Source organism: Streptomyces sp. NPDC005151 (assembly GCF_053599875.1).
This window is the reverse complement of sequence record NZ_JBSFYR010000018.1, coordinates 1-106,836: the sequence shown is the minus strand read 5'-3', so window position 1 is coordinate 106,836 and position 106,836 is coordinate 1. Positions and strand designations below refer to the sequence as shown.

General features: G+C 69.8%; 85 protein-coding genes and 12 pseudogenes. 48 read left to right on the top strand and 49 right to left on the bottom strand.

The annotated features are described in order from the left end of the window. The 3 genes and pseudogenes from ACWD6R_RS13320 to ACWD6R_RS13310 form a co-directional block, all read right to left on the bottom strand. Nucleotides 1-384, bottom strand: a pseudogene (locus tag ACWD6R_RS13320) (ISAzo13 family transposase); the annotation flags it as partial. Nucleotides 385-556: 172 nt separating this feature from the next. Then, nucleotides 557-1,135, bottom strand: a complete 579-nt coding sequence (locus tag ACWD6R_RS13315) for a GNAT family N-acetyltransferase (protein WP_451818781.1) — start codon at nucleotides 1,133-1,135, stop codon at nucleotides 557-559. A gap of 137 nt (nucleotides 1,136-1,272) precedes the next feature. After that, nucleotides 1,273-1,746 carry a hypothetical protein gene (locus tag ACWD6R_RS13310; RefSeq protein ID WP_451818780.1) on the bottom strand — a complete coding sequence of 158 codons (474 nt, stop codon included), beginning with the start codon at nucleotides 1,744-1,746 and terminating at the stop codon, nucleotides 1,273-1,275. Between ACWD6R_RS13310 and ACWD6R_RS13305 the strand changes: the two genes are divergently transcribed. Continuing rightward, the gene (locus tag ACWD6R_RS13305) at nucleotides 1,718-2,596 is read left to right on the top strand and encodes a tyrosine-type recombinase/integrase (RefSeq protein ID WP_451818779.1); all 879 of its coding nucleotides are present in this window, start codon (nucleotides 1,718-1,720) and stop codon (nucleotides 2,594-2,596) included. The two genes, ACWD6R_RS13310 and ACWD6R_RS13305, sit on opposite strands and share 29 nt — an antisense overlap. A gap of 48 nt (nucleotides 2,597-2,644) precedes the next feature. Here ACWD6R_RS13305 and ACWD6R_RS13300 read toward each other — a convergent pair whose 3' ends face one another. After that, complete coding sequence (locus ACWD6R_RS13300) at nucleotides 2,645-3,742, bottom strand: MerR family transcriptional regulator (protein WP_451818786.1); 1,098 nt, start codon at nucleotides 3,740-3,742, stop codon at nucleotides 2,645-2,647. A gap of 126 nt (nucleotides 3,743-3,868) precedes the next feature. On the opposite strand from ACWD6R_RS13300, the gene ACWD6R_RS13295 reads away from it, so the two are divergent. Beyond that, complete coding sequence (locus ACWD6R_RS13295) at nucleotides 3,869-4,141, top strand: hypothetical protein (protein ID WP_451818778.1); 273 nt, start codon at nucleotides 3,869-3,871, stop codon at nucleotides 4,139-4,141. A 52-nt stretch (nucleotides 4,142-4,193) separates the two neighbouring features. Here ACWD6R_RS13295 and ACWD6R_RS13290 read toward each other — a convergent pair. The 3 genes and pseudogenes from ACWD6R_RS13290 to ACWD6R_RS13280 form a co-directional block, all read right to left on the bottom strand. Next, a pseudogene (locus ACWD6R_RS13290) lies at nucleotides 4,194-4,361 on the bottom strand (GNAT family N-acetyltransferase); the annotation flags it as partial. Nucleotides 4,362-4,492: 131 nt separating this feature from the next. Beyond that, a complete protein-coding gene (locus ACWD6R_RS13285; RefSeq protein WP_366690440.1) occupies nucleotides 4,493-5,152 on the bottom strand; it encodes a response regulator transcription factor in 660 nt (219 codons plus the stop codon). Continuing rightward, nucleotides 5,140-6,369 carry a sensor histidine kinase gene (locus tag ACWD6R_RS13280; RefSeq protein WP_451818777.1) on the bottom strand — a complete coding sequence of 410 codons (1,230 nt, stop codon included), beginning with the start codon at nucleotides 6,367-6,369 and terminating at the stop codon, nucleotides 5,140-5,142. Before ACWD6R_RS13280 ends, ACWD6R_RS13285 begins: the two co-directional genes overlap by 13 nt. 174 nt (nucleotides 6,370-6,543) lie before the next feature. Between ACWD6R_RS13280 and ACWD6R_RS13275 the strand changes: the two genes are divergently transcribed. Together ACWD6R_RS13275 and ACWD6R_RS13270 are read left to right on the top strand one after the other, a co-directional pair. Further along, nucleotides 6,544-7,254, top strand: a complete 711-nt coding sequence (locus ACWD6R_RS13275) for an ABC transporter ATP-binding protein (protein WP_451818776.1) — start codon at nucleotides 6,544-6,546, stop codon at nucleotides 7,252-7,254. Beyond that, nucleotides 7,251-9,839 carry an FtsX-like permease family protein gene (locus ACWD6R_RS13270; protein WP_451818775.1) on the top strand — a complete coding sequence of 863 codons (2,589 nt, stop codon included), beginning with the start codon at nucleotides 7,251-7,253 and terminating at the stop codon, nucleotides 9,837-9,839. The genes ACWD6R_RS13275 and ACWD6R_RS13270 overlap by 4 nt, the downstream gene beginning before the upstream one ends. A gap of 60 nt (nucleotides 9,840-9,899) precedes the next feature. Here ACWD6R_RS13270 and ACWD6R_RS13265 read toward each other — a convergent pair whose 3' ends face one another. The 8 genes from ACWD6R_RS13265 to ACWD6R_RS13230 form a co-directional block, all read right to left on the bottom strand. Next, a complete protein-coding gene (locus ACWD6R_RS13265) occupies nucleotides 9,900-10,808 on the bottom strand; it encodes a LysR family transcriptional regulator (protein ID WP_451818774.1) in 909 nt (302 codons plus the stop codon). Between the two features lie 61 nt (nucleotides 10,809-10,869). Then, nucleotides 10,870-12,063 carry a glycine C-acetyltransferase gene (locus ACWD6R_RS13260; RefSeq protein ID WP_451818773.1) on the bottom strand — a complete coding sequence of 398 codons (1,194 nt, stop codon included), beginning with the start codon at nucleotides 12,061-12,063 and terminating at the stop codon, nucleotides 10,870-10,872. 41 nt (nucleotides 12,064-12,104) lie between these two features. Beyond that, the gene (gene tdh, locus ACWD6R_RS13255; RefSeq protein WP_451818772.1) at nucleotides 12,105-13,133 is read right to left on the bottom strand and encodes an L-threonine 3-dehydrogenase; all 1,029 of its coding nucleotides are present in this window, start codon (nucleotides 13,131-13,133) and stop codon (nucleotides 12,105-12,107) included. A 334-nt stretch (nucleotides 13,134-13,467) separates the two neighbouring features. Then, entirely contained in the window at nucleotides 13,468-14,340 is an 873-nt protein-coding gene (locus tag ACWD6R_RS13250; protein ID WP_451818771.1) for an alpha/beta fold hydrolase, read from the bottom strand. Between the two features lie 111 nt (nucleotides 14,341-14,451). After that, nucleotides 14,452-15,249 carry a helix-turn-helix domain-containing protein gene (locus ACWD6R_RS13245; protein WP_451818770.1) on the bottom strand — a complete coding sequence of 266 codons (798 nt, stop codon included), beginning with the start codon at nucleotides 15,247-15,249 and terminating at the stop codon, nucleotides 14,452-14,454. A 100-nt stretch (nucleotides 15,250-15,349) separates the two neighbouring features. Next, entirely contained in the window at nucleotides 15,350-16,180 is an 831-nt protein-coding gene (locus ACWD6R_RS13240) for an alpha/beta fold hydrolase (protein WP_451818769.1), read from the bottom strand. A gap of 402 nt (nucleotides 16,181-16,582) precedes the next feature. Then, nucleotides 16,583-17,152, bottom strand: coding sequence for a YrhB domain-containing protein (locus ACWD6R_RS13235; RefSeq protein WP_451818768.1), 570 nt, complete (start codon nucleotides 17,150-17,152; stop codon nucleotides 16,583-16,585). A gap of 288 nt (nucleotides 17,153-17,440) precedes the next feature. Further along, on the bottom strand, nucleotides 17,441-17,905 hold the full coding sequence (locus tag ACWD6R_RS13230; RefSeq protein ID WP_451818767.1) for an ATP-binding protein: 465 nt from the start codon (nucleotides 17,903-17,905) through the stop codon (nucleotides 17,441-17,443). Between the two features lie 155 nt (nucleotides 17,906-18,060). Between ACWD6R_RS13230 and ACWD6R_RS13225 the strand changes: the two genes are divergently transcribed. From ACWD6R_RS13225 to ACWD6R_RS13210, 4 genes are all read left to right on the top strand, one after another. Beyond that, nucleotides 18,061-18,915, top strand: a complete 855-nt coding sequence (locus ACWD6R_RS13225; RefSeq protein WP_451818766.1) for a helix-turn-helix domain-containing protein — start codon at nucleotides 18,061-18,063, stop codon at nucleotides 18,913-18,915. After that, on the top strand, nucleotides 18,912-19,097 hold the full coding sequence (locus tag ACWD6R_RS13220; RefSeq protein ID WP_451818765.1) for a DUF397 domain-containing protein: 186 nt from the start codon (nucleotides 18,912-18,914) through the stop codon (nucleotides 19,095-19,097). Before ACWD6R_RS13225 ends, ACWD6R_RS13220 begins: the two co-directional genes overlap by 4 nt. A 265-nt stretch (nucleotides 19,098-19,362) precedes the next feature. After that, nucleotides 19,363-21,780: a GTPase-associated protein 1-related protein gene (locus tag ACWD6R_RS13215; protein WP_451818785.1), complete on the top strand. Its 2,418-nt coding sequence runs from the start codon at nucleotides 19,363-19,365 to the stop codon at nucleotides 21,778-21,780. 338 nt (nucleotides 21,781-22,118) lie between these two features. Next, the gene (locus ACWD6R_RS13210) at nucleotides 22,119-22,580 is read left to right on the top strand and encodes a hypothetical protein (RefSeq protein WP_451818764.1); all 462 of its coding nucleotides are present in this window, start codon (nucleotides 22,119-22,121) and stop codon (nucleotides 22,578-22,580) included. A gap of 259 nt (nucleotides 22,581-22,839) precedes the next feature. On the opposite strand, the gene ACWD6R_RS13205 is transcribed toward ACWD6R_RS13210, so the two are convergent. Next, on the bottom strand, nucleotides 22,840-23,262 hold the full coding sequence (locus tag ACWD6R_RS13205; protein ID WP_451818763.1) for a DUF6223 family protein: 423 nt from the start codon (nucleotides 23,260-23,262) through the stop codon (nucleotides 22,840-22,842). Between the two features lie 206 nt (nucleotides 23,263-23,468). On the opposite strand from ACWD6R_RS13205, the pseudogene ACWD6R_RS13200 reads away from it, so the two are divergent. The 3 genes and pseudogenes from ACWD6R_RS13200 to ACWD6R_RS13190 form a co-directional block, all read left to right on the top strand. Next, nucleotides 23,469-23,906 (top strand): annotated as a pseudogene (locus ACWD6R_RS13200) (sensor histidine kinase); the annotation flags it as partial. 411 nt (nucleotides 23,907-24,317) lie between these two features. Beyond that, nucleotides 24,318-25,283 (top strand): NAD(P)H-dependent flavin oxidoreductase, encoded by a 966-nt coding sequence (locus ACWD6R_RS13195; protein ID WP_451818762.1) that lies wholly within the window; start codon nucleotides 24,318-24,320, stop codon nucleotides 25,281-25,283. Nucleotides 25,284-26,232: 949 nt separating this feature from the next. Continuing rightward, nucleotides 26,233-26,496, top strand: a complete 264-nt coding sequence (locus tag ACWD6R_RS13190; protein WP_451818761.1) for a hypothetical protein — start codon at nucleotides 26,233-26,235, stop codon at nucleotides 26,494-26,496. A 211-nt stretch (nucleotides 26,497-26,707) separates the two neighbouring features. On the opposite strand, the gene ACWD6R_RS13185 is transcribed toward ACWD6R_RS13190, so the two are convergent. Continuing rightward, on the bottom strand, nucleotides 26,708-27,091 hold the full coding sequence (locus ACWD6R_RS13185) for a hypothetical protein (RefSeq protein ID WP_451818760.1): 384 nt from the start codon (nucleotides 27,089-27,091) through the stop codon (nucleotides 26,708-26,710). Between the two features lie 234 nt (nucleotides 27,092-27,325). On the opposite strand from ACWD6R_RS13185, the gene ACWD6R_RS13180 reads away from it, so the two are divergent. Continuing rightward, nucleotides 27,326-27,628, top strand: a complete 303-nt coding sequence (locus ACWD6R_RS13180) for a toxin-antitoxin system YwqK family antitoxin (RefSeq protein WP_451818759.1) — start codon at nucleotides 27,326-27,328, stop codon at nucleotides 27,626-27,628. Nucleotides 27,629-27,824: 196 nt separating this feature from the next. Here the strand turns inward: ACWD6R_RS13180 and msrB are convergent, their stop codons facing one another. From msrB to ACWD6R_RS13160, 4 genes are all read right to left on the bottom strand, one after another. Next, the gene (msrB, locus tag ACWD6R_RS13175; protein WP_451818758.1) at nucleotides 27,825-28,232 is read right to left on the bottom strand and encodes a peptide-methionine (R)-S-oxide reductase MsrB; all 408 of its coding nucleotides are present in this window, start codon (nucleotides 28,230-28,232) and stop codon (nucleotides 27,825-27,827) included. A 10-nt stretch (nucleotides 28,233-28,242) separates the two neighbouring features. Then, the gene (gene murC / locus ACWD6R_RS13170) at nucleotides 28,243-29,637 is read right to left on the bottom strand and encodes a UDP-N-acetylmuramate--L-alanine ligase (protein ID WP_451818757.1); all 1,395 of its coding nucleotides are present in this window, start codon (nucleotides 29,635-29,637) and stop codon (nucleotides 28,243-28,245) included. A gap of 39 nt (nucleotides 29,638-29,676) precedes the next feature. Continuing rightward, nucleotides 29,677-30,129: an indole-3-glycerol phosphate synthase gene (locus tag ACWD6R_RS13165; protein ID WP_451818756.1), complete on the bottom strand. Its 453-nt coding sequence runs from the start codon at nucleotides 30,127-30,129 to the stop codon at nucleotides 29,677-29,679. Between the two features lie 149 nt (nucleotides 30,130-30,278). Further along, a complete protein-coding gene (locus ACWD6R_RS13160; protein ID WP_451818755.1) occupies nucleotides 30,279-31,043 on the bottom strand; it encodes a pyrimidine reductase family protein in 765 nt (254 codons plus the stop codon). 36 nt (nucleotides 31,044-31,079) lie between these two features. Between ACWD6R_RS13160 and zapE the strand changes: the two genes are divergently transcribed. The 4 genes and pseudogenes from zapE to ACWD6R_RS13140 form a co-directional block, all read left to right on the top strand. Beyond that, nucleotides 31,080-32,204 carry a cell division protein ZapE gene (zapE, locus tag ACWD6R_RS13155; RefSeq protein WP_451818754.1) on the top strand — a complete coding sequence of 375 codons (1,125 nt, stop codon included), beginning with the start codon at nucleotides 31,080-31,082 and terminating at the stop codon, nucleotides 32,202-32,204. 40 nt (nucleotides 32,205-32,244) lie between these two features. Beyond that, complete coding sequence (locus tag ACWD6R_RS13150; protein ID WP_406422733.1) at nucleotides 32,245-32,670, top strand: OsmC family protein; 426 nt, start codon at nucleotides 32,245-32,247, stop codon at nucleotides 32,668-32,670. Between the two features lie 139 nt (nucleotides 32,671-32,809). Continuing rightward, entirely contained in the window at nucleotides 32,810-34,189 is a 1,380-nt protein-coding gene (locus ACWD6R_RS13145; RefSeq protein ID WP_451818753.1) for an alkaline phosphatase PhoX, read from the top strand. Between the two features lie 383 nt (nucleotides 34,190-34,572). Further along, nucleotides 34,573-35,435: pseudogene (locus tag ACWD6R_RS13140) on the top strand (polysaccharide deacetylase family protein); the annotation flags it as partial. Between the two features lie 131 nt (nucleotides 35,436-35,566). Here ACWD6R_RS13140 and ACWD6R_RS13135 read toward each other — a convergent pair. From ACWD6R_RS13135 to ACWD6R_RS13120, 4 genes are read right to left on the bottom strand one after another with little or no spacing between them, the layout of a single operon-like run. Beyond that, nucleotides 35,567-35,758 carry a hypothetical protein gene (locus tag ACWD6R_RS13135; RefSeq protein ID WP_266980225.1) on the bottom strand — a complete coding sequence of 64 codons (192 nt, stop codon included), beginning with the start codon at nucleotides 35,756-35,758 and terminating at the stop codon, nucleotides 35,567-35,569. A gap of 14 nt (nucleotides 35,759-35,772) precedes the next feature. Further along, entirely contained in the window at nucleotides 35,773-36,441 is a 669-nt protein-coding gene (locus tag ACWD6R_RS13130; protein ID WP_451818752.1) for an ABC transporter, read from the bottom strand. Beyond that, nucleotides 36,438-37,280 carry an ATP-binding cassette domain-containing protein gene (locus ACWD6R_RS13125; RefSeq protein WP_451818784.1) on the bottom strand — a complete coding sequence of 281 codons (843 nt, stop codon included), beginning with the start codon at nucleotides 37,278-37,280 and terminating at the stop codon, nucleotides 36,438-36,440. The genes ACWD6R_RS13130 and ACWD6R_RS13125 overlap by 4 nt, the downstream gene beginning before the upstream one ends. A 44-nt stretch (nucleotides 37,281-37,324) precedes the next feature. Beyond that, nucleotides 37,325-38,002, bottom strand: coding sequence for an AIM24 family protein (locus ACWD6R_RS13120; protein ID WP_451818751.1), 678 nt, complete (start codon nucleotides 38,000-38,002; stop codon nucleotides 37,325-37,327). A gap of 71 nt (nucleotides 38,003-38,073) precedes the next feature. On the opposite strand from ACWD6R_RS13120, the gene ACWD6R_RS13115 reads away from it, so the two are divergent. Beyond that, a complete protein-coding gene (locus ACWD6R_RS13115; RefSeq protein WP_451818750.1) occupies nucleotides 38,074-38,844 on the top strand; it encodes a peptidyl-tRNA hydrolase in 771 nt (256 codons plus the stop codon). On the opposite strand, the pseudogene ACWD6R_RS13110 reads toward ACWD6R_RS13115, so the two are convergent. The 3 genes and pseudogenes from ACWD6R_RS13110 to ACWD6R_RS13100 form a co-directional block, all read right to left on the bottom strand. Beyond that, nucleotides 38,833-39,213, bottom strand: a pseudogene (locus tag ACWD6R_RS13110) (hypothetical protein); the annotation flags it as partial. The gene ACWD6R_RS13115 and the pseudogene ACWD6R_RS13110 sit on opposite strands and share 12 nt — an antisense overlap. A gap of 88 nt (nucleotides 39,214-39,301) precedes the next feature. After that, nucleotides 39,302-40,111 (bottom strand): DUF6851 domain-containing protein, encoded by an 810-nt coding sequence (locus ACWD6R_RS13105; protein WP_451818749.1) that lies wholly within the window; start codon nucleotides 40,109-40,111, stop codon nucleotides 39,302-39,304. Nucleotides 40,112-41,125: 1,014 nt separating this feature from the next. Continuing rightward, nucleotides 41,126-42,100 carry a beta-ketoacyl-ACP synthase 3 gene (locus tag ACWD6R_RS13100; RefSeq protein WP_451818748.1) on the bottom strand — a complete coding sequence of 325 codons (975 nt, stop codon included), beginning with the start codon at nucleotides 42,098-42,100 and terminating at the stop codon, nucleotides 41,126-41,128. 473 nt (nucleotides 42,101-42,573) lie between these two features. On the opposite strand from ACWD6R_RS13100, the gene ACWD6R_RS13095 reads away from it, so the two are divergent. Beyond that, the gene (locus ACWD6R_RS13095; RefSeq protein WP_451818747.1) at nucleotides 42,574-42,894 is read left to right on the top strand and encodes a response regulator transcription factor; all 321 of its coding nucleotides are present in this window, start codon (nucleotides 42,574-42,576) and stop codon (nucleotides 42,892-42,894) included. Then, entirely contained in the window at nucleotides 42,891-43,670 is a 780-nt protein-coding gene (locus ACWD6R_RS13090; RefSeq protein WP_451818746.1) for a 4'-phosphopantetheinyl transferase family protein, read from the top strand. Before ACWD6R_RS13095 ends, ACWD6R_RS13090 begins: the two co-directional genes overlap by 4 nt. 95 nt (nucleotides 43,671-43,765) lie before the next feature. Here ACWD6R_RS13090 and ACWD6R_RS13085 read toward each other — a convergent pair whose 3' ends face one another. The 5 genes from ACWD6R_RS13085 to ACWD6R_RS13065 form a co-directional block, all read right to left on the bottom strand. Then, nucleotides 43,766-44,686 carry an SDR family NAD(P)-dependent oxidoreductase gene (locus ACWD6R_RS13085; RefSeq protein ID WP_451818745.1) on the bottom strand — a complete coding sequence of 307 codons (921 nt, stop codon included), beginning with the start codon at nucleotides 44,684-44,686 and terminating at the stop codon, nucleotides 43,766-43,768. A 61-nt stretch (nucleotides 44,687-44,747) separates the two neighbouring features. After that, a complete protein-coding gene (locus tag ACWD6R_RS13080; protein WP_451818744.1) occupies nucleotides 44,748-45,758 on the bottom strand; it encodes an SDR family oxidoreductase in 1,011 nt (336 codons plus the stop codon). Next, nucleotides 45,755-47,080: an NAD(P)/FAD-dependent oxidoreductase gene (locus ACWD6R_RS13075; protein WP_451818743.1), complete on the bottom strand. Its 1,326-nt coding sequence runs from the start codon at nucleotides 47,078-47,080 to the stop codon at nucleotides 45,755-45,757. Before ACWD6R_RS13075 ends, ACWD6R_RS13080 begins: the two co-directional genes overlap by 4 nt. Nucleotides 47,081-47,143: 63 nt before the next feature. Continuing rightward, nucleotides 47,144-48,019: a class I SAM-dependent methyltransferase gene (locus ACWD6R_RS13070; protein ID WP_451818742.1), complete on the bottom strand. Its 876-nt coding sequence runs from the start codon at nucleotides 48,017-48,019 to the stop codon at nucleotides 47,144-47,146. After that, entirely contained in the window at nucleotides 48,016-48,267 is a 252-nt protein-coding gene (locus ACWD6R_RS13065) for an acyl carrier protein (protein WP_451818741.1), read from the bottom strand. Before ACWD6R_RS13065 ends, ACWD6R_RS13070 begins: the two co-directional genes overlap by 4 nt. Before the next feature lie 396 nt (nucleotides 48,268-48,663). Between ACWD6R_RS13065 and ACWD6R_RS13060 the strand changes: the two genes are divergently transcribed. From ACWD6R_RS13060 to ACWD6R_RS13010, 11 genes are all read left to right on the top strand, one after another. Beyond that, nucleotides 48,664-49,512 (top strand): alpha/beta fold hydrolase, encoded by an 849-nt coding sequence (locus ACWD6R_RS13060; RefSeq protein ID WP_451818740.1) that lies wholly within the window; start codon nucleotides 48,664-48,666, stop codon nucleotides 49,510-49,512. A 199-nt stretch (nucleotides 49,513-49,711) separates the two neighbouring features. Next, complete coding sequence (locus ACWD6R_RS13055; protein ID WP_451818783.1) at nucleotides 49,712-55,795, top strand: SDR family NAD(P)-dependent oxidoreductase; 6,084 nt, start codon at nucleotides 49,712-49,714, stop codon at nucleotides 55,793-55,795. 3 nt (nucleotides 55,796-55,798) lie between these two features. After that, nucleotides 55,799-59,800 carry a type I polyketide synthase gene (locus tag ACWD6R_RS13050; protein WP_451818739.1) on the top strand — a complete coding sequence of 1,334 codons (4,002 nt, stop codon included), beginning with the start codon at nucleotides 55,799-55,801 and terminating at the stop codon, nucleotides 59,798-59,800. Further along, nucleotides 59,782-60,792 carry a 3-oxoacyl-ACP synthase III family protein gene (locus ACWD6R_RS13045; protein WP_451818738.1) on the top strand — a complete coding sequence of 337 codons (1,011 nt, stop codon included), beginning with the start codon at nucleotides 59,782-59,784 and terminating at the stop codon, nucleotides 60,790-60,792. Before ACWD6R_RS13050 ends, ACWD6R_RS13045 begins: the two co-directional genes overlap by 19 nt. Continuing rightward, nucleotides 60,789-62,186 carry an NAD(P)/FAD-dependent oxidoreductase gene (locus ACWD6R_RS13040; protein WP_451818737.1) on the top strand — a complete coding sequence of 466 codons (1,398 nt, stop codon included), beginning with the start codon at nucleotides 60,789-60,791 and terminating at the stop codon, nucleotides 62,184-62,186. Before ACWD6R_RS13045 ends, ACWD6R_RS13040 begins: the two co-directional genes overlap by 4 nt. Continuing rightward, nucleotides 62,183-63,232, top strand: coding sequence for an AfsA-related hotdog domain-containing protein (locus ACWD6R_RS13035; RefSeq protein ID WP_451818736.1), 1,050 nt, complete (start codon nucleotides 62,183-62,185; stop codon nucleotides 63,230-63,232). Before ACWD6R_RS13040 ends, ACWD6R_RS13035 begins: the two co-directional genes overlap by 4 nt. A 30-nt stretch (nucleotides 63,233-63,262) precedes the next feature. Next, nucleotides 63,263-64,567 (top strand): protoporphyrinogen/coproporphyrinogen oxidase, encoded by a 1,305-nt coding sequence (locus tag ACWD6R_RS13030; RefSeq protein ID WP_451818735.1) that lies wholly within the window; start codon nucleotides 63,263-63,265, stop codon nucleotides 64,565-64,567. Further along, nucleotides 64,564-65,403 carry an SDR family NAD(P)-dependent oxidoreductase gene (locus ACWD6R_RS13025; RefSeq protein ID WP_451818734.1) on the top strand — a complete coding sequence of 280 codons (840 nt, stop codon included), beginning with the start codon at nucleotides 64,564-64,566 and terminating at the stop codon, nucleotides 65,401-65,403. The genes ACWD6R_RS13030 and ACWD6R_RS13025 overlap by 4 nt, the downstream gene beginning before the upstream one ends. Before the next feature lie 7 nt (nucleotides 65,404-65,410). Beyond that, nucleotides 65,411-66,418 (top strand): acyl-CoA desaturase, encoded by a 1,008-nt coding sequence (locus ACWD6R_RS13020; protein WP_451818733.1) that lies wholly within the window; start codon nucleotides 65,411-65,413, stop codon nucleotides 66,416-66,418. A gap of 54 nt (nucleotides 66,419-66,472) precedes the next feature. Then, a complete protein-coding gene (locus tag ACWD6R_RS13015) occupies nucleotides 66,473-68,098 on the top strand; it encodes an AMP-binding protein (RefSeq protein ID WP_451818732.1) in 1,626 nt (541 codons plus the stop codon). Nucleotides 68,099-68,199: 101 nt separating this feature from the next. Continuing rightward, nucleotides 68,200-70,041, top strand: a complete 1,842-nt coding sequence (locus ACWD6R_RS13010) for an acyl-CoA dehydrogenase (RefSeq protein ID WP_451818731.1) — start codon at nucleotides 68,200-68,202, stop codon at nucleotides 70,039-70,041. 10 nt (nucleotides 70,042-70,051) lie between these two features. Here ACWD6R_RS13010 and ACWD6R_RS13005 read toward each other — a convergent pair whose 3' ends face one another. After that, nucleotides 70,052-70,186: a hypothetical protein gene (locus ACWD6R_RS13005; RefSeq protein ID WP_451818730.1), complete on the bottom strand. Its 135-nt coding sequence runs from the start codon at nucleotides 70,184-70,186 to the stop codon at nucleotides 70,052-70,054. Nucleotides 70,187-70,301: 115 nt separating this feature from the next. Here ACWD6R_RS13005 and ACWD6R_RS13000 point away from each other — a divergent pair, with 115 nt between their 5' ends. From ACWD6R_RS13000 to ACWD6R_RS12990, 3 genes and pseudogenes are all read left to right on the top strand, one after another. Next, a complete protein-coding gene (locus ACWD6R_RS13000; protein WP_451818729.1) occupies nucleotides 70,302-71,717 on the top strand; it encodes a DUF692 domain-containing protein in 1,416 nt (471 codons plus the stop codon). A 5-nt stretch (nucleotides 71,718-71,722) separates the two neighbouring features. Then, nucleotides 71,723-72,736 (top strand): TIGR04222 domain-containing membrane protein, encoded by a 1,014-nt coding sequence (locus ACWD6R_RS12995; protein ID WP_451818728.1) that lies wholly within the window; start codon nucleotides 71,723-71,725, stop codon nucleotides 72,734-72,736. A gap of 77 nt (nucleotides 72,737-72,813) precedes the next feature. Then, nucleotides 72,814-73,050, top strand: a pseudogene (locus ACWD6R_RS12990) (TIGR04222 domain-containing membrane protein); the annotation flags it as partial. Nucleotides 73,051-73,470: 420 nt separating this feature from the next. On the opposite strand, the gene hemQ reads toward ACWD6R_RS12990, so the two are convergent. Together hemQ and hemG are read right to left on the bottom strand one after the other, a co-directional pair. Further along, nucleotides 73,471-74,199 carry a hydrogen peroxide-dependent heme synthase gene (gene hemQ / locus ACWD6R_RS12985; RefSeq protein ID WP_451818727.1) on the bottom strand — a complete coding sequence of 243 codons (729 nt, stop codon included), beginning with the start codon at nucleotides 74,197-74,199 and terminating at the stop codon, nucleotides 73,471-73,473. 4 nt (nucleotides 74,200-74,203) lie between these two features. After that, complete coding sequence (hemG, locus tag ACWD6R_RS12980; RefSeq protein WP_451818726.1) at nucleotides 74,204-75,691, bottom strand: protoporphyrinogen oxidase; 1,488 nt, start codon at nucleotides 75,689-75,691, stop codon at nucleotides 74,204-74,206. Between the two features lie 127 nt (nucleotides 75,692-75,818). On the opposite strand from hemG, the gene ACWD6R_RS12975 reads away from it, so the two are divergent. Both ACWD6R_RS12975 and ACWD6R_RS12970 read left to right on the top strand, forming a co-directional pair. Then, entirely contained in the window at nucleotides 75,819-76,829 is a 1,011-nt protein-coding gene (locus ACWD6R_RS12975) for a DUF4349 domain-containing protein (RefSeq protein WP_451818725.1), read from the top strand. Nucleotides 76,830-76,875: 46 nt separating this feature from the next. After that, complete coding sequence (locus ACWD6R_RS12970) at nucleotides 76,876-78,255, top strand: FAD-dependent oxidoreductase (protein ID WP_451818724.1); 1,380 nt, start codon at nucleotides 76,876-76,878, stop codon at nucleotides 78,253-78,255. 192 nt (nucleotides 78,256-78,447) lie between these two features. Here the strand turns inward: ACWD6R_RS12970 and hemE are convergent, their stop codons facing one another. Beyond that, nucleotides 78,448-79,521: a uroporphyrinogen decarboxylase gene (hemE, locus tag ACWD6R_RS12965; protein WP_451818723.1), complete on the bottom strand. Its 1,074-nt coding sequence runs from the start codon at nucleotides 79,519-79,521 to the stop codon at nucleotides 78,448-78,450. Nucleotides 79,522-79,612: 91 nt separating this feature from the next. Here hemE and ACWD6R_RS12960 point away from each other — a divergent pair, with 91 nt between their 5' ends. The 7 genes and pseudogenes from ACWD6R_RS12960 (at nucleotide 79,613) to ACWD6R_RS12930 (ending at nucleotide 88,154) form a co-directional block, all read left to right on the top strand. Next, nucleotides 79,613-80,272 (top strand): DUF3000 domain-containing protein, encoded by a 660-nt coding sequence (locus ACWD6R_RS12960; protein ID WP_451818722.1) that lies wholly within the window; start codon nucleotides 79,613-79,615, stop codon nucleotides 80,270-80,272. A 701-nt stretch (nucleotides 80,273-80,973) separates the two neighbouring features. After that, the gene (locus ACWD6R_RS12955; protein WP_024488613.1) at nucleotides 80,974-81,636 is read left to right on the top strand and encodes a helix-turn-helix transcriptional regulator; all 663 of its coding nucleotides are present in this window, start codon (nucleotides 80,974-80,976) and stop codon (nucleotides 81,634-81,636) included. 118 nt (nucleotides 81,637-81,754) lie between these two features. Continuing rightward, on the top strand, nucleotides 81,755-83,029 hold the full coding sequence (locus tag ACWD6R_RS12950) for an HRDC domain-containing protein (protein WP_451818721.1): 1,275 nt from the start codon (nucleotides 81,755-81,757) through the stop codon (nucleotides 83,027-83,029). A 297-nt stretch (nucleotides 83,030-83,326) separates the two neighbouring features. Further along, nucleotides 83,327-84,547, top strand: coding sequence for a thiolase family protein (locus ACWD6R_RS12945; RefSeq protein ID WP_451818720.1), 1,221 nt, complete (start codon nucleotides 83,327-83,329; stop codon nucleotides 84,545-84,547). Further along, nucleotides 84,544-86,673 (top strand): 3-hydroxyacyl-CoA dehydrogenase NAD-binding domain-containing protein, encoded by a 2,130-nt coding sequence (locus ACWD6R_RS12940; protein ID WP_451818719.1) that lies wholly within the window; start codon nucleotides 84,544-84,546, stop codon nucleotides 86,671-86,673. The genes ACWD6R_RS12945 and ACWD6R_RS12940 overlap by 4 nt, the downstream gene beginning before the upstream one ends. Before the next feature lie 303 nt (nucleotides 86,674-86,976). Beyond that, nucleotides 86,977-87,705 (top strand): annotated as a pseudogene (locus ACWD6R_RS12935) (LCP family protein); the annotation flags it as partial. A gap of 38 nt (nucleotides 87,706-87,743) precedes the next feature. Further along, a complete protein-coding gene (locus tag ACWD6R_RS12930) occupies nucleotides 87,744-88,154 on the top strand; it encodes an NTP pyrophosphohydrolase (protein ID WP_451818718.1) in 411 nt (136 codons plus the stop codon). Nucleotide 88,155: 1 nt separating this feature from the next. Here the strand turns inward: ACWD6R_RS12930 and ACWD6R_RS12925 are convergent, their stop codons facing one another. The 9 genes from ACWD6R_RS12925 to ngcE all read right to left on the bottom strand — a co-directional run bounded on the left by ACWD6R_RS12925 (nucleotide 88,156) and on the right by ngcE (nucleotide 100,265). Continuing rightward, on the bottom strand, nucleotides 88,156-89,667 hold the full coding sequence (locus ACWD6R_RS12925) for an amino acid permease (protein WP_451818717.1): 1,512 nt from the start codon (nucleotides 89,665-89,667) through the stop codon (nucleotides 88,156-88,158). Nucleotides 89,668-89,840: 173 nt separating this feature from the next. Beyond that, nucleotides 89,841-91,769: a 1-deoxy-D-xylulose-5-phosphate synthase gene (gene dxs / locus ACWD6R_RS12920; RefSeq protein WP_451818716.1), complete on the bottom strand. Its 1,929-nt coding sequence runs from the start codon at nucleotides 91,767-91,769 to the stop codon at nucleotides 89,841-89,843. A 196-nt stretch (nucleotides 91,770-91,965) separates the two neighbouring features. Next, a complete protein-coding gene (locus ACWD6R_RS12915) occupies nucleotides 91,966-93,270 on the bottom strand; it encodes a sugar ABC transporter permease (RefSeq protein ID WP_451818715.1) in 1,305 nt (434 codons plus the stop codon). Next, complete coding sequence (locus ACWD6R_RS12910) at nucleotides 93,267-94,055, bottom strand: ATP-binding cassette domain-containing protein (RefSeq protein WP_451818714.1); 789 nt, start codon at nucleotides 94,053-94,055, stop codon at nucleotides 93,267-93,269. Before ACWD6R_RS12910 ends, ACWD6R_RS12915 begins: the two co-directional genes overlap by 4 nt. A 251-nt stretch (nucleotides 94,056-94,306) precedes the next feature. Further along, nucleotides 94,307-95,422, bottom strand: a complete 1,116-nt coding sequence (locus tag ACWD6R_RS12905; RefSeq protein WP_451818713.1) for a sugar ABC transporter substrate-binding protein — start codon at nucleotides 95,420-95,422, stop codon at nucleotides 94,307-94,309. A 120-nt stretch (nucleotides 95,423-95,542) separates the two neighbouring features. Then, nucleotides 95,543-96,742, bottom strand: coding sequence for an ROK family transcriptional regulator (locus ACWD6R_RS12900; protein ID WP_451818712.1), 1,200 nt, complete (start codon nucleotides 96,740-96,742; stop codon nucleotides 95,543-95,545). A 183-nt stretch (nucleotides 96,743-96,925) separates the two neighbouring features. Continuing rightward, complete coding sequence (locus ACWD6R_RS12895; RefSeq protein ID WP_451818711.1) at nucleotides 96,926-97,843, bottom strand: carbohydrate ABC transporter permease; 918 nt, start codon at nucleotides 97,841-97,843, stop codon at nucleotides 96,926-96,928. Next, nucleotides 97,843-98,766 carry a carbohydrate ABC transporter permease gene (locus ACWD6R_RS12890; protein ID WP_376663018.1) on the bottom strand — a complete coding sequence of 308 codons (924 nt, stop codon included), beginning with the start codon at nucleotides 98,764-98,766 and terminating at the stop codon, nucleotides 97,843-97,845. Before ACWD6R_RS12890 ends, ACWD6R_RS12895 begins: the two co-directional genes overlap by 1 nt. Nucleotides 98,767-98,816: 50 nt before the next feature. After that, complete coding sequence (gene ngcE / locus ACWD6R_RS12885) at nucleotides 98,817-100,265, bottom strand: N-acetylglucosamine/diacetylchitobiose ABC transporter substrate-binding protein (protein ID WP_451818710.1); 1,449 nt, start codon at nucleotides 100,263-100,265, stop codon at nucleotides 98,817-98,819. Between the two features lie 502 nt (nucleotides 100,266-100,767). Between ngcE and ACWD6R_RS12880 the strand changes: the two are divergent. Both ACWD6R_RS12880 and ACWD6R_RS12875 read left to right on the top strand, forming a co-directional pair. Continuing rightward, nucleotides 100,768-101,589, top strand: a pseudogene (locus ACWD6R_RS12880) (hypothetical protein); the annotation flags it as partial. A gap of 1 nt (nucleotide 101,590) precedes the next feature. Continuing rightward, a pseudogene (locus tag ACWD6R_RS12875) lies at nucleotides 101,591-102,692 on the top strand (IS256 family transposase); the annotation flags it as partial. A 46-nt stretch (nucleotides 102,693-102,738) separates the two neighbouring features. On the opposite strand, the pseudogene ACWD6R_RS12870 reads toward ACWD6R_RS12875, so the two are convergent. Beyond that, a pseudogene (locus tag ACWD6R_RS12870) lies at nucleotides 102,739-103,723 on the bottom strand (phosphotransferase family protein). 67 nt (nucleotides 103,724-103,790) lie between these two features. On the opposite strand from ACWD6R_RS12870, the gene ACWD6R_RS12865 reads away from it, so the two are divergent. Further along, nucleotides 103,791-103,949: a hypothetical protein gene (locus ACWD6R_RS12865; protein ID WP_451818709.1), complete on the top strand. Its 159-nt coding sequence runs from the start codon at nucleotides 103,791-103,793 to the stop codon at nucleotides 103,947-103,949. A 15-nt stretch (nucleotides 103,950-103,964) separates the two neighbouring features. On the opposite strand, the gene ACWD6R_RS12860 is transcribed toward ACWD6R_RS12865, so the two are convergent. Beyond that, nucleotides 103,965-104,609 (bottom strand): histidine phosphatase family protein, encoded by a 645-nt coding sequence (locus ACWD6R_RS12860; protein ID WP_451818782.1) that lies wholly within the window; start codon nucleotides 104,607-104,609, stop codon nucleotides 103,965-103,967. 151 nt (nucleotides 104,610-104,760) lie between these two features. On the opposite strand from ACWD6R_RS12860, the gene ACWD6R_RS12855 reads away from it, so the two are divergent. Then, a complete protein-coding gene (locus tag ACWD6R_RS12855) occupies nucleotides 104,761-105,606 on the top strand; it encodes a helix-turn-helix domain-containing protein (RefSeq protein ID WP_451818708.1) in 846 nt (281 codons plus the stop codon). Then, nucleotides 105,590-105,796 (top strand): DUF397 domain-containing protein, encoded by a 207-nt coding sequence (locus tag ACWD6R_RS12850; protein WP_451818707.1) that lies wholly within the window; start codon nucleotides 105,590-105,592, stop codon nucleotides 105,794-105,796. The genes ACWD6R_RS12855 and ACWD6R_RS12850 overlap by 17 nt, the downstream gene beginning before the upstream one ends. A 6-nt stretch (nucleotides 105,797-105,802) precedes the next feature. Here ACWD6R_RS12850 and ACWD6R_RS12845 read toward each other — a convergent pair. Continuing rightward, nucleotides 105,803-106,108: pseudogene (locus ACWD6R_RS12845) on the bottom strand (hydroxymethylbilane synthase); the annotation flags it as partial. A gap of 457 nt (nucleotides 106,109-106,565) precedes the next feature. On the opposite strand from ACWD6R_RS12845, the pseudogene ACWD6R_RS12840 reads away from it, so the two are divergent. Beyond that, a pseudogene (locus ACWD6R_RS12840) lies at nucleotides 106,566-106,736 on the top strand (transposase); the annotation flags it as partial. Nucleotides 106,737-106,836 lie beyond the last annotated feature (100 nt).

Below are 106,836 nucleotides of genomic sequence, written 5' to 3'. Positions count from 1 at the left end.
CTGGGCGGCGAGATCGGTGGCCAGATGCCGTAGCGACTTCGTGGTCCAGGTCAATGGCCCTATCGGGTCGCCTTGCGTACTGTCCTCGACCAGCGTCAGCACCGCGGCCCGGAGCCCCGGGTCCTTCGCCGTCAGCGCGGGACGCCCCGCGCCTCGCCGCCGTACCCGACCATCGGGCTCGGCATCGTCCTCCAGCTCGGCAAGCCCCCGGCTGACGCACCCCGTAGAGACCCCTGCCGCCTTGGCCACCGCCGCGATCCCGCCGTGCCCGAGCTGCCGCGCTTCCGCTGCGTACAGCAGACGGCACTGCCGCTCGTTGAGATGCGGAGTCACCGCCTCGAACTTCTCCCGCAGCGGACTGATCAACTCATCGAAACGCCCCATACCACATCAACGAACTCAAGTCCCGGAAGCAACCCGTAAATTAGCGACGCCCCCACTGCGGTGGTCTCAGAGGACGGTATGTAACTCTTTGCCCGGTTCGCCGTTGTGTGTGGATGAGGCGCAGTGATCAGTTGCTTGGGGTTGGCCGATACCGGGTGCCGAGCGACGGAACTCAGTGGGCGGGAACCGGCTCGGACGACGGCTGCCACTCCCGCCTGATCAGCCCGTAGACCCACGAGTCAGAGACCTCGCCGTTGACAACGCAGTCTTCCCGCAACGTCCCTTCACGCACGAAGCCGAGCTTCTCCAGCACGTGGGCAGAAGCCACGTTGCGCGTATCGGTCTCAGCTTGGACGCGATTTAGGTCCAGCGTGTCGAATGCCCACCGCAGCAGAGCGCGCGCGGCCTCGGTCGCGTAGCCGTGGCCCCACGCCGCATCGTCGAAGCAGTAGCCAAGCGACGCGCTGCGGTAGTCAGGATTCCACCTGTTCAGGCTGCACCAGCCGATGAACGCCCCGTCGGAGACACGATCTACGGCCAGCCGCGCCCCGGTGCCCTCCTGTGCCATCTGCCGGCAAGCCGTGATGAACTTCTCGGCGCGCACGCGTTCGCTCCACGGTGGCGCGTCCCAGTAGCTCAGCACGTAGGCGCTGCTGTGCAGTGCGAAGAGGTCGTTCGCATCCGCGTCTTCGAAGGCACGCAGTCGAAGGCGAGCGGTGTGCAACGAGGGGGTGGGCAGTGACGTCGTCATGTTCCTTCTCCTGATCGGTGGCCGATCAATCAGACATCCGATGCGGGTCACTCGCAACGGGTTTTCTCGGCGGGCTGGCAGAACGACGTGTCCGCTCATCGGCGCGACCGAGCGCCCCCAGAGGACGGCACCTGAGGTCATGCCCGGTTTGGCCTTTCGGTTGGGCTGAGCAGGCTGGTTGTTGCGGCCCGCCGGAGGGGCTGCGGCCGTGGCAGGGTGAACAGCCCCTGCTCGGTCTCGGCCAGAATCCCCCGCTCGGCGAGCCGCTTGAGCTTCAGACGGACATTGTTGATGTTGCTGGGAGCGATCTCCAGGTCCATCGCCTCACACACCGCCCGCGCCCGCAGCGGGGCATCGGCCGCAGCGAACACCGCCATGATCTGCTGGTAGGCCGGATGGTCCGGCAGCTTCGCGGCCGGCGGCACGGGCAGTGGCGGATCGGGCAGCTCCAGCAGCGTCTTGCGAGTGATCCGGATCTCCTCGGCGGCGGTGTCGAACCCGTCCAGCAGTGCGGTCAGCTCCGCGATCCTCTCCCGGGCCCCTTCGGTTACCGAATACCGACTCCCCACCACCGGCGAAGTCGTGCCGCTGCTGCAGGTCGCCCCGTCCAAGACTGACAGCGAACGGCTCCTGCTGGTCAGCCCGGAACTGGCGAACCTCTTGTCCACGATCATCCGCCGCCTGCGCGAACCTGGCGGCGCGATCCCGCTGGTGACCTCCTACGACGTCCACGAGCGGGTCTGGAACCCGCCGATGCCGCTGCTGTTCCAGCGCAACATCGGCACCGAGCACCGCGCCTTCACCCCAACCGCGCTCCGCAAGCTCCTGATCAACGCGCTGGCCGCCACCGGACTGACGGATGCCAGCGGTGATCCGCTCATCTTCTCGCCGCACGACTTCCGCAGGATCTTCGTGACCGACGCCATCATGAACGGCCTGCCACCCCACATCGCCCAAGTGATCTGCGGCCATAAGAGCCTTGATACGACGATGGGCTACAAGGCGATCTATCCGGCCGAAGCCATCGAGGCTCACCGCGCCTTCATCGCCCGCCGCCGGGCCACCCGACCCGGTGAAGAGTACCGGACCCCCACCGAGGAGGAGTGGGACGCTTTCCTCGCGCACTTCGAGAAGCGCAAGGTATCCATCGGCATCTGCGCTCGTGCCTTTTCAAGCCCTTGTGTTCATGAACACGCTTGTGTTCGTTGCTCGCTCCTCCGACCCGACCCGGCCCAACGTGCCCGGTTGGAGGAGATCCGGGACAACCTGCTCGCCCGTATCGCCGAAGCCGAACGCGAAGGCTGGCTCGGCGAGATCGAAGGTCTGCGAATCAGCCTCGCCGGAGCGGAGGACAAGCTTGCGCGGATCGACCAGCGGAGCTCGCGGGCGATCGACCTGGGCATGCCGGGTCGCGCCGCCGGTCCTGTCCACAGCGCCATACCCGGTCAGCGCCGCACATGACCGGCGGGCCGTCCAGGAGCCGCCAAGACACAGACGCTGCGACGCGGTTCAAGCTATGAGCAGGCGGAGGCCGAGATCTGCCGCGTCGAGGTCGGCGAGGTCGCTGTTGCGCTCGGCCCACCGGCCGGAGTCGAGGTCGTCGCTGAGGCTTCGTACCGCCCGCTGCTCGGCCTCCGGCCCGACCCTCGTCCACACCGACATCGCACGGCGCACGTGATCCTCCAGATACGCCCCCGGTCGGCGCCAGTACGCCTCGAACAGGCCGTCAGCGCAGTCCCACGGGATGGGCACCGGCTCAGCGCGGGCGCCGATCGCGTCGGCCATCCCAGCAAGCGAGGGAAATTCTGCGAGGACGGCGGCGAACTCGGGCAGGTAGTCGCGGGTAAGCCAGAACCGGTCCTGCCATCCGGGCTCGTCGGTGTCGAACGTGAGCACCACCACGCGGCGGGCCACGCGCCGCATCTCGCGCAGCCCCGCTATCGGGTCCCCCCAGTGGTGAACGGTGGAGATGGCCATCGCGACGTCGAAGGAGTGGTCCTCGAACGGCAGGCTCTCCGCGGCGGCGGCCACGCACGGCGCCGAGCCGGGAGGCCGCTGCCCCCGCATGACCGCCGATGGCTCCACCGCGGTCACGTCGCGATCAGCAGGCTCGTAGGAGCCGGTGCCGGCCCCGACGTTCAGCACCGTCTGCGCGTCCCCGAGCGCGTCCCAGATCTGCGCGGCGATCCGCGGCTCAGTACGCCGTGTCGCGGTGTAGGCGCCGCCGATCGCGTCGTACAGCCGTGCACCGAGCATCTCCAGTTGCTCCTCCGGTGTCACCTTCAGTCCCTTCGCCCGTGCCTCAAGTTCCCTGTCGATGGCCGCCACCATGGCGTCAGCGCGATCACGCCGCTCCAGCAGCAGGCCGCGCAGTCGGCGCAGGTGCGCGACCGCGTCGGTGGACGGGTCGCCGACCAGTTCCGCAACCTCCCGCAGCCCGAAGCCCAACCGCCGATAGGCCAGCACCTCCCGCAGCCGCTCCACGTCGCCCGCCGAATAGGCCCGGTACCCGGCCACGGTCCGCGCCGACGGCCGAACGAGCCTGATCTCGTCATAGTGATGCAGCGTGCGGACGCTCACGCCGGCCAGCTCGGCCACGCGTCCCACGGTCCAGTGATTCTCCACGGCACCGACTATGCAGCCTGACGCCACGTGAGGGTCAAGAGCCTCACTCACGGAAGCAAGAGCCGAACGCGAAGCAGCGGTCCGAGGCGACTCCTGCAAGCCAGAGCGATGGTCTGGTCCAGAGAAGCTTGTGTCAGATGCTCACTTCTCCGACCGGACCCGGCCCAACGGGCACGACTTGCCGACATTCGCGACAACCTGATCGCCCGCATCGCCGAGGCCGAACGCGAAGGCTGGCTCGGCGAAATCGAAGGACTACGCGTCAGCCTCGCTGGGGCCGAGGAGAAGCTCACCCAACTCGATGCCGAAGCAGCCCGACGGTCAAACGCCGTGGTCCTCGGCATGCCAGCCTTCGGACAGATCGCCGCACGAAGGACATGAAGCGAGCGGGAGGCACCCGTCGACCCTCCACCCCGGCGAGAAGGCGTTACCGCTATCGGAGGCGAGCGTGGAGATGCATGTCATGCAAGCCATCTGCGTGCAACAGTGCCTTACGGCGGACACCCTCCAAAGCAAACCCCGCCTTCACTGCCACTCGGCAAGACGCCTCATTACCCGCCGAATGCCCGAGCTCTATGCGATGGAACCCAGCCTCGCCCAGCTGCCGGAGTGCTCCGCCGTCGAGCTGAGCCAGCGGCTGCACAGCTGTCTGCTGCGGACCGAGCAGACTTTCTGCTGCTGAACGGGGAGGGACCGAGCGGCCGGGCGCGTCGGGCCGGGCGGGCGGGGTGTTCAGCGGTTCGCCCGGCCCTCCAGGTACGCGAGTACGGCGAGCACCCGCCGGTGCACCGTGCCGTCGTCCGGTTCCAGACCGAGCTTGGCGAAGATCGAGCCGATGTGCTTGCTCACCGCCCTCTCCGTGACGACGAGTTCGGCGGCGATGGTGCCGTTCGCCTTGCCCTGGGCCATCAGTTCCAGTACCTCGCGTTCGCGCGGGGTGAGGCTCTGCAGCGGTTCGGCGGACGACCTGCGGGTCAGCAACTGGGTCACGACCTCCGGGTCGAGGGCCGTACCGCCTGCCGCCACCCGGTCGAGGGCCTCCAGGAACTGGTCGACCCGGCCTACCCGGTCCTTGAGGAGGTAGCCGATGCCCTGGGCGCCCTGGGCAAGCAGCTCGGCGGCGTAGGTCTCCTCGACGTACTGGGACAGGACGAGGATCGGCAGCTCGGGCAGCTCCGCGCGGGCTGCGACGGCGGCGCGCAGTCCCTCGTCCCGGAACGTCGGCGGCAGCCGTACGTCGAGGACAGCGGCGTCCGGCCGGTGCTTCAGCAGGGCGGGAAGGATCTCGGGCCCGGTGGCCGCGTCGGCCACCACCTCGTGGCCCGAACTGGTGAGCAGCAGGATCAGGCCCTCCCGCAGCAAGGCATTGTCCTCGGCGATCACGATCCGCACGGCAGCTCCACTTCGATGTCCGTCGGCCCTCCGGTGGGGCTGCTGATGCGGGTGGTGCCGTCCAGTGCGGCGACCCGCCGCCTGATCCCCACCAGGCCGCTGCCGGCGCGCTCGTCCGCGCCGCCGTGTCCATCGTCCCCGATGACCACACGCAAGGTGTCGGGGCCCCGGCCGATCCGGACCGTGGCGGCCGTCGCGCCACTGTGCTTGCTGATGTTGGTGAGCGCCTCGGCGACCACGAAGTACGCGGCCGCCTCGATGGCGGCCGGGAGCCGCCGCCCGTCCTCGACACCGTCGAGGTCCGCCGTGACGGGTACGGCGACATCGGCGGCCAGCGCCCGTACCGCACCCGCCAGTCCACGGTCCGTCAGCACGGGCGGATGGATGCCGCGGACCACGTGTCGCAGCTCGGCGAGGGCTGCCTCCGCGCCGTCCTGGGCCTCGTCGAGGCGGAGCCGGGCGGCGGCGGGGTCTCGGTCGAGGAGCTGCTTGGCGAGCCCGATGCGCATCGACAGGGCGACGATCCTGGCCTGGGCCCCGTCGTGCAGATCCCTTTCGATGCGGCGCAGTTCGGCGCCGTGCGCCTCGACGGCACCGGCCCGGCTCTCCGTCAGCTGCGCGATCCGGTCGGCGAGCTCGGCGGAGTGCGACGAGGTCAGCAGCGAACGGGACCAGCTCGCCGCCAGGTCCGCGAGCACGGGGTGCCAGCGCAGTACCCAGCCCTGCCGCTCGGGAAGCGGTATGCCGTACTCGTCGGCGGTGCGCCGGTCCAGGGCGTGGACGACGCTCAGTGCGGCCCCGTCCACGAGGAGACCGATCGGCCACAGGATCAGGGTGAGATAGGCGAGTCCGTTGCCGATGAGCGCCTGGACCGGCAGCCAGAGCGCGTCGCGCCAGGTCGCGGGGTCGGTGAGTACTCGGCGGACCCGCTCGGACAGTTCCCCGCCGTCCAGCGGAAGATACTGCGCCGGGCGGAACGGCACCCCGAGCCGCGCGGCGGACCGGCGGCGCTCGAAGTCCGCGAAGCGCCGCAGCAGTGTGGCGGCCTCCGGCAGAGCGGGCAGCCCGATGATCAAGACGGCGAACATCAGGACGGCGACCACCAGGAACGCGCACAGATAGGCGAGCAGTGCCACCGGAACGCCGATGAACAGATAGCGCGAGGCATCCCACGAACGCCGGATGGCGACCGTCAGCGGGGCGGGATCGGTGCTCATGTCAGGTCACGTTACGGGGGGTCCGCCCGACTGCGGAGTGGGGCCCGCCCCCGGCTCATGGTGGAGCTGGCTGCACCCCCGTTCCGGGAGCGCCCACTCTCCCCCGCAGCCCCATTCGCTCCTAACGTTTGTGCAGGTCAGGCGGTACATAAGCAGCAGCGGAGGTAACCAACGGTGGACACGGTCACGGCAGTACGGGCGACCGCGCTGAGCCTGGAGTCGGTGAGCCGGCGCTACGGGCGGCGCGGCAGCGCTCGGGAGGCGGTGGCGCTCGACGCGGTCAGCTGCGCGATCCCGGCCGGTAGCTTCACCGCGGTGGTCGGCCCTTCCGGGTCCGGCAAGAGCACGTTCCTGCAGTGCGCGGCGGGGCTGGACCGTCCCACCTCGGGAACCGTACGGATCGGTGGCACCGACGTGGGGTCGCTGAGCGAGGCGGCACTGACCCGGCTCCGCCGGGACCGGGTGGGCTTCGTCTTCCAGTCGCACGCGCTGAACCTGGTGCCGTCGCTGTCCATCGAGGAGAACGTCGTTCTGCCGCTGGTGCTCGCCGGAGCGGATCCGGGCGATGCCGGGGTGCTGGCGCGGGGGCAGGATCTGCTGGCCCGCGTGGGTCTTGCGGGGCGCGGGGCGGAGAGTCCGACCACGCTCTCGGGCGGTCAGCAGCAGCGGGTCGCGGTGGCCCGGGCGCTGGTGACCGAACCCGCGGTGATCTTCGCGGACGAGCCGACGGCGTCCCTGGATCCGGAGTCGGCGACGCTGGTCCTCGGTCTGCTGCGGGACGCGGTCCGGATCGACGGCCGTACGGTCGTCATGGTCACCCATGATCCGGTGGCGGCGAGCTGGGCGGACACCGTACTGACGATGGACGGCGGGCGGCTGCGATGAGCACGAGGATCCGGAAGGCGGAGACCGTGCGGGCGCGGTCCGGGGGGCGGCGCGCGTCGGCGTTCCTGGCCAGGCGCTCGCTGACGGCGCACCGGCGGGCCTGGGCCGCGGTGTTCGCGACGACAGCGGCCACGGCGGCGCTGATCGGCGCGTTCGCGCTGGTGCTCGGCTCGCTGCTGCTGGCGCAGCCGCCGGTGGAGCGGTACACGGGCGCGGACGCGGTGGTGGCGGCCGACCAGAAGGTGTCGTACACGGCGAAGCCGTGGGGCAGTAAACCGAGGACGACGACGGCATATCTGTCGGAACGGGCCCGGCTGGACCGGGCCGTGGTGGCGAAGGCCGCGGCGGCCGACGGGGTGGCGAAGGCGATCGCGGACGACTCGGTGCCGCTGACGCTGGGTGGTGGCGCCGGTGCGGTCGGCCGTTCCTGGCCGTCGGCGGTGCTCACTCCGTACGAGCTGACCTCCGGCCGGGCGCCTCGGAGTGCGGACGAGGTGGTCGTCGACCGGGCGCTGGCACCCGCCGGGGCCGAGGTCGGCTCGACCGTGAAACTCCAGGTGGAAGGCACCACGCGCCCGTACACCGTCAGCGGTGTCGCGGAGGCGGGCAACCGGGGCGAGGGCACCCCCGCCGTCTTCTTCACCGAAGCGCGGCTGACCGCGCTGGCCGGGCACCCGGGCACGGTCGACGCGGTCGGGATCGTCGCGCGGGACGGCGTCTCCTCGGACGCGCTGCGGGACTCGTTGGGCGACGCGTTGCCCGACCGTACGGACACCGGGCGCGGCATCCGGGTCCTCGCCGGCCCCGCACGCGGAGAGGCCGAGCACCTGGACGCGCTGGGCGGCCGCGGTGATCTGCTGGCGCTGCTCGGCTCGATCGCGGGCACGGTCCTCATGGTGGCGCTTCTCGTTCTGTCCACGACCGTCTCCCAGGCGGTCCACCAGCGCTCCGGTGAGCTGGCGCTGCTGCGGGCGGTCGGCGCGACGCCGCGGCAGCTCAGGTCGGCGGTCGGCCGGGAGGTGAGCCGGGTGGCCGGTGCGGCGGTGCTGCTCGGCGGGGCCGGAGCCGTACCGCTGGGGCTGCTGATGCGGTCGCTGCTGACGACGGATCCGCTGCCGCTGCCCGCGCCGCTGTGGCTGCCGCTCGCGGCAGCCGTGGCCGCCGCGGTGTTCGTCGCCGGGGCCGCACGTCCGGTCTCGCTGCTCGCCGCCCGGTCGATCACCGAGATGCGGCCCGCCGCCGCGCTGAGTGCGGCGCGCGCCCCCGAGCCGGGTGAGCCGGGCCGGCTGCGGACCGGTGCGGGCATGCTGCTGGCCGTGGCCGGGGTCGGCTCGGCGGGTGCGGCAATGGGGCAGGGCGGTCAGGCGGCCGCGGTGGCCGCGTCGGGTGCGGCGACGTCGCTGGTCATCGCGGTGGCGCTGCTCGGGCCGTGGATCGCACAGGCGGCGACGCGGGTGCTGGGTGCGCCGCTGCGGCGTGCGGGCGGTGTCTCCGGGTTCCTGGCGGCGAAGTCGGCCGCCGCGCACAACCGGCGGCTGGGCGCGGCGATCACGCCGATCGTGCTGGTGGTCGCGTTCGTCTGCGTCCAGCTGACGGCGGGGGCGACGATGGAACGGGCCGCCGACCGGCAGTCGGCGGCAGCGCTGCAGGCTGACCTGGTGGTGACGGCTCCGGCGGGGCTGCCCGGGGACGCGGCGGCCGCGGTGCGCAAGGCGCCGGGTGTGGCGGCTGCGACAGGTGTGCTGCGGTCGTCGGTCATGCTCGCGCACCACGAGATGGGTGATCCGAAGCTGGACCGCTACCCGGTGCTGGGTGTGACGGCGGACGAGCTGTCCGGCACGGTCGATCCGGGCGTCGCGTCGGGTGACCTGGCCGCCCTGACGGGGCGCTCCACGGTCGCCGTCGGCAGGGATCGGGCGGACGAGCTCGGCGTCGGCATCGGCGATCGGGTGCGGCTGCGGCTCGGTGACGGTACGCAGACGCGGCTGCGGGTGGTGGCGGTGTACGAACGGGCCCTGGGGCTCGGCGAGTTCATGCTGCCGCGCGAGGCGCTGACCGGCCATGTGTCGGCGGCGCGCGATGCCCGGATCCTGGTCCGCTCGGAGGCCGGGTCGGCTGCGGCGTCGGTACGCCGCGCGGTCGCCCCGTACGCCGGTGCGCAGGTCCGGGCCGCGACGGCGGACGACGTACGGATCGCGCCGCCGTCGTCGGAGGAGGACGACGCGCTGATCGTCATCGGGGTCGGGGTGATCGGCGGGTTCGCGCTGCTGGCGGTGGTGAGCACGCTGACCCTGATCACGGTGGGCCGCCGGCGGGAGTTCCGCCTGCTGCGGCTGGTGGGTGCGGGGCGCAGGCAGGTGACGCGGATGCTCTTCCTGGAGACGGGGCTGGTGGCCGTGGCGGGCCTGACGATCGGCACGGCGGTGGCGGCGATCCCTCTGACGGCGTTCGCGGTGTCGGCGGCGGGGACGGTGCCGTACCTGGAGCCGGTGCGGTACGGGGTGCTGGCGGGGGCGGTGCTGGTGGCTGCGGTGGCGGGCGTGGTGATCCCGGGGGCGTCCGGTGGCCGCGTCAGGAGGCGGTGAAAGTGCGGTGGGCGGCCCGGGGCCGCTGGTTCCTCAAGCGCCGGACGGGCTGAAGGGTGTCTACAGCACCCGCCCCGCCGCCCCCCGCAACGCGTCGAGCACCGGACGGATCAGGGGGTGCCCCTCGGCCCCCTGCCGTACCGCGGCGAACACCCGCCGGGTCGGCGCGCTGCCCTCCACCGGGCGTACCACCACCCCCGCGAGTTCCATCCCCCGCAGCGCCGACCTCGGCACCAGTGCCACCCCGGTCCCCGCTCCGGCGAGTGCCACCACCGCGCGGAAGTCGTCCGAGGAGTGTTCCAGTCTCGGCTGGAAGCCGGCGAATTCGCAGGAGAGCACGACCACGTCGTGGCACGGATTGCCGGGGTACGGGCCGATCCACGGGTCCTTCTCCAGGTCCGCGATCGCCACCTGGTCCTGGCCGGCCAGCCGGTGCCCCACCGGCAGCACGGCGTCGAACGGCTCCGAGTACAGCGGCACCCGGGTCAGCCGCCGGTCGTCCTCGCCGGGCGCGCCCCGGTATTCGACGGCGACCGCCACATCGACCTGCCGGTCGAGCACCATCGGCACGCTCGCGTCGCCCTCCGCGTCCTGTACCCGGACCCGTATGCCGGGCGCGGTCAGCGTCAGTTCGGCGATGGCGGGGGCGAGCACGAGCCCGATGCCGGTGGCGAACGCGGCGACCGTGACCGTACCGGCGTCTCCCGCCCCGTACGCGGCAAGCTCCGCCTCGGCCCGTTCCAGCTGGGCCAGCACCGCATTGGTGTGGGTCAGCAGGATCTCGCCGGCCGATGTGAGCCGTACGCCGCGGGCGCCGCGGTCGACCAGCCGGTGGCCGGTCTCCTGTTCCAGGGCGGCGAGCTGCTGGGAGACGGCGGACGGCGTCAGATAGAGCGCGGCGGCTGCCGCAGTCACGGTGCGGTGGTCGGCCACCGCACGGAGAATACGCAGCCGCCGTGCATCGATCATGTGATCCATTGTCCCAGGCCCCGAGGGGTGTACGGGACCTGGGACCGCCCCGCTCGTGGAGCTACTCGCCGAGCGCGGCCCGCGCGTCGACGAACGCGTCCACCGCACGGTTCACGTCGTCCGTGGAGTGCGCGGCCGACAGCTGGACGCGGATGCGCGCCGCGCCCTGCGGGACGACCGGGTACGAGAACCCGATCACATACACACCACGCTCCAGGAGCAGCTCCGCCATCCGGCCTGCCTTCGCCGCGTCCCCGATCATCACGGGGGCGATGGCGTGGTCGCCGGGCAGGATGTCGAAGCCTTCCTCGGTCATCCGGTTACGGAAGAGCGCGGTGTTGGCGTTCAGCCGCTCGCGCAGGTCACCGGCGGACTCCAGCAGGTCGATGACCTTGAGCGAGGCCGCCGCGATGACCGGGGCGAGGGAGTTGGAGAAGAGGTACGGACGGGACCGCTGGCGCAGCAGTGCGACGATCTCGGCGCGGGCCGCGACGTAGCCGCCGGAGGCACCGCCGAGCGCCTTGCCGAGCGTGCCGGTGATGATGTCGACGCGGTCCATGACGTCGTGCAGTTCGGGCGTGCCGCGGCCGCCGGGGCCCACGAAGCCGACGGCGTGCGAGTCGTCGACCATGACCATGGCGTCGTACCGGTCGGCCAGGTCGCAGATCTCGCGGAGCGGGGCGACGTACCCGTCCATGGAGAACACGCCGTCGGTGACGATGAGCCGGCGCCGCGCCCCGGACGCCTCCTTGAGCTGCTGCTCCAGGTCGTCCATGTCGCGGTTGGCGTAGCGGAACCGCTTGGCCTTGGAGAGGCGGATGCCGTCGATGATGGAGGCGTGGTTGAGGGCGTCGGAGATGACCGCGTCCTCCGGGCCGAGGACGGTCTCGAAGACGCCGCCGTTGGCGTCGAAGCAGGAGGAGTAGAGGATCGTGTCCTCCTGGCCGAGGAACGACGAGAGCCGCTGCTCCAGCTCCTTGTGGACCTCCTGCGTTCCGCAGATGAAGCGGACCGAGGCCATCCCGTAGCCCCAGCGGTCCAGCGCCTCGTGTGCGGCGGTGATCACCTGGGGGTGGTCGGCGAGGCCCAGGTAGTTGTTGGCGCAGAAGTTGAGCACCTCACCGGGGCGGCCACCGGCGGTGACGGCGACGGTCGCGGACTGCGGGGTGCCGATCACGCGCTCGGGCTTGTGGAGTCCGGCGGCCTTGATCTCGTCGAGGGTCGTGCGCATGTCGTCGCGTACGGAGTCGAACATGAGGGGTGTCTCCTGGTGTGTACGGGCCGGTACGAGGTCGGTCAGACGGTCCAGTCGAGGATGACCTTGCCGCCGCGTCCGCTCGCCGCATCGTCGAAGGCCGCCTCGAAGTCGCGGTAGCCGTACCGTCCGGTGATCACGGGGGCGAGGTCGAGGCCGCCCTCCAGCAGGACGGACATGGCGTACCAGGTCTCGTACATCTCGCGGCCGTAGATGCCCTTGATCGTGATCATCGAGGTGACGACGCGGGACCAGTCGACGGCGAACTCCTCGGACGGCAGTCCGAGCATGGCGATCCGTCCGCCGTGCGTCATGTTCGCGATCATGTCGCGCATGGCCTCGGGGCGGCCGGACATCTCCAGGCCGATGTCGAAGCCCTCGCGCAGGCCGAGGTGGCGCTGGCCGTCGGCGACGGTCTCCTCGGCGACGTTGAGGGCGAGGCTGACGCCGACCTTCCGGGCGAGTTCGAGCCGGGCCTCGCTGACGTCGGTGATGACGACGTTGCGGGCGCCCGCGTGCTTGGCGACGGCCGCGGCCATGATGCCGATCGGCCCGGCGCCGGTGATCAGGACGTCCTCGCCGATCAGCGGGAACGACAGCGCGGTGTGCACGGCGTTGCCGAACGGGTCGAAGATCGCGGCAATGTCGAGGTCGACGGGGACCCGGTGCACCCACACGTTGGAGGCGGGCAGCGCGACGTACTCCGCGAACGCCCCGTCCCGGCCGACGCCGAGCCCGAGGGTGGCGCGGCAGAGGTGGCGACGTCCGGCCAAACAGTTGCGGCACTTCCCGCAGACCAGGTGACCTTCGCCGCTGACCAGGTCACCGACGGTGATGTCGACGACGTCGGCGCCGATCGCGGCGACCTCGCCGACGAACTCGTGGCCGAGGACGAGCGGCGTCTTCACGGCCTGCTGCGCCCAGCCGTCGTAGTTGCGGATGTGCAGGTCGGTTCCGCAGATGCCGGTGCGGAGGACCTTGATCAGCACGTCCGAGGGGCCGATCTCCGGCTCGGGAACGTCCATCAGCCAGAGTCCGGGCTCGGCCTTCTGCTTCACGAGTGCCTTCACGGCTGCGGCTCCCTGTACGTGGTGCGAGGTGAACGCCCCGGGCCGGGGGCAGCCTCGAAGGGAGCCTGCGGCCCGGGGAAGATGAGAGGGACGGCATGGGGGCAGCACGCACGGTGATCGGCTGCCGCGCACCATCCTCCGCCGTCATAGAGAAATCTGCCGTACCCCGCGCCCCAGGTCCATCGAGGTTTTCTTAAGCGCAGCCGCAGCTCCGCTTCATGCCCGCCCCTGCGGAGGGGGCCGGCCGCCCTTCAGTACGGGCGACCGGCCCCCTGGAACCGAACGTGCGATCGGCAACGGCGAGGAGACGCCCAGGCGAACGACGCCCGCCCGTTCAGAGCGTCCGCAGAAACGCCCTGATGGCCGACGCCAGCTGCTGCGGCTGATCCTCAGGGATCAGCGTGTAACTGTCGGCGATCTCCACCAGCTCCCCCTTGGGCAGCAGTTCGGCGAGTCGGCGACCGTGCGCCGGCGGCATGACCTTGTCCTCGGCCGCCCAGACGACGAGCGCGGGTCGGTCGAAGTCACGCAACTTCTCGCTCCATCGGACGAGTTCGGCCTTCGGTGGCACCCCGAGAACGTACTTCCGCAGGTCGCGACGGATCTCCGGGTTGGTCCACAGCGGCCGGAACCACGCGTCCATCACCTCATGCGGCACCGGCCGCTTGCTCATCCGGCCCCAGGTCATCGGCAGCCGCCGCATCGGCTTCAGCTTCAGCAGGTTGAAGGCTATGTTCAGCCCGCCGGGCATCTTGGCAGAGGCGTAGAGATTGGAGCCGGGCAGTCCGGGCGGGAAGTTGTCGAACGCCTCGCAGGAGGTGATGACAAGCTTCTCGATCCGCCGATCACGACCGTCGGCGACGAGAGCCTGAGCCCCGCCCCAGTCGTTCATGACGAGGGTGACATCGGTGAGGTCGAGCGCATCGAGGAACTCCGCGACCAGCCGGGCAACCCCGAGGATCGACAGGTCGGCGTCCGGCTTCATGGGGCTGCGGTGACCGCCGAGCGGCAAGGTCGGAACCACACACCGGTAGTCGGGGCGCAGATCGGCGACGACGTGCCGCCACAGCGAACCATCCATGGCGACGCCATGCAGCAGAACGACGACGGGGCCGTCCCCGCCGGTGTCCTGGTACGCCACCGGCCCTGCGGAGAGCTGGACTTCGGAGACGGGTGGCGGCGGGGCTGCGTGGGCGTGTTCGGTCACGGGGCGTGCACTCTCCTCGGTTGCCTGCGGGCAGGGACGGCGCAGTCCCGACCCTATGCCAACGCGCTCACAGCTCGCCCGTGTCCAGGTCGAACGGTCCGGGCAGGCTGTTCAACGAGGGTCGGGGATGCGTTCGTCACCTGCCACAGCGCTCCGGGTTGGCGATGACGCAGGCCATGCAACGTCGTCAATCGCGAGCCACGGCGCGATGGCCACGGCCGTGGGCGTAAGCCCGGTGAACGATTTGACCTCGCGGTGGAGGTGGGGCTGGTCGACGTAGCCGCTCTCGGCGGCAACGCCGGCGGCGCTGTGACCCGCCGCGAGAAGGTGGGCGGCGTGGTCGAACCGCACCAATCGGGCGGCCCGTTTGGGTGTGATGCCGAGCTGGGATCGGAAGCGGGCCGACAGGCGCTTGCGGCTCCAGCCGACCTCGTCCGCCAGGCTGTCGACCCGCACCCGCCCCCGGCGGCTGAGAGTCCGGCGCCAGGTGTAGGCGACCTCCGGATCGACCCGGGGGCGGGCATCCAGCCTTCGGCCGAGGATGTCCACCGCGATCGTGAACCGTTCGTCCCACGAGTCGGCGGCGCGCAGCCTGCCCTCGGCTCGCTCGGCAGCGCAGCCCCAGACATCCTCAAGGGATACCACCGTCCCGCTGAGCTCGGTCGATGTACCGAACACCGCAGCCGCCACAACCGGCTCCAGTCGGATCTGGAGGCACTCACCCACCCGGCCACCTGCCCGAAGATCGCCGGGGAGAAGTCCGACGACGACACTGCCGCGCCCGTGCCGGTCATGCGTGTCGTAGACGAGGCCTTCTCCCTCGCTCAGGTCGACGAGCAGGGTAACAAAGGGGTGCGCGACCATGGCGATGTCCACGGGTGCGGGGGCACATTGGCGGAACCCGGCCATGCTGATCCCCGGCAGGCGAACTGACGGGCGCGGGATTGCTACGTCCACGCTCGTCCAGTCGGGTGGTACCCCCGTCGACAGCACCTGACCAGTCTAGGTCTCAGGGATGCACGGGCGGGGTGTCAGCGCCCGTCGCCGTGAAGTCCAGCAGCAGTTCGCTGGTCCTCTCAGGCTCTTCGAACATGGCCAGGTGCCCGACGTCGGGCAGCAGCTCGACCCGCGCGTTCGGCACCGCGTCGTACTGGTGCGCCGACGACGGCTCCCAGCGGGGGTCGGCAGCGCCGAAGATCACCAGCAGTGGCACTTCGAGGGCGGTGAGGCGCTCGGGCACGCTCCGCTCGGCGATGTAGGCGCCGTTGCAGCGCAGCACCGTCCTGGTCGTGCGGTACGTGATGCGCCGCAAGTCGGCGACCAAGTCGTCCGGGACATCCACCGGGCGAGCGGCCGTCACGCTGATCCCCCTGCGGATCATCGCGTCCGAACGCCTCGCCCAGAGGAGCGGGCCGAGAGGCGGGGCCAACAGGACCCGAAGGATGAATGGCTGCGGAAGGAGTGCATCGGGACTCGGGCCGGAGCTGATCAGCGCGAGCGACCTCACCAGGTCGGGGCGCTGTTCGGCAAGCGCGGTGGCGACGTAGCCGCCGCTGGAGTGCCCGACCACGGCGGCGGGGTGGAGGCCGAGGTCGTCGAGCACTGCCGCCACCCGGCCCGCCTGCACGGGCACGCCGTACGACGGCGCGGGCGGGGACTGGCCGCAGCCCGGGAGGTCGACCCGGATGACGTGATGGTGGCTGGCGAGTGTCGGGACCAGCGGGCTCCAGGTGGCGCCCGAGGCCGCTGATCCGTGGATGAGCAACAGCGGGGGCGCCTGCCGCGGGCCGTCGTGGACCACGTGCATCCCATGCGAGTGCTCAATGTCGTATTCACCCATGCGGGGATGATGCATGGGCTGCCGACGGTCGGTCTTGTACATATGTCGTCGCGGAGTTGACGACCGCCGGACTCCGCTCCAGCGAGCCCTCGAAAGCCAGGCCTCTCTCCACGGTCCTGCCCGACGATCGAGTTCCGACATTGGGGTGGTCGTCGACACCGCCCGAGGCCGGAATCAATGACTAAGGAGCGGGGCTCGGTGCGTGCAGCTGCAAGGCGGAGGATTGCGACATGGCGGAGCCATGGTGATTGACGACGACGCGGCAGATGTGCGTGCCCAGCCCCGCGACGCCGCCTCCCATTTGCCGGTCGGTCTAAGCTTGACGTTTAACCCCGACAAGACACGATCTTGTCGGGGTTAAACGTCAAGCTAAGACGCCCGACTCGGGCTCGCGACCCACAGTCAGGGGGCCTGGCGGGGCGCACCACGTCGAATGGTCTCCACAGCAAATACCGGGTTGAGAGGCTCCACGAGTTCCTTGTTGGCGACGGCCACGAGGCGCGCGGGAGCATCACTGTGAAGCAAAGCGCTCACGTACTCAATGGCCTCCGCAGGCGACAGTACCGGCAGCCTCTGGCGCAGCGCCCGCACAGCATGCATGCGTCCGCGCGTAACGGCGACTCCGCGTATCGCATCGTGTAGATCGTCTACTGCAGTGCGTCCCGGCAGCCCACGTATACGGGCTCGGTAGTCGGCCTCCCACTCCCCGGTTAGCGCGGAGACGACGCCGATCTGGTGCAGTCCTCCGTCGACACGGTCGACCAGGTACGGCCCATTGCCGGCCAACATGAACTCCGAGTTCCGAGTGCGTACGAACTCCTCGGACTGCCAGGAGACGATCCACACCAGCTCGTGCTCCTCAACATGGGCCACAGCCATGCGCATCGCATCCGCACCCGCAGCCCGCCACTTCTGGTAGTCGCGCTCCAGCTGTTCTTCGACAGTCTGAACTGCGGTTTCTCGCTCGATCACGCGTGCAGCATCCCGTACGGTCCCTGGTCTCGACCAGCGAATTCTCACGGCCCAGAGCCACGTAGAAGGGGCTGACAGACCTTCTTGCTCAGGAATACGACAGCTGCGGAACAAGTGCTCTGCGCCAGTACTGTTCAGGTCCGCCACGGCATGGGCGGTGAGCATCCTGGCGCGCAGAGACCCGGCCTCCTGACCGGAGTGAGCGTGACCGAACTTCGCCGCCAGGAAAGCCCGCGTACGCTCGGCATGCTCGCGCGGCCCTGCAGGGGGTGACAGCAGGCACGCTGGTCAGTAAAGCAGGTCCAGCTCGGCACGGACGGTCTTCCCCGGCGGTACGCGATCCACCACCGCCCACCGGTCGGCCAGCGCCTCCACCAGGATCAGCCCGTGCCCGCTGTCGGAGCCGGGCGGCGGCGTCACCAGCTCCCCCGGCCCCGGCGGGCGCAGCTCGCACCGGGTGTCCGTGACCTCGATCCGCAGGACGCCGAGCGTGCGCCGGTCGCCCGGAGCATGGACGAGCCTCAACTCGAAGTCCCGCCCCGGCACCCGGCCGTGCGTCACCGCGTTCGCCGCCAACTCGGCGACGATCAGCGCAGCCGTCTCGGACGCGTCACCGCCGTACGGGATGCCCCACTCGTTCAGCTGGTGCAGAGCAAGCTGCCGGGCCAGCCGGGCTCCTCGGGGCGTGGAACTGAATCGCTGCACGAACACACGCACGGTGAACGGCGCTTGCGGGGACGCGAGTGCTTCCATGCGCCCACCGTGACGGCCCTGAGGACGATCCCACCAGGTCAGAAACCCGTACGCTGAGTCAGCGTACGGGTACGGAGTGTGGCCAATACGCGTAACAGTCCGTGACCATGGGCGCGTTGCGGACCAGTACGGGCGGGCACGGGAGGTGGCCGGACATGACGGACGGCGCGGGTGGCACAGGCGGCACGACGGGCGCGGACGGGGAGCCGGAGCCCTCCGACACCCTGAGGGCGTTCGGCGAGGTGGTCAAGGTCTTCCGCAAACGGGCGCGGCTCACGCAGGAGGAGTTCGCCCCGAGGGTGCGGTACTCGGTGCCGACGGTCGCCTCGATCGAACAGGGGCGCCGGTTCCCACCGCCGGCGTTCGTGGACCGGGCGGAGGAGGTGCTGGATGCGTTCGGAGTGATCAGGGCTGCGGCGAAGCACTTGTCGCGGCGGCGGGGGCTGGCGAAGTGGTTCCACCACTGGGCGCAGCTTGAGGCGGATGCGATCAGTCTCAGCACGTACGAATGCCGCGTTGTCCCGGGGCTGTTGCAATCCGATGCCTACGCCAGGGCGGTCTTCGAAAGCCGCGTGCCGGCATTGAGCGATGACCAGATCGAGGTTCAGCTCGTAGCTCGCGCGGAGCGTCGGCGACTCCTGCGGGAGGAGCCTTACACGGAGTACAGCTTCATCATCGAAGAGACCCTGTTCCTGCGCGGTACAGGTGGCAAGGAGACCACGAAGGACCTCATCGACCACGTACTGCGGTGTGCAGAATTGCGTAATGTCGAGGTTCAGGTGATGCCTCTGCAACGAGAGAACCACGCCGGACTGGAGGGTCCCATTCAGCTCCTTGAGACGCCGGACCACAGGCTTCTCGCTTACTCCGAAGGGCAGCGCACCGGCCATCTGATCTCCGATCCGGATGACGTAAGTGTGCTGCAGAGGCGGTATGCCAAGATGCGCTCGCAGGCTCTCACCCATGAGGACACAGGGAGTCTGCTGAAGCGAATGCGAGGAGCCCTATGAGCACGTCCGAACCGGCCTGGTTCAAGAGCACCTACAGCGGTGGAGACGGCGACTCCTGCGTAGAAGTCGCCACCTGCCCCGACACCATCCGCGTCCGGGACTCCAAGGTCGAAGAGGGCCCCCAGCTCGCCCTCTCCCCCGCCGCCTGGACCGGCTTCGTCGCGTACGCCGCCCAGCGCTGACCACGTAACGGAGTTGAGCGCACCCCTCGGGCCGATGCGAGAGACGCCGCCGAACTGAACGCCTCCGCGGAAGTTACAGAGATCACGTTTCGGCAGCGTGCCTGCGGGAGCGGCGCACCTTGATAGCGTCGCTCCCGCGATTGCGGAACGCTCCCCGCCGGGGTCGTCGCCGCGCCGGTGCGGCCGGTCCATGGCGGACGGCCGACGAGGGCGAGGCGTGCTGACACACGGGGACGTACGCGGCAAGGACGAAGAGGGCCGACGCATGAGCCTCGCGCAGTTGCACTACACCTCTGCCTCTGCGGGGGACGACGGGGTCGGTGCACGGTTCACCGCGGTCGGTGGCGGCATACCCACTCCGGTGCTGACCGAGGCGGAGAAGCTGCTCGGTTACGAGCCTCCGGCCGGGGCGCCGTATCATCCGACGAACATCGAACTCCGGTCGTTTCCCGAGACGTTCAGCTTCAGCGCGCTCTCCGACGGCAGCCATCTGCTGAACCGCACCGTGGCCCTCGGGGGGTCCGGCGCCGGTCACTTCCACGCGCATGCGGTGCATCTTCCGGCCGGCACGCGCCTGCCCGGCGACTCGCTCCCGATCACTGCGTGGCGGTCGCCGAGCTGGGCTTCGACCACGCCGGACAGCGGCACACCGGACCGCATATCCGCCCTGCCCGCCTCCGCCGCCTTCGGGCAGGAGGCGCTCAACGACTTCGCGGTCTCCCGCGGCCCCTGGCTCGCGACGGTCTTCGCCGACCTGCGCCGGGTGAGCGAGAAACCGTCGTCGGCGCAGCTCGTCCTCGTGGAGCGGCAGAGCGCGGACGTGGCCCGGTGGATCGCGCTGGCCGCAGCCGTACTCCCGCCGGAGCACGCCCAGCGGCTGACGTTCACCACGTACACCCGCCGCCCGGTGCACTCCCCGCACCAGGTCATCGGCGTACTGCCGGACGACGCACACGAGCTGACCGACACGGGCTTCCGTGTGCGCATGTGTGCCGGCCGCGCACCGGAGGGTCCGGTGGACGACACCTGGGCGGAGACCGTCGCCCGGGTCTGGCGCAGCCGCGCACCGGAACTTTTCCGGGCAGCGGCCGCGCTGCCGGGCGAACCCTTCGCCGCCGGACCACTCGCCTTCACCGCACTGCACGCAGGCATCGAACTCGGCCCGAACGGGCGTGCCGCAGCAGCCGATTGGGCCGGTGAGCGACCGTACGCGCTGAACGAACAGCAGATGCACCGGCTGACCACCGCGCTCACGGCACCGGCCGACGACCGCAGCGCCTCCGAATCGGCGTCCGTGGCCCGGCTGCTGGCAGCGCTCGAAGGACGTGCCCCTGCCACCACCACGGCGCCGCTCGCCGCACTGCTGGTGACGGAGGCGGTTCGGCGCAACGACGCCGCGCTGGCACTCCCGCCGCGCTCGGCGTTCGCCGAACCCGCCACCGTGAAGCAGCTGGCCGACGGACTCGGCCCGGACCTGCTCGCCGAACTCACCTCGGCAGCAACGGAGTCCACCACCGGGGCGACCATCGGGCGCCTGGTGCAGCTGCTCCGGATCGCCCGACTGCTCGGCATGGACCTCACCGACCAACTCCCTTCCGTCGCCCGGCACATGGCCCGGACGCTGCTCGCGGCACCGGCGCCGGACAGTGTCCCCGCGCTGCTCGACCTCCTGGACGAACAGTTCGACGTCCGCACGGCGCTCCTCGGCGAACTCGACCAACTCGCCCTGGCCGCCCCCTCCGCCGCCGAGGGGCTCCTCACTCGCGTCGCCCTGCCCTTCACCGGCGCGCAGGCACTGCCGCATCTGCGGATGTGCGCCGAGGCGCCCCGCGCGAAGGAGCAGGGCTCCGACCGCATCATGGCGCTGCACACGGTTCTGCGCGCCGCCGGGTTCTCGCCGTTCGCCGAGCCGCTGGTCCTGCGCACCGCCGTCGGGCTGATCTGGGGCGACGCCACCCCAACGGCGGGCGAAGCCCGACTTCTGCTCGGCGAGTCCGGCTCGGACTCGCACCGGACGGCCAGTACGTGGTCCCACCTCGTCGACGCGGCACTCCACGCCCCCTCCGACGACGAGGAGGCGGCGGAACTCGCCCACGATCTGCTGCGCTGCTTCCCTCAGGAGATCGGCACACGGGTCCGCGGTGCGCTGCAACTCCTGGACTTCGCCCGCGACGTCAGGTCCGGTCAGTCGGCGCCCGGCTGGCCCGACCGTGCAAAGGCTCTGCGTGCCCGCGCCGAACCGGTGGAGCCCACTGTGCTGGAGCACGCCTACGGCGCCCTGGCCCACAGTCTGCTCGCGCAGGACCGGCCCGACGCGGAGCTGTACGCGTTCGTGCACAGCGACGACGCGGACCTGATCGCCGCCTACGGCCGGGCAGCCCGCCACGGCGGCATTCTGGCCCGGCTGCGCTCCGACCCGGCGTACGTGGCCGACTGTTTCACCGTCTGGAGCGCCCACCCGCACGCGGGCCGGGCCTGGACCGATACCCGGGCCACACTGCTGGAGGAGGTGCTGCGTCCGGTGGTGCGCGGCCTGTCCGGCAGCGAGATCGCGGCGGTGGAGCAGGCCGTCGAGCGCACGGGGAGCAGCCGCACGGCAGAGACGTTCCGGGCCTGGAACCGGCCGGGCACGTTCGGCAGACGGCTGGGCAGCCGACTGACGGCGCGGGTGCGGCGGTCCTGAGACCGACCGGACTTCCGTATTTCCGCAGGTCAGCGGCATCGTCAAAGACGTCCGAAACTGACATCGTGTCAGTTATGGACTCCTTCGCACCGCGCTCACCAGGAGGAATCCCAGCCTGCCGACTCAAGGCGGGCGCGTTGTCGGCAGGGACTCGCGTGAAGTCCGGCTGGCGTACTAGCGGACCACGGCCTGGGCGGTGGCCCGCGCCCCCTGGGGTGCGGGCCACCGGCCGGGCAGGTGGCACGGGCTGCCCGGGGCGCCGGGTACCGTGGAACCTGCCGCTCTCGTGGACCTCCTTGCGGGCTGCGTGACCCCCCGTAGGAACAGATGAGGAACCGATGACGACGAACCGCGGACGCAAAGACGTCATCCGCGACCGGATGTCCGCCACCGGCGAGTCGTACAACGTCGCCGCCCGCAATCTGAAGGCGATGAAGGACATGGGCGCCACCCGTGACGCCGTCCTCACGCAGCGCTGGCGCCCGGCGGACTCGCTCGACGTTCCGTGCCCCTGCGGCGGGACCTGCGAGCCCGGCGGGACGTGCGACCACTGCCATGCCCGGCACCGGCATGTGGCGCGCTACCCCGGCAGCGTCACGGATGTGGAGACCTGGGCCGACCGGTACGACTGCATGGGGTGCTCGTCCTCGTACACGCTGACCGTCGTCCTGCGTGGCCGCCCCTGGGGTGTCGCCGAGACGGTGGTCCAGGGCGGGGCTGCCGAGCCGGTGGTCCGGGCGCGGGTGTTTCCCGGCGTCGCCCACCCGCTGCTACGCCCCGAGAGCTCCGAGGACGACTGACCGGCTGCGGGAGCAGGCGTACCCCCGCCGGCCCGGCGGGGGTCGGACCTCGCCCGGTGTCAGGCCGGGACCGCCGACTGGCCACCCGTACGCGTTCCTGTTCCAGGACGGCGAGCTTCGCCACCACCCACGAGCTCGGTCTCCAGCCCGAGGCGTACGACCCGAAGCTGCACGTCGACTTCACCCAGCTCCGCGACCGGGACCTGACCACCGAGGGCTTCGGACGGGCCGCCTGTGGCGGCCTCTGCGTTGCAGCCGGTCAGCTGGTGCGGCGAGAGCGGGCCAGAACCCGCCCGCCGAGGACCATGCTGATCAGCCCCACCACCAGGGCCACAATGCCCCCGCCCAGCCCGTTGCCGGTGCCGAGACCACCGTCGGCGGTGGCCACGACCAGCCCGCCGAGGGCCATGGCGACCAGCCCCGCCGCCAGGGCCATGATGGCCCTGCTTCGCCCGGAGCCGGGGCCGGTACGACCGGCGGGGCGGGCCAGAGCCAGCCCACCGATGACCACGCCGATCAGTCCTGCCAGCGCGGCCACGATGGCTCCGAGTCGCCCGGCGCTCATGTCGTAAGCGCTGGCGGCGGCCGGCTGTACCGAGGCGTGTGCGGCTGCCGGTGCGGCAAGTACGAAACCTCCGATCAGGGCGGCTCCGGTCACGGCAAGCACAGATCGGACTGACATGGGGTGCTCCTTCTCTTACGACTGGACGTTTTCTCTTACGACTGGACGTTGTCTGATCATGTCTGCCGGATCCACCGCCGGTCGTCCAGCGGACGCAGGCAAATCGCGCTGCCGCCGATGCCATAGCCGGCCACCGCGGACGCCGATCCGGCTAGGGTGCGCGCATGAGCACAGGACGGTCCTGTATTCCGGCCGGTGTCAGAGACTGGCTGATCGCCGCCGGCGCCGCGGGTGAAGCGCTGCGGCAGGCGGAGCGGCGGGCGGACGAAGCCGAGCGCACCCGGGAGAAGACCGCGCGGCACCGCGCCGACGAGGAGCGGCTGCGCATCGCGCGGGAGCTGCACGATTCGCTCGTCCACCAGATCTCGATCATCAAGGTGCAGGCTGAAGTCGCCGTCCACGTGGCCCGCAAGCGTGGCGAACCGGTGCCGGAGGCCCTGCTGGCGATCCAGCAGGCCGGTCGTGAGGCGACCCGGGAACTGCGAGCGACCCTGGAGGCGCTGCGCGACGACGGCAAGACCCCGCCGCACGGGCTCGACCACGTCCCGGAACTGGTGGAACGGTTCCGCATGACCGGCCTGGACGCGAGTTTGACGATCGAAGGACAGCGACACGACGTGCCGGCCGCAGTGGGCCGGACCGTGGGTCCTCGCCTATGAATCCGGCCCGGCAGCCCCGCGCAGCTCCTGACATCTCCCCTCGGACCTGCTGTGCCGGGCGCCGGGGCAGGGTGCGTGCGAGCGTCTCGTCCTGGCCGGTTTCCTGGCGTGGGGCCGCTTCGGCCCCGAGTCCTTCATCAGCTGACCGGGGGCGGCGTCTGGCCACATCCCGATGCCCACGCCGATGGCGTACAGGTGCAGAACGTTGTGGCCGACCCCTGCCCTGTCGACGTAAGCGCGCGGAGGACGTTGGTGGTCTGTCGGTGGCCAGTTGTGCCCCCCTCGCGGCCACTTGGCAAGGCGGCGCCTGGCCGCGGATGTCACAGAGAGTGAGCTGCGTGAAAGGGTTTCCTGGCTGATGCCCGCAGAACTCCGGGAGGGGCGATGATGACAGGCATGGCATTGTCGACGGCGTTCACGAAGTTGTTCGGTGTGCAGCATCCGATTGCGTTGGCGCCCATGGGCGGGTCAGCCGGCGGCGCGCTGGCTGCGGCGGTCTCCCGCGGCGGTGGGCTGGGGTTGCTGGGTGGCGGGTACGGGGATGACGGGGATTGGCTGGCCCGTGAGCTGCCGATCGTTGCCGGGGGCGGGAAGCCGTGGGGAGTTGGGTTCCTGAGCTGGGCGGCCGGTGTCGGCGCGGTCGAGCAGGCGCTGGAGTACGGCCCCGGTGCTGTGATGCTGTCCTTCGGGGATCCGAGCCCGTTCGTTGAGCGAGTCCGCGCAGCCGGTGCGGCGGTGATCGTTCAGGTCACCGATCTGGAGGAGGCCCGGAGGGCGGTGGATCTGGGGGCCGATGTCATCGTGGCGCAGGGCGGTGAGAGCGGCGGGCACGGGGCCCGGCGCGGGAGGGCCACGTTGCCGTTCGTGCCGGTGGTGGTGGACCTGGCGGCACCGGTGCCGGTGCTGGCAGCCGGTGGGATCGCCGACGGCCGTGGCGTGGCCGCCGCCTTGGCGCTGGGGGCCGCCGGGGCGCTCATCGGCACCCGATTCCAGGCCACGGCCGAGGCCTTGGTCGACCCCTCGGTTGCCGAGGCGATCGTCCGCGGGCGCGGGGAGGACACGGAACGCAGCGGCGTCCTCGACATCGCCCGGGGGGCCCGATGGCAGACGACGAAGTACACGGCTCGCTCCCTCGGCCATCCTTACCTCGACCGCTGGCGGGGCCGGGAGGTGGAACTCGCCGCGGATTCCCAGGCCCGAGATGCCTATCAGGCCGATGTGGCACGAGGCGATGTGCCACCGCTTCCGGTGTGGGCCGGCGAGGGCGTCGACCTCGTCAACGACCTGCCACCCGCAGCCGATCTCGTCGCCGCATTGGCCGCCCAGGCCGACAACGCCCTGGCCCGAGCAGGAAGGTACTGATAGGAGCACCCAGAAACACTCACTCCGGGTCACTTCCGTAATCGGCCATCGGTCGGGACTTCTTGGTGGCTGCTCAGTGGCTGGTCCTGTTCGAGTAGCGAGCGCACGGCACTGTCGTGGCCGCGGACGTGGGACGGCCAGCCGCCCGCCAGGGCGGCTGGCCCTCGAGAGCAAGCAGCAGCAGAAGTGAAACTCAGCGCCGGACTGTCAGACGAATGGCGTCGCCTCTTGGGCCGCCATGGCGAGCTCCAGCTCAGCAGGCGTGCGAATCCGCTCGGTGCTGCTGAAGTATCTGCGCACTCCAGGTGTCCACCGCGGGACTGCGGCGGTAGAAGACGTTCGGCTGCACCGGGTCGCACGTCACCAGCAGAATGTCTCCCTGGCCGAGCACAACCTTCCGCTGGACTCGTGTGGATCGGCGCCTGCGGGACCGCACGACCTCAAGGTGCAGCGAGTACGGACCTGGGGGCAAAGGGATGAAACGAACCTTTCTGATGCTGGTCCGATCCACGCTGCAGAGCTGACGCCCGCTCTCGGTCACGGACACCAGGCACCATTTGAGTGACATGCTGCGGGGAGGGTCGCGCAGGTCCACCTGGAACAGCAGCCCGCTCCGCCCTCGGCTGCGGGCTCTGTGGATCAGATAGCGAGAGCGCCACTTCAACTGGCCGTCGAAGTCGCTGTTCACCTGCACCGCAATGTCCCCCACGCTGCCCCCATCTGCGAGCCGATCAAGTCCCCCTGTCGACCCAGGCTGACACGAACCGCAAGATCCCAGAAGAGCCACGACCGGCAGAATGGGAGGGCAGAAGCCTGCCGGAGAGCAGCGGTGACACGAGAGAGGGGCCGGACCGCGACGGGGGGACGCGGTCCGGCCTCTTGCATGAGCGTGACAGACCAGGGCACGGTCTGCGCGTCATCCGCCAGTTTGGACAACTGGTGTCGGGCGATGGCCAGCACCTCCGCCCGCGCGTACGAACGCCTGCGCCGCAGCGCCCGCACGCGGCGCGGCCGCAACGCCGAGCCGAGTGCGGGGAACATCGACTCCCAGTCGGTCGACGGCTCCGAGACCGTCGGCGAGGACAGCTTCGCCGACCGTCGTGCACGGCCTGGGGTGGCAGGCTCTCGCCCATATGTGCTGTTGCTTCGGGCGTGCGGACGCCTGCTCCGACACGGGTCTCCCCGGCAGGCGGGCACCCTTCTGTGCTACTGAACTTGAACTCGTGATGTCGGGGCGTGCGGTTGTGGGCGTCAGATGTGAGCCCTGACTTACGCAGGTGCTCGTACCCGAGCTTGGTGACCACCTCGTCGGCCTTCCCGCCCCCGCCCGCCGAACCGGGCGTGCCCGTTAGCCCACCGCTCGAAGACCGACCGGCAATTGGGGGGCGGTCTAACTTCCCGGTCTTGGATTAAATCCATACGCCTCACACGGGCAGCCACTGAGGCCACCACGGCGGCACATTGTCCGGTGGGCAGAAGGACACCGGGTAGTTGTCGGGTGCGTGCCAGATCGCCATGAGCGGCCACAGCAGCATCACCCCGGTAGCGAGCGTCAACAGCAGCGGGAACAACAGTCTGGTGCGTCCCGTGACCTTCCGCATCAGCGCCCACAGCAGTGTCGACGCCGCTGCCATGGATGTCGACGCCACCACGAGGACGCCAAGATTGGCGGAGGCGTTGATGCCGATGTCACAGTCGTTCCAAGCGTTGCCCAGCAGCACGGAGGCGGCGTACCCAGAGCCCAGGAACACCGCCCAGCCGATGATCCAGGCCCCTGCGCTGTAGGGGGCCTTCTGCCCTTCACTCATCACGGTCCTCGGGCGATGTGGTCGGATGACAGGGGCAACCCGGTGACCGGGCTGCCCCTGCAACTGCGGAGTGCTACGTAGTTACTGACGTTGAACTCGTGATGTCGTGTTGCTGTGGCTGAGCGTCGTAGCTGGCCAGGTCAACGTCCCGAAGGGAATTGCGGGGCGCGCAGCACTGCGGGACCGCCTTGTCGGTGGGGGTGGATACCGTGCACGCCGACAGATCAGTGGCTGATGAGCCGGGAAGGAGCGGAACATGACGAAGGACGAGCCGAAAGCGGACGCCTGATCAGCCTGGATGAATATGCCGACGGAATCTTGAGCGGAATTTCCCGTGAATGGCACCAGGATGGGACCGTGCGATCCGAGGGGGTTATTCAGGATGGTCGCGCGGTGGGCGAATTCAAGGAGTGGCACCCCAACGGGGTTTTGAATTCCCGAAAGTTCTTTGACAGCGCTGCCGCTTCTCTCCGCGAGGAGGACACCTGGGATGACCACGGGGTCCTTCTGACGTCGTGGCGTCGCGACAACGGCTGAACGGATCACAATGTCCGTTACTTGCCCCCGCAGCCGCCTTGAAAGAGCTCAGTCCCACCGCCGACCGAGCTTGAAGGAACTACGTGACACAGGACGTCATCGCCCTGCCCCCGAACAGGCGAGGTGTAATGCACGGCCGCCCCGATCGGCGTGCCCCCGACCGGGAGTCATTTCAGTGACCAGGCCTGCGGGTCCCCTATCCCTCCTCGGGAACCAGCCGCAGCGAGATCGAGTTGATGCAGTACCGCTGATCCGTCGGTGTCGGGTAGCCCTCGCCCTCGAAGACATGGCCCAGGTGCGAGCCGCAGCGGGCGCAGCGCACCTCGGTGCGGACCATGCCGTGGCTGCGGTCCTGGATCAGTTCGACCGCGTCGGTGTCCTTCGGGTCGTAGAAGGACGGCCAGCCGCAGTGCGACTCGAACTTCGTGTCCGAGCGGAACAGCTCGGCGCCACAAGCCCGGCAGGAGTAGACGCCGGCCGTCTTGGTGTCGGTGTACTCACCGACGAAGGCCGGTTCAGTGCCGGCCTGGCGCAGGACCGCGTACTCGGCGGGCGTCAGCTCCGCGCGCCATTCCTCGTCCGGCTTCTCGATGTCGTACGACACGGTCGCTCCCTCAGCTCGACAGGTGGTCCAGGATCTGCGGGCCGAGGTCTGTGACGTCGCCCGCCCCCATGGTGAGAACGAGGTCGCCGGGCTTCGCCATTCCCGCAATGACCTCGGGGACTGCCGCCTTGTCGTGGACGGCGGTGACGTCGGCGCCGGCCGCCTTCGCCGCGTCGATGATCAGGGCACTGGTGATGCCCGGGATCGGGTCCTCTCGGGCCGGGTAGATGTCCAGGACCACGGAAGCGTCGGCGAGGGCGAGGGCCTGGCCCATCTCCGTACCGAGCTCCTGGGTGCGGGAGAAGAGGTGGGGCTGGAAGACGACCAGGAGGCGCGAGTCGGCGGCGGCGCCGCGCATCGCTTCGAGGTCGGCGGTCATCTCGGTCGGGTGGTGTGCGTACGAGTCGATGACCTGGACGCCCGCCGCATCGCCCTTGAGCTGGAGGCGGCGCTTGACGCCGGTGTACGTGCCGAGGGCGGAGGCCAGGTTGTGGGCCGGGATGCCGAGCGCGACACCGGCGACGAGAGCGGCGACCGCGTTGAGGGCGTAGTGGCGGCCGGGGACGGAGACCGTGAAAGTGAGGTACTTGCCGTTCAGGACGACGGTGACTTCGCTGGTCAGACCGCGCGGGGTGATCTTGTGGACCCGTACGTCGGCCGTCTCGGACTCGCCGTACGTGACGATGTTGAGCGACGCCAGGTCGCGTACCCGCCGCGTCAGCTCGACCGCGCCGGACTGGTCGGCGGAGACGACCAGGGTGCCGCCGGGGACGATCTTCCCGACGAACGTCTCGAAGGAGTCGTAGATCTCTTCCATCGAGGCGTAATTCGCGTGGTGGTCCAGCTCGGTGTTGAGGACGATCGCGACCTCGGGGTCGTACTTCTGGAAGCTGCGGTCGCTCTCGTCGGCCTCGGCGACGAAGATGTCGCCCTCGCCGTGCCTGGCGTTCGTGCCAGGGCCCGCGAGGTCGCCCCCGATGGCGTACGACGGGTCGAGGCCCAGCTCGGACAGGGCGACGGCCAGCATCGACGTGGTGGTCGTCTTGCCGTGGGTGCCCGCGACGGCAATCGCACGCAGTCCCTGCATCAGCGAGGCGAGCGCGTCGGAGCGGTGCACGACGGGGATCGACAACTCGGCGGCGCGCAGCAGCTCCGGGTTGTCGGCGCGGATGGCGCTGGAGACGACCACGCAGGACGCGTCGTCCGCCAGATGGGCGGCGGCGTGCCCGATGTGGACGGTCGCCCCCAGCGCCCGCAGTGCCTCGGCCGTGCCCGACTCCTTGGCGTCGCTGCCCGCGACCTTCGCGCCGCGCCGGGCGAGGATCTGTGCGATGCCCGACATTCCGGCGCCGCCGATGCCGATGAAGTGCGGCCGTTCCATGGCGGCAGGAATACCGGGTGCCATGCGTGTGTCTCCCCAGAAGTCGTTGTGAGTCGCCCCAGCCTATTCGCTGTGCGCGAAGAGCTTGAGCACCGGTACGCCGACCTTGTGCCGGGCCCGGGAGGCCCAGTCGCGGTGGAAGAACTCCTCCACGTAGTGCGGGGCGGTCAACACGATGACCTCGTCCGCCCCCGCCTCGTCGACGACGGACTTCAGCTTGTCCAGGGGGTGGTCCTCGACCACCTGTCCGACAGCCTCCGAGCCTGCCTTGCGCAGGGCGGCGAGCGACACCTCGAGCGCCAGTTCGGCGGGTTGCCTGGCGTCCTTGCCCTCCGGCTCCTCGAGCTCGCGGGCGGCTTCCTTCAGCTCGCCGATCGCCACGTCGTCGATGGCGCGCAGCAGTACGTCGGCCTGGTCTCCGCGCGGCTGCATCAGGACGACGAACGAGGTCTCTTCCTCCCCGTGCAGGGTGGTGACGAACTCGACGTCCTCGGAAGTGAGGGGCTTCTCGATCATCAAAACGCTGGTGAACACCTCGGGCGCCCTTCTGCTTCATCGGGCCTCGACGGCCTCTGCTGAAACCATCCTTCCCCGTTCTCGCACGGGGTCTGCGTGAATAATTGTGCCCACCGGGGGCTAACCGGAACGGGAAATTCCGCCGATTGTCAGATCCGACGGTACCGAGTGAAGAGGAACCCGGCCTCTTCCAGCATCGAAGCGAGGGTGAATCGTTCCGGCACCGCCACCGAGGGGCCGCCCGTGATCCGCTGTGCGTCGCCGGCGGTCAGCATGGGCGAGAGGGTGAGACAGAGCTCGTCCAGCACCCCGGCGGCCACGAACTGACCGAGCAGCCGGGGCCCGCCCTCCGCCAGCTGCCGCCTCAGCCCGCGGTCCGCGAGCTCCCGCACGACCCTGGTGGGGTCCACCCGGGAGCCCTCCCCCGCGATCACCACCTCGGCGCCCGCGCTCCGGGCCGCCTCGACCCGGTCCGGCGGCGCACCGGCCCCGGTGACCACGAGGGTCGGGACAAGCGGCGAGACGAAGAGCGGGAGCGAGAAATCCAGGTCCAGACTCCCGCTGACGACGGCGATCGCCGGCGCGGGTCCCTGCCCGGCCGCCGCCCGCCGCGCGGCAAAGGCGTCCCGGGCCCTGGCGGGCCGGTACCCCTCCATCCGTACGGTCTCCGCACCCACCACGACCACATCGGCCAGACCGCGCAGCGTGCCGAAGATCCGCATGTCCGTGTCGGACGAGATCGGCTGCGAGCGTCCGTCGTGCTGCGCGGCGCCGTCGAGTGTGGAGACCATGTTGGCGCGCAGCCAGGGGCCATCGCCCGCCGGGTACGCGTAGACGTCGGCGAGCTCGTCCAGACTCCACTCCCCTCCTTCGGCAGCCGGTGTCGGGTCGGTCACAGGGAAAAGGCGTCGCATCCGTGCAGTCTCGCATGGCGCTTAAGCTTGAGAGCTGTGTCGTCATCCACCGCCGTGCCGGGGCAGAGCCCCATAGCCGAAACGGCCCCGCTGTCCCTGTGCGCCCTTGAGCCGCACGTCCCCGCCGACCGTCTGGTCGCCGAGATGGTGCCGCCGCCGCGCTTCGACTCGGTGCGCTTCGACACGTATGTCCCCGATCCCGACCAGCCCAGCCAGACCGACGCGGTGAAGGTTCTCGACGAGTTCGCGCACGGGCTCGGCGGGGCGCACGCGACGGGTGCGGGCAGGAAGGGGAGCGCGCGAAGCGGATCCTCGGAGGGATGGTGGCGGTTCGGCAGGAAGGCTGCACCGGTCGCCGGGCCGCGCGGTGTCTATCTCGACGGCGGGTACGGCGTCGGCAAGACGCATCTCCTCGCCTCGCTCTGGCACGCCACGCCCGCCGCTCCCTCACTGAAGGCGTTCGGCACCTTCGTCGAGCTGACCAACCTGGTGGGCGCGCTGGGCTTCCAGCAGACCGTGCAGACGCTCAGCGGGCACCGGCTCCTGTGCATCGACGAGTTCGAGCTCGACGACCCGGGTGACACCGTCCTCGTGTCGTCGCTGCTCAGCAGGCTGGTCGAGGCGGGGGTCGCGCTCGCCGCCACCTCCAACACACTGCCCGGCAAGCTCGGCGAGGGGCGCTTCGCCGCCGCCGACTTCCTGCGGGAGATCCAGGGGCTGTCCTCGCGCTTCCGGCCGCTGCGGATCGACGGCGAGGACTACCGGCACCGCGGGCTGCCCGAGGCGCCGGCGCCGTACTCCGAGGAGCAGGTCACGAAGGCCGCGTACGCCACCGAGGGCGCCAGCCTGGACGACTTCCCGTCGCTGCTCGACCATCTGGCCCGCGTCCATCCGAGCCGGTACGGCGCACTGACGGACGGCATCCGCGCGGTGTGCCTCACCGACGTGCAGGCGGTTCCGGACCAGTCGACGGCGCTGCGGCTCGTCGTGCTCGCCGACCGGCTGTACGACCGGGAGGTCCCGGTGCTCGCGTCGGGGCTCCCGTTCGACCAGCTGTTCAGCGACGAGATGCTGAACGGGGGGTACCGGAAGAAGTACTTCCGGGCGATCTCCCGCCTGACGGCGCTGGCGCGCGACGCAAAGGGACTGGTGGCGCAGTAGGTTCGGGGGCGGTAACTCCACCCATCCGAAGGGATCCAGCATGGCAACCACGCGTCAGGCGCACACGGTCTGGGAAGGCAACCTGATCGAGGGCGAGGGTGTTGTCACCTTCGACTCCTCCGGCATCGGGGAGTACGCGGTCTCGTGGCCGTCCCGCGCGGAGAAGGCGAACGGCAAGACCAGCCCGGAGGAGCTCATCGCGGCGGCGCACTCCAGCTGCTTCTCGATGGCCCTGTCCAACGGTCTGACCACGGCCGGCAACGCGCCGACCCGGCTGAACACCCAGGCCGAGGTCACCTTCCAGCCCGGCACCGGCATCACCGGCATCCACCTCACCGTGCAGGGCGAGGTGCCCGGTCTCGACGAGGCGGACTTCATCAAGGCCGCCGAGGACGCCAAGGCGAACTGCCCGGTCAGCCAGGCCCTCACGGGCACGACGATCACGCTGACCGCGTCGCTCGTCTGACCGCACGGGCGGCCCCGCAGGTGGTCCCACGGGCCCATGACGCGGACGAGGCTCAGTGACCCGCGTGGTTCCCGCGCGACGATACGCGTGGTAGACACATGCGGGTCACTTCTCCTGTCCGCCAGCAGGGAGTTGCCTCATGTCATCAACTGCACCTCGACGACTCGCAACACGACGCCAGGTCCTGGCCGGCAGCGGTGCGACCGCTGTCTCGATCGCCTTCGCCGGGGCCTTCTCCGAACTCTTCGCGGGCACCGCGGCCGCCCGTGGCCACAGCGGTTACGGTCCGCTGGCCCCCGACCCCGACGGTCTGCTCGATCTGCCGCAAGGGTTCCGCTACCGGGTCCTGTCCCGGGAGGGCGACCGGCTCCGCTCCGGCGAGGGCCGGGTCCCCAGCAACCACGACGGCATGGCCGCGTTCACCGGCCACCGCGGCCGCGTCCATCTCGTCCGCAATCACGAGAACCGGGTCACCGCGAAGATCCCGGTACCGACCGTCGACGGCCTCACCTACGACCCGATGGGCAAGGGCGGCTGCACGGCCCTGGAGCTCGACAGCCGGGGCGCGGTCCTCGGTGAACGGGTGGCCATCGCCGGCACAGCGGTGAACTGCGCGGGTGGCCGGACCCCGTGGAACACCTGGCTGACCTGCGAGGAGACCGAGGACCGGGCCGGCACCAACGGCTACACCAAGGACCACGGCTTCATCTTCGAAGTGGACGGCGCCGACCCGCGCCGCACCGGAGCCGTGCCGCTCACCGCGATGGGCCGCTTCCAGCACGAGGCGATCGCGATCGATCCGAACAACGGGATCGTGTACGAGACGGAGGACGCGTTCGACAAGCCGTTCGGGCTCTTCTACCGCTTCCTTCCGGAACTACCGCTCGGTGGCACCGGCTCACTGCGGGCCGGCGGCGAACTGCAGGCCATGCGAGTGCCCGGTGTCCCGGACCTCTCCGTCATCCAGGAAACCGGTGCGAGCTTCGACCGGATCGAGTGGGTCCCCGTACCGGATCCGCAGGCCGCCGGAACGCCGATCCGGTTCCAGGACTTCGGCCCGAAGGGCATCACACACGCCCAGAAGCTGGAGGGCTGCTACTGGGGCGGCTCGTCGGTCTACTTCGTCTCCAGCTTCGCGCAGAGCGCGGCGGGCTCGGCGGCCGACCACTTCGGGCAGGTGTGGCGGTACGAGCCGAAGCGGCGCCGCCTCACGCTGGTGGTCGTCTTCGGTCCGGGTACGGACGTGCAGTTGCCCGGCGAGTCCCCCGACAACATCTGTCTGACGTCCGACGGCGGGCTGATGGTGTGCGAGGACGGCAACGGCGCGCAGCATGTATTCGGCGTGACGCGGCACGGCGAGGTGTACGCGATGGCGCGCGGCCGGCAGAACATCGGGACGGCGGAGAGTCCGGAGTGGGGCGAGTTCGCCGGGGTCACGTTCGCTCCGGACGGCGGGACGATGTTCGTGAACTGCTACACGCCGGGGACGACGTTCGCGGTGACGGGTCCTTGGCACTGAGGTGTTGAGCGGTACGGGGGCGGCGCGGTCCGCCGCCCCCGTACCGGACGGGGCATCGGCCGCTACCAGGTGGTGAAGGCCCCGTCCGCGGTGCGCAGGTGCGGCCGCTCGGCTTCGGTGGCCCGGTCCTTCCGTGCCTCGTCCCGGTCGGTGACGACGCCGGTCCCCGGAAGGACCATGGGCCGTTGGGCGGCGCACGGCCCCGGAGGACACCACGGCCGCGCGGCGGCTGCTCGGCTTCGCGCGGATTTTCTGCTCGACGGCCGAGCGCGACTCGACGGGCCGGGCGATTCCGGGGACGGATTCGATCAGGAGGAGCGCCGCACCGGACTCCCACCGGGACGATCGGCTACTCACCATAAGTGACCAATTCTGTACGAAAATTGACCGCAGTCGCCACTTTGAGTGCCATTCTGGGCACCGTTCTGAGCGGCTGCGGTACTGACACCCTGTCAAAGAGCTCGGGTTCAAAAGCCACCCACGCCCCCCGGCACGCACAGCCCGCCGCCCCGCCGCCGTCACCGTCCGCGAAGCCCGCGCCCGTAGAGAACCAGCCACCCACGATGGCACCGGACCAGGCCGGGCTGACACCGGTCTTCAAGCGCGCGCGGAACACCACGGACAAGGTCGTGGCGCTCACCTTCGACGCCGACATGACAGCCGACGAGGGTCCGCGCGCAGCGGCGGGCGAGCACTTCGACAACCCGGAGCTGATCGCGCTGCTGCGCCGCCTGAAGGTGCCCGCAACCGTGTTCATGACGGGGTGGTGGGCGGACGAGTACCCGACGCAGGCCCGGTCCATCGGCACCGACCCGCTCTTCGAGATCGCCAACCACTCCTACAGCCACTACCCCTTCACCTCGCCCTGCTACGGACTTCCGGTCCTGGACAAGGCGGATATGCGCGCCGACGTGGAGCGGGCCTTCACGGCGATCCGGAAGACGGGCGCGCTCCATGTGGTGCCGTACTTCCGCTTCCCCGGCGGCTGCTACAACGATGCGGCGCTGCGCACGCTGGCGTCCGAGAAAATGACGGCGGTGCAGTGGGACGTGGTCAGCGGCGACGCGTTCGCGACGGACGCGGACGCGGTGGCCGCGCAGGTGCTGGCCGGGGTGAAGCCGGGGTCCCTGGTCGTCATGCACTGCACGCGCAGCGCCGCTCCCGTCACGGCCAAGGCCGTCAGCCAGGTAGTACCGGAACTGCGCAGGCACGGGACCGCTTCGTGAAGGTCTCCGAGCTGATGGGACGCCGACCGGACGCCGCACACCCTCTGACGACAGGACCTGGCGCCCCTCCCGGCAAGCTCTGCCCCGTCGCACCGCCCAGCACGCCCGCTCGACGACGCTCCTCATGGGGCAAACACTGCCGGTCACGGCACTAGCCGGAGCAGGCCGTGCGCTGTGCCTCCTGCCATTCGCAGACCGGGCAGAGCGTGATGCCCTTGACCGACTCCGGGTACTCGGTCGGCTTCCGGCACAGCACGCATTCGGCATACGGAGGACCGGAATCCGCCGGCACGGGCCTCGTGTCGGGCGTCTCGCAGTACGGCTCGTCCAGGCGCTCGTCCATGCGTACGAGCCTACTCACCCGCGCAGCGAAGTGAGCCTGCAGACGACCGCCGCCACCGCGCAGGCCGCCGCGGCGGCGCCGATCACGGGCAGGACGGGGATGTGTACCGCTCCGGTCAGCGAACCGGTGACCAGTCCCGTGACCGCGTACTTCGCGGGCGATCCGGTGGTCACCAGGGACAGCAGGGCAGCGAGCGCGGTGGTCGCGACCGACCAGCCGCGACGGTGCACCACCGGGCGGGTGCACAGGGCGCCGACCGCCGCTCCCAGCAGCACGCAGCAGCCGGCGGCGAGCAGCCCGGCGAGTGCGGCGGGCAGCAGCGGGACGCGGACGGTGTGGTCGGCGTTGGCCGGATCGCTGATCAGCAGCACGATCGCGGTGGCCGCCGTGCCCAGCAGTCCGGCACAGCCCGCGGCGGTGAGCAGCGATGCCAGGTGGACCCGCGGCTGCCCGGCCACCGCCGCGGCGACAGTCCGGGCGGCGGGTGGTTCCTGAGTGGCGCAGAGCTGGACGAGCCAGGCGGTGACGGGCAGGAGCGCCGCGGCGGCGTAACCGAGCGAGTCGAGCACGGGCTGCCCCGACTGGACTCCGACGGCGAGGAAGACCGCGTACAGGAGAACGGGGGCGAGCCAGCGCTGGGAGCGGAGCAGCAGCGCGGCCTGGTAGCGAATCAGGGCGGTCATCGTGCCTGCCGGGTCTCTGACGGTTCGGTCCGGGGCGTCGGTTCGGGTGCCGCTGCCGCCGACAGGTGTGTGATGTGCCAGGGCGGGCGGGCTGTGAGCAGAGCGCGCAGGACTGCGTCGGAGTGCACGGCCGCGACCGTGAGCCGGACGGTTCCGTCGGTCCGGGGCTCCTGCACCGGTGCGCCGGGCAGCCCCGGGGGAAGGACGGCCCCGGACGCGCCTGTGACCTCGATGCGTACCCGCGGCCCGGCCGTCCCGTCCCCGGTCTCCGCCGCCGTTACGGGGACGAGCCGGTGCCCCTCGACCCGGTGGGTGACGTCGACCGCCTCGGCCAGTCGGCGCGGATCGTGGTCGACGAAGACGACGGTGGCCCCGGCCGTGATCCGTTCCGCGACCGCGCGGTCCAGTTCGCCGCGGGCCTCCGTGTCCAGGCCGGTCCATGCCTCGTCCAGGACCAGGAGCTCCGGTTCGGCGAGCAGCGCCTGGGCGACGGCGACCTTCTGGCTGGTGCCCTTGGAGAGTTCGGACAGGGGGGTACGGGCGTGGCCGGCGGCCCCGAAGCGCGCCAGCCACTCCTGCGCCCGCCCGGTCGCCTCCGGGGTCCGCAGACCGTGGATCCGCCCGAGGTGGACGAGGTACCCGGCGGCGGTGAAGGGCAGCGCCGCCGGGAAGCGCTCGGGGACGTACGCCGTGCGCGGCCGTCGGCCGGTGATGCAGCCCTCGGTCGGGGCGTCGATCCCGGCGATCAGCCTCAACAGCGTCGACTTTCCGGTGCCGTTGACGCCCTCGATCCGGACCAGGGTGTGCGCGGGCAGGTCGAGGTCGACCCCGCGCAGCACCCATGGTCCGCCGAGGCCGTACCGTCGGCCCACTCCTGTCAGGTTCAGTTGGCCGACGCCTTCTCGGGCTTGAGCTCGCTGGGCCGGACGATTACGAACCCCTCGCCCTGCAGCATCAGTTGGACCGCCTCGCCGGAGCCGCCGCGGATCATCGAGCCGATGCTCTGCGAGCGGTGCAGCGAGGTGCTGAGCTGGGCGCTCCAGCCGACGACCGCGTCCGTGTCGACGTACACCGGCTGCTGGGCCGTGACGGGGATCACGATCGGGTGGCCCTCGCAGATCAGGCCGAGCTTGCCGTAACCGCTGAAAACGCTGTTGAAGAGCCCGCCACCGGCTATCCCGGCGCCCTTCACGGTCTTGATCTCGTACGCGAGGGTGGGGTCGAAACAGAGGACGTTGCGGCCGTTGACGGTGAGGACGTCGCCCTGCTCCATGTCCACGATGAAGCAGTTGGCGGCCTCGTGCGCGAACCACGCCTCGCCCTGCCCGCGGACCGCCATCAGCGGCAGCCCCTCGCCGGTGACCGCACGCTTCAGCATGCCGCCGAGGCCCTGGCCCTTGCGCTCGAACTGGAGATTGCCGCGGAAGGCGACCATCGATCCCTGGCGGGCGTGCATCTCGCCGTTGACGGCGTACTTGATGGATTTGGCGTTCTGCAGGGTCATTCCAGGGGCAGTTGTCGGCTGGGCCATGTTCTCGCTGGAAAAGAGATCGCTCTTCATGCGGTGCATCCTCACCCGGACCGTTTCATTCCGCCAAGGAGCCGGGCCGCGCGACTGGCAGACTGGGACGAGTGAGCAGCAACGACATTTCCGCACCTCAGTCCCCGTCCGGCGCCCCGGCCCCCTCGGACTCCCCGTTCCACTCCGAGCCGACCAGCCGCGACGAGGCCCCGCAGTACGTGCTTCCGCTGGTCGTGCACATCGAGAAGACCGACCCTCCGCCCCGCACCGACGCGCTGCGCACCGCCGCCCGCGCCGTCCTCGTGATGCTCTCGGACGAGCGGTCGGCCGGCGAGGGCGAGTGGGCGCAGGTGATGCGCGACTGGCAGGACGCCCGGATCCGCAAGGTGGTGCGGCGGGCGCGCGGCGCGGAGTGGCGCAAGGCGTCCGCGCTGCCCGGCATCACGGTCACCGGCGAGAGCGCCGAGGTGCGGGTGTTCCCGCCGGTTCCGCTGGACGGCTGGCCGAAGGAGCTGGCGAAGCTCCAGGTGTCGGGGACGGACCTGGACGACCCCGAGCCGCCCGCCGCACCCGACCCGTCCGGCCCGGTGCTCTGGCTGAACCCGGAGCTCGACATGTCCGCGGGCAAGGAGATGGCACAGGCCGGGCACGGCGCGCAGCTCGCCTGGTGGGAGCTGTCGGACACGGAGCGCAAGGCGTGGCGGGAGGCGGGCTTCCCGCTCTCCGTCGCCACCCCGGACGCCACCCGCTGGGCGGAACTCACCGTGAGCGGACTGCCGGTGGTGCGTGACGCCGGGTTCACGGAGATCGCCCCCGGGAAAACTGTTGTAGTAGAGGGGGCCCATCGTGTCGGCTCTCTCCCGCGCCTACGACGACGGTAGGCGGGCCAGTCCTCGTTCGCCGGTGCCGGCGAGTAGTCGCCAGGCCGTGGGCGTGGATGCCACCGGGCCGAACACCTCGGCCTGATCACGCAGGACGGACGGATCCGTGATGGTCTCGCCGCCGTCGGCGAGCATCACCGCCGGATCGGTCATGATCCGGCCCGGGTCGTGGCCGGTCCCGCGCGGGCGCAACGGCCGCAGCGCGGTGGAGTACGCATGGGTCAGCCCGGTCGCATCGGCGAGATCCGCCAGCAGCTCGGCTCCGGCATGCCCGACCGCCCCCGAGCCGTCAGCGGACACCACAACCCTGGGACGCGAACCGGTGGCGTCGGGTAGCGGGGACGCATTGCTGCGCCCCCGCCCCCTCAGAACCGTACGTGCACGTCATCCGCGCATACGGCTCAAGCAAGCCCTGAAGGTTCTTGGGATTGCAGAGTCATCTCGTTGCCCGACGCGTTCAGCAACGTAGGCACGAGGCGTGGGCGAGGCGGAGTTGAACTCCGTCCGGCGTCTTCGCTCCCGTCTGCGGGGTGACGAACTGCTGGACGGTGAAGATGCCCTTGTCACCCGCCCCCCGCCGAGGCGGCGGCTGTGGGGCCCCAGCTTCGGCTGCCAGCGCGAGGGGTTGACCAGGTCGAAGCAGGTCGAAGGCAGTTTTCACCGGCCGGTAGCCGGTGTAGTCCTCGAAGGGCTGGCCATTGAACTCGCGGCCCTCGTCGCCAAGCTGGTTCATACCGTCCCGCTTGGCAGCCGCGACGACGGCCTTGCCGGCCAGGTTGCCGATGCCGACCGGACTGGTCCGGTCCTCCGACTCGTCGTCGGGGTTCAGGCCGACCGCGATCATCAGGTCCCGGAAGTTCGACTCCCGCCCCGGCTCCGAGCCCTTTATCACTTGGTAATTGGCGTGCACGGCGGCGATGTTCTTGTTCCTGTTGCTGGACGCCTCGCTGGAGGGGCGACGGCCGAGCCGGGAGTGCACGCCCACCGCGTTCGGGTGGTAGGGCGCCGTCGCGTCGAACCGCGCGGTCGTCGACAAATGGATGAACCGGTGGAGCACGGTCACATCCATGGGGGCGATGACGTCCTTGTCCGGATGGAACTGGGCGATCAGGTCCCGGATGAAGTTGCCGCTGTCGAGGTCGAAGTCGGCGGCCGACTCCGCAGCCGAGCGGGTGGGCAGGCCGGCGGCGGCCGTTCCGCTGTGCCCCAGGGTGGCCAGCGCCGAGGTTGAAACACCGCCGAGCAGCAGCGACCTGCGCCACGGCATGAATCCTGGGACCGGAGAACCTCTGAACGTCGCCATGGGTTGTGTCCTCTTCTTTGAAATGGCGGCTTTATCGCCGCAAGAAGGTTGCACTCCATGGAACGAGGCTCAGGGCTGTCCCGTAACCCCTGGCGGGCGCACGACGACAGCTACGGCACCTCGCTGCATTGTCGGAACGTCCGAATACGCCCAGTATGAGGACGCTCCTCCGCCTTGCGATGCACCGCATCTGACGCCGTGCGCTGATTCACCAGGGATTACGGGACAGCCCTTAGGGAATTCGTTCGCCTCTCGGCCAATACACGATCGAGTAGTACACACTACCCACGCTGGAGCCTTGACGGGTGTTGCTCACGGTGAGCCCCTCCGGCAATAATGTGGAGGGGGAAGGTGTACTGCTTTCGGGGACGAAAGTTTTTCCCGCGCGGGAAGCACATACGGAGGGGCCGATCACGCCGGACAAGACGGTCCCGGTTTCGGTGCCGATACCCTCAATTCCGCATGGTGATTCACCTCGACTTGCCGGGGAGAATCCCCAATACGTACAGCATTGGCTACGGCGCAGGGTCTTCCAACGATTCCTGTACAACGGAGCACGGTGCGGGTCATTGACGGGAGACGGGATGCACCGGCTGCGGGCTGCGGGCTGCGAAGCTCCGGGGTGACGAGACCATCTCCGTCAAGTTCTTCGAGGTGACGACAAAGAGGCCCTTCAGCTCTCCGTCGACACCAATATCAAGCATGGGCTGCCGCTTTCGCCGGCCGATCGCCGGGCCGCGGCTGGTCCAGCCGTATCCTCGCCATACACCGACCATGGGTGGACAAGGCTATCGCGGCTGCTACCGGGCCGGCTCCGACGACGGTGAGCGCGATCCGGCACGCCTGCGAGCGGGCTGGGACCCGACCTTGACCCCTCAGCACGGCACCACCAAGGAGCGCATGCCATCCGTGGAGGCGGTGGGGCCCCGACGCGTACGCCTGCTGGAAGGCTGCCCCCTTGGTCACCCTCCGGTCGACTCAGGGGCAGGACACCACCTGCGCCGCGTAGCTGAGCCCGGCACCGAAGCCCATCAGGAGGACCGGGTCGCCGGACTGGATCCGGCCGAGGTCGATGAGGCGGCTCAGGGCGAGCGGGACGGAGGCCGCCGAGGTGTTGCCGGTCTTCACGACGTCGCGGGCGACTGCGGCATTCGTCGCACCGAGGCTCGTCGCGAGGCGGTCTATCATCCGCAGGTTGGCCTGGTGCGTGACGAAACCCTTGAGATCTTCCGGGACCAACCCTGCGCGCGCACATGCCGCTTGGGCAACCTGGACAAGCTCGGTGGTGACCCAGCGGTAGACGGCCTGGCCGCTCATCGTCACGCTGCCATGCCGGTCGGGGATGGCGATCAAAGATGCCTTCTCGCCGTCGCCTCCCCATACCACCGGGTGGATTCCGGTGTGCCCGGCGGAGACGACGACCGCGGCACCTGCGCCGTCCGCGAAGACCGTGGCGGTGTCGACGTCCATGGGGTCCACCCAGTCGGTCATCCTCTCGGCGCCGACGACCAGCGCGCAGCGACTCGTGCCCGAGCGGACCAGACCGTCGGCAATCCCGAGTCCATAGCAGAAGCCCGCACAGGCGGCGTTGACGTCGAAGGCCGCGACCGCGGGGATGCCGAGCAGGGCGGCGACGGACGCCGCGCCGTTCGGCATGGGCGAGGGCATGGAGCAGGTGGCGAGGACGAGGAGGTCGACATCGTCCGGGGCGAGTCCCGCCGTGACGAGGGCCTTCGCGGCGGCGGTGGCACCCATGGCCGTCAGGGAGTCCTTCGGGCCGGCGAAGCGCCGCTCGCGGATACCGACGCGCCGCTCGATCCACTCGGCGGATACGCCGAGTGGATCCCCTAGTTCCGCATTACCCACAATCCGTTCGGGCCGGACGCCCGCGACGGCGGCGATCCGGGAGCCGGCCCCGGCATCGAGAACGATCTGTGCAGATGAATTGGACAACTTACTGTCACCTCGGTAAGTCTGCGGCGTCGGACAGCTCGGCAGCTGCCGACAACTCATCATTCCGTCGACGCAGAATTCGGGCCGGCACAATGTGCGGAAGCTGGGATTCCATTTGCATCGAAGTTTTGCCGTTCTCCGGAGAAGAGAGGCTTGGGCAGGCCACCGGGAAGTGCCGCGCGGTCCATTTCGGCACGACTTTTGACACAGAGTCACATAGGAAGCCTGGAGAGGTGGCGAGAACTCCCCTCAGCACCTAAGCGTTTCCTGCCACATCTTACGGCCAGACATCAACCGGTCGATCCGGGTTTGAGGGCGAGTTCACTGAGATCGCCTGCTGACAGCCCCTCAACACGACTGTATAGTCCGATGAGTTCCGGACACCAGGCGGAGGATGGCCAGTTCGCGCCCTTTCTGGGCTCTCAACTGATTGCTCCTCTGGTGGACGACTACGTGAAGGAGTTGGAGAGCGCATGCACGGGGAGAACCATCCAACTGTCGAGTACGCCGGCTCGGAAACGGAGTCCGGAGGAAGCGTGGGCTTAGCGCAGGTGAACCGCTCAGACCTGCAAGGGCTGACACCGCGTGAGCGTGAAGTGCTCAGCGTTCTGTCGATCGCCGAGGGGAACAGGGCCCTCGCCCGTCGGCTGGGTATCGCCGAGCGAACGGTGAAGGCCCATTTGACGAGCATCACACGTAAGTTGAGGCTGCGGAACAGGGTGGAAGCCACGCTCCTGTCGGTGCAGTGGGCGGACGAGCTCCGTCCGAGTCGGAAGAGTCCCGAGCACACGTGACAGTTCGTCCGACCGGTCCCCAGAAGGTCGACGTATGGACCTTGTGGATCCCTGATCATGCGGCGGCGGCAGCCGACAGCGCTTGGATTCTCGGCGCCGAGGAATCCGCACGGGCCGACGGGTTCCAGGATCCGACGGCGCGTGAGCGCTATGTCGCCTCCCACGTGGGCCTCCGAGTGCTGCTCGGTGGATATCTGGGGATGGCACCGCAGGACGTGGAGTTCTTCCGCGAGCCCTGTGGGATGCTGGACTGCGAGGAGCCGCACGGGCGGCCGGCGATCGCCGGCCACCCCCAGCCCTGCTTCTCTCTGTCGCACGCCGGGGACGCAGCCCTGTACGCGGTCGCGGACTCGCCCGTGGGGGCGGACATCGAGTCGGCCAAGCTGATGCGGGGCAGCCTCGACAGCGCGGCCCGTCGCCTGCACATCGAGGAGCGGCGTGCCGTGGCCGCCCTGTCCCCCGCCCTGCTTCACCGGGCCGTGCTCGGCTGCTGGGTTCGCAAGGAGGCGTATCTCAAGGGCATCGGGACCGGGCTTCCCGGCGGGGTGGGCCGCCATCATGTGGGCCTCACCGAGGAGTTGGCGCCCGACGGGGCCCCGCCAGGGCCTGTGGGCTGGTCCATCGCCGATGTGCCCGCGCCCGACGGATACCAGGCTGCCATCGCCGTACGCGACCAGAACGCCACGGCGGACGGCCCGCACCCCCTGGTGCGGGTCTCCCCGCTGCGGCTGCCGCAAGGCCGCGTCGGCCCACTTCCGGTGCCCCGGATTCACTGAGACTCACCTCGCGAGGTCGCTCCGGCCGGCCGTCCGACCTGCTCTCTCGGCCGGGCCCGGGGGTTGTCCCCCGAGCGGAAACACAGCACTTCGGCCTACTGGTGTCCGCCGCCTCTTGCGCCGACCACTTTGTTCAGGCGATGCATCCGCGTGGCCAGGCTCATCCGGCCTTCGAGGCGGAACGCCGGCGGACGGCGCCCGTCCACGTCGTCGAAGCCGTACTCGACCGCCAGGTCGCCGGTGCTCAGCACCTTGCCTGTGCGCTCCATGACGTTCGGGTCGGCGAGCAGCTCGGCGATCGCCCGGCCCACGTACTCCGGGGAGTGCACCACCGACGCCGGGCCGCTGCCCATCGCGTCCCAGGCCGCCTCCACGCGCTCCGTCCTCACGAAGCCCGGGTGCAGGGAGACCGCCGCGACGCCGCGTTTGCGCAGGTCGGAGGCGAAGCCGCGGCACATGCGGTCGGAGGCCGACTTGAAGACGTCATAGCCGACCTGGCCGAGGTAGATGTCCCCGTCGGAGAAGCTGATGCCGACCACCAGGCCGCTCTGCTGCTGGATCATCAGCGGGGCCAGCCTGCGCGTCACGTCGTACTGCCCGTGCAGCGACGCCTCGAACAGGTCGTAGCGCCACATCGGCTGGTCCCAGAAGGGTGCGTCGAAGCGGACCTCGGCGGACCGCTCGTACCCTCCCCAGGCGTTGTTGACCAGAAGGTCCAGGCGGCCATGGTCGGCCTTGATCCGCTCGGCGAGGGCCTCGTTGTCCGCCGCCACCGAGTGGTCGCAGCGCAGAGCAATGGCCGTGCCGCCGCGCTGCGTCACCTCGTCCGCGGTGTCGTCGACCGTGCCGGGCAGGTCCTCTGTGCGCCCATCGGTGCGGGTGCTGCGGCCGGTGACATACACGGTCGCGCCCGCCTCGCCGAGCGCGAGTGCGATGCCGCGGCCCACGCCTCGGCTGGCCCCGGTGACCACGGCCACCTTTCCGCCCAGGTCCGGGGCGTTCCAGGCGTCGTTCACGCCAGTGTCCTTCCGTTGGTGGCGGGTGCGCCACTTCTCGTACGAAGATGGTGTCGGCTGTTCAGCCGAGGTACTCGGCGGCGTACTCCAGGCTGGCCAGATACGCGGCCGTGTCGTCGACGCGCGGGATTCCATAGCGTTCGCGCAGCTCGGGCATGGAGGTGGGCAGGACACCGCCGCTGCACCGGGTGACCTCGCTGACGTCCCGGAGGACCGAGAGGTATGAGCGGGTCATCGGGGGTGTCTTCGCGATGGCGTCGGGTTCGAGCTCGTCGGCGTTCACCACCGGTGGCAGGTTCAGCGAGCGGCCGCGGCCGGCCGCGTGCTTGGCCATGAGCTGGAGGCAGGTCTCGATGTTCATCGCCTCCTCGCCGTAGGTCACCCAGAACTCGCCCTGTTCATCGCCGAGTTCGATGGCGCGCAGCACCGCCTTCGACAGCAGGTCCTGCGGGACGAAGTCCATGCGGATGCCCGGGTGGGCGGGGATGAAAGGAGCCCGGCCCCGGCCGATCCAGTCGGACATCAGCTGAACGATCTGGCCCTGTGAGGTCCAGCCCGTCATGGAGTCGCCGATGAGGTTGGTGGGCCGGAATATGGTGTGCGGCAGGCCGCTGTCCCGCAGCAGCTGCTCCGCCCGGTGCTTGGAACGGATGTAATTCCTGCAGACGTTCTCCTCGCCGAGGGGCACGGGTGCGTCCTGAGCGAGGGCGGCCACGAAGGCCGTGCTCATGAAGTGGATGGTGGCACCCGCTTGTTCGGCGAACTCAACGACCCGACGGGTGCCCTCGACGTTGATCGGCTCATAGCGCTCGGCGGTCAGGCCCCACTCGGTCAGGCCCGCCGAGTGGATGACGACGTCGACCTCGGCCGCGAGCGCGGCATGGCTGTCCGCGTCGAGCCCGAAGCGTTCCGCCGTCATGTCCAGGGCGACCGGCGGCTCTTCGGCCTCGGGGATCGGAGCGCTGTGGGATGCGGAGATGATCCGCGGCCCGGCCGGCGTCCGCTCCCGCAGGATGCTGCGGCCCACGACGCCGGAGGCTCCGGTGAGCAGGACCGTGCGACGGGCGCTCATACGCGGGACTCCTTCCAGTCCATCAGGCGTGCCATCGCGCGGGCGCCGACGTAAAGGGCGGGCTCGGGCGGGAAGTTGGCGAGTGGCTTGCGTCGCTCGTCGTCCACGAAGAGCAGCCGGGAATAGTCGGTGTCCTTGCCGAGGATGAGGTCGCGCAGGACCTTGCCGCCGGTGTGGGTCGCGGCGATTCCGTTGCCGCAATAGCCGTATCCGTAAAGGATGTTGCCGCCGTTGAGGGAACCGAAGTGAGGAGCGTAGTCACGGACGACATCGGCGGTTCCGCCGTACGCGTACGTGAACTCGACGTCCGCCCACATGGGGAAGAACCGGAGGAACTCCCGACGGATCTCACGGTAGACCTCGGGACGGTTCATGTTCCGCTGCCGCTTGTCCCGGCCGTAGTAGTACGGAGCGGGTCCGCCGGCGAACATGACACGGTTGTCGTGCGTGAAACGGGCACAGGTGAGAAGGGATTTGGCCTCGACCAGACCCTCACGTCCGGCCCACTCCACGCGGGCGAGCTGCGCGTCGGTGAGGGGCTCGCTCACCATCGCGTACGTCCAGATCGGCACGACCTTCCTGCGGAAGGGGGGGAAGGCGTCCATGTGGACGTTCGTGGCGAGCACGACCTTGTTCGCCTTCACGCGGCCACCAGCGGTGACGACGGTGGGCCGCACGCCCGGTTCGACGTGCAGGCAGGGAGACTTGTCATAGATGGTGACGCCCTTCTCGCGCACGACACGGGCGATGCCGCGAGCGAGCTTGAAGGGGTTCACCAGGGCGCCGCCGGTGCGCATACTGCCCAGAACCGCGGGGGAGCCGATGATCGCCCGGGATGCCTCGCGCGGCAGGATCTCGGCTTGTGCCGCGCCCATCCGCTCGGCCAGGTCGCGGTCGTGTTCAAGGCGCTTGAGCTGGGCAGGGTCGGTAGCGACCATCAGGTAGTCATTGGCCTCGTACTCCGCGTCGACGCGGTTCTTGCGGGCGAACCTGCCGATTTCCAGTATCGACCGGCCCACGGCCTGCGAGGCCTCGAGGGCCCGCTGCAGACCGAATTCCTTGACCAGAGCCTGGATGTCCTTGCCGATGGTGGGGGTGACGAATCCATCGGCGCGGCCTGACGCCCCGTAACCGGAGTGGTTCGCCTCGACGATACGGATGTCGAGCGCGGGTTCGGCTGCTTTGAGGAAGTAAGCGGTCCAGAGTCCGGTGAATCCGCCCCCGACAATGCAGACATCACAGTCGACGGCTTCCCGTAAAGGGGCTTTGACGGTGACCGGTTCGGTGTCGTGCCAGTAGACGACATGCTTGTACGCGTTCAATCAGTGCTCCTCAACAGGGCCACCGGTGGAGAGGTCCGGCACAAGGATTTCTCGGACCTCTCGTCACACGGCTTCGAGGATCATCCTGGACAGGCCGAGGTGGCGGTTCGCGAAGTGGCCGACCGTCGAGCCCAAGTAACGTTCATAGTTGGCAACATTCTCCTCGCCCGCGACCTTCACGGCCTGATCGCGGTTGGCCCGGAGACGGTTCAGCCATTCCTGACTGGTGCGACTGTAATGGTCCGGATCATTCCGCAGATTCACAATGTCGAAGCACTTCTCGCTCGACTCGACGACCTCGGAAAGGGCCGGAATCTCAGACTCCGGGAAAATGATGTCGATGATGAACATCAGGTCACGGACCGTCTGCTTGTCCATCTGAACATTATTGCCCTTGATGTTGGTCTGCAGCGCGAGCCGGCCGCCCTTCGGGAGCCAGGCACGGCACCGCTCGAAGAACTCCCGGTACGCGCCGACGCGTTCGGCGCGTGACAGGCCGGTGCGCGCAAAATGCTCGAACGCGCCGATGGAGATTATGGCGTCGTAGCGCTCTTCCGGCTCATGGTCGAGCCAGTTCTCCACCCGTACCTCGGTGCGCGGCAGGGCGGTCTGCCGCAGCCGTTCGGCCTGGCTGTCGCTGAGCGTGAGGCCGACGGCCCGCTGCACGCCATGGGTGTTGACCAGGCGGTCGAGCAGGCTGCCCCAGCCACAGCCGACATCGAGGACCCGGCCCGCGCCGGGCGCCTTGGCGCCCTCGATCAGATAGTCCAGCTTGCGCCTCTGGGCCGCCTCCAGGGTGTCGCCCGCATCGCTCTCGTCCCAGAGCGCACAGGTGTAAGTGAGGTCGTTGTCCAGCCACAGGGCAAAGAAGTCGTTCGACACGTCATAGTGGTGACGAATGGATTCTGCCGATGCGCCCCGGTAGTCGATGGCCGTCACGCGGCTGCACTGCCCGGCTTGCTCTCCTCGGCGAGCTTCACAAGGTCCGCCACCGTCTTGACGCTCGCGGCCTTGCTCTCGTCGAATTCGATGCCGAGGTCGTCCTCGATGGTGTAGACGATATCGGCTATCTGCAGGCTCGAAAGCCCCACCGAGTCAAAGACCGTGTCGGCGTCGAGGGTATAGGAGCCCGCCTTGCTGCCGAGCTTCTTGGCGATACGGTCACATACCTCTTCAGCAGTGATCACGGAATGCCTTTCCGGTACAGGAAGATGAATTTTCTGTGGACTGCGATGCAGCCACGCCGCCCAACAAGGCGCAGGCGGATGCGAGGGGCCCGGGTGCGAACCGCTCTTGGGAGCACGGTGAGCGGTGCCGGCACGGGACGGGACGGGAGATGCAACGGTACCCACACGGCCGACAGGACACCATTGCCCTTTAGGGTGATGATCATTCTTGGTTAGAAATGCGGCTGTCGAAAACGGGGTTCAGATGTTTTACTTGCCCCGGATCACCGGCCGGGAGCCTGTGCGCCACCAGTTGGCCCTGCCTGGCCGGCCGTGGCGGGTTGGCCCCGCATGGTGGCATAGCCGTTGTCGGCCGTTCCCCTCCCCCGCATCCGATCAGGAACAAGGAGATTCGACATGGCTGAGGTCCACCTCGCGGCCGGCACTGTGGAGTACCAGGACACCGGCGGCGACGGGCCCGTGGTGGTCCTGCTGCACGGTGTAGCGATGGACGGCTCCCTGTGGCGGAACGTGGTGGCCCCGCTGCGCGCAGAATTCCGTTGTGTGGTCCCGACCTTGCCGCTCGGCGGGCACCGTACGCCGATGAAGACCGACGCCGATCTGTCGATCCCCGGCGTGGCCCGGCTCGTCGCGGACTTCCTCGACGAACTGGACCTGCGGGACGTGACCCTGGTGATGAGCGACTGGGGCGGGGCGCAGGCACTCGTCGCCCTGGGCCGGGACGAGCGGGTGGGCCGCCTCGTCATCACGTCCTGTGAGGCGTTCGACAACTTCCCGCCGGGCCTGCCGGGTTCGAATCTTTACACCTCCGCGAAGATGCCGGGCGGTATCAACGTCGCCTTCAAGCTCCTGAAGTGGAAACCGATGCGGCGACTGCCCATGACCTGGGGATGGATGAGCAAGCGGCCCGTCCCGCACGAGGTGATGGACGCCTGGTTCGAGCCCCTGTGGACCTCCGCGGAGATCCGCCGGGATTTGCGGAAGTACGTGCTCGGCGTACCTCCCAAGGAGGAACTTCTCGCCTGGGCCGACACATTGCGGGACTTCGACCGGCCCTCGCTCGTGGTGTGGGCCGCCGAGGACAAGGTCATGCCGCTCGCGCACGGGCGGAAGCTCGCCGAGCTCCTGCCCAAAAGCGAGCTCGTGGAGATCGCAGACAGTTACACCCTCATCCCCGAGGACCAGCCGGAACAACTCGCCGCGCACCTCCGGTCGTGGCTGCACACGGGCAGGGCCACCGGCTAGGGGGCTCTGACGGATCTCCGTCGGAGAAGGAGCGGCGTTCGGTGCGTGCTCTCGACGTGCCGGGCGTCGCGTCGCCTCGGAGATCCACCGGAAGCCACCTGGCCCTGACGGCGGGACTCTGTGGACGCTCCCCTCTCCGGGGAGCGGTGGGCTGGGCGCGGGGGCGCAGGGCGACGACGTGGAGGATTGCATGGCTGACGTGATGGACTCGGCCGGCTCGGTGAACGAGCGGGACATCCCCTTGACAGTGCGGCTGGCCGCGCTGCCGAAGGACGCTCGGTACCCGGTCCTGCTGGATCTGGTGCGGGAGAAGACCGCGGAGCTCCTCGGCTCGGAGCCCAGGGATGTCGACCCGGACCTCGCTTATCGCGACATCGGCTACAACTCCCTGGCCGCCGTGGAACTGACGAGCAGCATCGGTACGGCTGCCGGGCTCGAACTGCCGCTCACGCTGCTGTTCGACCATCCGACGCCGGCGGCCGTGGCACGTCATCTGCTGTCCTTCCTGGGGCTCGCCCCGACGGCCACCGAGTCCCCGCGGGACATCCCGGAGTCGGCTGCCGACCACGAACCCGTCGCGGTCGTCGGAATGGCGTGCCGCTACCCGGGCGGCATCGCCTCACCGGCCGGCCTGTGGGACGTCGTGATCGCCGGAAACGACGTCGTCTCGGACTTCCCCTCCGACCGTGGCTGGGACCTGAACGGCCTCTTCTCCGACGACCCGGAACGTGCCGGTACGAGCTACGCCCGTGCCGGTGGCTTCCTGGACTCGGTCGCCGATTTCGACGCCGACTTCTTCGGCATCGCGCGGCGCGAGGCCCTGGCGATGGACCCGCAGCAGCGGCTGCTCCTGCAGACCGTGTGGGAAGCCCTGGAGGACGCGGGAGTCGACCCCGGCACACTGCGGAAGTCCCCGACAGGTGTCTACATCGGCAGCAGCGGCCAGGACTACGAACAGGTGGCGCGCTCGGGGCCACACGAACTGGAGGGCTACTGGGGCATCGGCTCGGCCGGGAGCGTCCTGTCCGGCCGAATAGCCTATGCCTTCGGCTTCGAAGGGCCCGCGCTCACCGTCGACACGGCCTGCTCGTCGTCCCTCGTGAGCGTGCACCTGGCGGCCCAGGCACTGCGCACCGGCGCGTGCTCGCTCGCCCTCGCCGGTGGCGCCGCCGTGATGACGACCCCCAAGGTGTTCACGGAGTTCAGCAGGCAGCGGGCGCTTTCGCCGGACGGCAGATGCAGGTCCTACGCCCAGGCAGCCGACGGTACGGGCTGGGCCGAGGGCGTCGGCGTCCTCGTACTGGAACGCCTCGGCGAGGCGCGTCGGCGCGGTCATCGTGTCCTCGCGCTCATACCCGGCTCGGCCGTAAACCAGGACGGCGCGAGCAACGGGCTGACTGCACCGAACGGCGCCGCGCAGCAACGGGTCGTCATGCAGGCACTGGCGGCGGCCGGCCTTCGTCCCGGCGACATCGACGCGGTGGAGGGCCATGGCACAGGCACAAAGCTCGGCGACCCGATCGAGATCGACTCGCTCACGGCGGTGTTCGCCCAGGACCGTCCCGATGAGCAGCCGCTGCGGCTCGGCTCGTTGAAGTCCAACATCGGCCACAGCCAGGCCGCTGCGGGCGTCGGCGGCATCATCAAGATGATCGAGGCTCTGCGCCATGAAGTCCTGCCCCGGACCTTGCATGTCGACAAGCCAACACCCAAGGCGGACTGGACGAGCGGTGCGGTGTCCTTGCTGACGGAGTCGTCGCCATGGCCGCGGGGCGCTCGTATCCGGCGCGCCGGTGTGTCGGCGTTCGGGGTCGGCGGGACGAATGCGCACGTCCTCGTGGAGGAGCCACCCGTCGACGGCCCGGTGGCTGGACGCCCGGGCGATGAGGGCGAGTCGGGCAGCAATGCGGCGGGGGGCGGCCGGTCGCACGGTGACCGGACAGACTCCGCCGGACCGGGCGACGATCTGACGAACGGGACCACTTCGGGCGACCACCCCACGGGCGTGACCGAACCGGGCAACCGCCTCACGAACGGAATCACTTCGGACAACCACCCCACGGGCGAGACCGAGCCGGACGGCCCTCCCACGACCGCAGCCGAACCGGGCGACCACACCACGACCACAGCCGAGCCGGGCAACCGCACCCCGTCCGGAGTCGCTGCGGGCGGTCTTCCGGCCGTCCCCTGGGTGCTGTCCGCCAAGACCCCGACCGCCCTGCGGGAGCAGGCCCACCGGCTGCACACCCATCTCGCCGCCCTGCCCGACGCTCCGCCCGCCGAGGTCGGGGCCGCGCTCGCGCTGACCCGGGCCCACTTCGACCACCGTGCCGCCGTTGCCGGTACCACGCGCGACGAACTCCTCGACGCCGTGGCCGCACTCGCGCGAGGGGAGGCCACCGAGGGCACCAGCCTCGCTCGAGCCCGTACCGGCGGCAAGGTCGTCTGGGTCTTTCCAGGACAGGGCTCCCAGTGGATCGGCATGAGTCGTGAACTCGCCGCCACGCACCCGGTGTTCGCCGAGCAGCTGCGCGCCTGTGCCGACGCGCTCGCGCCGTATGTCGACTGGTCGCTCGACGACGTGCTGCGCGGCGCGCCCGGCGCGCCCCCGCTGGACCGCGTGGACGTCGTGCAGCCCGCCCTGTTCGCCGTGATGGCCGCGCTCGCCGCGCTCTGGCGACAGCACGGGGTGCGCCCCGACGCCGTCGTGGGGCACTCGCAGGGCGAGATCGCCGCCGCGTACGTCGCCGGCGGACTGTCCCTCGACGACGCCGCGCGCATCGTGGCGCTGCGGAGCCAGGCCATCGCCGCCGCCATGGCCGGTCAGGGCGGGATGGCGTCGGTGACGGCGTCCCCGGAGAAGCTTCTTCCCCTGCTCGAACGCTGGGGCGGACGCATATCCGTGGCCGCCGTGAACGGGCCCTCCTCCATGACCGTCTCCGGCGCCCCCGACGCCCTCGACGCACTGCTCACTCACTGCGCCGACGAGGACATCTGGGCCCGGCGCATCCCCGTCGACTACGCCTCACACTCCCGCCAGGTCGAATCCACCAAGGAGCGGCTCGCCGAGGCCCTCGCTCCCCTCGCACCCCGCTCCGGCGAGGTCCGCTTTCACTCCACGGTCACCGCGACCGAGTTCGACACGGCGGGGCTCGACGCCGGCTACTGGTACCGGAACCTGCGGCAGACGGTCCGCTTCGACGAGGTCGTGCGGCAGCTCCTCGCAGACGGCTGCACGACGTTCATCGAAGTGAGCCCGCATCCGATCCTCACGGTCGCGATGGAGCAGACGGTGGAGGCGACGGGCACCGCGGCCGCCGTCTTCGGCTCGGCCCGACGTGACGGCGAACTGGTGCGCTTCACCGCCGCGCTCGCCGATGCGTACGTTCACGGAGTACCGGTGGCATGGGAAGCGCTGTTCGACGCGGGCACCGCGCGGCGGGTCGAACTCCCCACGTACGCCTTCCAGTCGGAGCGGTACTGGGCCACGCCACGGGCCACTGCGGGTGACGTCACCGGCGCGGGCCTGCGCACGACGGGGCACCCGCTGCTCACCGCGGCCACCGAGCTCGCGGAAGGCGCGGGGTGGCTGTTCACCGGGCGGGTCTCCCGGCTCACGCACGGCTGGCTGGACGACCACGCGGTCTACGACACCGTGCTGCTGCCGGGCACCGCCTTCGTGGACATCGCGGCGTCGGTGGGCGCGCAGGTCGGCTGCGACCTGGTGACGGAGCTGACTCTGGAGGAACCGCTGGCTCTCGCGGACGACGGCGCGGTGGATCTGCAGGCGTCGGTGGGGGTGCCGGACGGGGCGGGCCGGCGGTCGATCGCCGTGCATTCACGTGTCGCCGACGCGGCCGGTGACAGGGCGTGGACCCGGCACGCGGCCGGCTTCCTGGCGGCGGCGCCGCCCGGCGAACCTTCGGCTCGACCGACGGACTGGCCTCCGCCCGGCGCCACGGCTGTCGACATCGACAACCTCTACGACCTCCTCGCGGACCGGGGCTTCGGTTACGGCCCCGCTTTCCAGGGACTGCACGCCGCCTGGCGTCACGAAGGCAGGCTCCTGGCAGAGGTGGACGCCACGCCGGACGCGGACGGCTTCGCCGTGCACCCAGCGCTGCTGGACGCGGCATTCCACGCCCAGCTCACGGAACTGACGGGCACGGACGCCGAGTCGGCGCAGGCCTGGCTCCCGTTCACCTGGTCCGGTGTACGGATCACCCGCCCGGGCGTGACGCGTCTGCGGGTGACGCTCACCCCGCAGGGCGAAGGGGCGGTACGGATGTCCGCGACCGACGAGACCGGCGTCCCCGCGATCTCGGTCGACTCGGTGGTGGCCCGCCCGGTGTCCCCGGCCAAGCTGGCCTCGGCGGGCCCGGTGACGGATTCGCTGTTCCGCCTCGAGTGGCAGCCGATACCGGCTCCGACCGCACAGACGCGATCCGTCGGACCGTGCGCGGTGCTGGGTGAGAGTGCCGATATTTCCTCGTATGGGGCAAACGTCCCCTCCTACACCGATCTGGCCGCCCTCGTCGCGGCCCTCGACGCCGGCACCCCCGTCCCGGACACCGTGATCGCCGCCGAGCCCGCCCCGCGCGCGGAGCCGGACGCGGCACAGGCCCGTACTCTGGCGCACCGCACCCTCGCCCTGCTCCAGGGATGGCTCGCCGACGAGCGCCTCGCCGGCTCCCGGCTCGTCCTCGTCACACGGGACGCCGTCGCGGTCACCTCGGACGCCAACGCCGTCCGGCCGGGCCTCGCTGCCCTATGGGGCCTGGTCCGTTCCGCGCAGTCCGAGCACCCGGGACGGTTCACGCTGATCGACCTGGACGGCGCGGGGGGGCCGGCGCCGTCCGCGCTTCTCGCCACGCGTGAGCCTCAACTCGCCGTGCGCGAAGGCATCGCGTTCGTACCCCGTGTCGTCCGCGCCCGCGCCGTGGGTGAACCGCTCCCCTTCGACCCGGACGGCACCGTCCTCATCACCGGCGGCACCAGCGGCATCGGCGCCCAGGTGGCCCGGCACCTCGTCGCCGAACGCGGTGCCCGGCATCTGCTCCTCGCGAGCCGTCGTGGCCGCGCGGCCGAAGGTGTGGCCGAGCTTGCCGCCGAACTGGGCGCTCTCGGAGCCGACGTCACGATCTCGGCCTGCGACATCACCGAGCGGGCAGCCGTGGCCGAGCTCCTCGAATCCGTGTCGCAGGCTCATCCGCTCACCTCCGTGATCCACTCCGCCGGAGTCCTCGACGACGGGCTCGTCGAGACACTCACCCCCGAACGCCTCGACCGCGTCATGCGGCCCAAGGCCGACGCCGCGCTGCATCTGCACGAACTCACCGTCGGTGCCCCGCTCCGCTCCTTCGTGCTCTTCTCCTCCGTGGCCGGGACCATCGGCGGCCCCGGGCAGGGGAATTACGCCGCCGCCAACACCTTCCTCGACGCCTTCGCCCAGTGGCGGCGTGCGCACGGGCTGCCCGGTGTCTCCCTGGCCTGGGGGCTCTGGGACGAGACAAGCGCCATGACCCGGCATCTCGCCGGCGACGGAGTGGCCCAGCTCGGCAGGTCGGGACTTTCCCCACTCTCGACCGACGAAGGACTCCGGCTCTTCGATGCCGCGCACCACACCGGTGACTCACTGCTTCTACCCGCCCGGCTCGACATGGCCGCCCTCCGCTCCCAGGGCCGCCACGGCGTGCTTCCCGCCGTCCTGCGCGCCCTCGCGCCGGCTGTGGTCCGCCAGGCAAGGGCCCGTGACGGTGCGCTGCTCACCCGTCTCGCGACCGCGCCGCCGGAGGAACGTGACGCACTCGTCGCGAGTGTCGTGACCGCCGAGGTCGCCTCCGTGCTCGGCCTTGAGGACGCCGGGGCGGTGGATCCGGACCGGCCCTTCAAGGAGTTGGGGCTGGACTCGCTCGGCGCGGTGCAGCTGCGCAACCGGCTCAGCCAGGCCACCGGGCTGACCCTGCCGTCCACGCTCGTCTTCGGCCACCCCTCGGTCCCCACCCTCGCCGCCCATCTGCGGACCCTCCTGGAGGAGCGCACCGAGCCGGCCGGGCAGGAGCAGGTCGCTCCCGCCGTGTACACGGACCTCGACCGGCTCGCCACGCTCCTTCCCTCCGTCGCGGCGTCCGACGTCGGCACCGTGAGCGCCCGGCTACGGTCCCTCCTCGCCTCCCTGGAGAGCAGGGAACCCGGCACCGACGGCAGCCGCAGGCAGCGTATCGACGACGCCACCGCCGACGAGATCTTCGACCTGATCGACAACGACTTGGGGGTGGTCTGAGCCATGCCGGACGACGACAGGACACTGCAGTACCTCAAGCGAGTGGTCGCCGAACTCCAGAGCACCCGCGAGCAGCTGAGGCAGGCCGAGCAGCGTACGAACGAACCCGTCGCGATCGTCGGCATGGCCTGCCGCTACCCGGGCGGCGTCGCGTCCGCCGCCGACCTGTGGGATGTCGTGGCCGCCGGGCGCGACGTGGTCTCGGACTTCCCCTCCGACCGGGGCTGGGACCTCGACCGCCTCTTCGACGACGACCCCGACCGCCCTGGGACGACGTACACCCGCTCCGGTGGATTCCTCGACGGGGCAACGGAGTTCGACGCCGAGTTCTTCGGCATCGGAAACACCGAGGCACGGGCCATGGACCCGCAGCAGCGGCTGCTCCTGCAGACCGTCTGGGAGTGCCTGGAGGACGCGGGGATCGACCCCGGCACACTGCGCGGCTCCCGTACGGGCGTGTTCGTGGGGACGACGGGGCAGGACTACGCCCAGCTCGCGCGGTCCGGTCCCAGCGACCTTGAGGGCTACTGGGGCATCGGCTCGGCGGGCAGCGTCCTGTCGGGGCGTGTCTCGTACGTGATGGGGTTCGAGGGCCCGGCCCTCACCATCGACACGGCGTGTTCCTCATCTCTGGTCGGTGTGCATCTGGCGGCGCAGGCGCTGCGTCAGGGCGAGTGCTCCCTCGCGCTCGCCGGTGGTGTGACGGTGATGTCCACGCCGGGTGTGTTCACGGAGTTCAGCAGGCAGCGCGCCCTCTCGCCGGACGGCCGGTGCCGGTCCTACGCGGAGGCGGCGGACGGCACCGGCTGGGGCGAGGGCGTCGGCGTCGTCCTCCTTGAGCGGCTCAGCGAGGCCCGGCGCAACGGCCACCGCATTCTCGCCGTCGTCCAGGGTTCGGCCGTCAACCAGGACGGCGCAAGCAACGGCCTCACCGCGCCCAACGGCACCTCCCAGCAGCACGTCATCAGCCAGGCGCTCGCCGACGCGTGCATCCGTCCCGGCGACGTCGACGCCGTCGAGGGCCATGGCACCGGCACCACCCTCGGCGACCCCATCGAGATCGACGCGCTGAACGCCGTCTACGGCCGGGAACGCGGAGGACAACAGCCCCTGCGTCTGGGCTCGTTGAAGTCCAACCTCGGGCACAGCCAGGCGGCCGCCGGAGTCGGCGGTCTCATCAAGATCGTCCAGGCCCTGCGCCACGAGGTGCTTCCCCGGACCCTGCATCTCGACCGGCCCACGTCGAAGGCCGACTGGTCCGGCGGCATCTCCCTACTGACGGAGGCCACGCCCTGGCCGCGTGGGGAGCGCGTCCGGCGCGCCGGCATCTCCTCCTTCGGCATCAGCGGCACCAACGCCCATGTCGTCGTCGAGGAGCCGCCGGAGGACCAGCATGACGTGGGCGATGAGGAGTTGGCCATACTCCCCGTCGTCCCGTGGGTGCTCTCCGCCAGGACGCCCGCCGCCCTCCGCGATCAGGCCCGCCGCCTCCACACCCACCTCACCGCGCACCCCGACACCGCGCACCCGGACGCCGCGCCCACCGAGGTCGGCGCCGCCCTCGCCCGCACCCGGGCCCGCTTCGAGCACCGGGCGGTCGTCATCGGCGCCGACCGTGCCGAACTCCTCGCCGGTCTCGCGGCGTTCGGCGCGGACGAGTTCCCGGGCAACGTCGTCCGGGGCGTGGCCGCACGCGCGGGCAAGACGGCCTTCCTCTTCTCCGGGCAGGGCTCGCAGCGCACCGGCATGGGGCGTGAACTCGCCGCTGCCCACCCGGTGTTCGCTGACGCGCTGGACGCGGCGTGCGCCGAACTCGACCGGCATCTGGAGCGACCGCTGCGACAGGCGATGTCCGCCGCCGAGGGCACCCCGGAGGCGGAGCTGCTGCACAGTACCGGCTACACCCAGCCCGCCTTGTTCGCCCTGGAGGTCGCCCTCTACCGACTCGTCGAGTCCTGGGGCTTCACCCCCGATTTCCTGATGGGCCATTCGATCGGCGAACTGTCCGCCGCCCATGTCGCCGGAGTCCTCTCCCTCACCGACGCGAGCGCCCTGGTCGCTGCCCGCGGCGCACTGATGCAGGCTCTGCCGGAGGGGGGCATGATGGTCGCCGTAGAGGCATCGGAGGACGAGGTCCGCGAAAGCCTGGCGAAGCACGAGCAGTTGGCGGTGGCCGCCGTCAACGGACCGCGCTCCGTCGTCGCGTCCGGTGCCGCCGACGCCCTCGGTGCCTGGGAACTCCCCTGGCGGGAGCGGGGCCGCCGCACTCGCCGACTGCGCGTGAGCCACGCCTTCCACTCGCCCCTGATGCGCCCCATGCTCGGTCAACTGGCAGAGATTGCAGGTAGCTTGAGATACCAGGCGCCGCGCATCCCGATCGTCTCCAACGTCACCGGCACCCTCGCCGACCCGGCCGCCCTGGCCGGCCCCGACTACTGGGTGCGACACGCCGAGCGCCCGGTCCGCTTTTACGACGGCACGCGCACCCTGGAGAACGCGGGTGTGACCGCCTTCCTGGAGCTCGGCCCGGCCGGGGTGCTCACCGGCATGGCGCAGGAGTGCCTGGACGCCCCGTCGGCCGCCGTCCTCGCCTCCGCGCTCGACGGGCGCAAGTCCGAGCCCGTCGCGCTCCTGACCGCACTCGCCGAGCTGCACACCCACGGCGCGGGCGCCGACCTGGCGGGGCTGTTCGCACCGGCTGCGGGCCGCCGGGTGAGCCTTCCCACGTACGCGTTCCAGCCGCGCCGCCACTGGATCGACGTGCGGCAAACCGTGCGTGACCCGCAGCGCGTGGAAACCAACGCGGTCTCCAGGAACGGGACTTCGGAGGAACCCGCCCCCCAGGAACCGACGCAGGACGCCCTCGGTCTGGTCCTGGCCCAGGCCGCCCTCGTCCTCGGATACGACGGCACCACGGCCGTGGACGCGGACAAAACCCTCCTGGAGCTCGGCATCGACTCACTCGGCGCCGTCCGGCTGCAGCGGCGCCTCTCCGCCGCCACCGGGCTCGACCTGCCGACGACGCTTCTGGTGGACCACCCGACCCCGCAGGCGATCGCGGACCATCTGCGGCCACTGATCGGACAGGCCACACCTCAGGTGCAGGAGCCCGCACTCCTGGCACAGGAGCCCGCACCCCAGGCTCAGGAGCCCGCACCGGCCCCCACCCCCCGGGGTCGCTACACCGCCCTCCTCAGATCCGCCCACGCCCGAGACGAACTTTCCGCCGCCATCCCGCAGTTGCGGACGGCTGCCTCCGTACTGCCCTCCTTCTCGTCCCCCGACCAGCTCACCGCACCGCCCAGGCCCGCCCTCCTCTCCGACGGCCCCGCCGAGCCCGCAGTGGTCTGCGTGCCGTCCTTCCTGGCCGGTTCCGGCCCGCACCAGTTCGCACGGTTCGCCGCGGGCTTCCGACGCCGGCTGCGGATGTCGGCGCTCACCCTGCCCGGCCTGGGTGGCACCTCACCGCTTCTCCCGAGGTCCTGGCACGCGGCGGTCGGCAGCCTGGCCGCCGAGACCCTCAGGGCCGCGGCCGGCGCCCCGGTGCTGCTCGCCGGGCACTCCATCGGCGGGGTCCTCGCGCACGCCGCCGCCGCGAGCCTCGAACGCGCCGGGCACCAGGTCGCGGGCGTCGTCCTGATCGACACGTACGAACCGGAACCCGCCCAGCAGAGTGAGGTGTTCGGCTGGGCGATGGGGCACATCCTCGACAGGGAGCAGGTGTTGACCGACGTCGACGACGCGGGCGTCCTGGCCATGGGCGGCTATCTGCGCCTCTTCGACGACTGGGTCTGCGACCCACTCACCGCCCCGGCTCTGCTCGTCACCGCCGAGCGCGGCCCCGACGCACCGAACAGCGGGAACTGGCGTCTGTGGCGCGCGGCCGACACCGTCACGCCGGTCCCGGGCGATCACTTCTCGCTCCTCGAAGAACACGCTGCCGAGACGGCACGGACGGTCGAGGACTGGCTTCGAAAGGAACTGTCATGCAGCCCGTCGGCATAGTCGACTTCGGGAGTTATCTGCCCGAGAAGGTCGTGGGGCCCGAGTTCTTCCACGACCCGGACGCCCCGGTGGACCCACTCGCCAACGCTCCGCTGTTCAAGGTCCCCGCGACCCGGCACCACGTCGCTCCGGACGAGCGCGCCTCCGACATGATCGCGAAGGCGGCCGCGCCCCTCTTCGAGCGGCTCGGCCGGAAGCCCCAGGCGGATGTGTTCCTCACGAACGTGCTGCTCCCGGACGAGCCGTTCATGGGCATCGGCGCCCAGGCCGCACACCGGCTCGGCATCAGCCCCGAGTGGATCGTGGACCTGCACAACGGCGGCTGCGCCTCGTTCATGTACATGATGCAGCTGGCGCAGAAGATCATGGCCGACGGCTCCGCGCGGACCGCCCTGATCGCCAATGTGCAGAACACCGCGGGGCAGATGTTCGCCCAGTCCGAGGTGCGCAAGCACTCCCACGCGGCGGTACCGGGCGACGGCTGTGGCATGGCCTATCTGGAGGCGGGCGGCGGTTCGCCGATCTTGGGTGTACGCAAGCGCAGCACTCCCGAGTACTCGGTCGAACTGGGGCTCGCGGCTCCGGACGGGCGCAAGTACTGGGAGCCCGGCACCGGCCAGACGGACATCTGGTTCGACAACACGAAGCAGCAGGAGGTCCTGGGGCGCGGCAACTCGCTCGTCCCCGAGCTGGTCCGGGAGCTCTGCTCGGACCTCGGCGAGGAGCCGTCCGACATCGACGTCCTCGTCACCAACCAGCCGAACCGGATCTTCCTGAGGAACTGGCGACAGGCCCTGAAACTCGATGCTAAGCGCCACTTCGACACCTTCGACCGCTTCGGAAATCTGTACGGCGCCGCCGTACCCATCACCCTCGACCAGGCCGCGCGCGCCGGTGAACTGCGCGACGGCGACCTCGTCGTGATGTCCGGGTTCGCGCATGCCGGAGACTTCGCGGCCGCGGCCGCGGTGCGCTGGAACGACGCGTCGTGAGCGGCGGCATACGGGACGTCCCCACCGAGGACTTCGACGTCGTCATCGTCGGCGCGCGCTGCGCCGGCTCCACCCTCGGCGTGCTCCTCGCCCGCCGCGGCCTGCGGGTCGCCGTGCTCGACCAGGCCGCGCAGATCCGCTCGACGCTCTCCTCGAACATCCTGCAGGCCGACTCCCTCGCGTTCCTCGACCGCCTTGGTGTGATGGACGAGTTGAGGGCCGCCGGGGTCAGCCCGATGAGCCATGTCGACATGCGCCTGGAGGAGTTCCGCTGTCTGGCCGCCTTCCCGCAGCAGGACGGGGACGTCGGCGGCGCGGCCTGCATCCGCCGGGAGGTTCTCGACCCCGTGCTGGTGGGTGCGGCCCGCGCAGCGGGCGCCGAGGTGCGTCTGGGCACCCGGGTCGTCGGGGTCGTCCGCGACGGCGGCCGCGTCTCGGGGGTCCGGGCCGTGTCCGGGGGCACCGAGACCGTTCTGCGCGCCCGCCTCGTCGTCGGCGCCGACGGCCGGAACTCCAAGGTCGCCGAGGCCTGCGGCTCCCGCATGTACCACGTCAGCCCCGGTGAACGCAGCTACTACTGGACGTACTTCGAAGGCGCGGACCTCGGCGAGCGCCCCACCTTCGTCTTCCACCGCTGGGGCGACCGGCACATGCTCGGCGGCCCCGCCGACAACGGCCTCTACATCGTGGGCGTCTCCCCGCAGCAGCACGAACGGGAGTCCTTCCGCGCCGACCTCGAAGGCTCCCTGCACGCCCACGCCATGCGCTGCGCGCCCATCGCCAAGGCCCTCTCGGGCGCCACCCGGGCCAGCAGGATCTACGGCATCCGCCGCTTCTTCGGGTACTTCCGCGAGGCGGCGGGCGCCGGCTGGGTGCTGCTCGGGGATGCCGGGCACTTCAAGGACCCGGCGGGCGGGCGCGGCATCGGGGACGCCTTTCACCAGGCGGAGCGGCTTGCGCCCGCGATCGTGGCTGCGCTGCCCGAAACCGCCCGGCTCGACCGCGCCACCGCCGAGTTCGGCACGTGGCGGGACCGCACCTACGCCGAGTACTACGGGCTGGCCACGGACCTCGGCGTCGCGGGCCCCATCGCGGGTGTCGTCCCGCGGGTCGTCCGCGCGCTGCACGCCAAGGGCAAGGTCGACGGCGTACTGGACCTGCTGAGCCACCGCGCCTCCGTCATGGATGTCCTCACCCCGGGGCGGGTTCTCGGCGCCACCGGCAAAGTCGTGCTGAGCGGCCGGGGCCGGCGCCGGGCCGCGCTCGACGAGCTGGTCCGGCTCGCCGGCGCGGAGATCAGCCGCCGGAGCGCGATGCGCAGGCCCGTCTATCAGAGCGGCCCTCAGCCGCACCCCGTACAGCAGGACCCCCTTGAACCGGAGCCGAGCAGATGACCAGCACTCTCCCGTACGCAACCGCCCCCGGCACGCTGCCGCCGCCCGGCATCCGGCTGGGCTTCGAGCAGACCGTGCCGCGCTCGCTCGCGCACCGCAGGCAGATCGGTGAGGTCTTCGTCACCGACTCCGCGCAGGGCTCGGACGACGACTTCTATCTGTCCTTCCAGATCCCCCGCGCGCACAGCCTGTGGTCCGACCGGCATCCCTCCCACCACGACCCGTTCGCGTCCTCCGAAGCTGCGCGTCAGTCGATCTTCGTGCTGCTGCACCGCCATGTGGGCGTGCCGGTGGGGCTGCCCTTCAGCCTCCAGCGGATCACACTGCGGGTCGAGGACCCGGAGGCGTACGCGGATGACGGGACCTCCGCTCTTCAGGGCTATCTGCACTACCGCGTCGCCGAACGGCAGGGCAGGGGCTCCGACGTGGTGAGCATGACCCTCGAAGGCGTCATGGAGATCGGCGGACGCCGGGCGATGACGCTCAGCGCGGTCCTCGCCTTCATGTCACAGGAGGACTACGACGTCTTCCGCGCTTTCCAGCGGGCCCAGAAGCCGGTGGACACCACCCGGTTGACACCGGCGCGCCGGCTCTCGCCCGCCCTGGTCGGCCGGGAGGTCCCCCGCAACGTCGTCATCGGTTCCGCGGGCCGTGAGGACACGGAGACCGACGGCGGCAGGATCCGCTATCTCCTCGCCGCCGACCAGGGGCACCCCGCATTCTTCGACCACGAGTACGACCACGTACCGGGCCCCCTGATGGTCGAGGGCCTGCGGCAGGCGGCTGTCGCCGCGGCCTGCCGGAGCGGGGCCATCGCGTCCCCGCACGCCATGGTCGTCGGCTGCGAGGCGGCCTTCCTGGACTTCGCCGAGTTCGAGGCGGACCTCGTCCATGAGGCGGAGGTCAAGACGCCTGGCGCTGACGGTCGCCTGCCGGTGACGGTGTGGCTGCGGCAGTTCGGCAAGACGGTGGTCCAGGGCCATATCGAGCTGCTGCCCCACTCGGGCCCGCGTCCCCGTTCGACCGCACACATCCACGGAGTCTGATTCATGCCATTTGAACGTACACAGCGGCGCGTGGCAGTGGTGGGCGGCGGCATAGCGGGTCTCACCGCCGCGCTCCGCCTCGACCTGCTCGGCCACAACGTCGAAGTCATCGAGGCAGAGGGCACGTTGGGCGGCCGCTTCGGTCTCGACAAGCTGGGCGACCGGCGCGTCATGACGGGCGGCAAGAACATTGGCCGCCAGTACCACACCTTCCGCTGGTTCGCCTCGGAGCTCGGCTCGGACGTGTACGAGAGCTTCGGATACAACGCGTCCCGCATCAAGGACGGCGAGGTGCTCACGCTCGACAGCGAGCGCCGCAGCCAGACCCTGAAGAACATCCGGCGCATGGGCTCGTCCCGGGACTTCGCGCGGATGGCGGGCATGGCGGCCCGCATCCGCGCCGACCGGCGCAACCGCTTCCTCGGCTCGCGCTACTTCAGCGGCGTCTCGCGCAAGCACGACCACACCCCGCTCAGCGAGTTCTTCGGTCCCGAGATGACGGACATGCTGGTGCGGCCCATGGTGATCCGCAACAACGGAGCCGAACCCGACGAGGTCTACCCCGGCACCTTCGGCACCAACATCGCGATGCTGATGGATCACTACGACCAGTTGTCAGGCGGCATCCAGCCCGTCCTGGAAGCGTTCGCCAAGCGCGTACCGGTGCGGCTCAACTCGGCGGTCGAGTGCCTGGAGATCCGCGACGGCAGGGTCACGGGCCTGCGGATCTCGGAGGAGGGCGCCGAGGCGAAGTCCAGCGACTACGACGGCGTGGTGCTCGCCACTCCCGCCTACGCCACCGCCGAGATCGTCCGCTCCGCCCGGCCCGCGCTCGCCCGCCGGCTCAGCGACGTGAATTACTTCCCGTCGACCGTGGTGCTCGTCGAGTACGACCGGGACATGTTCACGCATGACGTGCGCGCGCTCGCCATGGACGACGGGCCGTGCAGCAACGCCGGTTCGTACGGCCAGGAAGACCGCCACATCGTCCGCTACACCTACAGCGGCCGCGAGGGCAGGCTCACCGACCTCAGTGCCGAGAACATCGACCGGCTCACGGGTGAGACCGAGGAGCGCCTGGTGAAGTATCTGGGCGCGCCGCGCGCCGAGCGCGTCAATCTCCTGGTCAAGCACTGGAAGGCCGCCTACAGCGGCTATCTCCCCTACCACGCCGAGTTCCTGGCGGAGGTCCGCCGGAGCGTCACGGGCATAGCGGGCCTGGAGCTCGCGGGCGACTACATCCAGGGCGTGTCCATCGAGGCATGCGCGCGGACGGGCCGCGCGGCGGCCGGACGGCTCGCCACGCACCTCGGCTCCCCAGGGAACCACGCGTGAGCGCCCCGAAGTGGGCGGTCGTCACCGGCGCCTCCTCCGGCATCGGCGAACACCTCGCCCGAGGCCTGGCCGCGCGCGGATACGGCTTGTGGCTGACCGCGCGCAACACCCAGGCCCTGGAACTGCTCGCCAAGGAGCTGCGGGACAAGCACCGCGTGACCGTGCACGTCAGGAGCTGCGATCTGGCCGACTCAGCCGCGCGCGGTGAGCTGGCCAGAGAACTCGCCGGGGAGCCGGTGTCGGTGCTCTGCGCCAACGCGGGGTTTCCCACCTGCGGGCCGTTCAGCGAGAACGACCCCGCGAAGGAGACCGCCGAGGTCCAGGTCAACGTCGTCTCACTGCACGCCCTCACCCAGGCCCTCCTCCCCGGCATGCTGGCCCGCCGTCACGGCCGCATTCTGGTCACCGGTTCGACCGCGGGCTACCAGCCCGTGCCGACGGCGGCCACCTACTCGGCGACCAAGGCCTTCGCCAACACCTTCGCCGAGTCGCTCCACGACGAACTGCGCGGCACCGGCGTGAGCTGCACACTGCTCTCACCCGGGCCCGTGCGCACCAACTTCTACGCGGTGGGCGGCATTTCGGGGCTGCAGGAGCATCGGTTCCTCGCCTGGCTCACACCCCGGCGCGTCGCCGAGGCGGGCCTGCGCGGTCTCGCCCAAGGGCGCCGCGTCGTGGTCCCCGGACCTGTCGCCAAGGCCCAGTACCTCGCGGGCCGCCACACCCCGCGCGCGCTGCTCATTCCCGTGCTGCGCGCGGCATTTCTCCCCCTGTTCCGCAAGGCCAGGGGCGCAGGTACCACCCGCAACAGACAGACAGTCAACTCCCGGAAGTGAGAAGCACATGGACGGCAGAAAGCATCGCTGGTTCATACTCGGGGCGTCGTTGATACCGCTCGTCGCGGTCTTCGGCGCCATGGGACTGCTGTGGAACGAGATCTTCGGCTGGTCGGACGTCGTCGTCCTGGTCATCATGTACGCCATCTCCGGCTTCGGGATCTCCGCCGGTTACCACCGCATGCTGACCCACCGCTCGTTCGAGACCTACAAACCTATCCGCATCGCCCTCGCCACCGCCGGCGTGATGGCCGGGCAGGGGCCGCCGCTGATCTGGGCCGCCCACCACCGCAAGCACCACCGCGTCGCCGACAAGCAGGGCGACCCGCACTCCCCGCACCTGGACTTCGAACCCGGCATCAAGGGCACCATGGCCGGGCTGTGGCACGCCCACCTGGGCTGGCTCTTCGACGTCGAGCTCAGCTCCGACCCGATGCGCTACTGCCCCGACCTGGTCCGCGAGAAGCCTCTGCGCTGGCTGAGCGAGCACCTGGTCCTCGTCACCGCCTCCAGTGTGGTCCTGCCCGGCGTCATCGCCTACGCGATCACCGGCGGCTCGGTGCGGGCCGGGTTGACGGGCATGCTGTGGGGCGGCCTGGTGCGTATCTTCCTCATCAACCACATGACGTACGCCGTCAACTCCGTCGGGCACGTCTTCGGACGTCGCCGCTTCGAAACCACCGACCAGTCGCGCAACGTGGCCTGGCTGTCGATCCCCTCGTTCGGGGAGGCCTGGCACAACAACCACCACGCCTTCCCCCGCTCCGCCAGGCACGGCATGAAGTGGTACGAGATCGACCTCTCGGCGATGCTCATCTGGTCCCTGGAGAAGACCCACCTGGCCTGGAAGGTCGTTCGTGTCGACCCCGAGCGCATGACCATGCGCGAGGCCAACGTCAGCCGAGTCAGCGGGACTTCGATGGACAAGAGGGAACTCCTGGAGTCCCAGCAGTCCCTCGCCCCCATGGCCGAACGCTCCCGCGACTCCGACGCCTCCCTCGTGGACGTCGAGTAGGCCGAGGGAGACCCGGGCAAACGAGAGAAACACGAGAGACGGGGAAACACGTACGTGGAGTTCTTCAACGCCCTGACCAACCGTGCCTCGCACGGCGTACTGCACGAGTGGAACGGCGACGAGTTCGACCACACGCCCTGGCGCGAGGTCGTCAAGGACGCGCACGGGATGGCCGCCGGACTCCGCACCCTCGGTGTGGGGCCGGGCACCCGGGTCGCCGCGATCCTCACCAACACCCCTGACACCGTCCGCGGGCTGCTCGCCGTCTGGCTGGCGGGCGGCGCGGTGGCCTCGCTTCCGCTACCCACCCGCGGACAGAGCCACGCGGCGTACGGTGAGCAGCTCCTCGCGCTTTCGGCGCGGCTGGACCCGACGCTCCTGCTCGTCGACGACTGGCTGACCAGCATGGTCCCGGAGGAGCTGAGCAGGCACCTTCCGGTCCGCGGCTGGTCCGCCCTACGCGGCTCGGGGCGCGTCGAGCCAAGCCCGCCGGGACGGGACGACCTGGCGTTCATCCAGTACTCGTCCGGCTCCACCAGCATGCCCAAGGGGTGTGCGCTCACCACCCGTTCCATCGAGCAGCAGCTGCAGATCATCCTGCATCTGACGGGCGGCCGACCGGGCGCGGACACCGTGGCCTCATGGCTGCCCCTCTCGCACGACATGGGCATGTTCGGCTGTCTGCTGTACTCGTGGGCGTACGACTTCGACTTCGTACTGTCCTCGCCCGACCGGTTCGGGATGGCGCCGCGCACATGGTTCCGAGACATGTCGGAGTACGAGGCGACGATGACGGCGGGCACCAGCACGGCCGTGTATCTCGCGGCGCGGGCACAGGGGCGGGGTTCACTGCCGAAGGAGCTGAAGCTGCGGGCCGCCGTGATCGGCGCGGAGCGCGTCGACTGGAACACACTCGTCACGGCGACGGAGAAGTTCCGGCCGTTCGGCCTGGCCGACTCCGCGTTCCAGCCGGCGTACGGCATGGCCGAGGCGACGCTCGCGGTGACTGGCAAGCCCTGGGCGCAGGCGCCCAAAGCACTCGCCTTCGACGGGCCCGCGCTCGTCGAGGGCTCGGTGATCGAGGTGGCGCCCGACCACCCGAAGTCCACCCGGCTCGTCTCCAACGGCCCTGCCCTGCCCGGGGTCACCGTGCGGGCCGGGTCGGGCGGCCGGATCGCGGAGATCCAGGTGGCGTCGCCGAGCCTGGCGAACGGCTACTACGCCGACCCGGAGCGCACGGCCGTCAGGTTCAAGGACTCCTGGCTGCAAACCGGCGACCTGGGCTTCGTCCAGGACAACGAGCTGTACGTCCTGGGCCGCGCCGACGACATGCTGTCGGTGGGCGGGCGGAAGGTCTATGCCTCCGAGATCGAGTCCGCGGTCGACAGCCTCAGGAACGTGCGCAAAGGGTGCGCGGCCGTCATTGACGCGGGCGATGCGGGGATGTCCCGGCTCATCCTGATGGTGGAGCCGCAGGGCAACCCGCGCGACTACCGGCCCATCGCCGAGGAGGCGGCGGCCCTGGCCATGGAGAAGGCCGGGGTCGCACTCGCAGAGTGTCTGTTCCTGCCGCGCGGTGTGCTGCCGAAGACGCCCAGCGGCAAGATCCAGCGGTTCCGCTGCCGGGTGCTGCTCCATGAGGGGCAGCTCGCCCCCGTGGCCCGGGTGACGTTCGCCTGACCAGGAGTGTGTGCGGGGCCCGGCCGGTCGTGTCCGGTCGGGCCCCTGCCATGACGTCCCTCCGTCATGAAGTCCCACGACCACGAAGGAGACAACCGCCTATGAGCCACTACCGGTCCAACCTCAGGGACCTGGAGTTCAACCTTTTCGAGGTGCTCGGCCGCGCGGAGACGTACGGCCGGGGCGCCTTCACGGGCACCACCCGGGAGACCGCCCGCGACCTGCTCGCCGAAGTGGAGCGCTTCGCCGTCGAGCAGCTCGCCGACCCCGCGATCGAAGCGGATCGCACCCCACCCGTGTACGACCCCGAGGGCCGCTCGGTGACTCTGCCCGAGCCGTTCAGGAAGGCCTACCGCGCCTGGATGGAGTCCGGCTGGTATCTGATCGGCCTGCCCGAGTCGCTCGGCGGCGCGGGCGTGCCGCCGTCACTGTGCTGGGCCGTCGCGGAGCTGGTGCTCGGGGCCAATCCGGCGCTTTACATGTACCAGGCGATCGCGGGCTTCGCGAAGATCATCGATCAGCTCGGGACCGATGAGCAGCGGCAGTTGGCGCGGCACATCGTCGAGCGCCAGTGGGGCACGACGATGGTTCTCACCGAGCCGGAGGCCGGCAGCGATGTGGGTGCGGGCCGGACCAAGGCCGTGCGGCAGGCGGACGGCAGCTGGCACATCGAGGGCGTGAAGCGGTTCATCACCTCCGGTGAGCACGATCTCGCCGAGAACATCGTGCACTTCGTGCTCGCGCGGCCCGAGGGCCATGGTTCCGGCACCAAGGGGCTCTCGCTCTTCATCGTGCCGAAGTTCCACGTCACGGACTGGGCAACGGGTGAACTCGGCAAACGCAATGGGGTGTTCGCGACCGCGCTCGAGGACAAGATGGGCCTGAAGGCGTCCGCCACCTGCGAGCTGACCTTCGGCGACGGGACGCCGGCGGTCGGCTGGCTCCTTGGCGAGGTGCACGACGGAATCCGGCAGATGTTCCACATCATCGAGCAGGCCCGGATGATCATCGGGACCAAGTCGATGGCGACGCTCTCGACCAGCTACCTCAACGCCCTCGAGTACGCCAAGGTCCGTATCCAGGGTGCGGACCTGACCTCCCTCGCGGACAGGACGGCCCCGCGCGTCCCCATACTGCGCCATCCTGATGTGCGGCGCTCCCTGCTGCTTCAGAAGGGGTACACGGAGGGACTTCGGGCCCTGGTTCTGTACACCGCCACGATGCAGGACCGGATCGCGGCGGCAGAGGCGTCGGGCACCCAGGACACGGAAGCGGCAGCTCTCAACGACCTACTGCTGCCGATTGTGAAGGGCTACAGCTCGGAGAAGGCCTGCGAGCAGCTCGGGCACGGGTTGCAGACCGTCGGCGGCGTCGGCTATACGAAGGACTTCCCGCTGGAGCAGTACATCCGCGACACCCGTATCGACACCCTGTACGAGGGCACGACCGCGATCCAGGGCCTGGACCTCTTCTTCCGGAAAATCGCCCGGGACCAGGGACAGACGCTCGGCCTGCTGCTCGCCGAGGTGGGCAAGAGCGTGGCCGTCGACGACGGACTGCGGGAGGAGCGAGCCCTGTTGGGCGAGTCGTCGGCACATCTGCAGGCGATGGCGAAACAGCTCGGCGGCCGGCTTCTGGCGTCTCTCGAGGAGCCGACGGCCATCTACGAGGTCGGGCGCAGTACGACGCGGCTGCTGATGGCAGCGGGGGATGTGCTGCTGACGTGGCTGCTGCTGCGGCAGGCCGCGGTCGCGGCCGAGCGGCTGGCGGAGGCCGAGAGCGGAACCTCGCGGACTCAGCGGACCCGACTCGCCTTCTACCGGGGGAAGATCGCCACCGCGCGGTTCTTCGCCCAGGAGGTGCTTCCGATGGTCGCGGCGCAGCGCCGTATCGCCGAGCGCGAGGACTCGGTGCTCATGGACGTGGAGGAGGAAGGCTGGTAGTACCCGCAGGTCAAGAAAACTGGTCGGGCGGGGTGCCGCCGCTGCCGGTGCCCGCGGAGCCGACCGGGGACCGGTCCTTCACCTCGCGCCCGTCCACGATGCCGATGCCCTGAGCGGGACCGCACCGGTCGGCGCACCGGTCCACGCGCCGGTCCCTCCGTGGCCGGAACCTCAAATCATGCTCTGAACGTCTCCCTCTTCGGATTGGCCGCTGCCCGTCGGGGCCATCACCCCTGCACGCAGTGGAGGAGGGGGACACCATGGAGCTCGGAATCGGCATCGGCTGGCGACCGGAGATCGAGGATGCGGTGGAGGCACTGCCTGGGATCGACTGGGTGGAAGCGGTCGCGGAGAACCTCTGCACCGACCACCTGCCCGACTCCCTGGTACGGCTTCGCGCCCGCGGCGTGACCGTCGTCCCGCACGGCGTCTCGCTGGGCCTCGGCGGGGCCGACCGCCCCGACCCCGGCCGGCTCGCGGACCTTGCCGCGCGGGCCACGCTGCTGGGCACACCGCTGGTCACGGAGCACATCGCCTTCGTACGGGCCGGGGGGACACGCACCGCGTCGCCGGGGCTCGAAGCGGGCCACCTGCTGCCCGTGCCGCGGACCTGGGACGCACTGGACGTCCTGTGCGAGAACGTCCGGATCGCGCAGGACTCGCTGCCGGTGCCGCTGGCGCTGGAGAACATCGCGGCGCTGATCGCCTGGCCCGACGAGGAGCTGACCGAGGGCCAGTTCCTGGCCGAGCTGGTCGCACGCACCGGGGCCCGGCTGCTGATCGACGTGGCCAACCTGCACACCAACCACGTCAACCGCGGCGAGGACCCCGCGAAGGCGCTCGACGAACTGCCGGTGGAGGCGATCGCATACGTCCATGTGGCGGGCGGGCTCGAGAAGGACGGCGTCTGGCACGACACGCACGCCCACCCGGTGACGCGTCCCGTCCTCGACGTACTCGCCGAGCTCCGCTCCCGGGTCGACCCGCCGGGCGTCCTGCTGGAGCGCGACGACGATTTCCCGCCGGCGGAGGAGCTGGCGGGCGAACTGACGGCGATCCGCACGACGTTGGACGCGGCGGGGAAGGACGGACGGGGACCCAGTGCCGGTCGGTCGGGACGGTCCGGCGACGACGCCGTCCCGAGCGGGCCTGCGGGGCACCTCACCGGTCACCTGACGGAGACCGCCCGTGCGGGTGTCGCCTCGTCCGACGCCACCACGGCCGACACCTCCGGCGCCACCGCCGCCGCCCGCGACCGCGCCGTCGACGCCACCCGGGACCGTGCCGCCGTCGCCCAGACCGCGCTGCTCTCCGCCCTCGTCGCAGGCACCCCGGCCCCCGAGGGTTTCGCCCCCCGCCGCCTCGGCATCCAGAGCCGCGCCCTGGCCGCGAAGCGCGCCGACGTCGTCGCCAAGGTCGCTCCGGAGCTGCCCGAGATCCTCGGTGACGGCTACCGGCGCGCGTTCCTCGCGTACGCCAGGACCCGCCCCATGTCCGCCGGATACCGGCGCGACGCACTGGACTTCGCCGAGCAGCTGCTGATCGCCGGCCGTCCCGCCGACGACGCCGCCCGCCGTCGGCTGACCCACTGGTGGCAGGACCGCGCGGCCGCCAGGCCGCCGCGCCGCACCACCCGGCTGGTACGGGCCGCCCGCGCCGCGCTCGTGGGGAGGTGACCGGAATGAACATCGTCGCTCTGCTGGTGACGCTGGCCGTCGCGGTCTCCTCGACCCTCCTGATCGTGGGACTCTCGAATGCCCGGCGCGGCCCCGGTGGCCCTGCCCACGACCTCTACGAAGTGGCATTCCTGAACGGCGGGCCCGGCAGGGTCGTGGACACCGCACTCGCCGCCATGCAGACGGACGGACGCCTGGCGGTCGGCGGTCCCGGCATCGTCTCCGTCCAGCGGCCGGTCGCCCACGACCCGGTGGAGCGAGCCTTTCTCCAGGAGCACGCCGCCGCCCCCAGCGGTGCGCTGCACACCCTGCGGGATGCGGTGATGCGGCATCCCGCGGTGCAGGAGATCGGTGACGGGCTCGCGGCCCGCGGACTGCTGGCCGCACCGGAGGCCACCGTGAAGTGGCGCCGCTGGGGCCTGTTCCAGGGGCTGGGCTGCCTGCTGGCCATCCCGGTCTCCTTCGCGGTGACGGTGTCACAGTCCATGGCGGAGTCCGACAAGCTCGACTCCTCCCTCCCCTTCATCGTCAAGGTGCTCCCCGCCCTGTTCGTCGGCTTTCCGACCGGGCTGATCTGCGCGGGCGTCGCCCGCGCCCGGATCACCAAGGCAGGGCGGCGCGCCGCCGAGCAGTACCGCGCCGCCCATGCCTGCACCGCCGAACCCGCCCACCTCGTGGCGAATCTGGGGCTGCGTGCGCTGCCCGATCCCGTGCTGCGGGCGCAGTTGGCGGCGGCCGCACGGATGCGGACGGCCGGCGGGATGCGGCCGATGTCGCCCTCGCACTCCTCCTCCGGCAGCAACGACCACTTCGTCGCGACGGTGTGGTGCGCCGGTTCGGGCGTTTCCGGCTCCGGCTGCGGGAGCTCCAGCGGGACCCCGGGCGGGGGCAGCAGCTGCGGAGGAGGCAGCGGGTGCGGCGGCAGTTCCGGATCCGGTTGCGGCGGGTCGGGCGGCTCCAGCTGTTCCAGCAGCAGTGGATCCAGCTGCGGGGGGTCGAGCTGCGGCAGCAGCACCTGACACCAGCACCTCGCACGCCCGTCCGAATAGCGAGCAGGCCATGGCGCTCCCCGGCGCACCTCGCATAGAACTCGGACATGCTCTGGGTTCTGTTACTGCTGGTCGCGTCGGGTGCGGCGGCTCTCTCCTGTCTCCGGCTCTGCCTCGCCGCCGCAGCCGTCGACCGGGTCCGGGACCCCGGTAATGTCGAACTGACCCTGTATGAGACGGCGTTCCTGGCCGGCGGCCCGCACCGGGTCGCGGATCTCGCACTCGTCACCATGCATCTGCGCAGGCGCCTGCTCCTCGCCCACACCGGCTGGGCGACGGTCGTGGTCACTCAGCGTTTTCCCCGATGTAGCCACCGGGGTCGACTACGAGCGGTGGGCCGACAGCCACACGGTCTTCGCCCCTGTCCACAAGTTCGGCGACGATGAACGGGCGCACCGGCCGGCCACGCAGATCGGCGGCGAGGTACGGGGCGAAGCCGTTCCTGGCTGGTGAGCGCTCGTGCGGCGGGGCGGCACGGACCGTCGTGCCGCCGCGGGAACATGCGACCGGCCCACGCGGAGGCGGGCCGGGGACCTGCGGGGAAGGGCGGTGCGCTTCCCCGCAGGTCTCGGGATCGCCGCAGGTCGGAGCCCTCGGCGAACCCGAAGCCGAACCCGGTGTCGCTGGAGCGGCGGGCAGCGCACAGCTGTGCGCCGGCGCCCGCCGTCTGAATCTTCCGGGTTGGGGTGGTCGGAGCCCGCTCGCTACGCGAGCCCGGCCACCAGGTCTGCGACGGACTTCCTGCGGCCCGTGTAGAAGGGGACCTCCTCGCGGACGTGCATCCGCGCCTCGGAGGCCCGCAGATGACGCATGAGGTCGACGATGCGGTACAGCTCGTCGGCCTCGAAGGCGAGGACCCACTCGTAGTCGCCGAGCGAGAACGAAGCCACGGTGTTGGCGCGGACGTCGGGGTAGCCGCGGGCCATCTTGCCGTGGTCCGCGAGCATGCGGCGGCGGTCCTCGTCGGGCAGCAGGTACCAGTCGTAGCTGCGCACGAAGGGGTACACGCTGATGTAGTTGCGCGGCGTCTCGTCGGCGAGGAACGCCGGGATGTGCGACTTGTTGAACTCGGCGGGGCGGTGCAGCGCCATGTTCGACCAGACGGGCTCCAGCGCCAGGCCCAGCTTGGTGCGCCGGAAGAGGTTGTACGCCTCCTGCAGCTCGTCCGCCGTCTCCGCGTGCCACCAGATCATGACATCGGCGTCGGCACGCAGGCCGGACACGTCGTAGGTGCCGCGGACAGTGATGTCCTTGGCCGCGAGCTGGTCGAACAGCTCCTGGACCTCGTCGGCGTAACCGGCACGGTCGGCGGGCAGCACATCGCGCAGCTTGAAGACGGACCACAGCGTGTAGCGGATGACCTCGTTGAGGTCCTTGGCCTTCTTACCGGCGTTCGGGCCCTTAGTTGATTTCACAGTCTCAGGCGCACTCATACGGCTATTGTCCCGCCTCGCTCCGTGTGCCCTGAACCGGGGTCGGAGTGGCAATGATCTCTCCCGCGGTCCCGCCCGCGATGTCCGCGGCGATCTCGTCCGCGGCCCGGTGGGCGCCGGCGATGCAGGCGGGGATGCCGACCCCGTCGTACACCGCTCCGCAGACCCGCAGGGCCGGCAGCTTGGCGACCTCGTCGCGGATCCGGGCGACCCGGGTCAGATGGCCGACGGGGTACTGGGGCAGGCCGCCGATCCACCGGGTGACCTCGGTGTCCACCGGCTTCGCGGCGAGTCCGGTGGCGTCGGCGAGGTCACGCAGCGAGACGTCGACGAGTTCGGTGTCCTCGCGGTGGAGATGGTCCTCCTCGCCGTACCGGCCGACCGAGGTACGCAGGATGAACAGGTCGGGGGCGGCGTCGGCGACCCACTGCCACTTGTGGGTGGAGAAGGTGGAGGCCTTGATCGTACGGCCGTCGACCGGCGGCACGAGGAAGCCGGAGCGCCCGTCGAGGGCGCCCGTGGCCGCCACGTCGGAGCGCCGGAACGCCAGGGTGACCAGCGCCATCGACGCGTACTCGACGCCCGCGAGCTCGGCGGAGGCGGCCGGGGACTCGGCGGCCAGCAGCGTCGACGCGGACCAGGCGGGGGCGGCGAGGACGATGCCGTCGGCGGCGATCAAACGGGTGTCGGTGCGGACGTCCCAGCCGTCGGCGGTACGGGTAAGGCCCAGGACGGGCGTGGCGGTGAGGATCTCGCCGCCTCCGGCGCGCACGGCGTCGGCGACCGCGCCCGGCAGGGTGCCGATGCCGCCGTCGATGCCCTGGAAGACCGGGCCGGTCTGCTGCCGGGCTGCGGCCTGCCGCTGGATGCGCTGCACGCCGTCGAGCAGCGAGCCGCCCTCCTGGACCACCTCGAAGAGCTGCGGCACGGCTGCGCGCATCGAGATCCGGTAGGCGTCGCCCGCGTAGACGCCGCCGAGCAGGGGCTCCACGAGCCGGTCGACGACCTCGCGGCCCAGCCGGTCGGCGACATACGCGCCGATCGCGACATCGTCGCCGACGGCGGTCGGCGTGAGGTCCCGTTCCTGCGCGATGCGGGCGAGACCCTCCGGGGAGATCACCCCGCTGAGTGCGGCGGGGTCGCCCGGGACGCCCATCACATGGCCCTTGGGCATCGGCCGCAGATCGCCCCGCGTCCAGACCGACGCCGTGGCGGTGGCCGGTGGCTGAAGCCGGTCGCCGAGCCCGACGGCGCGCGCCAGGTCGACCGCCTCCGGCCGCCTGGCCAGCATTGACTCCGCACCCAGATCGACCCGGGTGCCGGCGATCTCACCGGTCATGAGCTTGCCGCCCAGCCGGTCGGTCGCCTCCAGGAGCGTGACCCTCAGTCCTGCGCCGATGAGCCGGTGGGCGGCCGTGAGTCCGGCGATGCCGCCGCCGATGACGACGACATGACCCGTACCTGTGTCCACGCGGTGTGTTGAACGCTGCATGCCTCCACTCTCTCAAACCTCTTCCGACTCCTGACCGTGACCTCTTCGAAACCGGTAAAGGGCAACCCGCACCCCCGTCTCGCACGTCGAACCGGCACCATCAACCACCCGCCCCGGGGGAGCAGTTATGCAGAGAGCACGTCATTCGAGCCGTTCGTCCACCCGTCGTTCACGCACAGTGCTCGCTGCCGGAATGCTCGCCGCGCTGATCGCGCTGAGCGGCTGCGGCGGTTCCGACGACAGTTCCGGTGACAAGAGCGCGATGGACTCCGCGGACAACAAGGCGGCGGCCCCGGCGGAGCGCGCCGAATCCGCCGGCGGGGAGTCGGACCGGGCGGCCTCGGACGGCAGCCCGGCTCGATCGGCGAAGCCCACGTCGCTGACGACCGCCCATGTCATCCGCAAGGCCTCCCTCTCCGTGGAGGTGAAGAGCGTGCCGAAGGCGGCCGCGGCGGCCCGTTCGGTCACGGAGGATGCGGGCGGGCTGGTGGCGAACGAGTCCACCGACCGGATCGACGACCTGCGCGAGACCTCGCACCTCGTGCTGCGGGTGCCGCAGGCCGAGTACGACGCCGTGCTGCGGAAGCTGGCGGGCGGCGGGAAGCTGCTGTCCCGTACGTCGGAGGCCAAGGACGTCACCGATCAGGTCGTCGACGTGGAGAGCCGGATCGCCACCCAGCGGGCGAGCGTCGCCCGGGTCCGGAAGCTGATGGACCGGGCCGAGAAGATTGCCGATGTGGTCGCCCTGGAAGGGGAACTGAGCAATCGCCAGGCGGAGCTGGAGTCGCTGCTCGCCCGGCAGGAGTCGCTCAAGGACCGCACCACCCTGGCGACGATCACCCTCGACCTCGCCGAGCCGGAGCCCTCGGCGCAGGGCGCGGACGACGACGATCCGGGGTTCGTGGACGCGCTCGGCGGCGGCTGGCACGCGTTCGTGACAACGGTGAAGTGGATCGCGATGGCGGTGGGTGCGGCCGCGCCGTTCCTGGCGGCCGCGGCCGCGCTGCTGCTGCTCTGGCGGCTGGTACGCACCCGGCTCACCCGGCGCCGCACGCCCCGGGCGGCCGTGCACGCCCCCGTACCGGCGGCGGCGCCCGAGCACGCTCCCGTACCGCCGGAGACTCCGTCCGCCCCCTGAGGTCGTAGCGTGGGCCCTTCGGACTCGACGCTCGAAGGGACCCGGCATGGCAGCGGAGCGACTGGTGGTCGTCGGCGGGGACGCGGCGGGCATGTCCGCCGCGTCCCAGGCCCGCAGGCTCAAGGGGCCGGACGAGATGGGCATCATCGCCTTCGAGCGCGGCCACTTCACCTCGTACTCCGCCTGCGGCATCCCCTACTGGGTCGGCGGAGACGTCGAGCAGCGGGACGACCTCATCGCCCGTACGCCCGAGGAGCACCGGGCCCGCGCCATCGATCTGCGGATGCGCACCGAGGTGACGGAGATCGATGTCGCCGGGCAGCGGGTGCGCGCGCTGGACCGGGAGACCGGCGAGACGTACTGGGCCGGCTTCGACAAGCTGGTGATCGCGACCGGTGCCCGGCCGGTACGCCCCGCGCTGCCCGGCATGGACGCGGCCGGGGTGCACGGGGTGCAGACCCTGGACGACGGCCAGGCGCTGCTGGACTCCCTGGACCGGGCGCCCGGCCGGCGCGCGGTCGTTGTCGGCGCCGGTTACATCGGTGTCGAGATGGCGGAGGCGCTGCTGAAGCACGGCTTCGAGGTGACGGTCCTCAACCGCGGGGAGCAGCCGATGGCGACGCTCGACCCCGACATGGGGCGCCTGGTCCACGACGCGATGGACGGTCTGGGCATCACGACGGTGAACCGGGCCCGGGTCAGCAGGATCATCACCGGTGCCGACGGCCGGGTCACCGCGGTCGCCACGGAGGAGGGGACCTACCCCGCGGACGTGGTGGTGCTCGGCATCGGCGTCGAACCGGAGACGACGCTGGCCCGCGCGGCCGGCCTACCGGTCGGCCCGCACGGCGGTCTGCTCACCGATCTGTCGATGCGGGTCGTCGGGCACGACAACATCTGGGCGGGCGGCGACTGCGTCGAGGTTCTCGACCTGGTGGCGGGCCGCACCCGGCATATCGCGCTGGGCACCCACGCCAACAAGCACGGCCAGATCATCGGGTCCAATGCGGGCGGCGGGTACGGGACATTCCCGGGCGTGGTCGGTACGGCGGTCAGCAAGGTCTGCGACCTGGAGATCGCCCGGACGGGGCTGCGGGAGAAGGACGCCCGCGCGGTGGGGCTGCGGTTCGTCACGGCGACGGTCGAGTCGACCGGGCGGGCGGGCTACTACCCGGGCACTCAGCCGATGACGGTGAAGATGCTCGCGGAGTACCGCACGGGCCGGCTGCTCGGCGTACAGATCGTGGGCCGGGACGGAGCGGCGAAGCGCGTCGACATCGCGGCGGTCGCACTCACCGCGGGGATGACCGTGGAGCAGATGACGGCGCTCGACCTGGGATATGCCCCGCCGTTCTCGCCTGTGTGGGACCCGGTCCTGGTGGCGGCACGCAAGACGGTCCAGGCCGTGCGCGCTGCGGGTGTATAGGGGCACTCTCCGTCATCAGGCGGACGGACGATCACTCCATGGTCACCGGTTGCGACGGATCGGGTACTCTGAGTTGAATCGATCACATGATCCGACACTCTGTGCGCGCGCTCTGCGCCGCGCCCCCGAATGCACTGCTCGCCGCGGAACCCGAGGGTTTCACGGCGAGCAGGATGCGTTTCGGCGACCGGTTCAGCGGGCCGTCTGCGTGTGGACGTACTCGACGAGCCGGGTCAGTGCGCCCGGGTCGGTCGTCGGCATCACGCCGTGCCCCAGGTTGAAGATGTGACCTTCCAGACCGGCGGCCGCGTCCAGCACCTCACGCGTCTTCGCCTCCACCGTCGCCGTCGGCGCGAACAGCACCGCCGGGTCGAGGTTGCCCTGGAGCGCCTTGCCGGGTCCGACCCGGCGCGCACCCTCGTCCATCGGGACCCGCCAGTCGACGCCGACGACATCCGCGCCCGCTTCGCCCATCAGCCCGAGCAGTTCACCGGTGCCGACACCGAAGTGGATGCGCGGGACACCGTACGAGGCAACCGCGCCGAATACCTTCGCGGAGGCCGGCATCACGGAGCGGCGGTAGTCGGCGGGGGCGAGCGCGCCGACCCAGGAGTCGAAGAGCTGCACGGCCGAGGCGCCCGCCTCGATCTGCACCTTCAGGAACGCACCGGTGATCTCCGCCAGCCGGTCGAGCAGCTCGGCCCAGAGCTCCGGCTCGCCGTACATCATCGCCTTGGTGCGCTCGTGGCTGCGGGACGGGCCGCCCTCCACGAGGTAGCTCGCGAGAGTGAACGGCGCACCGGCGAACCCGATGAGCGGCGTCGACCCGAGTTCCGCGGTGAGCATGCCGATGGCCTCGGTGACGTAGTGGACGTCCTCCGGCGTGAGGTCACGCAGCCGGGCCAGGTCGGCCCGGGTACGGATCGGGTCCGCGATGACCGGACCGACGCCGGGCTTGATGTCGAGGTCGATCCCGATGGCCTTGAGGGGGACGACGATGTCGCTGAAGTAGATCGCCGCGTCGACCTTGTGGCGGCGTACGGGCTGCAGCGTGATCTCCGTGACCAGCTCCGGCATCATGCAGGAGTCGATCATCGCGATGCCCTCGCGCACCTTCAGGTACTCAGGCAGCGAGCGCCCCGCCTGACGCATGAACCAGACCGGCGTGTGCGGCACGGGCTCGCGGCGGCACGCCTTCAGGAACGCCGACTCATGGGTGGCGGAGGTCTTCGTCTGCTGGCCCGAGGGGCTGTCGTTGGCGCTCACGCACAGAATCTTCGCATGAAGCGGTAAGGAGCCGAGTCCCGCAGGGTGTCCCTCCCTGCACGAGGCTCCGGTTCCGCCTACTCTTCCCCGCATGGCTCCGGCTCAGGGACAATTTTCCGAACATTCCGACAGCGCTGACGGCAAGGACAGTGCGGAGGGCAGTTCCGTCCCGCCCGCGTTCCGGTCGGCGGTGGAAGCGTTGCGCTCCGCGCGGCTCCGCCCCGAGCTGGAAGTGGAGCCGACTCGGCCGCCCCAGCGCCTCGCTCCGCACGCGTACGCCGTGGAGGCGGCGGTCGTCGACGGCGAGGACGATCTCGCCGACGGCCGCCTCGTGCTGCTGCACGATCCGGCCGGGCACGACGCCTGGCACGGCACATTCCGGCTGGTCACGCTGGTACGCGCCGAGCTGGAGCCGGAGATGGCGTCCGACCCGCTGCTGCCGGAGGTGTGCTGGTCCTGGCTGACCGGCGCGCTGGAGGCGCGGGGCCTGTCGTACGGGGAGGCGGGCGGCACGGTCACCCGCGCCGGTTCCCACTACTTCGGGACGCTGGCCGAGCGGCGCCCGGCGACCCAGATCGAGATCCGTGCGTCCTGGACGCCGCGCGAGGGGCGCGGCGGGGTGCCGGACACGGCGGCGCATCTGGCGGCGTGGGGAGATCTGCTGTGCCAGATCGCCGGTCTGCCGCCGTCGGGACCGGCCGACGCGGCGGTGGTGACACTGCCCCAGCGGCGCGGCCCGCAGGCACCGTAGCGGGGCTACGCGGGCGGACTCCCACGGGCGGGTCCCAGCGGCCCGGGCCAAAGGCGCGGGCCGGTTGCGTAGGCCGGATGCGCCGTGTGGGTGTGCAGGGCGGACGCGGAGGCGGATCCCGCCTACGCCGGTTCCGTATCCCACCGATTCCGTTGTGCCGATTCCTTGTAGCCGGTCCGAGGCCGGATCCGGGACTCAGGTTCCGCGCGGCGGCTCCGGCAGAGGGCCCGGTATGCCGGATCCGTACCCCCGGTTCCTCACGCCGGCGCGGCCCATCGCTCCGCAGCCGGATCCCGTACGCCCGGTCGCACCGCCGTATCCGCACCCCCGGCCCCGCACGCCCGGTCGCGCCGCCGTACCCCCGGACACCCGGTCCTGCCTGCAGCGTCCCGCCGCCGGTGCCGTACGCCGGATCCCGCACGCTCGTCCCGGCCGCCGGAGCACGCGGCACCGGACCGTGCCGCGCGTCCCGGCGGCCGGATCCTGTCCGCGACGGTGCGTCACAGGCTTCGCACAGCTACCGGCATTCTTTTCGTACAATCGATCACCCGTCCGATTTGTCCGAATTGTTACGCATGAAATCGTGATCTTCCTCTAAAGGAGGACGGGTCTGCTGCCGAAGAGGTCAATGACCCTTCAAGCACGGTTCGCCCCGGCTTCATCCCCGAGCCGGCCCGTCCCGCCACTTCCCAGGAGGCCTGGTGTCCGTTCTCCTAGAGCAGCCCGCAAGCCTGGTCGCCTACCGCCCGAACAAGCCGACGGCCATGGTCGTCGTGGCCGACCCCCGCGTCCGTTCCACCGTCACCCGCCACCTGTGGGCCCTCGGAGTACGTGACGTCATCGAGGCGTCGTCCATCGCGGAGGCCCGTCCCCGCGTCGGCAACCCGCGCGACATCTGTGTTGCCGACGTCCATCTGCCCGACGGTTCCGGGCTGACCCTGTTGTCCGAAACCCGAGCCGCCGGCTGGCCGAACGGCCTCGCCCTCTCCGCCGCCGATGACATCGGCGCCGTACGCAACGCCCTCGCGGGCGGCGTGAAGGGCTATGTCGTCACCGGCACGCGCACCAATATCGGCCACCCGACCCGACCCGGCGTCGCCCCCATCGGCGCCAATGCCGCCCGTATGCACCGCCGGCCCCCCGGCACCCCGAGCCACCCGGGCGGCTACCGCGAACTGTCCGGCCGCGAGGTGGAGGTGCTCCGGCTGGTTGCCGAAGGCCAGTCCAACAAGGCCATCGGCGTCTCCATGGGGCTCTCCGCCCTGACGGTCAAGAGCCACCTCGCCCGCATCGCCCGCAAGCTCGGCACCGGTGACCGCGCCGGAATGGTCGCCGTGGCCCTGCGCACGGGCATCATCCACTGACCCCAGCACGCCGGCCGGCGTGTACCGAGATACGGACCCGGCTGGTTTACATTCATCGGCGCCCGTCGACGGAACGTTCCGTCGACGGGCGCCGTACATACACAGATACCCTTGACACGTGACCGACGCCCAAGAGACCGCAGCAGACACTTCACTGCGAACCACCGGGGGCGCTCCCCCGGACGACGTCGCCCCGGCGCCGATCCCCTTGCTCGAACCTCGCGAGGGCATTCCCCCGGTGGTGACGTCCGACGACGCCCTCGCCCGGGTGGTCGCGGCCTTCGCCGCGGGCACCGGCCCCGTCGCCGTCGATGCCGAACGCGCATCCGGCTACCGCTACGGCCAGCGCGCCTATCTCGTACAGCTGCGCCGTGAGGGTGCGGGCAGCGCGCTGATCGACCCGGTCGGCTGCCCCAACCTGTCGTCGCTCGGCGAGGCACTGCAGGGCAGCGAGTGGATCCTGCACGCCGCCACCCAGGACCTGCCCTGCCTGCGCGAAATAGGGATGACCCCCACCGGGCTCTTCGACACGGAGCTCGCCGGGCGGCTGGCCGGATTCCCGCGGGTCGGCCTCGGCGCGATGGTCGAGAGCGTGCTCGGCTACGCGCTGGAGAAGGGGCACTCCGCCGTCGACTGGTCCACCCGCCCGCTGCCCGACCCCTGGCTCCGCTATGCCGCGCTCGATGTCGAGCTGCTGATCGATCTGCGTAACGCCCTGGAGGGGGAGCTCGACCATCAGGGCAAGCTGGAGTGGGCGCAGGAGGAGTTCGACGCGATCGCCTCGGCGCCGCCCGCTCCCCCGCGCAAGGACCCGTGGCGCCGCACGTCCGGTATGCACAAGGTGCGCCGTCGCCGCCAGATGGCGGTCGTACGGGAGCTGTGGAACGCCCGTGACCAGGTCGCGCAGCGCCGCGACATCTCGCCCGGCAAGGTGCTCGGCGACGCGGCGATCGTCGAGGCGGCCCTCTCACTGCCGGCCAACGTCCAGGCCCTGACCGCCCTGCCCGGCTTCGGCCACCGGATGGGACGGCGTCAGCTGGAGCAGTGGCAGGCGGCCGTCGACCGGGCCAAGGCGCTGCCCGAAGCCGAGCTCCCTCAGCCGGGCCAGCCTCTCACGGGCCCGCCGCCGCCGCGATCCTGGGCGGACAAGGACCCGGTGGCAGCCGCCCGGCTGTCGGCGGCCCGCGCCGCGGTGTCGGAGCTCGCCGAGCGGCTGCACCTGCCGCAGGAGAACCTGATCACGCCGGACACGGTGCGCCGCGTCTGCTGGGAGCCGCCGAAGAATCCGACGCCGGGCGCGGTCGAGGACGCGCTCACCTCGTACGGAGCGCGGCGCTGGCAGGTCGAACAGGTGGCGCCGCTGCTGGTCCGCGCGCTGGCCGAGGCCGCCTGAGCGGCTTCCCGAGGTCGAATTCGGGCCAGGTTGTGCGGCCCGCGGCCTCACCGTGTCGTCCATCGCCGGGCGGGCTCATCGTGAGCCCGCCCGGCGATCGGCGCTTCCGGCCTATCCGGCCTATCCGGCAATGGAGGGTGAAACGGCCGCGCGCCCGCCCCGCCCGCATGTGACCTTCGCCGCTCCCGCCGTGGGGGGTGGGCAGTCTGGTTACCCGCAAGTAGCATGAGGGGGTGTGGCGCGCCTCTGGGGCGTGCTCCGCAGCAGTGCCATCCCGCACCCTGGAGGAGAGCCATCGTGCCTCGTACCATCCGGGACGTCGTCTTCGTCGACGGCGTCCGCACCCCGTTCGGCAAGGCGGGCCCGAAGGGCATCTACCACGAGACCCGCGCCGACGATCTCGTCGTGAAGGCCATCCGGGAGCTGCTGCGCCGCAACCCGGACCTGGACCCCGCCCGTATCGACGAGGTCGCCATCGCCGCGACCACCCAGATCGGCGACCAGGGCCTGACGCTGGGCCGGACCGCCGGAATCCTGGCCGGTCTGCCGCAGTCGGTGCCCGGCTACTCCATCGACCGCATGTGTGCGGGCGCCCTGACCGCCGTCACGTCGACGGCCGGTTCCATCGCCTTCGGCGCGTACGACGTCGTCGTCGCCGGTGGTGTCGAGCACATGGGCCGCCACCCGATGGGCGAGGGCGTGGACCCGAACCCGCGCTTCGTGTCGGAGAAGCTGGTCGACGAGTCCGCCCTCTTCATGGGCATGACCGCGGAGAACCTGCACGACCGGTACCCGCAGATCACCAAACTCCGCGCCGACGAGTACGCGGTCCGCTCGCAGGAGAAGGCCGCCAAGGCGTACGCCAACGGCAAGATCCAGCAGGACCTGGTACCGATCTCGGTGCGCAACACCAACGCGGAGGTCGGTGAGACGGGCTGGGGCCTGGTCACCGCCGACGAGCCGATGCGTCCGGGCACCACGCTGGAGTCCCTGGCCGGTCTGAAGACGCCGTTCCGTGCGCACGGCCGCGTCACCGCGGGTAACGCCGCCGGTCTCAACGACGGCGCCACCGCCTCGCTGCTCGCCGCCGAGGACGTCGCCCGCGAGCTCGGTCTCCCGGTCAAGATGCGTCTCGTCTCGTACGCCTTCGCGGGTGTCGAGCCGGAGGTCATGGGCTACGGCCCGATCCCGTCGACCGAGAAGGCCCTCGCCAAGGCCGGTCTGTCGATCGGTGACATCGGTCTCTTCGAGATCAACGAGGCGTTCGCCGTCCAGGTGCTCGCCTTCCTCGACCACTACGGCATCGCCGACGACGACGTGCGTGTCAACCAGTACGGCGGCGCCATCGCCTACGGTCACCCGCTGGCCTCCTCGGGTGTGCGTCTGATGACGCAGCTGGCCCGCCAGTTCGAGGAGCAGCGAGAAGTCCGCTACGGCCTGACCACCATGTGTGTCGGCTTCGGCATGGGCGCGACGGTCATCTGGGAGAACCCGAACTTCGACGGAGGCAACAAGTGAGTTCCACCGCTGAGCTTCTGAAGGGCGCAGCCGAGCTGTTCCCGGGTGAGGTCGTCACGCAGGCGCACGTACGCCACCTCGACCTCCCGGCGGGTGCGGGCAGATTCGCCCTCATCACGCTGGACAACGGCCTGGACCACACCAAGCCGACGACCTTCGGACCGCAGTCGCTGGCGAACCTGAACGCCGCCGTCGACCAGGTCGAGAAGGAGGCCGCCGAGGGTGCGATCACCGGTATCGGTATCACCGGCAAGCCGTTCATCTTCGCGGTCGGCGCCGACCTCAAGGGCGTCGAGCTGCTGAAGAACCACGACGACGCGCTCGCCATCGGCAAGGGCGGACACGACGTCTTCCGCCGCCTCTCCGGTCTCGCGGTCCCGACGTTCGCGTACTACAACGGCGCGGCGATGGGCGGCGGTGTCGAGGTCGGTCTGCACTGCTCGTACCGCACCGTCTCCAAGGCGCTGCCCGCGTTCTCGCTGCCCGAGGTCTTCCTCGGTCTGGTCCCCGGCTGGGGCGGCTGCGCCCTGCTGCCGAACCTGATCGGTGCCGACCGCGCGGTCTCCGTGATCATCGAGAACTCGCTGAACCAGAACCGCCAGCTGAAGGGCACGCAGGTCTTCGAGCTCGGCATCGCCGACGCGGTCTTCGAGGGCGCGGACTTCCTGGAGCAGTCGCTGATCTGGACCGCGAACGTGCTGAACGGCACGGTCACGGTGGAGCGCCCCGAGGTCGACCGCGGTGACGCCTGGGACCGGGCCGTCGCCCGTGGCAGGGCCATCGCCGACTCCAAGGTGCACGGCGCCGCCCCGGCCGCGTACCGCGCGCTGGAGATCATCGCTGCGGCGAAGGACGGCGACCTGAGCGCCGGCTTCGACGCCGAGGACCGGGCCCTCGCGGACCTGATCATGGGCGGCGAGCTGCGCTCCGGAATCTACGCCTTCAACCTGGTCCAGAAGCGCGCCAAGCGCCCGGCCGGTGCCCCGGACAAGAACCTGGCCCGCCCGGTCACCAAGGTCGGCGTCGTCGGCGCCGGTCTGATGGCCTCGCAGCTGGCGCTGCTGTTCCTGCGCCGCCTGGAGGTGCCGGTCGTCCTCACCGACATCGACCAGGAGCGCGTCGACAAGGGTGTGGGCTATGTCCACGCCGAGATCGAGAAGCTGCTCGGCAAGGGCCGGATCAACCAGGACAAGGCCAACCGCCTGAAGGCCCTGGTCACCGGTGTGCTGGACAAGGCCGAGGGCTTCTCCGACGCCGACTTCATCATCGAGGCCGTCTTCGAGGAGATCGGCGTCAAGCAGCAGGTGTTCGCGGAGGTCGAGGCGGTCGCCCCGGCGCACGCGATCCTTGCCACCAACACCTCGTCCCTCTCGGTCACCGAGATGGCGTCGAAGCTGCAGCACCCGGAGCGGGTCGTCGGCTTCCACTTCTTCAACCCGGTTGCGATCCTCCCGCTGCTGGAGATCGTCCGCGGCGAGCAGACCGACGACGCGTCGCTGGCCACGGCGTTCGGTGTGGCGCGGAAGCTGAAGAAGACCGCGGTGCTGGTGAAGGACGCCCCGGCGTTCGTCGTCAACCGCATCCTCACCCGCTTCATGGGCGAGATCCAGAACGTCATCGACGAGGGCACCTCGGTCGAGGTCGCCGAGAAGGCCATCGAGCCCCTCGGTCTGCCGATGTCCCCGCTGGTGCTCCTGGAGCTGGTCGGCCCGGCCATCGGTCTGCACGTCTCCGAGACCCTGAACCGCGCCTTCCCGGAGCGCTTCACCGTCTCCGAGAACCTCGCAGCCGTCGTCAAGGCCGGCAAGCGCGGTTTCTACGTGTACGGCTCCGGCAAGCCGGAGCTGGACCCGGAGGTCGCCGCGCTCCTCAAGCAGGGCGATGTCGCCCTGTCCGAGGAGCAGGTCCGCGACCGCGTCCTGGACGCGGTGGCGCAGGAGATCGGTCTGATGCTGGACGAGGGCGTCGTCGCCGAGGCCCAGGACATCGACCTCTGCCTGATCACCGGTGCGGGCTGGCCCTTCCACCTGGGCGGCATCACGCCGTACCTGGACCGTGAGGGCGTCTCGGAGCGGGTGAACGGCAAGAAGTTCCTGGAGCGGGGCGTGGCGAGCGTTCCGGCGTAAGTGGGCAGGCCTGTCTGTGACAGGCCGGTCGCAGGACCGGACGGACCGTACGGGATCATGTCCCGTACGGTCCGTCCGCGTTCGGGCCGACGAAGAGTCCGGGCGGGATGAATCCGGACAGAGGGAGAGGCCGCGTCATGCCGCGTCGTCCCGGGACGCTCCCGAAGGTCTCCGCCGCGGCACTGCGCTCGCGAACCCCAGGGCGTACGCCTACCGCGATGCCCGGGGACGGCACACCGAGGTCCGGTGTGCGGAGCAACGTCAGGGACACGGGCGGGCTTCGCGATCCTCGCCTCGTCACCACTGTCCAGGGCCGTCGCCGTGTCCATTCCGCGCGACACCCTCGTCACCCGGCCCGAGTGCACCAAGGCCGACGGCTCGACGACGCCGTCCGCGAACCGCGTGATGTTCAACTCCGTCTACTCGCAGGTTGGTCCGGCCTGCGTGGTCAAGACCGTCGAGAAGATGTCCGGGGTCCGGATCGACCACTATCTGGAGATCAATTTCGCCGGGTTCAAGGATCTGGTGGACGCCATCGGCGGCGTCACGGTCGATGTCCCGCAGGACATCCACGACAAGTCGTCCGGGCTCGACCTCACGGCAGGTCAGCACAGGCTGGACGGCACCCAGTCCCTCGCCTATGTCCGTACCCGGCACGGCATCGGGGACGGCAGCGACCTCGGCCGGATCGGGCTCCAGCAGCAGTTCCTCCTCGCGCTGCTGAGCGAGGTCAAGTCGCAGGACCTGCTGGGCAGTCCGACCAAATCGTACAAGATCGCCAACTCCGTCACCGAGTCGCTGACCACCGACTCCGGACTCGCCTCGTTGACGTCCCTCGCGGAGTTCGGCCGGTCGATGAACCGCGTGGATCCGAGCACCATGGAAACGATCATGCTTCCGGTGGCGTACGACAAGCAGGACCCGAACCGTGTGGTGGCAGCCCAGCCGCAGGCCGGTGACCTCTGGAAGGCGATCCGCAAGGACGTCACGATCCCGGAGTCGGCGAAGAAGTCCCCCGCCACCGGCGGCTGATGGAGAGTGCGGCGACCGGTGCGTGACACGCTTCCCGCATGCTGACCGAACGGACGCTGGTGATCGTGGACGCGGCCAATGTGGTCGGGTCCGTGCCTGACGGCTGGTGGCGGGACCGGCGGGGCGCGGCCGAGCGGCTGCGGGACTCCCTGGTCCCGTTCGCCGCTCACGGTCTGCCCGGGCATCCCGGCCCCGTCGAGCTGGTACTGGTCGTCGAGGGCGCGGCCCGCGGTGTCGCGTCGATGCCGGGGGTACGGGTGGAGTCGGCGCCCGGCAGTGGGGACGACCTGATCGTCGCGCTGATCGCGGCCGAAGCGGCCCGGTCGGCGGGCCACGGCTGTGTCGTGGTCACCGCCGACCGGGAGCTGCGGCAGCGGGTGGAGGCGTACGGGGCTCAGTGCGCGGGTCCCCGTGCCGTACGGCCGCTGCCGCCGTCGCGTACGGACTGACTCACGGACGGCCGGTCTCGAGGTTGATCCGGCTGTGGCTGCGCCCGTACGCGAAGTAGATGATCACGCCGATGACCATCCAGATGCCGAACCGGAGCCACGTCTCGGCCGGCAGGTTGAGCATCAGCCACACCGACGCGGCCACCGAGAGGATCGGGAGCGCCGGCACCCACGGGGTGCGGAACGCGCGGTGCAGATCGGGGCGGGTGCGGCGCAGCACCATGACGCCCAGAGCGACGACGACGAACGCGAAGAGCGTGCCGATGTTCACCAGCGTCGCCAGCTCGTTGATGCTGGTGAAGCCCGCGACGATCGCGATGATCCCGCCGAGCAGGATGGTCGGGCGGTACGGGGTGCCGAACCTCGGGTGCGTCCTGGAGAAGAACCGCGGGAGCAGCCCGTCGCGGCTCATCGCGAAGAACACCCGGGTCTGACCCAGCAGCAGGATCATGCACACCGTCGTCAGGCCGATCGCCGCGCCGAAGCTGATGAACCCGGCGTAGACGGGATGGCCGACGGCCTTGAAGGCATCGGCCAGCGGGGCGCTCACCGACAGTTCGGTGTAGTGCTGCATGCCGGTGACCACCAGCGACACGGCGACGTAGAGCACCGTGCAGATGAAGAGCGAGGCGAGGATGCCGCGCGGCATGTCGCGCTGCGGGAGCTTGGTCTCCTCGGCGGCCGTCGCGACGACGTCGAAGCCGATGAAGGCGAAGAAGACGACGGAGGCTGCGGTGAAGATGCCCATGACGCCGTAGTTGGTCGGTGCGTAGCCGAACATCAGCTGGATCAATGGCGCGCTCAGTCCGGAGCCGGCCGGCTGCGGCTGCGCCGGCGGGATGAAGGGCGAGTAGTTGGCGGCCTTGATGAAGAAGAGCCCCGCGATGATCACGACCATGACGACGGCCAGCTTGATGGCGACCACGACCGTCGTGACCCGGGCGGAGAGCTTCATGCCGAGCACCAGGACGACGGTCAGGACGAGCACCAGGAGGAAGGCCAGGATGTCGAAGCCGAATCCTTTTGTCGCATCCGTTCCGGAGAGCACGTCGGGCATGTGCCAGCCGACGTTGTCCATCAGCGAGCGGACGTAGCCGGACCATCCGACCGCCACCACCGCGGTGCCCAGGGCGAATTCCAGCACCAGGTCCCAGCCGATGATCCAGGCGACGAGTTCGCCGAGCGAGGCGTACGAGAAGGTGTATGCGGAGCCGGCGACGGGCACGGTGGAGGCGAACTCGGCGTAGCAGAGCGCGGCGAGCGCGCAGACGATGGCCGCGGCCACGAAGGCGAGGGCGGTGGCGGGTCCCGCGGTCTCCTTCGCCACCTTGCCGGTGAGGACGAAGATGCCGGTGCCGATGATGACACCCACTCCGAAGACCGTGAGGTCCAGGGCGGAGAGTGACTTCTTGAGCGCGTGCTCCGGTTCCTCGGTATCGCGGATGGACTGCTCGACCGTCTTGGTCCGGAACAGTCCATCCTTCCTGGGTGGTGTGTCCTGGTGGGCAGTCACCGGCGTACCTCCACGCGCTCGTCGTGTACGCCATGATTGGGACCTCATCGGTCGCGGGAGGCTCCGCACCGGGCGATTTCACGCGAATGGGCCGGTCGAACCACCCTTGCAGGGTGGCCGACCGGCCCATCTGCCGTATCGCTCGCCGGTCGCGGGGACCGTGGTAGAACGGGTCAGTCGCGCGCGGGTTCGATCACGGAGCGGTTGTCGGCACCGCTGTCGAAGCGGCCGTCCAGCTTGGCGACGAGTCCGGTGACCTGACGGGCGATGTCCGGCGCGGTCAGCCCGATCTCGGCCATGACCTCCTTGCGGGAGGCGTGGTCGAGGAACCGCGGCGGGATACCGAAGTCGCGCAGCGGTACGTCGATCCCGGCGTCGCGCAGCGCCTGGGCGACGGCGGAGCCGACACCGCCGGCCCGGCTGTTGTCCTCGACGGTGACGACGACGCGGTGCTGCTCGGCGAGCGGCGCCATGGCCTCGTCGACGGGCTTGACCCAGCGCGGGTCGACGACCGTCGTCGTGATGCCCTGGGCGTCCAGCAGGTCCGCGATCTCCAGGCACATCGGGGCGAGCGCACCGACGGAGACCAGGAGGACGTCCGGGCGGGGCGCGTCGGACGTGCGCAGCACATCCATGCCGCCGACCCGGCCGACGGCCTTGACCGCCGGGCCGACCGCGCCCTTGGAGAAGCGGACCACGGTCGGGGCGTCGTCGACCTCGACGGCCTCGCGCAGCTGGGCGCGGACCTGGTCGGCGTCGCGCGGGGCGGCGATCCGCAGGGTCGGCACGCACTGCAGGATCGACATGTCCCACATGCCGTTGTGCGAGGCGCCGTCCGTGCCGGTGACACCGGCACGGTCCAGGACGAATGTCACGCCGCACTTGTGCAGGGCGACATCCATGAGGACCTGGTCGAAGGCGCGGTTGAGGAAGGTGGCGTACACCGCGAAGACGGGGTGCAGTCCGCCGGTGGCGAGGCCCGCCGCGGAGACCGCGCCGTGCTGCTCGGCGATGCCGACGTCGTAGATGCGGTCCGGGAACGCCTTCTCGAACTTGCTGAGGCCGACCGGCTGGAGCATGGCCGCGGTGATCGCGACGATGTCCTTGCGCTCCTTGCCGAGCTTGACCATCTCCTCGCCGAAGACGGAGGTCCAGTCGAGGCCGGAGGTGGAGATGGGCAGGCCGGTGTCGGGGTGGATCTTGCCGACGGCGTGGAAGCGGTCGGCCTCGTCGAGGAGGGCGGGGGTGTAGCCGCGGCCCTTCTCGGTGAGGCAGTGCACGATGACCGGTCCGCCGAAGCGCTTGGCGCGCTGCAGCGCGGATTCCAGGGCCTCGATGTCGTGGCCGTCGATCGGGCCGACGTACTTCAGGCCGAGGTCCTCGAACATGCCCTGCGGGGCGATGAAGTCCTTCAGCCCCTTCTTGGCGCCGTGCAGCGTCTCGTAGAGCGGCTTCCCGACGACGGGGGTGCGCTCCAGGATGTCCTTGCCGCGGGCCAGGAAGCGCTCGTAACCGTCGGTGGTACGGAGCGTGGCCAGGTGGTTGGCGAGGCCGCCGATGGTCGGGGCGTAGGAGCGCTCGTTGTCGTTGACGACGATGACGAGCGGACGGTCCTTGGCGGCGGCGATGTTGTTCAGCGCCTCCCAGGCCATGCCGCCGGTGAGCGCGCCGTCACCGATGACCGCGACGACATGGTCGTCCTTCTTCAGTACCTCGTTGGCCTTGGCGAGACCGTCGGCCCAGCCGAGGACGGTGGAGGCGTGCGAGTTCTCGATGATGTCGTGCTCGGACTCGGCGCGCGAGGGGTAACCGGACAGGCCTCCCTTGCTCTTGAGCTTCGAGAAGTCCTGGCGACCGGTGAGCAGCTTGTGCACATAGCTCTGGTGCCCGGTGTCGAAAAGCACCTTGTCCTTCGGCGAATCGAAGACCCGGTGCAGGGCGATGGTCAGCTCGACCACACCCAGGTTGGGGCCGAGGTGGCCACCGGTCTTGGAAACGGCGTCGACGAGGAAGGTCCGGATCTCTTCGGCGAGCTGGTCCAGCTGCTCGGGAGTGAGCCGGTCCAGGTCACGCGGTCCACCGATGCGGGTCAGCAGAGCCACCCGTGCCTCCTTAGCGTTTCGAGCTGGTCGAGCATGCCGATCCGATGAGTCTAGTGTTCCGTCCGCGCGCGAGGTCATCGGGCGGCATGTTCGGGACCGGATCGGCTGCGGACGTTTCCTTTCATGCGTACGCGCATACGTACGCGCGTGTGCCCGGCACCGCGAAGGGTGCCGGGCACACGCGCGGGTTCCGCGGTCAGGCGCGGCCCGCCGTCTTCTGGGTCTTGCGGGTGACTGCGTCGATGACGACCGTGGCGAGAAGCACACCACCGGTGATCATGTACTGGATCGGCGAGGCGATGCCCTGCAGGGCAAGGCCGTACTGGATCGAGATGATGACCAGCACACCGAGCAGGGCGTTCCAGGTGCGGCCGCGGCCGCCGAAGAGGCTGGTGCCACCGATGACGGCCGCCGCGATGGCGTTCATCAGAAGCTCACCGCTGCCCGCGCCCTGGTTGGCGGAGGTGATCTTGGAGGCGATGAAGAGTCCGCCGATGGCGGCGAAGGTGCCGGAGATCGCGTAGACCGAGGTCCGGATCATCACCACGTTGATACCGGCGCGGCGGGACGCCTCGACGCTGCCGCCGAGCGCGAAGACCTTGCGGCCGTACGAGGTGCGGCGCAGGACGAAGTCGGTCGCCACCAGCATGACCAGGAAGATCACCACGGCGAGCGGCAGACCCTTGTACTGGTTGAACATGATGGCGACCGCGAAGGCCACCACGGCCAGCGCGACCGTGCGCACGATGATCTCGGTGAGCGGGCGGGACGGGACGCCCACCGCCTCGCGGCGACGGTTGTCGAAGAAGGACGACAGGAAGTACGCCGCCACGGCGACCGCGGCGAGGCCGTAGCCGGCCGCGACATCGCTGAAGTAGTAGCTGGTCAGCTTGGCGACCAGTCCCTCGGAGTCGAGGTTGATGGTGCCGTTGGAGCCGAGGATCTGGAGCATGAAGCCGTTCCAGAACAGCAGACCGGCCAGGGTGACAGCGAAGGCGGGGACGCCGATCTTGGCGAAGACGTAGCCGTGGATCGCGCCGGCCGCGGCGCCGGTGAGGATCGCCAGGATCAGGGCCAGCCACTCGGACATGCCGTGGGTGATATTGAGTACGGCGAAGGTGGCGCCCGCGACACCGCTGACGGAGCCGACCGAGAGGTCGATCTCGCCGAGCAGCAGGACGAAGACGATACCGACCGCGATCATGCCGGTACCGACCATGGCGACCGAGATGTCCGAGAGGTTGCCCGCGGTGAGGAAGTTCGAGTTGAGGCTCTGGAAGATCGCCCAGATGATGATCAGGCCGATGACGACGGGGATCGAGCCCAGGTCGCCGGCCTTCATCTTGCGCTTGAACTCGCCGAGGTATCCGGCGAAGCCCTGCTCGCGGACGAGCAGCCGGGGGTCGACAGCGGTGACGGAGCCGTCCGCCGCGGCGGGGTTCTCGGCGGGCGCGTCGGCCGTCTTCGCCAGTATCGGCTTGGAGGTGTTGTCGGTGCTCACTTCTGGGCCTCCCCGTTGCGCGCCGCGCGGCGGGTCACGGCATTGTCCGTGGCGCCCGTGATCGCGGAGATGATCTCTTCCTGCGAGGTGGTCGCGACGTCGAAGACGCCGTTGTTGCGTCCCAGCCGGAGCACGGCCACCTTGTCGGCGACCGCCTTGACGTCGGCCATGTTGTGGCTGATGAGGATCACCGCGTGACCGCGCTCGCGCAGCCGCTCGACGAGGTCGAGCACCTGGGCGGTCTGCTCGACACCGAGGGCCGCGGTCGGCTCGTCGAGGATGACGAGCTTCGGCTCACCGAGCATCGAACGGGCGATGGCCACGGTCTGGCGCTGACCGCCGGAGAGCGAGGCGATCGGGATACGGACGCTGGGTATGCGGATCGACAGCGTGCTGAGGAGCTCGCGGGAGCGGCGCTCCATCTCGACCTCGTTGAGGACGCCGAACTTACGGAGCTCCCGGCCGAGGTAGAGGTTGCCGACGACATCGATGTTGTCGCAGAGCGCCAGGTCCTGGTAGACGGTCGCGATGCCCAGGTTCTGGGCGTCGTGCGGCCGGTTGATCCGGACGCCCTTGCCCTCCCACTCGATGACTCCGTCATCGATGGGGTGGACCCCGGCGATCGTCTTGACCAGCGTTGACTTACCGGCGCCGTTGTCGCCGACCAGGGCGACCACCTCGCCGGCGTGGACCTCGAGCTCTACATCGGTGAGCGCCTGAACGGCACCGAATCGCTTGGAGACCCCTCGCAACGCCAACACGGGCGTAGCGGACACGTGAACCATCTCCTTCGCCGCCTGACCGGCGGGGATGCCGCGCCGGGGGAGGGCGCGGTGGTCGAGCAGAAGAGAACAGAGAGTGCGGAAGCGTTCCGCCCGGCGCCCCGCCCGGTAGCGGGACGGTTGATGTGCGGGGCGCCGGACAGGCTTCCACGGGCGCAAGCCGCTGAGAAATCAGCCGACTTGCTGCCGGAGCGCGGTCAACTCACCTTGTACGTAAGGCGATTGCCCGACCGCGCTCGCGGCGGGGACGCGACCTAATTCAGGCCGAGCTTGTCGCAGGCGGCCTTGTAGTTGGCCGTGCAGATCTCGTCCAGCGTGTAGACGCCGTCCTTGAGAACGGTGTCCTTGATGTTGTCCTTGGTCAGCGAGACGACGGGGACCAGGAACGTGGGAACGCCCTTGGTGGTCGGGCTGTCGACCGTGGACGTGACGATCGAGTCGAGCTTCTTGCCCTGGGCCAGCGCCACGGCCATTGCGGCGGCGGCCTCGCCCTCGGGGCCGTACGGCTTGTAGACGCTCATGAACTGCTCACCGGCGACGATGCGCTGCACACCGGCCAGCTCGGCGTCCTGGCCGGTCACCGGCGGGAGCTTGGAGATACCTGCGGCCTTGAGGGCGGTGATGATGCCGCCCGCCATGCCGTCATTGGCCGAGTAGACACCGTCGATCTTGCCCTTGCCGAGGGCTGTGATCGCCGCCTCCATGTTGGAATTGGCGTTCTCCGGCTTCCACTCCTTGGTGTCGTACTCCTTGCCGACCTTGACCTTGCCGTCGAGTTCCGCCTTGGCGCCCTTCTTGAAGAGCGCGGCGTTCGGGTCGGTGATCGCGCCGTTCATCATCACGATCGTGCCGCCGTTGGCCTTCGAGCCCATGGCCTCCAGCAGGGCCTTGCCCTGGACGTGGCCGACCTCTTCGTTGTCGAAGGAGGTGTAGGCGTCGATCGGGCCCTCGGCGAGGCGGTCGAAGGCGACGACGGGGATGCCCGCGTCCTTGGCCTTCTTCACGGCGCCCGCGATGGCCTTGGAGTCCACCGAGTCGACGATCAGCGCGTCGACCTTGTTGGTGATCATGGTGTCGACCTGCTGCGTCTGCAGCGTGGCATCCTGCTTGGCGTTGGCGTAGACGACCTTCGCCTTGCCGCCGGTGAGGTCGCTGATCTTCTTCTCGATGATCGGCTTGTCGAACTTCTCGTACCGGGCCGTCTGGTTCTCGGGAAGGAGCAGACCGATCTTGAGATCGTTGCCCTTCTTCGCGGAGCCGGTGTCCTTGGCCTTGTCGCCGGACTCCTTGGCGCTGCCGCAAGCGGCAAGCGAGACAGCCATCGCGGTGGCGGCAACAGCAACGGCGGCACGACGCATGCGCGTGTTCATTCTCGAACCTCCCTGACGAGGCCGCGACGTTGCGGCCGAGGTGGCTGGAAGTCAACTCGGCTGCGACGTCAGCGTCAAGGAGTAAATTCTTAACGAGATGACAACGGTGCCATTCGTTATCTAAGTGAAGACAGGTGTCGCCGTTGGCAGGGGGCTCTCCAAAAGGGTTGAATCCCCCATTTCGCTCAGTACGAGAGCCAGCGCACCGAGCACCTCGGCCCGGCCGCCGAGGGCCCCCGGAAGGACCGAGAGCTGCCGGGCGGCGCTGGGGATGGCGTAGCGCGACACCGAGTCGCGGATCGGCCCGAGCACCAGCTCCCCCGCCTCGGCGAGGGATCCGCCGAGGACCACCCGGCTGGGGTTGAGCAGGTTGCACAGGTTGGCGACGCCGCTGCCGATGTGCCGCCCGACGTCCCCGATCACCCGGCGGCAGCCCGGATCGCCCTCCCGGGCCAGCTGGACCACCCGTTCCATCGTGAGATCGGGCCCGTGGCTGGGCTGGAGCAGGGGCAGCACGTACCGCGCGGCGGTGAAGGTCTCCAGGCACCCGCGGTTGCCGCAGCGACAGACGGGGCCCGATTCGTCGAGCGTGATGTGGCCGATCTCGCCGGCCGTGCCGCCCGGCCCCCGGTAGATGTGCCCGTCGATCACCAGACCGGCGCCGACACCGCTTGCGACCTTGATGTACGCGAGGTCCTTGACCCCCCGGCCGCTCCCCCAGACCAGCTCTCCCAGCGCCCCGAGGTTGGCGTCGTTGTCGACGTACACCGGCACGCCCAGCCGTGTGGCGAGCTCCTCGCTCGGGTTGATGCCCGTCCAGCCCGGCAGGATCGACGTGGAGCCCAGCGTTCCGGACTCCACATCGATCGGACCGGGAACGCCGAGGCCCACTCCGATCACCTTGTCCGGGCCGATCCCGGTCGTCTCGATCAGCCGCTTGACCAGCTGTTCCGCCCGGCCGAAGCCCTCCGCCGACGAGGCGTCCACGTCCAGCGGCTCGGACTCCTCGGCGAGCACCTGGTGGGCAAGGTTGCCGACCGCCACCCGCAGATGCGTATGCCCGAAGTCGACGCCGATCACGATGCCCGCGTCACCGCTCAGGGAGACGCTGCGGGCCCGGCGGCCGCCCGCCGAGGTGGGGGTCACCTCGACCGTGCCGCCGCCCTTCAGTTCGCGAACGATATTGGAGACCGTGGCCGCGGAGAGGCCCGTGCTTCTGGCGATCTCCGCCTGGGTGAGCGAACCCGCCATACGTACGGCACGCACGACCCGCTCAAGGTTGGCGCGATGCAGAGATGTCTGCGACCCCGGAGTCTCCATCGACTCTCTCACTCCTACCGTTTTCTCTAACATGTGAACTCTAAGCTGAGCGTTTTGGGGTACTCCCCGTCAAGACCTTGAGTAGTCCGAGCCTCGGATGGGCGGACACGAAGAACGGACGAACCGCCCGCCGGCACAGGGCCGACGGGCGGTTCGTCCGTCTATGCGTTTTTCGGCGGGCCGCTACTTCACGGCTCCCGCGGTCAGGCCCGCGACGACCTGGCGCTGGAAGATGATGTAGGCCGCGAGGACCGGCAGCATCGCCATCACCAGACCGGCGAAGAGGCCGGACCAGTCACCCTTGTATCCCTGGCTGGTGGCCAGTTCGACCAGGCCCTGGGAGAGCACCCGGTGATCCGGTTCGGTGTTCAGCACCGTCGGCAGCATGTACTGGTTCCACTGCCCCAGGAAGTTGAAGATGCCGACGCTGATCAGGCCGGGCTTCGCCATCGGCAGCATCACCTGGAAGAACGTCCGGGTGTGCGACGCCCCGTCGAGCATCGCCGCTTCCGCCACCGAGGTCGGCAGCGTCCGGAAGAACGAGGTGAGGAAGAAGACGGTGAAGGGCAGTGAGTACGCGATGTAGACCAGGATCAGTCCGTGCACCGTGTTCAGCAGACCCATGTTGTTCATCACGAAGAACAGCGGGACCAGCGCCAGGATGATCGGGAAGCTCATCCCGCCGATGAACAGGAAGTACAGGAATCGGTTCCCCGGGAATTCGAACCGCGCCAGTACGTACGCCGCCATGGAACCGAGCAGCAGCGTGCCGATGAGCGAGCCGCCCACCACGACGATCGTGTTGAAGAAGTAGTCGCTCATGTGCGCCTGGCTCCAGGCGCGCGACCAGTTCTCGAAGTGCAGCTTGTCGGGCAGCGCCCACGGCGTCGACAGGATCGAGTCGTCCGTCTTGAAGGACGCCATCACCGCCCAGAGCAGCGGCATGACGACCAGGATCGCCCAGATGATCAGCACACCGTGCGAGAAGACATTGAGGACGGAGCCCTCGCTGCTCTTCTCCTTCTTGCCGCCGGGCACGGTCACCGTCGACACGGGCACGCGGTCCGCCGCGGGCGCGGGAGGGGTGTCAGTGGTCTTCATCAGAACTCCAGCCGCTCGCGCCGGCCCAATCGCATCACGATGGCCGCGAAGGCCATGGTGACGATGAGCAGTCCGACACCGATCGTTGTTGCGTATCCTGCCTGGCCGTCACGGAAGGCCGTCTGGTACACGTACAGCGGCAGGACTGTGGTCGAGTAGTCGGGACCACCGGGACCCACGGTCATGACCTGTACGGCCGTGAACGCCTCCACGCCGAGCGCCAGAATTCCCATGTAGACCCAGCCCGACTGCACCGTGTCCCAGAGCAGCGGCAGGGTGATCCGGAAGAACGTCGTGATGCGGTTGGCGCCGTCGAGGAGCGCCGCCTCGTAGAAGTCCTTCGGGATGGACGCCATGCCGGCGGAGAAGAGGACGACGAAGAATCCGACCGTCGACCAGATCAGCACCGACATGACGCAGATGAGCGCGAGGCTCGGATCGCCCAGCCAGTCCGGCTGGACGGAGCCGAGGCCGATGCCCTTCAGGGTCGAGTTCAGCATCCCGTCGCTGGGGTTGAACGCGAACTGGAAGAGCAGGGCGACGATCACGATCGAGAGCACCTGCGGGAAGAAATAGGCGATCTTGTAGAAGCCTGAGCCCCGCACGCCGGCGACCGTGGCGTTCTTACGCCGCCGGCCGCCGACATTGAGCATGAAGGCGAAGAAAAGCGCGAGCCCCAGCGTCACCAGCGGCAGCAGCAGCACGAGCAACACGCTGTGCTGCAAGGACTTCCAGAAGATGTCGTCCTTCAGCATCCTGGTGTAGTTGTCGAAGCCGACCATCTTGAAGTCCGGGCTCAGGCCGGTCCAGTCCGTGAAGGAATAGTAGATGGACTGGATGAACGGCCAAATGACGAAGACCGCGTACAACGCCAGTGGGGCTGCCAGGAACCCCACAATGAACCGGTACTTGCCGTGCTGCATCGTTTACCGACCCCGATCTTTCCGCGGGTGCCGCCGCTGGTGACGGTTGCTCACTGGTGCTTGTAGTGCTTGATGGACTGGTCCTTGGCCGCCGCGTCCGCGAAGGCCTGGATCTTCTTGATGGCTTCCGCCGGGGTCGCGCGGCCCGCCATCATCTCGCCGATGCCTGCGACGCCGATCTGCTCCTTCTGGAGCTTCACGTACCAGTCCTGCAGGCGCGGGTTCACCACGTTGTCGCCGGCCTTCGTCAGCGCGTCGACGCCGGCCTGCATGGCCGTGGACAGGGTCAGACCATCAGTGCCACCGTTGAAGGCGCTGAGGGACTTGACCTGCTTGGTGAAGTTCTTCGAGGACTCCTCGGAGAGCATGATGCGCAGCTGCTCCATGCCGCCCTCGGGGTTCTTCGCCTTGGCCGGGACGACGAAGGGCTCGCCGCCGGAGGCCCAGATGGTGCCGAACGGCATCTTGTCGGACGAGTCCAGGCTGGACGGCGCCGAGACCATCATCTTGAAGTCCTTGGGCGTGGTGGGCGCCGCCTCGTTCTCCACCCACGAACCGTTCGGGATGAAGAGCGCCTTGCCCTTGGTCCACGCGGTCTGCGACTGGATGTGCGTCATACCCGGGGTGCCCTTGAGGACGTACCCCTTCTTGTACAGCTCGTAGTACGCCTCGAACGCCGCCTTGACCGCGGGGTCCTTCCAGGCGTTCGGCTCCAGGTTGTCGATCTTGTCGAGAACCTCCCGGCCACCGATCTTGGCGATGAACGGGTAGAGCGAGAACGGCAGGTAGTAGGGGTACTTACCGGCGTAGGTCCAGCCGGCGATGCCCTTCTTCTTCGCCTTCGCGCAGAGGGCGAGCATGTCGTCCCAGTTCTCGGGGTACTGCGCGTCGAGGTTGTCGAGCGCGGTCTGCGAGTACCAGACGCCGTAGACCGTGTACGCGTAGTACATGACCCAGACCGGGTCGCCGTCGAACTGGCCCATCTCCAGGACACCGGGGCGCAGCGTCTCGCGGACCTTCTTGCTCGGGTCGTCGATGGACGGGGCGTCCATCAGCGGCGTCAGGTCGAGCAGCTGCTTCTTGCCGACGAGGACACCCATGTCCATCTGCTCGGCGCCCGAGTTGTCGATCAGGTCCGGCGGGGTGCCACCGTTGAAGCGCGGCTGCAGCTGCGACTGGATCTTCTGGGTTCCGGTGTGCTTGACCTTCGGGGCCTTCGGGAAGGCCGCGTTGTACTTCTTCTCCGCGTCGATCGCGTACTGCTGACCGAAACCGCCATCGAAGATGACAACGTCGAGGGCAGCGGTCTCGTTGACGCCGAGCGGGTTCTTGGCGCTCGTCTTGCCCTTCTTGACCGAGTCGTCGGTGCCGCTGTCGCTACTCGCACACGCCGACAGGAAGCTCATGGTCGGAACGGTGATCAGACCGAGTGCGGCAGACCGCTTGATCACATCGCGACGGCCAAGGCCCTCATTCGTTTGGCCGGAGGTGAATCCCATGCTCAAGTCCTCGCCTTCTCCAGGACTCAGGCGGTGTGTACCGGTCGCCCGTCGAAATTCGCCTCAGGCGAAGGGCCCCGCCACCGCGGTCAGTTGCGCTTGGGTCATGCTGATTTTGCAGGCTAGCCGGATGCAGCGGGGATTCGGGAGATCGAGCGACGGATGCACCCCATGGCACCCTCTCGACCGTTCCCCCGGCCCCCCTTGTCCGCCCGCGTGAAAAACGGCGGGGCAGACGCCGACAGGTATAGTCCACTTGCAGCCAACTGAGCAAGATCGAATGCAGCTTTGGGCGACAGTCTTTCCCGAGTTGAGACCTCGCGGATACCTGAGCCCCGTGCGCCCTCGTCCAGGTGTAACGATTTCCGCAATACGGTCGATTCTCCCGGCCGTTCGTGTCCAACACCCTTGACACCTCCGGCCACTTGGCTCCCTACTGGATCCTGTGCATCGTTCTGACAACGTTGTCCAACGCGCACTTCTTCGGGCGGAATGGCTCGGCATGCAGCCCCGACATGGTTCTCGCAAGAGACAAAGCCGCACAGCCGCACTCATTGCGGCTTCACTGGTCCTGGTCGTGACCGCTCCGACGGTGGCCGCCGCCCAGTCGGCACGTTCCCCCGAAAGGGGTGAAAAGCCCACAGCCGACCAGGCGTTCACCTCCTCGTTCGAGGCAGACGAAAAGCAGCCGGACTGGCGCAACACCGTGGAAGAGGGACCTGAGGGGACGACGCGGTCATCGGGCATCGATGGCGGCTTCTCGTCCGGAATACCGGGCAATGTCACCGATAAGGTCACAGATGTCCGAGCCAGTGACGAGAACACCGGCGGCGGTGAGGTGAAGGAGAACCTCATCGACGGGGAGTCCGCCACCAAGTGGCTGACCTTCGAGCCCACCGCCTGGCTGGAGATCGATCTCGCCGGAAGCGCCGGGCACATCTGTCCGACTACACGTCGACGGTACGGGGCACCATCTCCAGCGGCGGCTTCTCTCGCGGGAACAACTTCCCCGCCACCGCCGTCCCGAACGGCTTCAACTTCTGGGCGCCGGTCACCAACGCCGCTTCGACGAGCTGGCTGTACGACTACCAGCGCGCCAACAACAACGACAACCTGCCTGCTCTCCAGGCGTTGAGCGCGAGCCATGAGCCGAGCCCGTGGATGGGCGACCGGCAGACGTTCCAGCTGATGCCGTCGGTGGCCAAGGACACCCCGGACGCCTCCCGCACGGCGCGCGCTGCCGTTCAAGCACGAGAACGAGACGGCGAAGCCGCACTACTACGGTGTGACGTTCGAGAATGGCCTCAAGGCCGAGATGACGCCGCGGGCGGCGTCTGGTGGTCCGCAACGGCTACCACCAGCCCAGGAAAGTCACCACCGCGGCCGGGGCGGTCGAGGTGAAGGCCCAGCGGGTGAACGACAAGCGCACCGACCCGGAGACGGGCGAGCGCAAGCGGTTCTCCTCGGCAATCCTGCCGCCCTGGGCCCGCAAGTCCCCGAAGATCAGCGAGGTACTGCCGCGGCTCTACCTGCACGGTCTGTCCTCCGGCGACTTCGTGCCCGCGCTGGAGCAGTTCCTGGGCAGCTCGGCCGGCCTGTCACCGGCCACCGTCACACGGCTGACCGCTCAGTGGCAGTCCGATCATGCCGCGTTCATGGATCGCGACCTGTCGGCCACCAACTACGTGTACGTCTGGGCCGACGGCATCCACCTGCGGATACGCCTGGACGAGGCCAAGGCCGCCGTACTCGTTGATGATGGGCGTACGCGCCGACGGCACCAAGGAACTGATCGCGCTGGCCGACGGCTACCGTGAATCGTCCGAGGCATGGGCCGCACTGCTGCGCGACTGCGCCTGCCGCGGCATGCGCGCCCCGGTCCTGGCCGTCGGCGACGGCACACTCGGCTTCTGGAAGGCGCTGGGCGAGGCGTTCCCCGACACCCGTCATCAAAGGTGCTGGGTGCACAAAACAGCCAACGTCCTGGACGCGCTCGTGAAGTCGGCCCAGCCCGCCGCCAAGCGCGCGATCCAGGACATCTACAACGCCGAGGACCGCGAGCACGCGGCTCAGGCCGCCACCGCGTTCGCCAAACAGTACGGTGCGAAGTACCCCAAGGCCGTCAAGAAGATCACGGATGATGAAGAGGAGTTGCTGGCGTTCTTCGACTTCCCGGCCGAGCACTGGATTCACCTTCGGACCACCAACCCCATCGAGTCGACATTCGCGACCGTGCGGCTGCGAACGAAGGTCACCAAGGGTGCCGGAAGCCGGGCCGCCGGGCTGGCCATGGTCTTCAAGCTGGCTGAGTCCGCGCAGGCCCGGTGGCGAGCCGTGAACGCACCCCACCTGGTCGCCCTCGTCCGCGCCGGAGCCCGCTTCAAACGCGGCCACCTCGTCGAACGCCCCAAAGAACTCACAGCATGACGGGCCCGATGGTCCAGGCCTCCTGCCCGCAGGCCGCCGATCCGATTCAGGCGTAGCCGTCGAAAAGGGCTTGCACGTATCTCTCCAACCTCCTGGTCAGTACCGCGGGGGTCAGATCAGCACGGTCCAGTTCACGCCAGGGGACGGCGACCTTCTCGGCGTCCGGAGCGAAGGCCAACGCGTCCAGCAGCCGCCAGTAGAGATGGGCGGCGCGGTCTTCGGCCAGCGTCCCGCCCGCCGCCACGTATCGGTCGGCGAAGTCCATGCCCGCGGGAACCCCGTGCAGCAAAGCCAGGGCCGTCGAGCAGTGGGCCACGTCCAGGTCGGACGGCCCCCAGGAGGTCTCCACCCAGTCGACGACGCCGCTGATCTGCAGCCCGTCGCCGTTGCCCGTGAACAGGACATTGCCTGGATGGAAGTCCCGGTGCAGGAAGCAGGCCCGGTAGTCCGGGGACTTGCGTCGGATAACATCCACGGCCCGTTGCCACAGCTCAGGCCGCTCGGTGTCTTCGGGTGGGCCTACCCGCTCGGGAGAAGTCCACGCCTGATAGGTGCGAGGCCGTGCCTTTGCGGTAACCCGCAGCTGGTGAATACGCAGCAATTGACGGGCCAGCAGTTCGGCCCGATGGTCAGCCCCTTCATCCCCCAGGCGCACGGTTCCGGGCAGCAGGGACATCAGCAAGGAGGGGTGGTCGCAGTACTGCGCCGTTGCATCCACTGCCACCAGCGCGGCCGCGGGCACGTCCGTATCGCCAAGCAGGCGCAGAATGGCCGCCTCGCGGGTCAGCAAACCCTCTGCGTGTCGAAGATAGAAGGGCTTGACGAAGGACCGCAGGACCAGTGAGCGCTGACCCCCCCGGCCCGCAGATGCCCAGACGGCGCATCTCCGACGTCCAGCCGCCACGTAACCGGGCAACATCTTCGATGCGCTCTGCCTCGGACAGCCCCTTCTCCACCCAGGCGCGCGTCGCACCCCAGCCCTGGCCCTCAAGAGATACACCGATGCGCTCGACACCCTCGCCCGTAATCATGGAGGCAGGTTATCCACCTCACCAACGGACGCACCTCTTGGTCGCTTGGTCACCCCACCCACAACTCTTGACTACTACTCTCGGTCGTCGGATCGGGTCGGCCGCCGAGGAGGCGTATCCGAAGGTCGAGGACTCACCCGGATCGAGTGCGGCCCAGGTGCTGGAGGCGCTGACCCGGGTGCGGGACGCGATGCGCGCCGACATGGGGACGGACGCAGTGGACTGAACAGCGTGGGCCTGCTCAGGCCTGCTCGGGCGACTCCGGGACGGCGGCGCGGAAGAGACTCTCGGGCAGGGCCAGGTTCAGGGCGGTGATGACGGGCTGCCCGTGCTCGGTGCCGAGCCGGGAGACGGCCCCCGTGGCGAGCTGGAACATGGTGCCCCCGGCCGGAGCCAGTCCCAGATAGCGGGCGGTGAGCACGCGCAGGAAGTGGGAGTGCGCAACGAGAGCGATGTCCGCGTCCCCCACCTGTTCGGCGGCCGTCCGGACCTCGGTGAGCACGTGGTCGGCGCGCCTGCCCACCTCAGCCGGCGTCTCCCCGGGGTGGGCCTCGGGGCCGGGGGTGACGCCATCGGTCCACAGGTTCCAGGAGGGCCGGGTCCGGTGGATCTCGACGGTGGTCACGCCCTCGTAGCCGCCGTAGTCCCACTCGCGCAGGTCAGGTGTGACACGGGGCGAGTCAAGGCCGGCGAGCTCGGCGGTGCGCCGGGCGCGCAGGGCCGGGCTGACCAGGGTGAGCCCGATCTTCCGGTCGGCGATCAGCGGCACGAGAGCACGGGCCTGACGCTCGCCGAGGCCGGTCAGGGGCAGATCGGTGTGGCTCGTGTGCCGCCCGTTCCGGGACCACTCGGTCTCGCCGTGCCGGATCAGGATCAACTCGCCCATGGGTGCCATCCGCTCTGTGTACTGTTCGCGCCGCGTGCTGCGGATGTTGCAAACCCGCTGATCCACGATTGCATTCCGGACCGTCCACGATGGGGTGGCCGGTACCTCGTTTCCGAGTCCGGGGACCTCGTGTCCGGCTACATTCCGCCACATGCCGCAACCCAAGGAACTGGACCCGTACACCAACCCGCGAGCCTTCTACGGCTCCGAATTACGCCGCCTGCGCGAGGCCGCCGGGTTGTCCCAGGAGCAGCTGGGCGAGCGGGTGTTCTGCTCGGGCTCGTACATCGGGCAGTTCGAGTCGGCGAATCGGCGGCCGCAGATCGACATGTCCCGCGTCTTCGACCAGCTCTTCGGTAGCGGGGAGCATCTGGAACGGTTGTGCCGGCTGGCCGGGAAGTCGAAGGTGGCGGACTACTTCGCCGATGCCGCGGAACTGGAACAACGGGCAACAGCGATCAGCGAGTTCGCCCCGATGGTGGTTCCGGGAATGCTCCAGACACCGGCCTACGCGAGAGCACTGACGAAGTCCGTACAGCGGTACGCCCCGAATGACGTCGTCGAGCAACACGTCAGCACACGTATGGAACGCGCCCAACTACTCGCAGGCGGCGATCGGCCCCTCTTCTGGGCGATTCTCCATGAGGCCTCACTCCGGGTACCTCTCGGCGGTCCCGTCGCGATGCACGACCAGCTGATGCATCTCGTCGAGATGGCACGCACTCACCCGCACATCATTCTGCAGGTGTTGCCCTTTTCCGCCGGTGCACATCCGTTCCTGAACACCATGGTCTCGCTGATGCAGTTCGCCGATGCTCCGCCGGTTGTGTACACCGAAGGGTCCTACACAGGCCAACTGGTCGACGAACCGGCCCTGGTAGCGGACTTTCAATCCTCATACGATCTGGCCAGGGCCGTCGCTCTGTCGCCGGAGACGTCCCTGGCCCTGATCGAATCGGCGGCGAAGGAGCACGCACCCGATGAGCACCGCACCTGAACCGAACTCGGCCGCCTGGCGCAAGTCGACCTACAGCAACGGGGACGGCGGCAGCTGCCTGGAGGTGGCCGACGGCGCCCCGGACCTCGTGCCCGTCCGCGACAGCAAGATCACGGACGGCCCGGTGCTCGCGTTCGGCGCCGTCGGCTGGACCTCCTTCGTCGACGGCGTCAAGAGCCGCGCACTCTGAAGCGGTTCAGTGAGGGATCCCGTCGATGAGTTCGCGGGCGCCCTGGCGCAGGAGGGCGACCGCGACGGACGTTCCGAGCGTGGCCGGGTCCAGGCGGCCCGCCCACTCGTGCGCGTTGAGGATCAGCTTGCCGTCGGGTGTGAAGTCCTTCGCCCGCAGTGACAGCTCACCGGTGCCTTCGGTGCGGGCGTAGCCGGCGATGGGGCTGTTGCAGTGACCCTGCAGGACGTGCAGGAACATGCGCTCAGCGGTGGCCTCGCGGTGGGTGGCCGGGTGGCCGAGGCCGCTGATCGCGTCGATCAGGACCTCGTCCCCCCGGGTTACCCAGCGCGCGCCTCCTACCCATGTCAGCGGAGACGTAGGCCAGTTGAGGTGCTCGGGCACATCTGCGATAGATGCCCGCCGCAGGGCCGCAGCCTTCGAGAGGAGGCAAGCGAGGAACGGCTCGACGTGATGGGACGCCACAGGAGCGAGCCGCTGCTCGCCGGTACTACATGGCGATCAGCGGACGGTGGCACCGAAGGCGACACCATCGGCAGGGAGGCCGCCGTCACCGGGCCTGAAGGTCTGGCTGGGGGCACCCCGTTGGCGGTGCTCCAGGAGAAGCCATACACCGCGCGGCCCTCCGCTGGGCCATAGGGCATGCCCACGTACAACAGGGACGGACTACTGCCCAGGCTCATGCCGGCGAACTGCCGTGGAGCGGGCTGTGAAGGGATTCCGTAGCCCGGCTCGATCCAGCTGTCGGCGGCTCCGGGAGCTCCGAGCATCGAGGGTGGATGAGATGGTGCTCTCGCTGTCGGCGAAGGGTCTCACCCACGGGGAGATCTCCGCTCATCCGGCAGAGGTGTACGGCACCGAGATCTCCAAGTCCACGATCTCCACGATCACCGACAGCGTGATGGCCGGCATGGCCGAGTGGCAGAACCGGCCGCTGGATCGCGGGCGGTTTCCATCGGTGGTTGCGACTCCTGGAAGGAGTCCGTCCGATGCCGAAGTATCCGCCGAACCGGCTGCCGCTGTCGGTGCCCAAGGAGTAC

Coding starts and splice junctions, on each gene's coding strand:
- ACWD6R_RS13225 (WP_451818766.1), top strand. CDS start 18,061: ATGACGGACGGCGCGGGTGGCACAGGCGGCACGACGGGCGCGGACGGG.
- ACWD6R_RS13135 (WP_266980225.1), bottom strand. CDS start 35,758: ATGGACGAGCGCCTGGACGAGCCGTACTGCGAGACGCCCGACACGAGG.
- ACWD6R_RS13215 (WP_451818785.1), top strand. CDS start 19,363: ATGAGCCTCGCGCAGTTGCACTACACCTCTGCCTCTGCGGGGGACGAC.
- ACWD6R_RS12855 (WP_451818708.1), top strand. CDS start 104,761: ATGCCGCAACCCAAGGAACTGGACCCGTACACCAACCCGCGAGCCTTC.
- ACWD6R_RS12860 (WP_451818782.1), bottom strand. CDS start 104,609: ATGGGCGAGTTGATCCTGATCCGGCACGGCGAGACCGAGTGGTCCCGG.
- ACWD6R_RS12890 (WP_376663018.1), bottom strand. CDS start 98,766: ATGCAGCACGGCAAGTACCGGTTCATTGTGGGGTTCCTGGCAGCCCCA.
- murC (WP_451818757.1), bottom strand. CDS start 29,637: ATGGCACCCGGTATTCCTGCCGCCATGGAACGGCCGCACTTCATCGGC.
- ACWD6R_RS13220 (WP_451818765.1), top strand. CDS start 18,912: ATGAGCACGTCCGAACCGGCCTGGTTCAAGAGCACCTACAGCGGTGGA.
- ACWD6R_RS13045 (WP_451818738.1), top strand. CDS start 59,782: ATGCAGCCCGTCGGCATAGTCGACTTCGGGAGTTATCTGCCCGAGAAG.
- ACWD6R_RS13210 (WP_451818764.1), top strand. CDS start 22,119: ATGACGACGAACCGCGGACGCAAAGACGTCATCCGCGACCGGATGTCC.
- ACWD6R_RS13035 (WP_451818736.1), top strand. CDS start 62,183: ATGACCAGCACTCTCCCGTACGCAACCGCCCCCGGCACGCTGCCGCCG.
- ACWD6R_RS13280 (WP_451818777.1), bottom strand. CDS start 6,369: ATGAGCACCGATCCCGCCCCGCTGACGGTCGCCATCCGGCGTTCGTGG.
- ACWD6R_RS13185 (WP_451818760.1), bottom strand. CDS start 27,091: ATGAGTGAAGGGCAGAAGGCCCCCTACAGCGCAGGGGCCTGGATCATC.
- ngcE (WP_451818710.1), bottom strand. CDS start 100,265: ATGGGATTCACCTCCGGCCAAACGAATGAGGGCCTTGGCCGTCGCGAT.
- ACWD6R_RS13180 (WP_451818759.1), top strand. CDS start 27,326: ATGAGCCGGGAAGGAGCGGAACATGACGAAGGACGAGCCGAAAGCGGA.
- ACWD6R_RS13150 (WP_406422733.1), top strand. CDS start 32,245: ATGGCAACCACGCGTCAGGCGCACACGGTCTGGGAAGGCAACCTGATC.
- ACWD6R_RS13080 (WP_451818744.1), bottom strand. CDS start 45,758: ATGAGCGCCCGTCGCACGGTCCTGCTCACCGGAGCCTCCGGCGTCGTG.
- ACWD6R_RS13245 (WP_451818770.1), bottom strand. CDS start 15,249: ATGGCCGGGTTCCGCCAATGTGCCCCCGCACCCGTGGACATCGCCATG.
- ACWD6R_RS13265 (WP_451818774.1), bottom strand. CDS start 10,808: ATGATCGATGCACGGCGGCTGCGTATTCTCCGTGCGGTGGCCGACCAC.
- ACWD6R_RS13120 (WP_451818751.1), bottom strand. CDS start 38,002: ATGAAGAGCGATCTCTTTTCCAGCGAGAACATGGCCCAGCCGACAACT.
- ACWD6R_RS13095 (WP_451818747.1), top strand. CDS start 42,574: ATGCACGGGGAGAACCATCCAACTGTCGAGTACGCCGGCTCGGAAACG.
- hemQ (WP_451818727.1), bottom strand. CDS start 74,199: ATGAGTGCGCCTGAGACTGTGAAATCAACTAAGGGCCCGAACGCCGGT.
- ACWD6R_RS13020 (WP_451818733.1), top strand. CDS start 65,411: ATGGACGGCAGAAAGCATCGCTGGTTCATACTCGGGGCGTCGTTGATA.
- ACWD6R_RS12930 (WP_451818718.1), top strand. CDS start 87,744: ATGCTGACCGAACGGACGCTGGTGATCGTGGACGCGGCCAATGTGGTC.
- ACWD6R_RS13195 (WP_451818762.1), top strand. CDS start 24,318: ATGGCATTGTCGACGGCGTTCACGAAGTTGTTCGGTGTGCAGCATCCG.
- ACWD6R_RS13130 (WP_451818752.1), bottom strand. CDS start 36,441: ATGACCGCCCTGATTCGCTACCAGGCCGCGCTGCTGCTCCGCTCCCAG.
- ACWD6R_RS13260 (WP_451818773.1), bottom strand. CDS start 12,063: ATGTTCGACTCCGTACGCGACGACATGCGCACGACCCTCGACGAGATC.
- ACWD6R_RS13160 (WP_451818755.1), bottom strand. CDS start 31,043: ATGCGACGCCTTTTCCCTGTGACCGACCCGACACCGGCTGCCGAAGGA.
- hemG (WP_451818726.1), bottom strand. CDS start 75,691: ATGCAGCGTTCAACACACCGCGTGGACACAGGTACGGGTCATGTCGTC.
- ACWD6R_RS13165 (WP_451818756.1), bottom strand. CDS start 30,129: ATGATCGAGAAGCCCCTCACTTCCGAGGACGTCGAGTTCGTCACCACC.
- ACWD6R_RS13240 (WP_451818769.1), bottom strand. CDS start 16,180: ATGGGTGAATACGACATTGAGCACTCGCATGGGATGCACGTGGTCCAC.
- ACWD6R_RS13270 (WP_451818775.1), top strand. CDS start 7,251: ATGAGCACGAGGATCCGGAAGGCGGAGACCGTGCGGGCGCGGTCCGGG.
- ACWD6R_RS13060 (WP_451818740.1), top strand. CDS start 48,664: ATGGCTGAGGTCCACCTCGCGGCCGGCACTGTGGAGTACCAGGACACC.
- ACWD6R_RS12850 (WP_451818707.1), top strand. CDS start 105,590: ATGAGCACCGCACCTGAACCGAACTCGGCCGCCTGGCGCAAGTCGACC.
- ACWD6R_RS12970 (WP_451818724.1), top strand. CDS start 76,876: ATGGCAGCGGAGCGACTGGTGGTCGTCGGCGGGGACGCGGCGGGCATG.
- ACWD6R_RS13010 (WP_451818731.1), top strand. CDS start 68,200: ATGAGCCACTACCGGTCCAACCTCAGGGACCTGGAGTTCAACCTTTTC.
- ACWD6R_RS12905 (WP_451818713.1), bottom strand. CDS start 95,422: ATGAACACGCGCATGCGTCGTGCCGCCGTTGCTGTTGCCGCCACCGCG.
- ACWD6R_RS12895 (WP_451818711.1), bottom strand. CDS start 97,843: ATGAAGACCACTGACACCCCTCCCGCGCCCGCGGCGGACCGCGTGCCC.
- ACWD6R_RS12960 (WP_451818722.1), top strand. CDS start 79,613: ATGGCTCCGGCTCAGGGACAATTTTCCGAACATTCCGACAGCGCTGAC.
- ACWD6R_RS13205 (WP_451818763.1), bottom strand. CDS start 23,262: ATGTCAGTCCGATCTGTGCTTGCCGTGACCGGAGCCGCCCTGATCGGA.
- ACWD6R_RS13295 (WP_451818778.1), top strand. CDS start 3,869: ATGGTCTGGTCCAGAGAAGCTTGTGTCAGATGCTCACTTCTCCGACCG.
- ACWD6R_RS13000 (WP_451818729.1), top strand. CDS start 70,302: ATGGAGCTCGGAATCGGCATCGGCTGGCGACCGGAGATCGAGGATGCG.
- ACWD6R_RS12995 (WP_451818728.1), top strand. CDS start 71,723: ATGAACATCGTCGCTCTGCTGGTGACGCTGGCCGTCGCGGTCTCCTCG.
- ACWD6R_RS12910 (WP_451818714.1), bottom strand. CDS start 94,055: ATGGTTCACGTGTCCGCTACGCCCGTGTTGGCGTTGCGAGGGGTCTCC.
- ACWD6R_RS13105 (WP_451818749.1), bottom strand. CDS start 40,111: ATGCCGTGGCGCAGGTCGCTGCTGCTCGGCGGTGTTTCAACCTCGGCG.
- ACWD6R_RS13145 (WP_451818753.1), top strand. CDS start 32,810: ATGTCATCAACTGCACCTCGACGACTCGCAACACGACGCCAGGTCCTG.
- ACWD6R_RS13315 (WP_451818781.1), bottom strand. CDS start 1,135: ATGACGACGTCACTGCCCACCCCCTCGTTGCACACCGCTCGCCTTCGA.
- ACWD6R_RS13230 (WP_451818767.1), bottom strand. CDS start 17,905: ATGGAAGCACTCGCGTCCCCGCAAGCGCCGTTCACCGTGCGTGTGTTC.
- ACWD6R_RS13190 (WP_451818761.1), top strand. CDS start 26,233: ATGGCCAGCACCTCCGCCCGCGCGTACGAACGCCTGCGCCGCAGCGCC.
- ACWD6R_RS12900 (WP_451818712.1), bottom strand. CDS start 96,742: ATGGAGACTCCGGGGTCGCAGACATCTCTGCATCGCGCCAACCTTGAG.
- ACWD6R_RS13050 (WP_451818739.1), top strand. CDS start 55,799: ATGCCGGACGACGACAGGACACTGCAGTACCTCAAGCGAGTGGTCGCC.
- ACWD6R_RS12975 (WP_451818725.1), top strand. CDS start 75,819: ATGCAGAGAGCACGTCATTCGAGCCGTTCGTCCACCCGTCGTTCACGC.